Source organism: Shewanella sp. c952 (assembly GCF_019654975.1).
Classification (GTDB): Bacteria; Pseudomonadota; Gammaproteobacteria; order Enterobacterales; family Shewanellaceae; genus Shewanella.
The window spans coordinates 1-115,343 of sequence record NZ_BPEW01000004.1; the positions used below are offsets into that span (position 1 = coordinate 1).

A 115,343-nucleotide genomic window follows, 5' to 3' on the forward strand; every position below is an offset into this window, starting at 1 on the left:
GACACAAGGGATTTAAAATCCCTCGCTTAATAGGCGTGCCGGTTCAAGTCCGGCCTCGGGTACCAAACATTCTCGCAAGAGAATTACAATAAGCCTCAACGAAAGTTGGGGCTTTTTTGTATCTTAATTTCGGCCATAACAACACCTTTCTGTTCTTACTATCAATTATTGTTAAATATGTCGGCAGCAAATGGTTATCCTTCATGACTTACCGAATAGTGAACAAATAAAAAAGAGGATAGTTGCCTTCACAAAAATATTTCAATTAAAGCAGTTTATTAATAGTTTTAATTGCTGTAGCTTGGATCATATATCCAGTCTCAACAGCTTGGTTTCCATCTGACAATGCGATAGATGTCATCTGCGAATAAGCCTTAATATCACCTTTTACCCACACTCGTGTATATAAGCTTGGTAGTTCATATCCTCGAGGAAAATTGACTAGTACGGTTTGGCTCGAAGGCGCAGGGGCTGTATGGGTGCAAGCTCCTGCTGTTGGCACTAACACAAACTGCGTTCCTGTTTTATTTTTAAATGCCAGCGGGACTAAATAACCTGTCAGTCTTATGTTTTCTACAGACAGTTCGCTGACGGTATTATGTGCTTCTACCTCACTGTACGCTCTTTGCTCAAGCAACTCTCGTACGTTCAAATTAAACTTTTGCGCTAACAGAACACGTTGGTTGTAACCCTCCATTTCTGCCCGGCTTAACTGACGCGTTTCTTGCGCAACCTCATAAGCATAAATCTCGTTAATTAGCGCTTTATTCGCTGGCGATATCGCTTGATATTGTGTCGTCAAAGGCTTTAATGATTGCCAGGTTATGGTTTCAGAGGCAAGCGCTGATTGGGTAAAGGTTACCGCAATTATTAAGAGTAAGTGTTTCATTTTTATATTCTCAAGAGGTATTAACTAAGGTTATAAAAGCCGGTGGACTGTTGATAGAATAGGCCACAGCATGCCGTGGCCTCGTGAGGATTAAAGTTTATCTAGGTTGTCCATCAGTTGGTAAAAGAAACCGATTGAACGTCCGTATTCGTCTACCAGAATACGTTCATTAACACCGTGAAAACCTTCAAACTCTTTGGTGCTTTCTAGCTGGATTGCAGTCATTGTGTACACGTCTGGTGCGAAGCTACGTGCTTGAAAATGCTTTGAATCTGAACCGCCAATCACAAAGAAAGGTGATACGATTAAATCATTGCCCCAGGTTTGGCGAATGGTTTTCTCCAATATTTTGTATCCTTCACCGTGCGGATCTGCCACGTTAGTCGCAGGGGTTGATGCTGAGATATCACGGATGGTTATTCTGTCATCACCAATCGCTTTTCTTACATGCTCAATAATCACTTCAGGTGTATCACCTGGCATCGGTCTAAAGTTTACAACTGCAGTAGCGGCAGGTGGTAATACATTATCCTTAACACCGGCGTTAAACATGGTGACAGCTGTCGTTGTGTGGATCATTGCACGGGTAATTTGATTGGTCGCCATGGCCTCTAGGAATTTTTCTTCTAAATCAGTCACGGTATCATCATTACCATAAGCAACGGCTTTATAAAGAGGTTGCTGTTCTTCTGCTAGCTCTGGCCCCATAAAGCGATACTGATAACGAACCGCTTCGTGTATCTTATACGGGAACTGTGCGGCCTCAACTTTTTCGACTGCTTTAGCTAATGCCACAATGTTTGACTCGTCACCGGGTTGTGATGAGTGCCCACCGACACCATTAATGGCAATTTCTAAACTGACAAAGCCTTTTTGAGCAATGCCGATCAAGGCAGTGTTTTCGCGTATACCAGGGAAAACACCCGGAATAAGTGGTGCTGACTCATCCATTACAAAAGCTATTTTATCGTAACGTTGCTCAATAATGTCAGCAGCGTGTTTTGCGCCTTCAGGGCCGCCGACTTCTTCATCATGACCAAATACAAATAGAATAGTGCGGTCTGGTTGGAAGCCTTCTTTCAGTTTCATTTCTGTTGCTTCAAGGATCGCATGAATTTGGTTTTTATCATCTAAAGAACCGCGCCCCCAGATATAGCCATCTTTCACATCACCAGAGAAAGGTTCAACTTCCCATTGGTCACGAGACTCTTCTGCAATAGGAACCACATCTTGGTGCGCCATAAAGATTGCAGGTGGCAGTGATGGGTCTTTTCCTTCCCAGGTGTAAATCAAGCTAAATGGACGAGGGTCGCCCACTTCTTCACGTTTTAGTGTTTTATGAACCAAAGGGTACGATTCTTCAAGGAACTGGTGATAGTCTTTGAAAGCTTGTTCATCAAAGTCACTGCGATCCTGGTTTGAAATAGTTTTAAACTGAACCGCTTTGGATAGACGTTGTGTTGCACCTTCTAGGTCAACCTGTACCTCAACTTTTTCAATGCCTTGCATTTGCATTGAACTAAAGTCCTGCTCATCAGCCCAAGCGACAACGCTAGCCGTTAATGCCAAAGCAGAGGCGATACTGGTAAATATTTTTGATTGTTTTGTCATAACAATGTTCCTTTGTGTCGATAATAAGTCGGTGTTTTTTTTGATGAGCCTAGTATTGTTGAAAAAAGTGTAATGAACGAATCGCTTTTGCAGGACCTCATCCTTCAAAAGTTGACTATAGTCACCGACGTTTAGTTTCTATCCTCCTTTTAGTTGAACTTCTGCTGCTCAAATTGACTATTTGGATGTCGCTATTTAAGTGTGTTTCACTGTGGGCTAAATGGTAGAACCGTGAGTCCGTTACCTAAATATTGTGCCGTTCAATATAGTATATAAATAGTTCACAACGACCTTTGCCTTTGTGATTTTTTTGGTAGGTATTCCCATCTAACCTTCAAAATCAGGTCAGTCACTCAATCAGTCTTTAGAGGCTACAATAGTTGCAGCGTCACCTTGAAGTTGAAAGGACTAAGCCTTAAGGAGTTTTTAAACTAAAGGGGAGGTATTTGGCGTAGCAAGCACTGATGTTCGCTTGTATTTCTATTTCTTTTATTGTCTATCGTTACGGCTCGTTTTCTAATTTCACTTGGAATATTAGCGAAATTAATCTTAGCTGAAACTTCAATAACCCATAAGCCGGTTATGGAGGGTTTGATCCATCATAAGCGATTAACTCGCTTTGTTATTCACTCATAGAATGGCCTCATTCAAACAACTTGGTGAATTAACAATGAACAACTTCAACAAAATGGTATTAACAGCATTAATCAGTAGCACGCTAATTTCAAATGTTTACGCTGCAGACGACACGCAAAGCAAAGATCTAGACGCATCAGATATGACTAGGGCTTATTCAAACTTTTACGTGGGAGCCAGTAACAAAGGTGATGTAAAAGCTTCCGGATCAGTTTCATATCAATATGAAAATGGCATGGAATCAATGGTATCTCTTGAAGCAACCTTGAATAAGGACGGAGAGTACAGTGATAGCAGGATGCAGTACTTCCATGTCTTCAATATCGACAGTGCAGTGACACCACGAATTGCAGTATCACTCGACATTATTGACAATGAAACTGCAACCACAGCGGCACTTGGTGCGATTGCTATCTTCCGAACACCTATCGAATCGTTATCAATATTTGCTCGAGTTGGTGTCCTAACTGGTGAATATTCAGACACGGCAACCAATAACTTTAATGTAACAGACAACAGCATTGTTGGCGGCATGGGGGCTGCTTATGCCGTTTGGAAAACGGGTGACGATGGTACTTTCTTAGCATTGTATCCAGAATTCACCTACCTAAGTGGTGATATTGAAACCTCAACAGTAAAAACAACCTTGATGGCAGCTACACCGCTTAGCGCAGACAAAACTCGTTGGGGACAGATTAAAATTGAAAATACCTACGGTAATATGGAATCTGCAAGTACAAGTTTTGATATTGACGAAACACGCGTTTGGTTTAACTACAAGGTTTACCTATAAGCATATTTTTATTTTATCGACTTATATTGCTCTGAAACTAAGCCTGCATTAAATGCAGGCTTTTCGTTTTTAAGGCTATAAAATATGAGGCTCGAAGTATCAAATAATGATTATACGAGAGGTCTATACCAATACTGTACTAACGCTAATTTTTAGCGGCTAGTAGTAATTTTTGATTAAAGACTTCATGTTAATTCGTAGCTGAACTTCATTAAAAAACTATTTATTCAGTAGTTTACATCTGTATAAACTTTAAGCTCGTTGGCTTTGTGAGGTGTATAGTGGTTCAAGCCACTAAATACATTTTGCTGGCTTGGGTAAACCGGCGATTTTTGTCGCTTGCTTGGCCGGCCCTACTGGAAACAAGGTATAAAGATATTTTGAATTGCCTTTGTCTGCACCTAAGCTCTGTCCAATCGCTTTTACGAGTACGCGAATGGCAGGGCTTGTTTTAAATTCAAGATAAAAATTACGCACAAAATTAATCACTTCCCAATGTGCATCGGTAAGTTCTATCTCTTCTTCTTTAGCGATTATGAGCGCAAGTTCTGGGCTCCAATCACTGACAACTTTTAAGTAACCTTGATGATCTGTCTCTATTTTTTGTCCGTTAAATTCAATCATTTCTACCAGCTAATCACTTTGTTATGGGTTAGGGTCAGCGCAACAAAATCTGCGTAACTAATCATTTTGAATGCACTTAAGCGTGATTGTAAACCACGTGCAATAACATCATCTTGCAGTACTAGGATGTTGTACCCGCTTAAGCGTGATTGCCACTCTTTGTTTAACAAACAATTAACCGCGTTAGACGACAGCAATATGCTATCAGTGCTGTTTATATAGCGTAAACAGAGTTTAAGCGCAGCACTTTGCGTAGCGGACGCTTGTATATGATGCAATATCATTAGAATACCAAGACCTCATCAACATGGTTAAAATGCTCAGTAATCGCCTGTGACGAGCTAAACTGAACCTCCAGCTTGATATCGTGCTCTGTAAGCTCTAATTCTTCCATAGCAGCCTCACAGACAAGAATAGTCTCTACATCATATAAGGGGAGAGCGCCAAAAGTGGCGATATAATCTTTAGCACCGACTGTCTCTGGAGATTGGTGCTTTAACAAGTTTAAGATCCCTTCATCAGTAAAAACTAAGCTAACTTCTTGCTCAAAGCTTGCACTGAGTAAAGCGAGATCAAGTGCTTCGCGGCCTTTAGCATTACCGTGGGGGCCTTGACTGAATACAATACAAAGTTTCTTCAACTTCTACTCCTTTACAGCCTTAAAAGCTAACCAATCGATCAGCAGACTCAATACCGGTAACAAGCTCACCCAAGCCGCCCATTATAAACGGCGGCTCCATATTCCAATTCCCAGTGTTGTTTTCTTTTGCTTCGCTAACAGACAGCACTCCACGACGCAGTGCCGCTGAGACACAATTAACTAAGGGGAACTTGTATTGTTCGCTGAGAGATAGCCAAGCTTTCTGAAGATCAAACTCGTCACTAGCAGGACTATTAAGGCTATTGGTATTGAGAACGCCGTCTTGATAGAAAAAGACTTTATCAATAAGGTGCCCGTTTTGTACCGCGGCTTCGGTAAAGCGATAGGCATTATAACTCGATGCACTGCCGTAAGCAGGGGAGTTAACCTGGATAATAAATTTGCTCATGATAAAAAAAATGGCCCTTAAGTAGGACCATTTTAACTCAATTAAAATTAATTGGAATTAGTCATCGTTGCCCATACCCATTAAATGTAGCAGCGCCACGAATAGGTTAAGGAAATCTAAGTACAAAGAGATGGTTGCGCGAATGTAGTTGGTTTCGCCACCATTTACGATTTTGCTCGTGTCATAAAGGATGAACCCGGTCATCAATAATGCAATACCTGCATTAAGCGCCATGAACACCATGCCGTTACCTAGGAACAAGTTAACCAGTAAACCGACAACCATAATCACTAAACCAGCGATTAAGAAACCACGCATGAAAGAGAAATCTTTCTTAGTGGTTACAGCATAACCTGAAAGGGCTACGAAGATTACTGATGTTAAGCCTAGTGCCTGCATAATAAGCTGTGGGCCGTTAGCCATACCTGCATAATGGTTCAGGATATAACCTAGCGATGCACCTTGCATACCAGTGAAAGCGAATACCCAAAAGATCCCTGCACTTGACTCAGCTTTGCGTAATGTCACGAACAACAGTACCAAGCTACCAATCGATAAACCTAAAGACATCATAGGGCTAATTGCTAATGCCATGGCTAAACCTGCACATACCGCAGAGAATGCCAATGTCATTGAAAGTAGCATGTACGTGTTTTTAAGTAGTTTATTAACCTCTACAGTCGATTGACCGTAAGCGGTTTGTTGTGTCATATCTCTCATTTCTTTCTCCGAAGACAAATGCTCAAGCTGTATATTTGAGCCTTAATTAACCGGGTAGTTCCCGATTTTCTTAATAAGCCTCAAATTGCTCGTTAAGTTATTGAATCATACATTAGCTTTAGCGTGTGATAAAGCTAATGGCAGGTATATCTGTGTCATAAGCAGCGTTACATACCACAAGTTGATTAATTTCAGTCTAGCCAATCCTTTTGAAGTTTCTCTGTATCACCTAAATAATCGAGTACCCAGGCCATTGCAGGTGACTTGTTCGATGCGTTCCAAGCTAAACAGCAGGGGCTTTTCTTCTTAGAATGTTCAAGCTGCTTCTCAACCAATGCACCAGTCTTAATAAAAGGCGAAGCAAAATGAGCCGGCATATAACCGATACCCAGTCCGTCACGGAAACAATTTATCGCACGGATCCAATCTGGTACCACTAAACGCCTTTGGTTCTCAAGTAACCAAGTCATACGCTTGGGGATCTCGCGGGAAGTATCTTCTAGGCAGATAGAGGGGTATTGGCGTACTTCATCATCGGTCAATGGTCTATCAACACTCGCAAGTGGGTGGTTTTTACCGACCAAGAAACACCAATCAATTTCCCCCATATCTCTAAAGTGATATTCACCACCGACTGGAATGGCAGTTGTCGCACCAATGGCAATATCACTTCGCCCAGTTGCAATCGACTCCCATACGCCATTAAAGACCTCGATGCGGATGATAAGCTCTACATTGTCGAAGGTTCGGTAGAAATCTGCAATTAAGTTGCTGATCTTATCGGCTCTAACAATATTATCTAACGCAATAGCGAGGGTAGGTTGCCAGCCATTAGCGACTCTAACAGTATCAGAGCGCATCGCCTCCATCTCGGTCAGTAAAGTGCGTGATTGCTTGACGAAATGTTCGCCCGCCGGAGTCAAGCTAACGCTTCGATGGTGACGAATAAAAAGCACTACACCAAGTTCTTCTTCAATTTGTTTAACTGCATAGCTGACAGCTGAAGGTACTTTATGCAATTTATTGGCGGCAGCGGTAAAGCTCCCCACACGGGCAACCATATCAATTAGCTGCATAGATTGTTCAGATAGCATAGCTCACATCCTGCTGTGATTATTTTTGATGGCTAATGTGAAAAATAAACGTTTCACAGCGATTTAGCAAGTGTTTACACTCCGCAGCCTAATTTATCTAATTCTGTTTTATTACTTATGAAATCTCTAATGAATGTTAAATACTATCTGTTTCTTACCTACCTAGCGTTGCTAAGTATGCTTGGCTTTATTGCAACCGATATGTACTTGCCTGCATTCAAAGCAATTGAAGACACAATGGCAACATCGCCTTCACAAGTGGCAATGTCGTTAACATTCTTCTTAGCAGGTCTAGCGCTAGGACAATTAATTTATGGTCCAATTGTAGAACGTTTTGGCAAACGTAACGCGCTAATCTTTGGTCTAACGGTTTTTACATTGGCCAGTATCTCTTTGGCAACGAGTGACTCAATGTTAGTTTTCAATATCTCACGTTTTATGCAGGCGATTGGTGCTTGTTCAGCGGGTGTTATTTGGCAAGCTATCGTCATTGAAAAATATGACGCGACAAAAGCGCAGAGTGTATTTTCTAACATTATGCCTTTAGTGGCACTATCACCAGCGCTGGCGCCAATCTTAGGTGCATTTATACTCGAGTCATACGGTTGGGAAAGTATCTTCATTACCTTGACCTGTTTAGCGGTAGCAATGATCGCGCTAACTTTTAGTTTTGTTCCAAAAGAAGTTAAACAAACCAATGTCGAAAAAAGTGATATTAGCTACCTATCTATACTGAAAAACACTGGTTATTTAGGAAACGTGGTTATTTTTGGCGCATGTTCAGGTGCTTTCTTTTCTTATCTAACGGTTTGGCCAATGGTTATGGAGCAACATGGCTATGATGCAACTGCGATTGGCTTAAGCTTTATCCCGCAAACAATCATGTTCATTCTTGGTGGTTATGCAAGTAAAACGCTTATTCGTAAGACCGGTACTGAAACCGCACTGAAAGTGCTGTTAAGTCTATTCGGCTTGTGCGTATTGGCTATTGTTATCGTAACTATCCTAGTTAAAGGTCTGTCGATATTCCCACTGCTCACAGCTTTCTCGATACTTGCTGCCTGTAATGGTGCTATTTATCCAATAGTCGTTAATAGTGCGCTCCAGCAGTTCCCGAAAAACGCTGCAAAAGCTGCGGGCTTACAGAATTTTATCCAAATTAGTTTGTCGTTTGGTGCATCAAGCCTAGTCGCTATGTGGGTGAGTAAAGGCGAGATGGCGATAGGTTGGGGCATTATGCTGTGTTCATTTATTGTGTTCGCTGGATTTAAGCTACGCAATTTCAAAAACTGGAATGAAGTTAATGAAAACTTTGTATTCCCAGATCCTGCCCGCATCGGTGCCAGTAAAGAAGAAAAATAGCCTGTTTGTGCTCTATTTGACCAACTAGGAACAAATCTTACAATTAAGTCTTTACAAGATTAATAGAGCGCTATATTATTCGCGGCGTTCGGAGAGATGGCAGAGTGGTCGAATGCACCGGTCTTGAAAACCGGCATGGGTTTGTAGCCCATCTAGGGTTCAAATCCCTATCTCTCCGCCACATTAAGATGAAGGGCTACCAGCAATGGTAGCCCTTTTTCGTATGTGTCAGAAAAGAACCCTAAGGGTTCCTATTGCTCAGAGTCTGCTATCTTCTTTTAAGAACAAGTTATCTGTATACAGCATCAAACAGGCTTATGGACTCTCCCTAGCTCGTTGCTAGAAAATTACCTACTTGAGATAATAAAAGGCCTACAAACATGTTGATGTTTAAGCTGCTCCCCCGTATTTATCGACATCGAGAGCCCGTGGATTATCACAAGTCGATAAATAGCTTGGCCATTACTGTTGAGCAACAGCTGCCGTAGAGGCCACTGACGGCAGTGTGTTTGTCTTTTGTAATATAGGCCGTGATAAATTAAAAATCCTGTACTGGGATAGTATCGGCTTTGCGCTTTGGTACAAGCGCCTCGAGTTCAGTAATTTAGACAGAATTGTTCTGTACGACTATCAAGGTGGTAGCCTCGCGGGGACCTGTGTAAATTGTTTTCTTGCTACAGAGCAAAAGTGTTTTAGGGAACTCTACAAGTCGATGGTTACGCCGCTTACCAAAGTAATAACTAAAATAATGACTAAAATAATAACTATGCCACCGATAGTTATTATTTTTGGAGTGTTGTTGAAGATATCACTGCAAATTTTTAACGCTAAGTGCTGATTTAAATCGCATTCAGGATGATGGCATAAGGAGTCAATGAATAGCCCTTACTTATTTACCTTTTTTCGATACCGCATGAACTGGTGTTATTGAATTTTTAATAATATGTCCCTGTTTTATTCCTTTGATAGTGCCTACAGCTGCAACGATCCAAGAAATAAATAGGCCTATAAATAAAATGACGGCAGCCCAGCGGAACACATCCAAATCGGTATGGATTGCCAGCTGAATCGTCCCGGTTACGCAAGTGCCGACGGGGAAGGTGAATGCCCACCACGTTAACGCAAAAGGCATCTTATTACGCAGTGTGCGTAAGGTGATTAGGCTTACTAATATTGACCAAAAAAAGGCGAACCCCCAAATCGGCACACCATAAATAATCGCCATATTGTTCATACTATCGCCAATAGGGCCTTCAACAACAAGTAATGCAGCTGTACCTAACAAACCCGCCGCAGTAATCGACTGTCCTAGCGGCCCTAATACTATCCAAAGTGTGGGTACTCGAGGGCCACCAGAAGTACCGGAATGCGCTAAGCGACTCCAGATCAGTGTGATGATAATGAATGCACTAAACAAACTCACCCCAAACATGGCATAGCAACCGTAAAGCATTAATCGCTGTATCTCTGGGTTGGCTATATAAGGAATAAGCATTGCCCCTATCGCAGCAGACACCATAGGTGGTACGACGGGCATCAGCCAGCCACCAAAAGCGCCATCATCACGTACTTCATAGTGAGTGAATAAACGGTAGGGAATGGCAACGGAGACGATAAGGCCACTCAACGTGCCGAATCCCCATAGTACCCACGCTATCGTTAATGTTGTCGGCTCTGATAAAAGATGGTTGCCATATAAGATGGTGCCGCCAGCCACTGTTAATAATGCCATTGGAGGCGCGCCGAAAAACTGTGCCATGATGGGATCATTCAATTGACGTTTTATGATATGAGGTTTGACTATTGCTTGAAAGACTTTCAGTAACACCATGACGATGAGCATCGAAAATGCCAATAACCAAATAGCGATCCCTACGTTTACTAATTGCTTCCCTATGTACGGCAAGGTCGCCAGTGCATTGGCAATAATACCGGTGCCCATAACCGCTGCGAACCAGTTAGGTCCTATCTCGGTGCTTAATTCTACTTGGTCATTTTTAGTCATAGTTAGGGTTTCACCTTTGCTAATGTTACCTAGTGATAAATTTAACGTTAGTTTATAAGTTACCGTGCTGCCAAAGCACACCTTTATAACTTAGTTGACAGCAACCATTATTGTTCGTCTTAATTGACCGGGGAACAATATGTTTGGCAACAACACTAAGTTTGATGTCACTTTGAACTGTGGCATCTCAGATATGCGTAAATCGATAGATGGCGTTGCCTACGAGTTACAGCAAGAACCATGTAATGAACATCTGTTTGTCTTCTGTAATCGTCAGCGAATAAGTTGACGGTATTGCAGTGCGCCAGTAATGGCTTCTGGTTACATCACTAACGACTCGAGCAAAACACTTTTAAATGACCAGGGAGGCAAGATCACTTGCCAATTTGGAAAGTAAAACTACCTTAGCTGCAATATTCACCGGACGCATATTTCACGGTCAGCTGTCTACGCTATCCTCTAGCCAAAAGCCAAGGAAATGATTCTTGGACTGGTAACCTCGTTTATTATCCAACAAAAAAGCCAGCTGCGATAACAACTGGCTTTTGAAAGCTACATCAACAATAGGTTTGTTTAGCTCTGTTCAGAAACTAACTTATTTTGTAAAACAGGCTCGGAGAATGTATCCGACTCAGTTGGCTCCTCAACACGAGATTTACTCCCGACGATGCGCTTTAAGTCTTCAATAGTGACGTAAAGGCATGGAATGAGTACCAAGGTCACTACCGTCGCAAATAGAACACCAAACGCGAGTGATACAGCCATTGGGATAACCATTTGTGCTTGCATGCTTGTCTCAGCCATAATCGGTACCAGCCCGATAAAGGTTGTTAACGAAGTGAGCAAAATCGCTCTAAAACGTCTGCAACCCGCTTCTAGCACGGAACGCTTCATCGGTATGCCAGATTCTCGCGATTTATTGATGTAATCAACCATCACTAAGGAGTCGTTAACCACAACACCAGCCGCTGCGATAATACCGAATACTGAAAGGGCACTAAGATCTAGGCCTAACAACATATGGCCTAACACTGAACCAATTACGCCAAATGGGATCACCGACATAATCATTATTGGTTGTGCATATGACTTGAGCGGCACAGCGAGTAGGCTATAGATAACTAGCATCGAGATAAGGAAATCTCTTAGCTGGGTATCGGCACTATCAAGTTGCTCTTGAATGTTGCCTGAAACTTCACTTTTAACCCTTGGATACTTAGTCAGTAACTCAGGTAAGAAGTTATCTCTAATATCCTTAGCAAGTTTAAATGGTTCGGCTTGATCTGCATCGACAGAGCCCCAAACATTGATGGTTCGGTTACCATTTTCACGACGGATGCTGTTTACACCATCGGTTATAATGATCTTTGCTACCTCTGAAAGTGGTATTTCAGCCCCTTGAGGAGTCTTGATCAATACATCAGACACTTGAGCAATTGAGTTACGCTGCTCTTCGGGGTAGCGCAACATCACTTTGATCTCTTCGCCGTTACGCAATATACGCTGAGCTTCAAGGCCATAAAAGCCGTTACCTACTTGGCTTGCGATATCAGCTAAGGTTAACCCTAAGCTGTTTGCTAAAGGCTTAAGCTCAAACTGGACCTCTTTGGCACTCGATTGACGGCTATCGTTAACATCACCCACACCCTTTAAAGTATTAAGCTTTGCTTTTAACTCTTTAGCCGCGGCAACTAGCTGAATATCGTCCTTACCTTCCAGTCTAAAGCTAATGTCTCCGTCATCTCTGCCCCCACCAAATAAGTTGTCCTGTATGGTGAATGACTTCATTCCAGGGATCAGCGGCATGCTTTGACGCCACAATTCAGCAACGGCAAAGGTGTCCATCGGACGCAGCTCAGGGTCAACTAACTTAGTCATTACCTGAGCTGAAGTACGACCTCGTAGCTCAACCTGCATGTCAGAAATCATTTTCTGACCATACTGAGCTTCAATATCATCATCAACGCCACGTAATGCTTGCTCAATTGCCAGTGCGGCACTTAACGTTGCATTCTCTGAAGCATCGATATTCATCTCAAAGTTGATCCGCGGAAAATCATGAGGGATTTTAGGTTGACCAATAAAGCGAACTAGACCACCAGCATACAAACCCGCACAGATCATAATAAGACTGATAAAAATCATGATCACCGTATAGCGATACTTTACTGCAACCTCTAATGAAGGGCGGTAATACTGGCTAATTAATATCTTCAATCCGTTATCGACTTTAGACTGTAAAAAGTTAACCACATTGCGCAACCAATCTAATGGGTTTTTAGAACCAGGTTGCACCACTTTTGGTTGCTTCATACGTGCTAAATGCGCAGGTAGAATTAATTTTGATTCGACCAGTGAGAACAATAAACACAGAATCACTACAAAACCGATTGCTTGACCAAAGGCGGAGGAGGGGCCGTCATCCAGTGTAATCGGTAAGAAGGCTGCAATTGTAGTCAAAACACCAAAGGTTGCAGGCATCGCCACCCGTTTAACACCTCTAATAACGTTATCAATGTTTTGACCTTTCTCTTCACACTCTGCATGGGCACTTTCGCCCATTACAATGGCATCATCGACAACAATACCGAGCACTAAAATGAAGGCGAATAAACTAATGACGTTAATCGTCACGTCGATCATGCCCATAGGCATAAACAACAAGGTTCCTAAGAAACAGACAGGTAAACCCATCATTACCCAAAATGCCAATCTAACTCGTAAAAATAAGGCGAGTAGAATGAATACTAAAACCGCTCCACTTTTCATGCTATCAAGCATCAGGTTTAGACGACCTTCAAGGTAGTAGGTCATATCTACCCACGGCTCTAGCTTAACGCCTTCAGGTAACACTTGTTGCTTGTCAGCGATATAGCCCTTCACGACTTTGGCTACGTCGGTCAAACTCTGATCGTTTGCGGCACCAATGAAAAAGGTAACCGAGTTTTTACCGTTAAACTTAGAGTACTGAATACCTTCTTGGAAACCATCAATAACAGTGGCGACATCACCAAGGAGCAAGGTAGAACCATCTTGCAGGGTAATAAGTGGCAAGCTTTCGAACTCATAACCCACATACGCTTGGTTCTGAACTCTTAAGTTAATATAACCGTTTTCGGCGCGTATTTGACCCGCAGACATATTACGCGAATATCCACGAACTGCAGCCGCAACGTCATTAAAGGTTAGTCCAAACTCTCTAAGCCTATCTTTACTGACTTCAATGGCAATCTCGTAGCCAAGTCCACCGTAAAATTCGGTAATATTGACTAAAGGCAATTGCATTAATTCATCATGGATCTTCTCGCCTAAATCTTTAAGCTGTCTCTTATTAAGATCGCCATAAAGACTGACATACATAACTTCTTGTCTTAACTTAATGCGTTCAACTTTAGGTCGTTCCATGCCATCAGGAAAGCTTGAAATCGAATCAATTTCTGATTTAACCTCATCCAACACCACTTGTGGGTCGTAGGAGTCTTCAATTCTAAAGTAACCAGATGATGCATTACGGTTTGAATAAGTAATTACACGCTTAAGACCTTGAACACTTTCAAGTGCTTCTTCAATCTTAATGGTGATCCCTTCTTCTACTTCTTGAGGTGCTGCGCCTGGGTAGACGGCGTTAAACTCAAGCCAGTTGATCTCCACAGCAGGAAAGAATTGTTTTCGAATGGTATTGGCAGTCAACAGTCCGCCAAGCAAAATAATGATCATCAAAAGGTTTGCCGCTACGCTATTGCGAGCAAACCAAGCAATGATACCTTTATGAGTATCAATCATGATTATTCCTTCTCTTCCATCGCAATTTGCGTTGGTTGTGCTTCGGAATCATCGTTTTCTAATGATTTGTCTTTTGGTAATGCCAGTTGCATCCCTTCAATAGGATAATCCAGTGCAGAAGTAATTAGATTCATGCCCGAATCTAAGCCATCTGTGATAATGACCTGCGAGCCAATTTGGCGTACAACATTAACGTCTACATATTTAAGCTTACTGTCATCATCGAGCACGGCAACTTGGCCATTAATGACTAAATGCCTCGCGACTTTAGTCACTTCGCCTGCATGTACACCACCGATACTCGCGGTGACATAAGTACCGTAACGTAGTTCATTGTTGTTTGATTTAAGTCCATATGGGTCAGCAACTTCAGCGACTAAGTAAGTCATGCGGCTACGGCTATCAATAACGCCTTCACTACGGACAATCTTTGCTTTCCACTCTTGTGGCTGGCCAGCAAAATTGCCTTTTAAAATAACATCAGCGTTGTTGCCTTTGTTCGTTAAAAATTGGATCTCTTTATCGGCGATAGGTAAGCGGATCTCTGCGTTGCCAGTACTCAATACTTTACCTAGGTTTGTGCCCATGCTGACATAAGAACCTAAGCCAATATTACGAGCTTCAATCAGAGAATCGTAGGGCGCTTTAATCACTGTACGTTCTACATTTCGTTTAGCACGTTTAAGACCAGCTTCAGATGAGTTTAATTTTGCAATTTCTTGCGCAAGTTGCGGCTTACGCAAACTAAGTTCAGTCGGAACACCATCTTTTATACGTTTCCACTCTGCTTCAGCAACTTTACCGAAAGCCTTCTCTTGTACCAATGTGGCACGTGCCGAAGCCATGTTTGCTTGTGCATCTATCAGTGCTGCGTCGTAATCACTAGGATCAATCTTTGCTAAAATATCTCCTTTTTTAACAAAGCCACCGCGAACGAACTTCTCTGACAGGTAAACAATTTCACCATTAACCTGAGAAACTAACTCTGTTTCATACTTAGCAGCAACCACACCGTATGAACTCACTGAGAAATCCATCGGTCTAATCTCTACAGCTTGAACCGAAACCAAAGGAGTGGTGTCCAGTTCCTCTTTTTCTTCAGGTGGCTTTTTTAATGCCGCCATACCAGCAAAACCCGCGATACCAATTACAATCACTACCAAAGGTAAAATTATCTGTTTTTTCGTAGCCACAAACACATCCTCTTGTTGAAGCAAACACAACACACTCATTTTTTGCGTATAAAATACTTAGCGAATAACGCTAATGCCAAACGCAATCAAATATTATTTTGATTGTATGTTAATAGATATGAGGATTTGTAACAGTTGGATTATGTAAACTTGTGTTTCATAGATTTACATTTGAAAGTAACGAATAGAAACTAATGCGAGTAATTTGATATGTAAAACGATAGGGATAAAAAATTTACTATTATAATACAAATAGATGCGTAAGAATTTAAATCTGAAACGGGATCGCTTCGACGGTTTACAATTGACTGGTTTCCCATTATATAAAATTGAACAACTGACTAAAAATATAACAATTAAAACTGATGTTATGCGTTTTCAGTAGAATACGTAGGGAAATGGTAGGCGGTAAAGAATTAAGAAAGCACAGATGAGATAAATTAGTGACTCATCTGTGCACTCATTAAACAACGATTAGCCACAGCATTTTTTATACTTCTTGCTACTGCCACAAGGGCATGGCTCGTTTCTGTTCGGCAGTTTCTCAAAACGAGTTGTTGTTGGTTTATTAAGGATCCCCATCAAATCAAAAACGTTCTCTTCTAAAGACGCATCGATAGTGACTTGACCGAGTAATTGATTATCATCGAGAAGTTTAATTATCTCTACTTGACGGTCTTCGGTTTGTACCGTCAACACTAGTGGATTAACTTCGGTACCGAGTTTAGCCGCACGTTTAGTATTGTAACCATAACTCTCATGTTTTGGTTTTGGAGTTTTACGGCCTTTAAAGAAAAATTTATCTGACATCGGTAGCAAGCTCTAGAGTGAAAAATTAATAGGACGAAGCTTTATACAGCAAATCTACCTAATTTGATACGCCATGCCCCCAGTTGTCGGTAATTTAGCCGATAAAGTGGCATAAACACGCAATCTTGCTGCAAAGCCCCACCATTCGACCTTTTAGTTATTTCCGCATTGGCAAAAAGTTTGGTAAAATTACTGAAAATTAAAGGAGAGCTTTATCTATGCCAGTTTATGTTGTGGGCCACAAAATCCCAGATTCTGATTCAATTTGTGGTGCAATCGCACTAGCACATCTTAGAAACCAAATTGGAGAAGCTTCTGTTGCTTCTCGTTTAGGTGAGCTTTCACCTGAAACAGCGTTTATTCTTGATAAATTCGGTTTTGACGCACCAGAGCTAAAGATGAGCTACGCTGGTGAAGAAGTTTACATTGTTGATCACTCCGAGCTTACCCAAGCACCGGATGATATTGCAGAAGCAACCATTGTCGGTATTGTTGATCATCACAAACTCGGTGATCTTACAACTTCTACTCCATTAGAGTGTTGGATCCGTCCAGTTGGCTGTAGTAACACCATTATCAAGATGATGTATGACTTTTATAATGTTGAGATCCCGAAAGAAATTGCCGGCATTATGATGTGTGCAATTTTGAGTGATACGGTTATTTTCAAATCACCAACTTGTACAACAGCTGATATCAAGTGTGTTGAAGCGTTAGCTGAGATCGCTGGCATTGCAGACTTTAAAGAGCTTGGTATGGATATGTTTAAAGTTAAGTCTGCGGTAGAAGGTACGCCTGCCCGTGATTTAGTGCTACGTGACTTTAAAGATTTCAATATGAATGGCAATCTAGTCGGCATTGGTCAGCTTGAAGTGATTGACCTAGCGGTATTCGATGAAATTAAAGCAGGTTTAGTTGCTGATATTGCAGCGTTAAAAGCTGAAGGGAACCGCCACAGCGTATTGTTGCTACTTACAGACATTATGAAAGAGGGTTCTGAAATGCTTATCGTCAGTGACGATATTGTTATTATTGAATCTGCTTATGACAAACCAGTTAGCGACGGTAAAGTGTGGTTAGATGGTGTGCTTAGCCGTAAGAAGCAAGTCGTTCCACCTCTACAAGCTGTATTCGCTTAAACCTCAATGTGTAAAAATAAAAAGGCCGAACTTCAGTTCGGCCTTTTTTATTTAATGTTGCTACTACGACTTTTCTTTGTAGAGTGGTTTAAGCCTAAGCTGGGCTTTACCAAGTAAGCTCTTAGGGTTATACACGCCTTTCTTATCGGCAGTACCCGCTTCAATGCCTGTCAGTAATTCAATCGCTTCGTTAACATGGCTAATAGCCCAAATATTAAAACGACCTTTTTTGACCGCTTCAACAATGTCAGGTCGAAGCATAAGATTGTGGATATTCGAAACCGGGATAATTACCCCCTGGCTATTTTTGCGTCCTTTAATATTACAAACATCAAAGAAGCCCTCAATTTTTTCGTTTACGCCACCAATTGGCTGAGATTCGCCAAACTGATTCATCGATCCCGTGATCGCGATATCTTGCCTTAATGGTTGGTCGGCAAATGAAGACAACATAGCGCAAAGCTCGGCCATGGTTGCGCTGTCACCATCAACACCACCATAAGACTGCTCGAAAGTTAAGTGAGTCGATAGCGGGATCTTATCGGTTTTACCCAAAATTGAGGCAATATAAGCGGTGAGAATCATCACACCTTTAGAGTGAATACTGCCACTTAAGTCAACAGTACGCTCGATATCAAACACTTGTCCCTCTCCAAACGAAGTGGTTGCAGTGATCCGGCTCGGTGCACCAAATTGGTAATCCGTTGTCGACATTACCGACAGGGCATTGACCTGTCCGGTTCGTTTACCTTCTGTGGTGATTAGTGTGGTGCCATTAATGAATGATTGCATGTAATCATCTTTTGCACGGCAAATCCTATTCTCTTTATTGGCTAATGCTTGCTCAACATGACTGACACGGATCATATTGGCATTCACAGCGCGGGCACAATAGTTGGCTTCACGCAGCAAATTAGCAGTATCGACAGAGTGCAGTGACAGCATATTCTGGTCATCTGCTTGGCGAGAGCTAAACTCGATAATCCGAGCAATCGCTTTCCTATCGCAGTGAAGCATCTTATTACTGTGAATAATGCTCGAGATAAACTGCGCGTAATGTGCTTCTGACTCATCGGTGCGCGGCATTCTATCTTCAAAGTCAGCGGTCACCCTAAATAACTCAGTAAACTCTGCGTCATATTGCTGTAACAGTTTATAGGTAGCAAAGTCACCAAACAGAATGATTTTCACATCAAGCGGTATGGCTTCAGGATCAAGTGAAATCGCGCCTGAAAGGGTCACTTCGCGCTCCAATGACGTTAGGCTGAGCTTTCTTGAGCGCAATGCGCGCTTCAACCCATCCCATACGTACGGGTGCTCTAACACTTTTACCGCATCAATCATTAACACACCGCCGTTAGCTTTATGCAAACTACCAGGGCGAATGAGTGAAAAGTCGGTAAACACAGTGCCTTTATAAGTCGCTGTTTCTACGTAGCCAAATATGGTGTGATAATTAGGGGTTTCCTCAACAATAATAGGCTGATAAGGCGAATCTTGCGCCACCAGAACATTGATCTGGTAGCGTCTTGGCATCTTCTTACTCATTGAGGCGTAGGCTAGGGCAGCTTGCTCTTCGCTCTCTTCAAGGAATATATCAAGGTTATCGAGAATATCCTTATGCATCGCCTTGATATAAGCTTTTACATTAGCCTGATCTTTATAGTTTTCTTTTAGTTTTGCAAAGGCCAGTGATAAGACTTCTTCAGCAACTTCTTCATCGTGTTTCTGTTGCTTTTCAGAATACTCATCTTCCCATTCAGTGATTTTTCTGACAATGCCGCGAAGCTTAGCTTCGAGCGAACTAATCGCTGCTTGCATTGAATCCTGCTCTTGTGGCGACAGCATCAAATAACTTTCTTCCGAATGCGGTTCTTCGCCATTAAGCGCTACTAACTCGTAATTGCCTTGCGAAGAGATTGACAGACCAATACTGTGAGTTTTTGCCTCTTCAGTTAGCAGAACCAACGCTTCTTCTTGCTTCGCTGCTAATTGATTTTTGAGTTTGTCGGCGCGGGTATAATACATCTCATTGTCAAACGCCAACGGCAGGCCCTTTGACAATTTAAGCATCAGCTTTTCAATCTGCTTTTTAAACTCTAAGCCAGTTCCGGCAGGTAGAGTCAGTACTTTAGGACTGCGGGTATCGTCAAAGTTAACCACGTAACACCAGTCATAAAGCGTGCGGCCATTTGAATTTTCTTTCTGCCGACTTAAGTGGCGAAGCACCATAGTGCGTTTACCTAGTCCGTTACGGCCTAGTGCATAAATGTTATAACCCTTTTCTTTCATGGAAAGGGCGAATTCTACCGCTTGTTGTGCACGCTCTTGGCCGACAATCTTGTCAAGCGGCTCTAAATGTTTTGTTGACTTACAGCTAACTGGCAGCTGCTTAAGCCCCGAAGTTCGGTATAGTTGGTCACTACTGAGAGGTGTTATTGGCATAGTTGTTCCTCTTATGACGGTTAATAATTCTACTCTATACAGTTAGATAGCATTTATCCGCAAAAATATGGCCTAAATGAGCAAAATCACCTCGATAAGCTTTTAACTGCTGTATAAGTAGCCAAGTAAGGCACGTCAAAAGGAAAAATTGGTTCGAATGAAGAGCTAGTGTGGCGTATTTTTGATCCTCGCGACTTAATAATAGAATATTTCCCACTATAAAGTCGCAATTGACCTTGCTTGAAAGAATTTGAGGCCTTACAAACCTTTTAAATACTGAGCGCGAGTGGAAACGGACAACGCCTGATAAAGTTGCTCGTCACTTTTACAACCAGCCAACTGCTGCAAATAGTCTTGAAAGGCATTAACTAAATCGAGTTGCGGCCAAACAAATTCGGTTTGGGTTTTAATTGAACGCAGGTCTAACAACACTGAATCAAACTTGTTAGGGATGTCATTGACGATACTAGGATTAAAAAACAGTTCGGCACCAATCAGGTTATTATGATCGCGGCGCTTTTTATCAATGACAAAATCGACCTGCTTAACATTTGTAATAGTGGTGTGCTTTTTACAAATAGATAAACACTCTTCATCCATCACTTTTTTATCGCATCCAGCAGACTGCAAGAACAGGCATTGACGGCTGGTCATCAACAATATTGGATGCAATACGCTGTAATGTAGACTAAAAGCTTTAGGAGCGTGAATAGGTTTTATCTGCTTCTTATTCAGTTCATTGGAAATGAAGGCCCCATTACAACCTTGTTTTTGTAAACTGGTTAAACTGAAAGAGTTACTGGTGTTAAGGTGCGGTCCCGCGATCCAACTGATACCAAGCTGTTTCGCGATAATACCGATACCGGTGTTATTACTGACAATTTGTGTTTGTGGTATCGACTTTAATAGCCGTACAACAGCTTCGAACTCTTGTTGCAGCACAATAGCGCCAAACCAAGGTTTCAGCTCCGGTTCTGCATTAAAAAGGGCGATTAATTTGTCAGATTCACAGGCAATCGAATCGGGAACAGCATAATAAACGCTTAGCGCACGCGCTGTTTTTTGCTGTTTTAGTGCTCTGTACAAAGCGAGATCTTTTCGATTGCCAATCAATACGGCGCAAATTGGTTTGCTAAGCTCTGACTCTGTAGTACTTGAATTCGGGTGATCAGCTAGACGCGCTTTACGCACCTCGCTGAACTCAACGGGTTTAATTGGCGCCTTGTTGCCGTTTAAATAACTCACTATCGCCATCTTCATCTGCGTTAGCTCTTTGAACGAGAGGTAAACGTCACCAAAGTACTGTGAAAAATCGATATTGTGCAATTGATACTGATTAGAGTTAAGGCTTGCAAAGCGGCTAGTCAGTTCATCCTTTGACAACTGATACTTAGTTGCCGTCGATAGCAGACTCGTCGACTGGACACTAAAGCTCGGTTGTTTGGCTGTGGCAACAAAGACATCAATGTTTAATACTCCCCCCAATTGACCACTAATCACCAGTTTTATAAGCGGTTTGCTAATATCTAAGGGTTTAATCTGCTCGCCAACAGAGTCGATAATCAATGTTTTCTGATCATATAAGCGCTGCTTAACGACTTGTACAACATCTGCTGATGCATGAGGCTTAGATTGTTCTATCGCACTAAAGTGCTGAACCGCATTGTCTCGGGGGTTATCGATATACATCTCTTTGCCTACTTTCCCTGATAAGTAACCATTGGTAAAGTCGCGGTTAAAGACGGTATATAACGCTGATTTGTCCTTTGATAGTGCTTGTTTTTGTTGCAGTTGGTTAATTTGCTGGCGCCAGGTACTGATCACACTGTGTACGTAGTGGTATTTCTTTATCCTGCCTTCAACTTTTAAAGAATCCACGCCAGCATCAACTAATGCCGCAAAATCATCGAAGGCTGAGTTGTCTTTCATATTGAGCGGATATTCGGCGCCTACCTCAGTGGTTTGGTACTGGTCTCGACAAGGCTGGCTGCACCGGCCGCGGTTGCCTGAATTACCACCATGAGCTGAACTAAAATAGCATAAACCGGAAAAGCCGATACAGTTAGAACCATGAACAAAAACCTCTGTTAGCATATCCAACTGATGTGCTTTTGCCGACATTAGCCTTATTTCATCTAGATTGAGTTCTCTAGAAAGGTTTGCACGGTTAGCGCCCATTTGATGCAGAAAGGATAATTGGCCGCTATTGTGGGTTGTTAGCTGAGTAGAAGCATGAACTTCAAGAGATGGGTAATAACGCTTTAAGATCTCAAATACGCCAAGATCCTGTACTATCACGCCATCTATATCTGTATTAACCAGTTGATTGAGTAGTTTAAACAATGCCGGTAACTCATGTTCTAGCACTATAATATTTAAGGTTAGAAATAGCTGACACTCATGTTGATGAGCAACTCTTAACAGCCCACAAAGTTGTTCAAAGTTAAGGTTTTCGGCACGTTTTCTAGCATTGAAATTATCAAGACCACAGTAAACTGCATCAGCGCCAGCGACAATAGCGGCTTTAATTGAATCGATGTCTCCACCAGGCGCTAGTAACTCAATGTTTCTCACAATAATTGTCTCTCAATCAATCTAAATCTCGATACAGCAATCAAGATTCGATAATTCCAGCCGCTAAACTCTCGCTGAGCGATCAAATCTTTATACTGATTGGTATAATTAGCAGCTAATTTTAAAGACTCGCAGATATTGTGGCTACGGCACATGGTTAACTTATTGCTAAACTATGAGGTTGATCGCCTTACTGTATCGATTATCTGGGCCACTTAGCATAATTTTTGTATAAATCGGCTTGAGAAAGTGCACATTCAACACATATTTGATTAGAAGGAGCCGAAAGTCGGTATCTATCTGGCTTTTATGCTCCATAGCCAATTGATTAAAGGTTTAAAACCTCTTAGGATCACCAATCACTTATTAAAAGCCAAGACTGAAGTACATGAACAACGATACCAAACTCAACAAAGCCCAGCTTGCACTGTATTTTATCTATGACAGTCATTGCCCATGGAGTTACGCAACCACACCTTTGGTTAATGCACTCAGTGAAGCATTCCCTAAAATGCAATTGCACTTATTACATTGCAGCCATTTTGACGGCAGCGATAGTGCAGGGCTTGACCAGGTCAACGCAGTCAAAGATGTGGCAAAGGTAAAGTTTGGTCGAGAACATATTCGCTACGCTAATAGCCCAAAAGACGCGACCAAAACTGCAAACCTTATGGCTTGGCTTGAAACTAAACAGCCAGATAAGTTGTTAACTGTACTGAATGCAATTCAAAAAGCGCATTTTGTTGACGGTAATCCGTTAACCAACAAACATGATTTTAGTGAGTTGATCACTACACATAAGTTATCGCCTTCAAACAAAATATTTAGAGATGGCTTGATCAATGACGCCGAACAAATTCTAGCTGGCATTGCAGAGATCTATGAAGTTATTGGCACAACCTCTTTTCCTGCACTGCTTATCACGGTAGATGATCAAGGCATTTTCATTGATCACTCTAAATACCTAGCAACACCAGAATTGGTAGTTGATTATGTGCAACAAGAGATGCAACACCTAGATTAAGAAGCTTAAAAATCACGATGGTAACGCCAAGTCTAGGCATAGCCATTGTGATTTATCTCACCCTATATCGACCTAACAAACCGAGCGGAAAGGAATTCCACATGCAGCTTGTAACGCCGACAACTAAGCATTTACAACAGATGATGACTTGGTTTAGCACCCAGCAACAAGTGTTTCAGTGGGCTGGTCCGAGTTTTAGATATCCCTATGATGTTGCCACTTTCACTGAAGATCTTTCTTTGCAAAGACTCGCTTCTTTTGCACTCATGTCTGATACACAAGAGTTACTCGGATTTGGCCAGTATTACCCGCGTTTAGAAAAGTGTCATTTAGGCAGAATTGTCATCAATCCAATTTGGCGAGGAAAGGGTATATCTAGCACTTTGGTAGAGATGCTTAATGCGTGTGGCCTCAAACAACTCCGTTTACAACAAAGCTCTTTGTTTGTGCTCAAAGATAATCAAGCAGCAATCAATAGCTATCTAAAACTGGGGTTTGTGGAAAGTATCTACCCGGAAACGATACCACTCGATCATTGTTTGTATATGACGAGAACACTGAAGTAGTCTTAAGTATTTTATATCTAAGATTGCTATCAATAATCAGCGAGACTCTACGCCGCCATAAATATCAATAGTGAGCCCGCGCTGCTCTGCATAGTTTGTCGGAGTGAGGCCAATCTGTTTTTTTAAATGACGTATTAGGTGGGGTTGGTCGCTAAAACCAAACTTAAAAGCCACCTCGGCCCAATCTATATCAGCAGCTTCGCGCTGATATAAATATTCCAGCATCGCCTCTAATTTGTTCATCGACTGACACTGTTTCATCGTTAATCCCGTCACTCGGTTAAAGCTACGCTCAAGCGTGCGTTGTGAACAAAATAAACGTTCACCAAGTTCTGAGATTGGATACTCATCCAATAGTGGCAACACTTTGCGAGTTAGCTCGCTATGCTGGTCTTCACTAGTTTTAATGAATAGAGGCAGCAATAATTCATCTAGCTTATCGCTGCATTTGCACGGTTCTATGCGGCCAAGTTCTATAAGCTGTTCTACATCTGAATTTTCTGTTTCGAGTAGTTGGTCAATATCGGCATTGACTGCACGATTAAGAGTCGGGTGGTTATATCCTTCGATATTAAGCGAATAGAGCGCACCTATGTGGAATTTAACGCCTAAGTAAATAAAACGCTCACTGTGATCTAATTGCAGTGTTTGTTGCTGAGGGTAAAGCCAATGACAACCTTTGCCTTTACTTTCAGTTGGCAAAGTTTGATAACGATAGCGCTGCTGTGGCGGGCATAATATCAAATGGGTTGCAGGTTCAGGGTTTAGTTTAGGAAAGTGATTACTATCATCTTCATCTGTTTTTTCTATCAACCAATAAAGCGCTACATATTTGGCTATTGTTCGGTTTTTCGGAGCCTGAGACCAAATTTGCATAGTTAAAAAGCTACTCTATAAACGTTACACATAGTATAAGTTACCACAGATGATAACTGCCGCTCACTTAATCAACAATGAGTCTCACTAGGTAAAACTCCCCTTAGTTAAAAGTAAACTATACTAAAAATCGTCATTTATGATTATTGAAAATTTATGTCAATGCGAAAACCTACCCAGTAACTTGTGGAGTACAAGTACAGTAGTGAAACCGAACATAAACATAATAAAGACCATCAAAAATACCGAGAAAATAAAAAGTCATACCACCTAGCGGCATGGAGGACACTCTTCCCATAAAGGTACTCACCATCATTACCACTATTACGGTCCAGTAAGCCTCAATTTATCTTCAAACGATGAAGAGTAACAGAGTGAGGCAATACGTTGGACTATAGAAATATTGCAAAGTGTCCATGGAGGTATTTTCCTACATGGAGATTTTTATCGATGTACTAATTACAATAAAGCACTGATATTAAATTAGTATTTACAGGTAAACGTGATTGTTAGGCGCAATACAATTATTTAACTAAGTTTCCATGTTGATATAAAGATTCAAAGGATAAGGGCCATGAAACAACAAAATAACAAAACACAGAAACAAGCGGTTTTAGTCGTGGTTAACATGCAATCAAAGCACATTTCACAACAAGGTTTGTACGATATCACCCTGAGTTTAGTCGATAAAACTCGGCAAGAGCCGGCGTGCCTTGAGTATAATTGTTATAGCAGCATTGATGATGACAGCGTGATGGAAGTGATACTGTTTGAAAATGTAGACGGTCACCAAACACACATGAATAGCCCGCATGTATTAGCATTTCAAGCAAAATACCAAGCATTAGATTTACAATATGCAGTACAGCGTGTCGGTTACACGCAAAACTAAAGGTAACGAACTCGCCACCTTTAAATTCTACATAACTAAAAAAACAAAAAATTGATGCTAGTAAGCAACACCGATTTGTTGACGAGGGTGTTGATGAGACTCCAACTCATCAATCATTGCCTTGGCATAGTCGCCAACTGAAATCCTACTAGCGCCATTTTCATCTACGATGAGCTGTTCAGCACCAACTCGGTATTGAGATAAGGTTTCTCCTGGAAATATTTCTGCGGCAGGTGAAACGAAGGTCCAATCTACCCTTGATGTATCTTGTTTGAACACATCTAACGCTTCCCCCTGAGCTATCGCTTCACTCTTATATTCTTCAGGAAACTCTGCTGTTGAAACTAAGCTAATGCCAGGGGCTACTTGCAAGGAACCTGCGCCTCCAACCCATAGTAAACGTTTAACATTGGCTTTTGGCAATGCTGTCAGCAATTGTTGTGCTGTATGCCCTACAATCTGATGGTTTCCAAGTGTACGGCCACCGATGGAAGCAATAACTGTATCGACTCCCGATATAGCTTTAACTAATTCAGTACCATTTGAAAGTAGGTCAACAGTATGGATTTCAATATCCGAATGCTGGACTTTGCTTGGGTCACGAACCAAGGCCACTACATCGTGTCCACGTTGTTTTGCTTCATTCAAAATGTGACTGCCAATCCAACCTGATGCACCTAATACTGCAATTTTCATAATAACTTCTCCAATAATTTACTTGTTTGTTGATAACCTCTGCAGTGTAATAGGGCGCCAGTAGGAGATAAATATTCAAATATGATGTAGATTGTATCAATATGCGTTACTAATTGAATGAACGAGAAGCAGATAAAATCAATGGATAGATTAACCGCCATGCGCAGTTTTGTTGAAGTTGCCCATTGTGCAAGCTTTACTAAAGCCGCTGAGCGACTCGGTTTGAGTCGGCTTCAGGTTTCCAGGCATGTAAATGAGATCGAAGCCTGGTTAGAGCAACGGCTGTTACACCGCACCACGCGTAAAGTGAGTCTGACCACTGCAGGCGAAGCGGCGCTAGTGCGTTGTGAGAAGATATTGCATGAAACACTGGAGTTAACTCTCTCATCCAAAAGGCACACTCCCTGTTTGTCAGGCACTATTCGTATAGCTGCGCCGATAGGATTAACACAGAACATTCTGTTAGACGCCGTCGAGTTATTCATTGAACGCCATTCAGCAGTGAGTATTCAATTGTTCGCATCAGATCAATTCGCCCAATTGGTCGATGAGCGAATTGATATCGCATTGCGATATACCGACAAACCAGCAGACAACCTCATTGCGCGTAGGCTAATGGATATCGACTCTGTAATTTGTGCATCTTCTGAATATATAAAGCAATTCGGTGAGCCGAAACAGCTTGAGGAGTTAGAAAACCATAACTGCTTTTTGCATTTAGAACGAACAGGCTGGGAATTTATAACCGATAATACTCGACGCATAATTGAAGTCTCAGGCTCAATAAAAGCCAACGAACTCGGGGTATTAGTACGCGCAGCGCAGCACGGTAAAGGCATTGTATTGCTGCCGTGCGATCTCGCCAATCCGTTGATTGCTGCAGGTTCGCTACAGCCGATATTAACTGATTATGTTGTGCCAAGTACCTGTTTATGGGCGGTTTATTTGTCTCGCAGTTACCAGCTTCCTATTGTGCGTCAGTTTATTGATTTCTTAGCCGAGCATTGGTCTGAAGATATCAAGTTGCTCACGCAGCTTGAATCAGGTTAGGGCACTTCATTGTGCTTTAATACTACCACTTCGCTATTTATCGAGTTGAAGTCATCATTGGCTTAAACTGCATCAGCCAGACTAACCGCAGTTTTAGCACTAGTTTGCAATATTCAGCTTTTATTCTATTGCTTACAACGCACATACGGCATAATGACGCGAATGCTTAACTAAACCGTAAATAGAGAGTCGTTTTAATGGACACTGAGCAAGATAGCTACATGACTGAAGAAACACTAATTGAAACCGTCGAAAACCAAATTGCCGATGGCGAGCCTAAAAAAGTCAAAGAGACTTTAATGCGTTTGGTCATGACCGGTACACCGCGTGAAGAAGCGATTCAATGGATGGCATGCGCACTGGCGATTGAAGTAAGTGACGTTATGCAAAATAACGCATCGTTCAACCAAGTACGTTACGCCCAACATTTAGATGCATTGCCAAATTTAGATTGGATGGAAGATTAGTCATAGCGCAATCGTCATTCGGCTAAGTCTACTGAAACCCCGATAACTCATGTTATCGGGGTTTTGCTTTATAGGCATATGAAACGTGCACATTAAAAAGAACTAACTAAAGTAGTGGCAAGGATCATGTGATTAATAATATAAATTTTATTGTGGCTTTAATTGCTGCATCAATTGAAATATTTGCTCTATATGCCAGATTTCAGTTATTTGGCCTTTACCATTTAATTGGAAAATATCGTGGCCTGCATAGTAAGCCGTTTTGTTGCTAGCAGGCATACCAAAGAAATCGCCGACATGTTTGGCAGATGCGTTCCAGCGAACCATCACTTTATTATTTTCTAAAAAGTGAATTTGCTGAATATTATGCTTCATATCTAGCCCTTGTAACGATTGTACTAAACCCCACATGCCATCGAAATCGCTAGCTTTTACCATCGGGTTTCTGTCGTGATCGATTAGGTCTCTTGCGATCACTTGTTCATATTTTTCTCGATTTCCACTATCCCAAGCATCATAAAAAGCATTGATCACTTGTTCTTTGTCTGCTTTGGTCATCGTAGTGCTTATTGGTTGTGCCTGTAATGACATCGACAGCATTGTTAAGGTGATTAATCCTAATAGATTTTTAATTATGTACATTGTTTATATTCCTAGCGACCGACAAATATTTGCGGTGCCATCGAGGCACCATTAATTTTTACTACTGTTTTTTTAATTCATTAATGCCGAAAAGTTTTACTTTGAAAGTATCCATTTCAGCATTCTGATTATCTTTGACCAAAGGTATAAATTTATCGCTTTACCATTGTTTAAAGAGAAATTGATTCTACTCGCTTAAAACATTCCATTTGAGTTTGCTGCAGGAATATTAGGTGCCATCCAAGGAACAGCATTACTTTCAGAGCCGACTACCTGTAGCGTGTCCCAATGTTCTATTGCTTTACCATTAGCAGCAAAACGATAGATATCAACACCTGCAATACCGGTGTCAGTATGATCATCACTGGTTAAATTAACAAAGTTAACATGTGCCCACACATAATCATTTACGGCCACTATCTTGTGTACCACCACGTGAAGGTTTTTGCGCTCACGAGTAAATTGTGCAAAGGCTTGACCCAATGCAATAGGACCATTGGGAAGCATAGGGTTATGCTGGATATACTCAGGATGCAGGTATTCGGCAGTCGCTTCTTCGGATTGCTTTTGGTTAATCATTTTTTCATAAAGATTAAGTGTTGTTTTGATATTTTGAATACTCGCTTTATCTTCAGCATTGACCATGACAACTAAGGGTGTGTCTGCTGGTTGAGTTGACAGGATGCTCGAAAAGCTTTCCAAGTCGTGGTTAGATTCATTCATAATGGACTACCTGTTATTTTCAATTACTGTTTAACTATTCAACAAAACAAATATACGCTTTGCGAAAATGCTTTTAAATGGGTAAAGTTGCAATATGAAATTGCACAGGTGCAAACGATGGATTGGAATGACATACGTTTTATTTTAGCTATAGCAAATTATGGGACGCTCCACGAAGCTGCTGCACATTTGAAAGTCAATCATTCAACGGTATGGCGGCGCATACAATCATTGGAAAAATCTTTTGCAACGCAAATATTTTTGGTTGATAGGAACGGATATACCCTAACGAAAGCGGGTGAAGGGGTTATAGAGCATGCTAGAGCTATGGCTGCAAACATGGATGCAATAGAAAGAGTCATATCAGGTCAAAATAAAGAACTTAAAGGGCTAATTAAGTTAACCGCACCAGCAGTGTTCGCAAATGGCGTTCTGCCTAAATTGATAAAAGAATTTAGAAGCATTCATCCTGCAATAAATTTCGAATTACATGTCGATGGTACCGCCTTGAGTCTAGAAAAGCGTGAAGCTGATATTGCGTTTAGGTTCACAAATAATGTACCAGACGATGTAATAGCCCATGAACTTGGGCTATCAAGTTGGTCATTGATGATTAGCAAAGAGCTTTATCAAGGGGAAAAGTTAACACTTGATGAGTTAAAAGAGTGGCCTTTAATTGGATATGTCGATTTTCAAACACCTGCTGCACAATGGTTTGATGCAATGTTTCATGAGTCCGCCAAAGTCATATCGTGCAATGATGTTTCCCATGCACTCTCTTGCGCTAGAGAAGGCTTAGGGGTTGCATTACTCCCTATTTCCCATGAATCATCATTAACGACTGTATATACTCTCCCTTCACAATTTAATATTAGGGGATGGCTTATAAGCCACAAAGACTTAAGAACATCAGCCAAAATTAAAACGTTTTGGGATTTTATTTTAAATAAACATAAAGAAAGTAACATAATATATTTAGCAGTAAGTAGCTTAAGCGATACTCGATAGAAATAACGAAATGAGGAGATTGCCGACATTTCAGCCGATGCCATTGAGCATGAACAGCTCGGCTTATTGTTTCCCCTTAAGGCGTCATTAGCGAACGATGTAATAAATATAAATGGTAAATGGGATAAATTAAAGCCTGGTATTTCAGTGGCAGCAGAAGTTAAAACGGGCACCCGCCGTTTAATGGAGTTTTTATTGGCGCGAGGTGTTAGTGAAGGCGCAAGATAGCGTTAGTCTTTTAGTAAGGAGTAAACTAATGAAAGCTTCTACTTGGTTCCTAATTCTCATCGCCGGCAGTTTTACAGGTTGCTATGGCGATAGGATTTTATCTAACTTATTGTTTGATAAGTACTGTAGTGAAGAGGGGCGTACTGGTCAGTTTATCTATGAACGTGTCGGGTTAGGGGAAGAGTATTTTATACCAATACCTAAAAACAGGCGTGAACTAGTGCGTGTTGATAGGGGTTATTTTATAGATAATGATAAACTATTAATTGATGAAAAGCGTTTTTTAAAAGATTTTGTTTATAGTGATACCAGGGAAATTCTGATCTCTCAATTTGGGCCTATTTATAGTTATGAAAATACCGTTGTTAGAAAGTCAGATAACAAGGTACTTAGTAAAAAAATATTCCTTGTAAATGAAAAAGGTTGGTTGTTTAGGCAGTCCATTTTGTGGGTGGCTGTTGGAGACCATTGTCCAGAGTATAGAGGGAACTTAGTAGTTAAATCAGAAAGTAAAACATTCTACAAAGATCTTATTGATAATACATTTTATAAAAAATAACTTAAATGGAGTTTATTATGGTTATTAAGTCATTATTTAATGATGCTCTCTTGGCTCAAGCGGCTTACGCAACAAAGTTAACCGCAGGAATGAAGGAAAGCGAGTTTATAGACGCGCTATTACGTGTATCAGGTGTTACTCAAGCTCAAGCTGAGTATTTTGTATCAAAATATAGGGTAGTTGAGCAAGTTGAGAATGCAGATACTGGCTTTTCAGCTACTTTGTTTGAAAACAAAGAAACACTCGAATATCATCTCGCAACTCGAGGTACAGATAGTTCAAACCCACTAAACCCTGATTGGATAGATGCTAATGTAGACAATCTATTTCATGGAGCTTCTTACGACCAAGTTGCAGTTTTATTAAACTTTTATCTTAGGTTGACACATGCACAAACATATCATTAATCGCAAAAATCTCACAGTGCCGGAAAATCTCAACATGAGTGGCGATGATCAAATAGTTACTAGTTTATATGCTATACCGACACCTTATTTAACATAATATACATTGTGCGCACTCATGTTTGAAATGAAAAAGAAGAGGATGTATACCACTTAAGCAGTTCTAGTGGTTACTCAACTTACCTGTATTACACAATATATCTTTGTAAGCATAATCACGAACTCATTGTTTACATGTACCTTTTATTGCTACTTATACCGAAATCTACAGCATTTTGACACGCTGCTGTGTTGATTCTGCAGTAGTAAGCCTAGCAAACTTTAAAAGCAGCCACACAGCGCACGCTACATTTTAGTGCTATCAAACTAAATCAACTAAATCAAACGACTCGCTTTGGTTTTAGTATCTTTCACTGCCGCTAACGTTAGTTTTGTAAAAGCGATACTTAACTGTAGTCAGTAACGATGAATTCGAAACAGTTAACTGAAGCGATTAGTTGATTAGTGGTCATTGAATCTGCATGGCTGATGATTCACCGAACAGAGCCTGGCCTTTATAAGAATTCGTTTTCAATCTATACATCTGAAACTAATCGATGCCGATGCTTGTCTGTGCCGAAATCCTCAATACTGCAAACTAAACATTAAGCCCTAAGAACTAAGCATCCAGTATGTGTAATAACGTTGGCGTTTAGAACCTTGACGATTAGACAACCGGCTTAACACTTGTCGTACTTAATACTTAAGTGATGGCGTATTTGTTTGGCAGCAGCTTATTCAACCATGCGGCTAATGCCTTCAACTATTGTTATCCCGTTTAGGCTAGATTTAACGTATAGCTAATGTTTAACAAACACATTTTCATTTTACGGTTTGGGCTGTACTTAGTGTTTCAATGTAGCCAAATCGACATACTGCTGCAGTTTTATATAACTGTGGCTACCAATCTATGCCGCAGCGTTTGAGAGTTTATTTTTGTACAAGGCATTGTTAAAACAGTCTATTGAGGCTGTGCTTACAGGCCAACGCTTGTTACATCTGGATCGGAGCAATCGATAGCGACAATTTAAACTGACTATTCAACATCGCTAAAAGACTACGTTAATCATATTAATAACTATTGTTTTACAGCTGAGATTAGCTATGACACATTGGTATTGCCTGGATGAATGTTTGTATTAACGGGCTTTATAAGTGGAGAATTAGAGTTTTTAGGTGGATGCCGATAATGTCACTTATCGGCATTAAGCTATCTGAATTAATTAGTGCTTTGCTTATATTTAAGCTTTGTTTTACTCAATACCTTGTAGGTTATCTAACGGTTTATTTTGACCGCTTTGATGACGTTCTATCTGTGTGGTGTGTAAATATTGCGATGTGGTATCGATGCTCTCATGTCCAGCATCGGCTTGTACATGAGACAACGGCCTGCCATGAATATTGATGTCATGAGTGATCCCTGTATGGCGTATATTGTGGATACTCAGTTGTCTCATTTGTGCTCCATCTTCAACAAAGCCGTCATTTTCGGCGCTTATCGCCGCAAGAACGATGATCTTGTCTACTTCTTCTCGTATCTGGCGGATCCCTAGGTTGGCATTAATACAGCCAACTTCCCTGCCTCGTCCAGCTGCTCTTTGTCTAATAATAAGTGGATGCAGTTCAGTTGATTTCGGATAATCTGCTAGGCCTAAATAATGTCTGTACTCCACTAGTGCCTCAAGCAGTGCATTAGACATAGAAACGGTACGACGCTTGCCTCCTTTACTTGAAGGAATATGAAAGCTCCAAATACCTGTTTGTGGATTACGTTTAAACTGTGCCATGACTGGCGAGTACCCTGCTCTTGCAGATACTTCCGATACGCGCAGATAACAAGAATAGATAAGTTTAATTAAGAACAAGCTACGTTGATGGGTTTCTGGCTGTTCTTTGGCTAACTTGGTGACTGTCGATATAACATAGGACCATTGTAACTCGGTAAAAGCGAGTTGATTGTCACCGTCATTGTCTAGACGGTATTTTTTGCTTGAAGCAAACCGGCTTTTATTAAGCCACATCTGTGCTGGGTTTTTCTCCACATAATCTTCACTCATTAAATAGGCATAAAAAGACGATAGAATGGCGATTTTGGTTTTTAAGGCGCTTTCACTTAATACATAAGGTTGGATCTTATCTGCAGTCTTTTTGCCGCGAAACGGCAGCCACTGCGGGTTTGGCGTTCGCAGTGTACTGCCCTTCTCTGCTTTGAACTGAGCAACATTATAAAAGCCAATAAGGTTTAAAGGTGGTGTTTGGCAATACTCAACGTATTTCCCCACCTCTTTGCGGCCAACCTTAACCAGATCTTGCTTTGCAACGTCAAAACACCAATGCAGAAAAGTAGTGAGTTCACTGCGGTACGCTTTATAGTTATTTTCACTGTACTTTTGCTCAGCTAGCCAGTCGGTGGCATGTTCAAATACAACACTGGCGTCTTCTATCCCACTTAAAGAGAGTTGAGTAATACGTTGATTGACTATTGGATTACCATTTTCAAGGTACTCAATAGAGTCGAAGAGTGGCATTACAATTGGAAGTAGCATTGACGAGTCGCTTGGAAAGCTAATTAATAGCACTATATTAATCAGTTAGATGATTTTTGAGTAGTGTTGTTCTCTATAAAGGCTATTTTTCTTTATTTAGGTGTTGGTAACCTTAATTTTTGATGAGCACTGGTTGTTACATTCACTGGCACAGTGTTGACTGCAGCTTATACGTTTCTCACAACACCAGAGACAAAGTTGCCAAACAGTATTTTTTGATTCCGAATCTAAGCACTTAAAGTCAGCTGCACATAAATGTCCTTGCTGGATCAATTGCGCTACCTTTTCTTGTGGGATACTAATATTGAGGTGTTTGTTACTGGCTTCCATGAGGTTCTCTACCGATATTACATTTACTGTAAAGCCAATATACCTAAATGAGAATAATTATCAATAGCATTATTGCGGTAGTTAGATCTATCGCTGATTTTAACAGTAAGTTGAGTGCTTGCTGCTAGCAAGTTAGGTTTTAAGCGCTTATTCATAAACTAAGCGCATGGTACTCATATTGATTACTTTTTGCGGGTTAGTTAGCTTTATCGCTGTCAGCCAAAAAATCAAAAATTGCAAATTGTTCCGTTCCATTAACTTCAAAACTTACAATAGCTTGCCAAACCATATAACCACTGCTGCATGAACCATAGATCAATGGAGCCTGATAGCGCTTTTTATCGGTCTCAGTCAAATTGACCGGGATAATCCCCATAAACATATCTCTACCTTCGATACGGATCTTAACGTTTTCGATAGATTTAGAACTGGTCAAACTTAGTTTAAGTGGCTTTTCACTTGGGGTGTTCCATGGAGATATGCTCAAGGCTAAGTCGGTGCCACCTGCTGACTTTTTACATGCTCCAATTTGAAAATCACATAAACTAGGGTCAGCCTTAAATGCGGTTGTCGTTTTGTTGCTATTTGGTTCGCAACCACTAATGAATAACGCCGCTAAACAAGCGTATAAGACTCTCAATACTACTGATTTGTGAGTATGTTGCACAATAAATAACCTTTTAACTAACTCTGTTAACATTCTATTGAGTAGCTTGATCTAGATCAACTTTTCTATAGCCCTAATTCCTATCTTTTTTGACATAGCTCAAGTATCATTGCATTGCCTCGCGTTTACTTCATGAAACGTTAGGTTACACATTGACACACACGGCTTTTTCCCTGTAGGGAAGACGTTAAAATGTGTCATTTTGCCGGGTAGAGTCTAACTCTACTTAATAATAAGTATAAGTAATAAGCAGTGGAAGCAATATGATGAACCATTCCCAGCCTCAAGGCGCTGATTACAACTACACTATTGTCCGTCAATTCGCCCTAACAACTGTGTTATGGGGAATTGTTGGAATGTCAGTAGGTGTATTGATCGCAGCCCAGTTAATCTGGCCGCAACTAAACTTTGAAACTCCATGGTTAACGTATAGTCGTCTTAGACCTCTACATACGAACGCCGTGATTTTCGCGTTTGGTACTTCAGCCCTTTTTGCCACATCCTATTATATCGTTCAACGCACCTGTCAAACCAAACTATTTGCGCCTAAGTTAGCTGCATTTACGTTTTGGGGTTGGCAAGCCATTATTCTATCAGCAGCAATAAGTCTGCCTCTTGGTTTCACAAGTGGTAAGGAATATGCTGAGTTAGAATGGCCAATTGATATCGCAATTACCATAGTTTGGGTTGCGTATGCAGTGGTGTTCTTCGGTACCATCGTTAAACGAACAACTTCTCACATTTATGTGGCGAACTGGTTCTTTGGTGCCTTCATTATCACCGTAGCAGTGTTGCACATAGTTAACTCTATGGCAGTCCCGCTAACGCTAACCAAGTCGTACTCACTGTATAGTGGCGCTGTCGATGCAATGGTTCAGTGGTGGTACGGCCATAACGCGGTTGGTTTCTTACTGACAGCGGGTTTCTTGGGTATGATGTATTACTTTGTACCGAAGCAAGCTGGTCGCCCTGTTTATTCGTACCGTTTATCTATTGTTCACTTCTGGGCATTGATTGCTTTGTACATCTGGGCTGGTCCTCACCACCTACATTACACTGCACTTCCAGATTGGACTCAATCACTTGGTATGGTGATGTCGCTTATTCTATTCGCTCCTTCTTGGGGTGGTATGATTAACGGTATCATGACGTTATCAGGTGCTTGGCACAAACTTCGTACAGACCCTATCTTGCGTTTCCTTGTTGTTTCATTGTCTTTCTACGGTATGTCTACCTTTGAAGGCCCAATGATGGCAATTAAGACCGTTAACGCACTTTCTCATTACACTGACTGGACTGTTGGACACGTTCACTCTGGTGCTTTGGGTTGGGTTGCTATGGTTTCTATCGGTTCTCTGTATCACTTGATACCGGTTCTGTTTAACCATGGTCGCATGTACAGCACAAACTTAATTAACGTTCATTTCTGGTTGGCAACAATCGGTACTGTTCTTTATATCGTTTCAATGTGGATCTCTGGTGTAATGCAAGGTCTGATGTGGCGCGCAGTTAACTCTGACGGTACATTGACTTACAGCTTCGTTGAAAGCTTAGAAGCCTCTTACCCATTCTACTTTGTTCGTTTCTTAGGTGGTGTTTTCTTCCTGACAGGTATGTTCTTAATGGCATACAACGTGTTCCGTACTGTTAAGGCCCCTAAAGATTCTTTGCCAGCAATTGCTGATGCAAAAGCAGCTTAAGGAGTAGATTCGATGAAATTTAATCATGAGTTAGTTGAGAAAAACATCGGTCTATTAGGGATATTTACTGTAATCGCAATCAGCTTTGGTAGCTTGGTTGAGATCACTCCCCTACTTTTCCAAAAAGACACGACTGAGCCGCTAGAAGGTCAGATCCCTTACACTGCTTTGCAGATTGAAGGTCGTGATATCTATGTTCGTGAAGGTTGTTATAACTGTCACAGCCAGATGATCCGTCCTTTACGTGCAGAAACAGAACGCTACGGACATTACTCTGTTGCTGGTGAATCTGTATGGGACCACCCTTTCCAGTGGGGTTCTAAGCGTACAGGTCCTGATTTGGCTCGTGTTGGCGGTCGTTATAGTGATAAATGGCATGAAGTTCATTTAATTGATCCTCGCGCCGTAGTACCACAGTCCAATATGCCTGGTTTCCCATGGTTGGCAGAAAACAAGCTAGATGGCGAGTTAACTGGCAAGAAAATGGAAATCTTACGCAACTTTCATCCTACACATAAGCTGTATACCGATGAAGAGATTGCTGGAGCTAAAGACGCTGTGAAAGATAAGACGGAAATGGAAGCATTGATCGCTTATCTTCAATCACTTGGCCACGCGCTTAAATAAGGAGGCAAGTTATGGATTACGGCACATTACGAGGAATTATAACCATCGTAGTAATGGTGACCTTCGTCGGTATATTTGCTTGGGCATATAGCTCGAGTCGCAAAAAGCAATTCGACGATGCAGCTAATCTTGTTTTCTCTGATGAAGAGCAAAGCGCGATGGCGAATAACTCAGGAGAGCCAAAGTAATGACAAACTTCTGGAGTATATGGATTATCGTACTCTCGTCTGTGGTAATCATTGGTTGTATTTTTCTGCTACGTGCATGTTCTAAGAACGACACTGGTGTAGAAGAAGGCAAGTCAATGGGCCATAGCTTCGACGGTATTGAAGAATTGAATAACCCGCTGCCAAAATGGTGGAGTTATATGTTCTACATTACTATCGTCTTTAGTGTCATCTATCTTGCACTTTATCCAGGTATGGGTAGCTTTAAGGGCCTATTAGGTTGGACAAGTTCGAACCAAAGCGTTCGTACACTTGAAGAATCTAAGACTGCTGTTCAAGATGCTTTAAAAGAAGGTCGTTGGGTTCAGTATGACCAAGAAGTCATCCATGCTGACGAAAAGTTTGGCCCTATCTTTAAAGCATACGCTGATACGCCATTGGAAGAGTTAGTTAATAACAAAGAAGCACTGAAAGTTGGTGGTCGTTTGTTCTTACAAAACTGTGCAATGTGTCATGGTAGTGATGCTCGCGGTAGCAAGGGCTTCCCTAACCTTACCGATGGTGCTTGGTTATATGGCGGTGAACTAGAAACGATTAAGACATCCATTATGAATGGTCGTCACGGTATGATGCCGCCTAAAGGTGGTCTACCAATCGAAGATAGTGAATTACCAGGTTTAGCTGAATACGTTGTTAAGTTGTCTGGCCGTGAACATGACGCTGCACTTGCAGCTCAAGGTCAAGGTTCATTCATGAAAGGCTGTTTTGCTTGTCATGGTATGGACGGTACAGGTAACAAATTCATGGGTGCACCTAACTTAACTGACAATGCGTGGCTATATGGCGGAAGCCGTGGTGCGATTCAGCAGTCTATTAAGAATGGTCGTAGTGGCGTTATGCCTGCATGGAAAGATGTATTAGGTGAAGAGAAAGTTCACGTAATCTCAGCATACGTTTATAGCTTGTCAAACAAGTAGTTACACTCGTGTAACAATAAGCGAAATATTAAGGCCTCGTCACTCACGAGGCCTTTTTTTTAAGTGCTAAATCACAGTTTTAACTGTAAAATACCAACTTCAAAAACATCATTCTCAGCTAATAATAGGTGTAAAAAATGTCTACTCCTCAACCCTGGTATAAACAATTCTGGCCTTGGTTTTTAATCATTCTTCCTCTTTGTGCAGTCGTTGCTAGCGTTAACTTGTTATATCTTGCTGTTTCAAACAAAGATTCATTGGTGTCAGAAGATTACTATAAAGAAGGTAAAGGCATTAACATGGACCTTCGTAAGATTAAACACGCAAAACAGTTAGGCATGAACTATCTACTTGAGTTTGATGATGAATACGTTGAGCTATCGCAGCAAGGTGGTGAGAACTATCAAGCAGCATTAAGTGTTGGTTTCTTTCACCCTACAATGGCTGAAAAAGATTTTAATGAGATAGTGACTGCAGATGCAAATGGTGTCTACCGTATTGAAATTGACCAGCCAATTTCGGGGCCCTGGGAAGTGCGTATTGAAGGTTTCGATCAAACCTGGCGCATTCAGCAGCGAGTTACCTTGGTGGACGACCAGCAATACTGGCTAAACTAACAACGTCATTAAAATAATTCTAACAATTAGTATGAACCCAAATCTATGAGCCAGATCAGTTGCTATCATTGCAGTGAACCCGTACTTACCGGTACTCAGTTTACCACGCAGATCCAAAATGAAGAGCAACCCATGTGTTGTCCGGGTTGCCAAGCTGTATCACAAGCGATTATCGATGCGGGTTTAACTAACTATTATAAGTTTCGTACCGAACCAGGTAGTAAGCAAACCGCGTTAGTTCCAGAAGAATTGGCCAGTGTTAGTGCTTATGACCTGCCCGAAGTGCAACAAGACTTTATTCATCACAGAGATGAGCTCAATGAAGTGTCGTTGACTATCGATGGGATCACCTGCGCTGCTTGTGCTTGGCTGATTGAACATCAAGTTAAAAAGCTCAATGGCGTGGTTAGTGTACAAGTTAACTCAACCACTCAGCGAGCACTTATAGCATGGCAACCCGATCAAGTTAAGTTGAGTGAAATTCTCAATAAAATTGGCGCTATTGGCTATCAAGCCGCGCCATTTCAAATAGATGAACAAGAAACAAAGAGCAAAAAAGACAGTCGAAAGTTTCTCGTTCGACTAGGTCTGGCAGGCTTTGCAACCATGCAAGTGATGATGTTTGCCCTCGCCCTTTACTCCGGGTACTTTACCGATTTAGACACCGAATTTAGAGATTACTTCCGCTGGGTTAGCATGCTTTTTGCAGCGCCAGTTGTGTTTTATTCTGCTCAGCCTTTCTATTTCAGCGCCATTCGCTCGTTGTTAATGGGACGTTTGAATATGGACGTTTCAGTGAGCATCGCAATATGCGGAGCTTATATCGCCAGTTGTATCGAAACCATTAACGGCACTGGTGAGGTCTATTTCGAATCGGTCTCGATGTTTACCTTTTTCCTATTGCTCGGGCGCTTCTTTGAACAAAATGCACGTCAAAAAGCCTCTGTTAGCTCCAGTAACTTACATAAGTTGGTGCCGTTAACTGCTCATTTGAAAACTGAAGATGGTATTGAAGAAGTCCCTGCTAAAAGGCTAGTTATTGGCGATACGATTCTGGTAAAACCTGGCGATGTTATTGCAGCTGACGGCATTATCATTGAAGGGAAATCATCAATAAACGAAGCCATGTTAACCGGTGAGCAAATGCCGGTGGCTAAGTCATTAGAGACACAAGTGTTTGCTGGCACGATTAACATTGAGCAACCCATTACAGTTCAAGTCACCGCATTAGGCCAAGATCAGCTAGTTGCCGAGATTATTAGGCTGCAAGAGATAGCATCAAATAGTAAACCTAAGATAGCGCTTTATGCTGATAGATTTTCTAATTACTTTACTGCTGCAATTTTGTTAATTGCGACAGCTACTTATATATTTTGGTATTTTTACTCCCCAGAAGATGCTTTTTGGGTAACACTTTCGGTGTTGGTCGCTACCTGCCCTTGTGCTTTGGCACTCGCCACCCCTACCGCCGTCACATGTGGCACTGCAATTTTAACTAAACTAGGGATTATTACCCGCAAAGCTGGCGTTTTTGAAAAGCTTCCAAAGCTCAACCATATTGTATTTGATAAAACTGGCACACTCACCTTGGGCTCATTATCGGTCGCTGATGTACAGATGATACACACGGCGCAAAATAGTCTATCCGAAGAGAAAGTTATGCAGTATGCGGCGGCGCTTGAGGCAAGTTCATTACACCCTATCGCACGGGCCTTCCACCCTTACTTAATTCAAACAATCGAAGTTACAGCTAAGCAGAGTTTTGTCGGTAATGGCCTGCAAGGTGTTATTGATGGACATTTAGTGAAAATTGGTAGCCAATCTTTTATAAATGGCAGCGATGAAGAAGAAAAAGAAGTTATTGTTTGGTTAAGTGTAGATGATGTTGTTCAAGCAAAGATAACACTCGCTGATGAAATCAGGCCCGATACCGCGCAAGCTGTGACAGCGCTTAAAGCGTTAGGCTGCAATATTAGCATTGCCAGTGGCGATAATTCAGGCGAAGTCGCATCCCTGGCTAAACGACTCGATATTGAAAACTGGCATAATGGCCTTATGCCCGAAGACAAGCTGGCGCTGATTCAGAAATTGCAGAAAAACCAACAAGTGGCGATGTTTGGTGACGGCATTAACGATGCCCCTGTGCTGGCAGGTGCAAACCTCTCAGTTGCAATGGGAAGCGGCGCCGCTATCAGTAAAAACAGTGCTGATATCATACTACTTGGTGATAATTTGTCTCGCTTCTCAGATGCAGTAAAAGTCGCTAAGAAAACAGGGCTTATCATCAAACAAAATTTATTCTGGGCGCTGGCATACAACCTGTTTATAATCCCTCTAGCAGTTAGCGGCCATGTTGCTCCTTATATTGCCGCGATTGGCATGTCAGCCAGTTCACTCATTGTCGTAAGCAATAGCTTAAGACTACTCAAGGTACGTGTATGAGCATTATTTATGTCTTGATCCCCATCGCCATGTTATTTGTTCTCGTTGCAGTAGGCATTTTCTTTTGGGCTGTTCGTTCCGATCAATTTGATGACTTAGAGAAGCAAAGTGTATCCATTTTGTTTGAAGAAGATAGCAATCAAGTCGAATCGACTAGTTCTACAGACACTCAGAATGTAAAAGACTCGCAAGATAAACGGAAAAATTCACCGAGTGAATGATTACAGCTTAGTTGGTGCATTTCTTGTCGGCATCATGGGTGCAGGTCACTGCATTGGTATGTGTGGTGGCCTTGTCGGCGCTTTATCAGCAAACATTCCCCAAAAAAACGGCAGCAATACACTCGTAGAGCAACTCGGCTATCTTTTTAGCTATAACAGCGGCCGCATAATCAGTTATGCCACTGCGGGCGCGCTCGTTGGGTTAAGCACCAATGCACTAGGATTACTATTTGACGTTGACCTATACTTATTAATACTGCGTATTATTGCAGGTCTGATGATGATTATTACTGGCTTGTACATTGCCCAGATTTGGTCAGGTGTTGTACAGATAGAACGCTTAGGTAAAGGACTGTGGAAATTAGTATCACCCTTAGCTAATCGCTTTATACCCATTAAAAGCATACCGCAGGCTTTCATAGCCGGTGGATTATGGGGTTGGTTACCTTGTGGATTAGTCTACAGCATGCTTACTTGGGCTGTTGCTGCAGGTAATGCACTAGACGGTGCGTTAATCATGGCTGCATTTGGTTTAGGTACACTTCCCGCACTGCTTAGCGCAGGAGTTGCAGCAAGTACATTTAGCCGCTGGGTTCAGAAAAGTGCTGTGAAAAAAGTGAGTGGCATGCTGCTTATTGCCTTCGGATTACAAACCTTATATGTGGCTATTGGGCAGCTAAACTAGCCCCGATTATTAAATTAGTTTAACATAGTAAGTGAATACAGAACTGAGATAGATAATGAGCGTAGATAACAACAAAAATCGTCGTCAAATGGCATCAGGCTGTGCGATTCATTGTCATGATTGCAGCATGGGTACCTTGTGTATCCCTTTCACGCTGAATGCTAATGAATTAGATCAATTAGACGAAATAATTGAACGTAAAAAACCTATTCAAAAAGGCGAGGCAATTTTTAAGTCAGGTGACCCACTTAAATCCCTGTTTGCTATTCGCTCTGGCACGATTAAAAGCTATACCATTACCGAGCAAGGTGACGAGCAGATCACAGGCTTCCATTTAGCCGGTGACGTTATAGGATTTGACGGAATTCATTCACAATTCCATCAAAGCTTTGCACAAGCTTTAGAAACCTCAATGGTTTGCGAAATCCCTTACACAACGCTTGATGATCTTACGGGTAAAATGCCAAAACTAAGACAGCAAGTGATGCGTTTGATGAGTAACGAGATCCAAAGTGATCAAGAGATGATTCTATTGTTAAGTAAGAAAAATGCTGAAGAAAGACTAGCAGCATTTATCAGCAACCTTGCAAAGCGATTTGGCAGCCGTGGCTTTTCTCCAAGAGAGTTTCGTTTGACTATGACTCGTGGGGACATAGGCAATTATCTTGGGCTTACCGTTGAAACCATTAGCCGTTTATTAGGCCGTTTCCAAAAAGCTGAACTGATTGAAGTTAAAGGTAAATATATTACCATTCTTGATATTGATGCTTTGAGTAATTTAGCTGGAAATAGTAATATTGCACGATAATGAATATCGACTAATCAGTTGATCTAAAACAATGAATATCCATCGATTTGGTGCAAGATGGTAATACAACATTAGATAAGGATAAAGTTATGATGGACTATCAAAAACTCCTTGTTGTGGTTGACCCAACCACAGATAAACAAGCTGCATTAGCTCGCGCTGTTAAGCTCGCTTCTGCAAACAATGCGAGTATTACCGTCTTTTTATCTATCTTCGATTTCTCCTACGAAATGACATCAATATTGTCCGGACAAGAACGTGAAGCCATGCGCGAAGGCGTAGTGGCACAGCGAAAAGCTTGGTTGGATGATATTGTTGAGCCGTTTAAGACTGATAACGTTGCGATTGAAACTGAAGTTGTTTGGCACAACCGTCCTTTTGAGAGCATCATTCAACACGCTATTAGTGGCCAATATGATGTTATCGTTAAAGGTACTCATGAACACGATAAGCTCAAGTCAGTAATATTTACACCTACCGATTGGCACCTGTTAAGAAAAGCACCAGTACCTGTATTACTCGTCAAAGATCATGATTGGCCGGTTGCAGGAAAAATAGTTTGTGCGATTAATGTAAGCTCTGAAGATGAAACCAATCAATCTCTTAACGTCAAAATAATTAAGCACGCTAAAAAGCTTGCTAAACAATTTGATGCACAAGTTCACCTTGTCAATGGTTACCCAGGCACGCCTGTTAACCTTGCGATTGAGCTACCAGACTTCGATTCACACTCTTACAGCGAAACCATTCGTAATCAGCACGAAGAACGCATTACCTATCTTGCGAATGCCTATGATATTTCTTCAGATTTCTGCCATGTGAGAGAAGGTTTACCTGAAGATGTTATTCCAGAACTCGCTGAAAAACTCGACGCAGAACTTGTTATTTTGGGTACTGTAGGTAGAACCGGAATTTCAGCCGCTTTAATCGGCAATACTGCTGAACATGTCATTGACAGCATCAACTGTGATCTACTCGCCGTTAAACCAGACGGGTATAAATCTCCGCTAGATGAAGCATAACCGCTAATAGGCTTTACCCAGAGCTGATTAGCTGGAATAATACGCGCCCTGAACATTTGTGTACTAGGCGCGTTTTTTTATGTCCGAAGAATTAACACCAGAACAGATCTCTCGAAGCAATAAACTGCAGAAGCGTTTGCGCTCTGAAGTTGGTAAAGCAATTGGTGATTACAACATGATCGAAGAAGGCGATCGTGTCATGTGCTGCTTATCCGGTGGCAAAGACAGTTATGCTATGCTCGACATTCTGGTTAACCTTCAGCAACGTGCTCCTATTAAATTTGAGATAGTTGCAGTTAATCTCGATCAAAAACAACCAGGCTTTCCTGAAGAGATCTTGCCTGCTTACCTTGATAAGCTCGGTGTGGCATACCATATCTTAGAAAAAGATACCTACTCGATCGTTAAAGACAAGATTCCTGAAGGTAAAACTACCTGCTCGTTATGCTCTCGCTTACGTCGTGGCACTCTCTATGGTTTTGCTCAAAAAATTGGTGCAACGAAAATTGCCCTTGGGCACCACAGAGATGACATTATTGAAACCCTGTTTTTGAACATGTTCTTTGCCGGTAAAATGAAAGCAATGCCGCCAAAGCTATTGTCTGACGATGGTGCCAATATGGTCATACGCCCCCTAGCCTATAGTCGTGAGAAAGATATCGCGGAATATGCAGAGTTAAAGCAGTTCCCTATTATCCCTTGTAACCTTTGTGGCTCTCAGGAAAATCTTAAACGAGCCGCGGTTAAAGAGATGTTAGTCCAGTGGGATAGAGATTTCCCCGGCCGTATAGAAACAATATTTACAGCCATGCAAAATACCGCTCCGTCTCAAGGTGTCGATAGAGAAAAATTTGATTTCTTAGCGTTAGAGAGAAATGCTGATGCGCCTTTAAAAGGTGACGTAGCGGAATCCGACCTACCAGCTTTTGACTTCGTTGATATTGCTAATAACGGCCACATCGATTTAGATAAAGCTGCCCGTATCGATGTTGTCAGTACTTATAGTCCCAATAGCTAGATTGTTTAAATTCATAAAAAAGCCCTCTATTAAGAGGGCTTTTTGTTACTGCATCAGCGACTAATTCGCAGTCCAAGGGCTAATGACCTTAGGTGCCTGAGTAAACTCAATAGACTTTAGCTGCTCAATGACGTCCCTTTTTAACCGATAAGTCCCTTTTACTGGTATCTGCTTGCCATCTAAGGTCATAACGACCTCAGTACCGAACTCTAGGTTAAGGCCCGCGATATCTGATGAGAAGTAACGCATAGGAAACCCCTGCATCTGGCTGAGTAAAGCGTCCATCTCGGTCTGTATTTGCACTAACTCAGATGCTTCATAGGATAGTTTGGTATTCTTGGCTCTAACCTGCATGGCGATTGCACATGAGTTCGCATCGCCATCGACATTAAGGTTAACCAATGCCCGATCCGATTTTAACTTCACATCGTAAGGTAAAAATATTCTTTGATCTTGCGTTATCGTCAGTGGATACGATTCTTTCTCCGTGGTAATCGTGCCATCAATCACTTTGCAGTCATTTGCTTTAGACACAGAAAAAGCAACTTCAACGAGTTGATAATTACCCTTGTTAACTTGTTTTAGGCGTTGATAGAACCCTTGGTACTCTAATGATATAGGTTCAGCATGTACCGCTGAACAACTTAGAATAATAAGACTAAGCAGCAGGTGTTTTTTCATTTTTATCCACTAAATACGGTTGATTTTGACGTAACATTTCAAGCAACTCATCGATATAAGCTTCTTGTCTTTCTGAATAATTAACTAAGCCATACACTAGTTTTTCTGCACTAGGCACTTGGTTATTTGCACGCATATCCGCACGAATGGATCTAAACACGGAGTAAGCAGCGTTGGAGTTTAAGTTGCGCATATACGAAGCAACTGAGTCTTCTACTGTTTTGAAAACAGCGACTTCATGCGATAAACCTGTTGTCCGTGATTGAGGTACTAATCCACAACCCTTTCTAAAGCACCACTGACCGAAGAAATTAAGTCCTTCCCTAGCAAAACGAGAACTGCCCCAACCGGTTTCATTGGCTGCTTGAATTAATACCATTTGCTCTGGAACCATATCGACTCTAACTAACAGCTTATCAATTGTGTTGCTGTTGATACGTCTTGAGGTGTATTGATACTTTTCTGCTATCTGTTGTAAACGAAATTCGTCTGCATCAGTCAATTGTTTATCACTTTCTATTTGGGTCTTTATGCCAAGTAAAAACTCACGTTCTGCTTTGATAACTGCATTTTGGTGCTTAACCGATGGACGCAGAAAATCAAAAAAAGCGTTCTTCTTCGCTTTGATATCTTTAATCTCACTAAAGTTAGGCACTTTACTCTCAATAGCAGAGTTCTTAATTGCTTTACCTAATCGCGAGTTCTCGCTTGCTTGTTCAGGGATCAGTGTCAGCCTAACAAGTAAAAAACCACCTATAACAACGCCAAAAGCGATGGTAAACAAACCCACTTTACCTGTCTTCACTGCACATCCTCTAAAAATACAAAATATGTTTTGTCTAATTCTCTATTTTTGTATTATATGCTAGCTAGAATCAGATTTCATCGCGAAAAATTCTGTTTAAGTCGTTATAATGCCAATAAGAAATAAAATACCTGGGTATTCAGGAAGGAGACCCTAATGAAGAACAATGCTCTCAATCAATATCAACATGTTGTCGCCATCGGTGGCGGCCATGGTTTAGGACGCGTGTTATCAACACTGTCATTTCTTGGTCCTAAATTAACAGGGATTGTCGCTACTACGGATAATGGCGGTTCAACAGGTAGATTGCGCGCCGAAAAAGACTGTATTGCTTGGGGCGATCTGCGTAACTGTCTTACTCAACTGTCTAAAAAGCCATCAGTTGGTTCATTGATGTTTGAGTACCGCTTTAACGGAGAAAGCGAGCTTAATGGTCATAATCTTGGCAATTTGATGCTGACAGCATTAGATGAACTTTGCGTTAGGCCTCTTGAAGCTATCAATTTAGTACGCCAATTTCTAAATATTAAAACACGTTTAATTCCAATGTCAGAAGAGCCCACCCACCTTGTCGCTATGGAAGCGTGTGGACGCAGTGTTTTTGGCGAAATCAATGTCGATAAAATGCAAGATACCCCAATTGCCTTATCGCTTGATCCTTTAGTTCAAGCAACCTGTGAAGCTTGTGAAGCAATAAGGGAAGCTGACATTATTATACTTGGTCCTGGTAGCTTCCTTACTAGCATTATGCCACCTTTGCTTCTCCCTAAAATAGCCAAGGCTCTAGCTGAATCAAATGCTGAAGTGATATTAATCGATAACTTAACCGAAGAGCCGTCACCTATTGCTAATTGCGGTTTAGAGCAAAAACTTGACTGGTGTCATCAGGTGCTGGGACTTAAGATTGTAGATAAAGTATTACGACACGCTGATACGCCATCTCAAGATGGTTATATCAGCTACTTCCCGCTAAGAAGTAGCCATCATCGCGGTTTACATGACAAAAGAGCCTTAGCGACAGCATTAGCACAAATGATGCCGGATAAACTTTCTCAGCTAAAAAGCTCATAAAAAAAGGACCCTAGGGTCCTTTTTTGTCAACTACTAATCTCTATATAACAGCAGCAATAGCCTTACAGATGATTGGCATGTTTGTTTTAGTCATTCCAGCTACACTAATGCGCCCAGAACCGACAATATAAACGCCAAATTCATTTTTCAATCGGGACACTTGGTCTTTGTTCAATCCAGAAAAACTGAACATACCATTTTGAGTAGAAATAAAACTAAAGTCCTGGCTTACGCCACTCTCTTTTAGAGATCTAACAAATAGCGCGCGCATCTCAGCGATACGTTCTCTCATCTCTTGTAACTCTTGTAGCCACATTTGCTTTAACACATCATCTTCTAAAATGGTGCTAACAATCAGTGCACCATGTGCAGGAGGATTAGAATATGAGGCACGAATAGTACTTTTGATCTGGCTAAACGCATTAACGGCTTCAGCGTCATTTCCAGCAACAACTGTAATTGCGCCTATACGTTCATTGTAAAGACCGAAGTTCTTTGAAAATGAGTTAGCAACTATTAATTCAGGCACAATACTGGCGACGATACGTAGACCTTCTGCATCTTCTTCTACACCAGCGCCAAAGCCTTGGTATGCAAAATCGAATAGCGGTACTAATGATTTACTTAAACAAAGCTCTGCTATTTGCTGCCATTGTTGTTTATTTAAATCAATACCTGTTGGGTTATGACAACAGCCATGCAATAACACCAGGTCGCCCTCTTTCGCGCCCGCTAAGTCAGCTATCATGGCATCAAAGTCTAAACCATGAGTCTCGGCCTTATAATAACCGTATGACTGAGTTTTTAAGCCCGCGGTATTAAAAATATTATGGTGATTAGCCCATGTTGGGTTACTTACCCAAATAGTATCAGCTTTAGTATGGCGAACTAAAAACTCTGCTGCTACTCGAAGAGAACCTGTTCCCCCTGGTGCTTGGGCAGTTAACGCGCGAGCATTGTTAACGACAGTATGATCAGCTCCAAATAGCAAGGTTTGCACGGCGCGGTTATAAGCTTGAACACCTTCCATGCCTAAATAACTCTTGCTCATTTCAGTTGCTAGTAACTTTTTTTCCGCTGATTTAACCGCTTTCAGAATAGGAGTTTTTCCAGATTCATCTTTATAAATCCCAACGCCTAAGTTTACTTTCTCCTCACGCGGATCGGCTTTGAATGCATCGGTAAGACCTAGAATTGGATCGGCTGGGGCAAGTTCAACCTGGGAAAATATCATGACTGCTTTCCTAAATAGAGATTTGTAGGGGGGTTCGGCTGTAGTTATACCACTGAAGTCGCTAGGTAGAAAGTGAGTTTTGTTGACTAAAAACAAATTTTATCTAAATACCTATGAATAGCGAATTAGCGACCAATATTTTTGGACTAAATGTAAAAATACTGCAAAATTATTAAATTTTACATAATAGGATCTTGTTAGATTTGAGATATAAAAAAGCCTCTACAGGGTAGAGGCTTTTTTGATGGCTAAAATTCTAACCTATTTTTTCTAAACCACCCATGTAACCACGCAATACTTCAGGTACTGTAATAGAGCCATCTTCATTTTGATAGTTTTCAAGAACAGCGACTAAAGTTCGGCCTACAGCAAGGCCTGAACCATTTAATGTATGAAGCAAGCTTGGCTTCTTAGCAGATTTAGCTTTATAACGCGCTTGCATACGTCGAGATTGGAAGTCCTGCATATTACTACATGAAGAGATCTCTCTGAATGTATCTTGGGCTGGAAGCCAAACTTCAATATCAAACGTTTTAGCCGCACCAAAGCCCATATCTCCAGTACACAGTACTACCGTGCGATATGGTAAGCCTAGCTTCTGCAAAACAGTTTCTGCATGGCCTGTTAACTCTTCGAGTGCTTGCATAGAGTTTTCAGGCTTAACTAGCTGGACTAGTTCTACTTTATCAAACTGGTGTTGGCGAATAAGCCCACGAGTATCACGGCCATAAGAGCCCGCTTCGCTGCGGAAACATGGCGTGTGCGCTGTCATCATGACAGGCAAGTCAGCTTCATCAATAATAGAATCTCGGGCGATATTCGTCAGTGGTACTTCAGCCGTTGGGATCAAGCTTAACCCTTGCCCTTCTTCTGTGGCTGGTTTGGTATGGAATAAATCTTCACCAAACTTTGGAAGCTGTCCTGTGCCTAGTAAACTATCTTCATTTACCAAAAGTGGGACATAAGCTTCGGTATAACCATGCTCTGTCGTATGAAGGTCTAACATAAATTGCGCGAGAGCACGGTGCATGCGTGCAACTTGGCCTTTCATAATAATAAATCGAGTACCGGTAAGTTTTACTGCGCTTTTAAAATCAAGCCCACCGAGAGTTTCGCCAAGTTCAACGTGGTCTTTAACTTCAAAGTTAAACTCTTTAGGTGTACCCCAACGACGAATTTCAACATTCTCTGACTCATCAGCACCAATAGGCGCTGACTCATCGGGTAAATTAGGTACACTCATAGCGATAGCATTAAGCTCATCCAAAAGTGCTGCCAACTCAACTTTTTTAGCATCGAGTTCAGCCCCTAACGTGCCAACCTTTGCCATTATTGGTGCAACATCTTCACCTTTAGCTTTTGCTTGCCCGATAGATTTAGAGATCGCATTACGGGATGCTTGTAACTCTTCAGTGCTGACTTGCAGCGACTTACGCTTCTCTTCTAACTTACCTAAACGATCGACATCTAAAATAAAACCACGAGTGGCTAGACGTTCAGCGGTTACTTCTAATTCATTACGCAAAAATTTTGGATCTAACATGTCTTATTATCTTAATAGTTAATAACGAGAAAATACCAATTGCTGCCCTAAATAGACGACGAATATGCACACGCCGACATTGACAACAACATTCAAAATCGCTTTGACCAAATAACCTTCCTGCATTAACAACAGTGACTCATTGGAAAAAGTAGAAAACGTAGTAAGGGCACCTAACATACCCACACCAATAAATGCTTTTATTTCAGGGCTCACTTCACTGACTTGTCCAAGAGCGTAAACCACGCCCATTAAGAATGAACCCAAAATATTGACCATTAGTGTACCAAAAGGGAAACCACTACCAAATACCTGAAGCATCAATATTGAGATAAGATAGCGTAAAACTGCACCGATAGATCCACCTAGCGCAACAAAAAGGACATTATTCATATCTTTTCACCTTACTTTTAAGATTTAGCTCGGCTAAATTTGCCAGTTTCTCTTTTATACGTTTTTCAAATCCACGCTCTGTTGGGAAGTAAAATTGACTTCCAGCGATAGATTTTGGCAAATATACTTCACCATCAGCATAGGCATTAGGTTCATCGTGAGCGTAGCGATAACCTTCACCATAACCAATGTCTTGCATCAGTTTAGTTGGTGCATTGCGTAAATGCTCAGGCACACTTTCACTCGCAGTCTCTCTTGCTAACTGACGAGCTGCTTTAAAGGCTGTGTAAACAGCATTGCTCTTTGGTGCACTGGCTAAATATAGTACAGCTTGTGCTATCGCTCGCTCACCTTCTGAGGGCCCTACTCTGTGAAAACATTCCCATGCATTCACCGCTACAGTCATTGCATTCGGGTCAGCATTCCCTATATCTTCCGACGCAATGGCTAATAAACGTCTACCGATATAAAGAGGGTCGCAGCCACCCTCAAGCATTCGACAATACCAATATAGTGCGGCATCAGGATCTGAGCCTCGTATTGATTTGTGGACTGCTGAAATCAGGTCGTAATACTGATCCCCATTTTTATCAAAACCTGCAAGTTGTTGTCCTGCAACCTGAACAATCATCTCTTCGGTAAAAACTTCGCCATCTTTGAGCATGTCACTAATAAGCTCAATAAGGTTAAGTGCTTTACGGGCGTCACCATCACACACTTTAGCTAATTTTATAGCCACATCTGGCGGTAAAATCAGCTTACGTTTGCCTAAGCCTCGCTCTTCATCTAGCAAAGCTTGCTGAGTTATCTGACAGATCTCTTCGATAGTGAGCTGTTTGATAAGATAAACTCGCGCACGAGATAACAAAGCATTGTTTATTTCGAATGAAGGGTTTTCAGTCGTCGCACCGATAAAGATCACTGTGCCATCTTCAATAAATGGCAAAAAAGCATCTTGTTGACTCTTGTTAAATCGATGTACCTCATCGACAAAAAGCAACGTTCGTTGGCCTCTTGATTGAGCCACGCTTTTGGCGTGTTCAATAGCACTGCGGATCTCTTTAACGCCAGAGGTTACGGCAGAAATCCGCTCAACGTGGGCATTAGCGTAACTGGCAACAAGTTCTGCTAACGTAGTTTTTCCTGTACCTGGTGGCCCCCAGAACATCATAGAATGAGCTCTACCGGCTTCTAAAGCTTGCCTTAATGGCTGCCCTTCCGCCAATAAATGCTGTTGCCCTATATATTGTGATAATGTTTCTGGGCGCATTCTTGCCGCAAGCGGCCGAAAATCTGGAGCGAAATCAAAACTAAAGCTGCTCACAAAATACTCTTAATTAGGTGACTTTAAACGTTGGTCATCAATATCAACGTCTTCAGGAACGACAAATTTAAACAAATCATTCTCACTTTCATCCAGTTTAGTCTGTTCAGAAAGCAAGAAGTTACTGGTATTACCCTGCTGATCTTTTAACACCATTTGCGTTAAGGTTGTTTCATTAAAGCAAACTTCAACTTCTGATACACCTGCTTCTTTATCAATTGGACTAATTGCAAAGCATTGTTCGGTATTAGTCACTTGGTACTGCGCCCAAGTTTCAGCATCATCATGCACCAGTAAAGCGATAGGAGATGCACTGATGGCTTGGTTCATATCCATCACAGACACCTCTTCGTTAAATGGGTTATAGATCCATACATCAGTACCATCGGCAACAATCAAAGATTCATCAGGGGCAGTTAGGTGCCAGTAAAATTGGTTTGGTTGGGCAAGTGCAAAAACACCTTCGCCAGTCTGAATGACTTTATCGTTTATATCTGTAACAGTCTGGCTGAAATTGGCCTTTAAGTTATCTATTTCGGTAAGCTTAACTTTTAACTGCTCTGACGCATCTGCTTGAGCTGAAAAATGGGTTAAAAGAGGCAAGCTCACAATCGCTATAGCAATCAGTTTATTCATATCTATTTTCTCCGGGTTGGCAATTTACCAACACTGATTTTGACTTTGCAATTTGTTCTACCGACCACAGCATCATTATATATCACGCTTTAGTCAAAGACTTTAGGCGGTGGCGGCGCTAATACTTCTCGATTACCGTTATGTCCTTGGGCACTTACCACGCCTTGAAGTTCCATCTGTTCAATAATCCTAGCAGCGCGGTTATAACCTATTTTGAATTTGCGTTGTACGCTTGAAATCGAGCCTCGACGAGTTTGCGTGACAAACGCGACCGCTTCGTCATAAAGCGCATCAGTATCTTCGTCAGATTCACTCGCTTCACCAGGGAGCAGAACCTGCTCACCTTCTGCAGAGCCTTGAAGAATATCTTCAATATACTGAGGCTTTCCACGAGCATGCCAATCGGCAACAACTTTATGCACTTCATGGTCGTCAATAAATGCTCCATGAACACGACTAGGAACACTGGTACCTGGAGGCAGATAAAGCATATCGCCCATACCCAGTAATGTCTCTGCGCCCTGCTGGTCAAGAATTGTTCGAGAGTCAATTCGTGATGATACTTGGAATGCCATACGAGTCGGGATGTTAGCTTTAATCAAACCGGTAATGACATCTACTGATGGTCTTTGTGTTGCAAGTATCAAATGTATGCCAGCGGCTCGTGCTTTTTGTGCAATTCGGGCAATCAATTCTTCAACTTTTTTACCGACTATCATCATCATGTCGGCAAACTCATCAACGACAACCACAATAGAAGGAAGCTTATCTAGCTCAGGAGCTTCAGGCTCCATACTGTCAGAGGACTTCCAAAGAGGGTCAACAATGGGCTCTCCAGCTTCTTTTGCCAGCTTGATTTTAGCGTTATAACCTTTCAAGTTACGAACACCTAATGCTGACATCAGTTTATAACGGCGTTCCATTTCACCGACACACCAACGCAGTGAGTTAGCCGCTTCTTTCATATCGGTAACAACTTCACATAAAAGATGTGGGATCCCTTCATAGACTGAAAGTTCCAACATCTTAGGATCAATCATAATGAACCGTACATCGTCAGGTCCTGATTTATACAATAAGCTGGTGATCATTACGTTCACACCGACTGACTTACCCGAGCCTGTTGTACCAGCAACTAATAGATGTGGCATTTTTCCTAAATCAACAATAACAGGCTTACCGCCAATATCTGCGCCCAACACCATGCTCAAATGGGATGGGTTATCTCTGAACTCTTTGCAATCGAGTACATCGCGCATAAATACTGTTTCACGAAATTTATTCGGTAGCTCCAACCCGACATAAGCTTTACCAGGGATAACTTCTACTACTCGAACATTCTCAGCAAGTAAGGAGCGTGCTAAGTCTTTCGATAAGTTAGTAATTTTTGACGCTTTGACCCCAGGTGCTAGCTCAAGCTCAAAGCGGGTGATGACAGGACCAGGATATACGCCAACAACTTTGGCGGTAATATTAAAATCAGCAAGCTTAACTTCAACCAGCTTACCGACCTGTTCTAACTCTTCTTGGCTAATTGGATTACTTTGACGGTTGGGCACATCGAGTAAAGAGATACTTGGCAGCGGTTCCATCGGTGCTGACATAGCTTGCTCTTCTTGACCTGGAAGAATAACGATACCGTCAACAATCTTTGCTTTATCATCTTTAATACGCTTGCTGGCATTTACAGCACCGGTAGATTCTTTTGAATCAAAATCAATTGTTTCGAGTTCGTCTTTATTTTCAGTAACCCAAGGCGCCTGTATTGTCGGTTCTTGCGCCGGCTCAGATTTAGTCAATTGCGGTTCTATACGAGAAAGTTCATTGGTCGCAACTTGTTCGCTTGCAGCTTCAAACTGCTCATCGTCTTGATGTAGTTCTTCTTCCGCTTGCTCTCTACTGCGTTTTTCTCGAAAGCGTTCAACGACCGATAAGAAACCGCGAGTGTCTTCGGTCTCTACTTTCTCCGGTGTGAGTCTAGCGGGTAGCTCTCTTAGTGATTTCAAGCACCACAAGGTAGCAAACCCAGTCATGTCGATAACAGTTAACCAGCTGATACCAGTAAGCAAGGTAAAGCCCGCGCCAACGAAACACAATAAAAGTAAGGTTGTTCCCAACTGGTTGAAATACGGCAGCATAGCCTGGCCAATAACATCGCCTGCTACCCCGCCAGCAGAAAATTCATATAAACCACTGGCATTCATGCTTCCTAGAGCCGCCAAGCTAAACACAATCAGTAAAAATCCGATTAGCCGAAGCCCTACCGAAAAGTAATCTATTTCGAGTAATTTATGGGTTCGTTTAAATAACAACCAACCTGTTAGCGCAATAATGACGGGAATGATATAAGCGGTGTAACCGAAGATATAAAACAGCACATCAGCCAACCATGCACCGACGGCACCGGTTAGATTTTGTATGTCACCATCAAAATTCGATTGACTCCAGCCGGGGTCAGATGCACTAAAACTGCTCAATGCGATAAGTATATAAGTTGCAATCATGCAACAAATGATCAGACTACCTTCTAATAGTCGCTGTACGCCAGAAAGGGTTTTTACACTATTTGCCTTAGACAATCGCAAACCTATATTAAAAAAGACGATAATGTCAGTAAGATACCAGAAATGAGTTTGTTTTGCAGCGTTTGGGACGACACTCGGCAAGTGAATAATTATTCACACGAATACTTTGCATCATTTTGTATCAATTGTATTTTGTATAAAAAAAGAGGGTCGACTGACCCCCTTCTTGTACGATAAAACAACGAAATTACATTTCGGAGGTGATATTAATAGCCACTCGATTTGTCTGTTTAACCTCTTCCATCACGACATATGTACGTGTATCAGAGACAGAAGGCAGTTTAAGTAAGGTTTCCCCTAATAAACGTCTATAGGCAGACATATCAGAAACACGAGTTTTCAATAAGTAGTCGAAATCGCCTGAAACTAAATGACATTCCTGAATATCATCAAGTAGTTGCACAGCATTATTAAACTTATCAAATACTTCAGCTGTATCTCGGTTTAGCGTAATTTCAACAAACACAAGTAGAGATGCACCCAAATAATGGGGATTAACTAATGCTGTATATCCTTTGATATACCCTTGTTTTTCAAGTCTTTTAACTCTTTCTAAACAAGGAGTGGGACTCAGCCCTACACGCTTCGATAGTTCGACATTTGAAATCCGGCCATCAATTTGTAACTCGTTGAGTATATTTCGATCTATACGATCTAAGTCTTTTATAGGACTCTTTTTATTATTAACCATATTTTTAACCTTGAATTGCATCTATAACCAAATTAATCACTGTGTTTAGATAAACTTCAGCAGCATAAACTACCGAAGGAATACTATACTAGATTTCCCTGAAACATTCACGTTCAGGCTATTCAAAATAACAATTACACCCATAGAAAATGGGTTTTTATGCGAAATTGAGGCTCAAAGATGATTATTGGTGTTCCAAAAGAAATCAAAAACCACGAATATCGTGTAGGCATGGTACCTTCTAGTGTTCGTGAATTGACTCTACGTGGTCATGAGGTTTTTATTGAAACAAATGCTGGCTCTGGCATTGGTTTTTCAGACGAAGATTACATAAATGTAGGTGCTAAAATCCTAGCTACCGCTGCTGAAGTTTTTGCACAATCTGAAATGATTGTAAAAGTGAAAGAGCCTCAAGCCGTAGAACGCGCGATGTTAAGAGAAGATCAACTTCTATTTACCTACCTACATTTGGCACCAGACTTACCACAAACAGAAGATCTTGTTAAAAGTGGTTCTGTTTGTATCGCTTATGAAACCGTTACCGATGACCGCGGTACGCTACCACTGCTTGCGCCAATGTCAGAAGTCGCTGGCCGTATGTCAATTCAAGCTGGCGCTATGGCACTTGAAAAATCAATGGGCGGACGCGGCATGCTACTTGGTGGCGTTCCAGGTGTTGAGCCAGCAAAAGTCGTCATTATTGGTGGCGGTATGGTTGGAACAAATGCAGCTCAAATGGCAGTAGGCCTTGGTGCAGACGTTGTAATCCTTGATCGTAGTATTGATGCGCTACGTCGCCTTAATGCACAGTTCGATAATAAAGTTAAAGCAATCTATTCTACTGCTGATGCAATCGAAAAGCATGTGCTTGAAGCGGATCTAGTCATTGGTGGTGTATTAGTTCCTGGTGCAGCGGCACCTAAGCTGGTTACTAAGGAACATATTGCAGCAATGAAGCCTGGCTCTGCAATTGTAGACGTTGCTATTGACCAAGGTGGCTGTATTGAAACGTCACATGCAACTACACACCAAGATCCAACGTATATCGTCGACGAAGTGGTTCACTATTGTGTGGCTAACATGCCAGGCGCAGTCGCTCGCACTTCAACATTTGCGCTAAACAATGCAACGTTGCCTTACATTATCAAGTTGGCACAGCTCGGTTACCGCGAAGCACTACTGCAAGATAAGCACCTGTTAAACGGCTTGAACGTTATGCATGGTAAGATCACTTGCGCTGAAGTTGCTGAAGCACTAAATCTTGAGTTTGTAGACCCGACTATCTTACTAAAGTAGTCAATCAAGATTAGAAATTAAAAAAGGGAGCTAATTGCTCCCTTTTTTTTGATTCAAAGACTAAGTTACTGTTCTGCAAAGCTGTAGCCTTTACCTCTTACAGTGTTAATTAAAGATTTAGGTAACTGAGTCGCTGCGAGTTTTCTTCGTGTATTACTAATGTGCATATCAAGATTTCGGTCAAATTGACCTAATTCCTTCTGTAATACCCTAAGTTGCAGTTCGTCTTTAGCAACCACATTTCCCTTACGTTCAAATAGGTATTTAAACAACTTAAACTCAGTTTGAGTAAAACAAACTTCTTTGGCGGATATTGAGACACTGTAACTACTGTCATTAAATAAGACATCCATCGCTAATTCATCATTGAGATGGTTTTCATTTCTAACTAAAGCAATCCTGCGCTTAATCGCATTTATTCTTACTAACAGCTCTCGTTGGCTAAACGGTTTACTCAGGAAATCATCGGCACCTAATTCAAATACATTAACTCGATCTTGTTCTGTGTTTAACGATGAAACAACAATGACTGGCGTTTTATCTTGGCGAAGTTTGAGCATTTCAATGCCATCTAATGTTGGCATATTTAAATCTAAGATGATGACATCCATCGACGAGCACTTTAACTTATCAAGCGCTTCAAAGCCGTTTGAGGCTAGCGACACAACGTAACCCTCAGCTTCTAAACAACTCTTTAATAGGCTTTGTAAAACAAGATCATCATCAACAACGAGTACATTTTTCATTTCAACGAATCTAAATGCGAACAATTATCATTGAGATTACATTAACTGAAGTTAATTAGCTAGTACAAATTCTTTGCTTACTTCACATAAATTCAATAACCGCTGATAAAAAAGCCAGTAACGTTTAATTACTGGCTTAAAAGCAAAAATGTAGTCTAATTAAACTGCTATTTTGCGAGCATGAGCTCCCTAATATACTTAACGGGAGCACTACCGTAACTCAAGAACTCTTCATGGAATGCTTTAAGGTCAAAGTTATCCCCTTTCAACGCTTTATACTCTTCTCTAAAATCATATATTTCACGATAACCAGAGTAATAACTGGTTAATTGGACTTGGCTTAATGTTGCTCGACGCCATTTACCTTGGGCCTCTGCTTGTTGCTGGAAGGCTTCATTCATCATTAAGTCTAGCGCTTGATCTTCGGTCATACCATTAACTTGAATACTGTAGTCAAGAATAGTGTTACAGATAACGCGCAAATTCCATTTGTAATACATCAACCACATTTCTGGCTCAAAGTTACCATAGCCTTCTTCCAGCATCATGCGTTCAGTATACACAGCCCAACCTTCCACCATTGCACCGTTACCAAATAAACTTTTAATCAAGCTTGGAGATTCATTTGAATAGACTAGTTGTGTGTAATGGCCAGGTATAGCTTCATGAATATTGAGTACTTGTAATATCCAATGGTTATACTCTCTGAGGTAACTCTCAGCAGACTCTTCACTCATCCCATCGAGTGGAGTAACGTTGTAGTAAGTATTGCCTGATTTTTCATAAGGCCCTGGAGCACTGATCGACGCTCCAGCATAACCGCGCATGTATGCGGGTGTCTCACGCACAACTAGTGGCTTATTTGGATCAAGAGTGACGAGTTGCTTTTCATTAACAAAAGCGATTAACTCAGGGATTTGTGCTCTTACTTCATCGACAAAGTCATCGCGTTTGACATGCTTAGCAGATAATTTATCGATCAGCTGTTTAATCGCAACTTTGCTATCTGTCGGCATGTCCGTATCGAAATAGTTCGGCCATAACTTTTCAGTTATTTTACTCATTTCTGCTTGGACGCGACTTTTATCCGCAAGCGCCTTTTTGTATAACGCCTTTCCACTCATCCCTGCTTGTATGTCAAAGGCAAACTTCTGCTCATACAGCTCTTCTCCAATCCTAAAGCTACGCGCCCCCTGCTGACTTAACTTGGTTTCAAGCGTCTTTAGCCAATCTATATGTTCTTTGACAGCGATAGTGACTTTGTTGAAACGCGTTACAAACTGAGCTTTTTGAGCGTTTGTTAAATTGGAGGCTATGACTTTGTCTAATAAATCATTGTTAAATACAGAAAAGGCGCCTTCGTTTTGCATTATCGCAAGTTGAGTATGCTCAAGAGTTGGGTTGTTTATGTTTTCTCTAGCTGCAGCATAATAAGCGGGGACATTCTCCATTCTTGACAATACTGAAATGAGACGCTCATCCAGTGGGGCGAAATCTTCATTAATGATTTGAGCAAAGCCACCAGATACGTTGTAGCTAGATGGGTTCCATTGCCATGACTTAAATGTCTCTATATTCCAGCGCATTTCGCCAATGAGGTTTTCAATTAAGCGGTAATCAGTAACTAGACCGGCTGGTAAGCTTGCTTTGTCAAAACCGGCTAATAAAGCCGATTGTTTGTTTACAAAGTTTAAGCTTGCTTGACGAGATTGCTCATTTGGGACTTTAAGTACTCCATCATATTTATGGAAACCGCTGTACAAAGCCCAAGTCGGTGACTCAACCCATAAATCGTCAATGAATTGTTGACTAAATTGCTGGAAGTTCAAGCTTTGTTCAGTCAACTCTATTGAGCTAGCTTCTACCGCAGTTTGGCTTTGACAAGCTGTGAGGCTTCCAATTGATAATGCGATAGCAAGTGTAAGCGCAGATTTTTTCATCAATATTCCCTTAATTATTATTGCTCACGATCTGTGTCGCGATAAATTCGAAGTAAGTAAAGCATGTTCTAAAATGTTTTACATTAACAAACTCTTTTCTGAAAGTTTTCGTTACACATAATGCATAAGTAGATGCGTTTAATGCATAAGCTAATTAAGTCGACACTACTTTTCTTTATGCTGTTTGACCCAATTGAGTACATCTTTGAAACGATAATGTTCAAATTTGGCAAACCCGTAAGTTTGCCTCATCTTTAGCTTGGTAAATAGTGGTGTAGTTAGGCCGCAGAAAAATCGGGTGAGTAAAACAGCAGAGTAATTTGTTTTAAGCTTTGAAATGGCATCAGCACTGATGGCATCAAAATCATAAGTATCGATCTGTTGCAGTTTTTTTTGTTCAGGCAACTGAGCGACCTGGCCTAAGCAAACTGAGCAACTGCCGCAAGCAGCAACAGCATTAGGGTCTGAAAAATACTGTGCTAATTGCAGACTTAGGCACTGGTTACTGCCAAAAAAAGCGACTAGAAAGTTAATTCGATCTATTTCGCTCACCTCTTTAGTCGTGAACTGCTTAAAGAGACTTTCGGCTAAGCCTTGTACTTGCAACTTGCCCTGGTCGACGTCGTATACTTGGGTAAGCTGTTTACTCTGTAATTCAATCAGCTGTTTTTGATCCAAGTAGTCTAATGCCTTAATCGCTCTTCCTCTGCTGTTAGGAAAAAAGGTTTCGAGTTGATTAAGGTCAGCGGTATGCCATATTTTTGCTTTCACTGAAGTATCAATAATGGCATTAATAAATTGTTGCCTTTCGGGATCAAACTTGCTCATAAGCATTGCTAAAGTAGTCTGTAGTTTGTACTTATACTCTGCAAAATAACTATATTTTGGTTTAATAACGCCCTGCATCTCGAGATAAACAAGTAAGGTCTTTAAACTCAACGGCCTAATATTCGATGCGCTAGAAAGTTGATTTAACATTAACTCCCATTGGGTGCTTTGTTGAGTTTGTACTTTAATCTGCTCAATAACACTACAAATAGCGCTTAGCTCTGGAGTGTCTCCGTAGACAAAATTTTCTAACACATTCAAGTTATCTTTATTTGCTAACACTAAACATTCTGAGTCACTGCCATCCCGACCCGCCCTTCCTATCTCCTGAGCATAATTTTCTATTGATTTAGGAAGATCATAATGCACCACAAAACGAATATCGCTTTTGTCTATACCCATGCCAAAGGCAATAGTAGCGACAATAATTGGCACTTCACCCGCCATAAACTGAGTTTGAATGGCTTTACGTTGTTCGCTGTCCATTCCCGCGTGGTAGGCTAATACACTAAACCCTTCCCTTTGAAGATAATTAGCAACCGTTTCAGCACTTTTTTGCAGCGTAACATAAATAATACCGCTTACTTGCTGCCTAACCTTTAGCCAATTTTTAAGGTAATCCATCTTATTGGCTTCAGCTATTCCTATCGCATTGAGGTGCAGATTAGGCCTATAGAACCCAGTTAAGGTAATGCAATTAACATCAATGGCAAATTTACTGCTCATATCCTCAATAACTTTAGATGTAGCGGTTGCTGTGAGCAATAATACTTGTGGAATATTAAGTTCTTTTTGGTAACTAGGTAGTTTCAAATAATCAGGTCTAAAATTATGCCCCCATTCTGAAATACAATGCGCTTCATCAATGACTAACAAAGATATTGCTATTTCTCCGATGAAACGACGAAAGCGCTCATTATTAAGCCGCTCAACGGAGATCATCAACACCTTTATGCTGCCATTAGCAACGCCATCAAGCACTGACGCAGCTTGCTCTGGAGTTTGAGTCGAATCGATTGAGGCTGCTGAAATACCACGGGCCTTTAGAAACGCTAATTGGTCTTGCATTAACGCGAGTAACGGAGACACGACTAATGTTAAATGAGGCAGCACTGTTGCTGGTAATTGATAGCAAAGTGACTTCCCTGATCCGGTGGGAAATATTGCTGCTGCGCCTAGCCCATTAAGTACATTACTAACGACTTGTTCTTGACCCTCTCTAAATGTGTTGAACCCGAAATACTGTTTAAGTAATGCGTGAGCATTGTGCATGCTTTATCCTATCGCTGTTTGCTGGTGTTGAATTACTGAGGGATTGCTTTTATCAATCGAAAGTAAGCTTTTAGTGGGTTGTGATCTGAGCTATCGGTAACGATAGACTCCGCTTTCACAAGTTCTAAGCCTCTGTAAAAGATATGGTCAGGTGTTTTACCGAAAAACTGGGTTCTAGAGTCAACGCTAGGTATGGCCTCTGTTAATCCGGCAGTATTAGCGATAGTTGAAACATATTCATTGCGGCTATCACTCCATGTATTAAGGTCTCCCGCCAGTATGATAGGCCCTGAATGCACTTTCATCGCCTCAGTCACTACATTCAATTGAGCACGGTACTCATCAAGACCAAAAGCAAAATTAATACTATGAACATTGACGACTAATAACTGACTATTGTCTGACAAATCATAATAGGAGACTAATAGTGACTTAGGATAATGGATCAGTGGCTCTTCATACCGAAAAGAGCAGACACTTGAGGGATAACCTTTAGAAAGGTTCATCACTCCAACAGGTTCGTCTGCAAATAGAAAGGCTTTTGCCATGACCCAGTCCTCAGACTGTTCATCTACCAATGCCTTAAATTCGTCGGAAGCACTGACTTCCTGTAGCAGTAACAGATCCGTTCGCTCTGTTAACTGTTTTAGCACATTTTGCCAGCCACTATTTTTTTGCTTATGAATATTCCAGATAGCAATATCTAGATTACCGTGTCTATCGAGCGACTCTATTGGCTTGTTGGTAATGCATTGAACAGCATCAGTGCTATTTGAATCGTTGGACAATAATGTATCTTGCTGCGGAATTACTGTACTTTGGTACACATAAAGGGCTACCAATGTTGCTATCAATAGCGAAAATAATATCAGTTTACGGAGAATTCTAAACATGGTGATGTATTCAACTTCTAATTTAGATTTACAGTAATCTTTTCATTATAATAGCTTTTACTCTCATGTGGCAGAAACATTAGCGGTATCCATCTACACGTTGACCATAATGAATGTAAATCCATATATCTATTTCCACAAAGGCCTATATTATCAAAGAGAATATGTACCAATTTTATCAACTGCTGACCATCGCTGGCGTATTTGTATATTGGTTAGTCATTGCAGGGATCACAGTCAGGGTCGTCGTAAAAAGGCGCGCTATTGGCGTGTCTCTAGCCTGGTTAATGATAATATATATCGTCCCATTAGGCGGTGCATTTGCCTATCTTTTATTTGGTGAGTTAAATTTAGGTAAAAAGCGTGCAGAGCGTGCACAGTCTATGTTCACGCCTTACGAGAAATGGTTCTCTAATCTTTATAAAGTACGCCAATACGCGCCCCATGTATCAAGCCTATATGGCCAATCCATCAGTGCCATCTGTGAGAAACAGATAGGTATCCCTGCACTTGCTGATAACCAGCTCACGCTGCTAAACCAAACGAGTGAAATCTTAGATAAGTTAATTGAAGATATCGATCAGGCTAAAGAATCTATCCATCTAGAGTTTTACATATGGCAGCCAGGAGGAAAAGCCGATGAGGTAGCGCAAGCATTGATTAACGCCTCAGCAAGAGGGATCAACGTTAAGTTGTTATTGGATGCTGCTGGAAGTCGAATGTTCTTCAAAAGCCATTGGCCTAAAACACTGCGGAAATCTTCAGTTATCGTTGTTAAAGCACTCGAGGTTTCGCCGTTAAGAATGTTCTTCCGCCGACTGGATTTGCGACTGCACAGAAAAATTGTGGTAATCGACAACACCATTGCTTATACAGGCTCGATGAACCTCGTTGACCCAAAGTATTTTAATCAAGATGCTGGTGTCGGTGAGTGGATCGATGTAATGGTTCGGATCACGGGGACTACTGTGCCGGTCCTAAACAGTATTCATGCATGGGATTGGGAAGTTGAAACCAACGACCGTACTTTGCCTGAACTGCCGGAATGTTTACCCCACAAAGAACATGAAATAACAGATTTGGTGCAAGTGATCCCTTCAGGACCAGGCATGCGAGAAGAAATTATTCATCAGGTCTTATTACAAAGTATCTATCAAGCGCAACAGAGTATCGTCATCACTACGCCCTATTTCGTCCCCAGCGAAAACCTGCAACTAGCACTCGTGATAGCAGCGCAGAGAGGGGTACAAGTTGATATTATCGTACCTGATAAAAATGACTCAACCATGGTTGAATGGGCAAGTCGTGCGTTTTTCACACAACTCCTTGATGCTGGTGTTAATATCCACCGCTTTACTGGCGGCTTATTACATACAAAGTCGGTAGTGATCGATGAAAACCATTGTTTAATCGGTACCGTTAACCTCGATATGCGTAGCTTATGGCTAAATTTTGAAGTCACATTAGCAGTGGATAACCTTAGCTTTACGCAAGATCTGCAAAAGGTTCAACAAAGCTACCTGTCAGATTCAATCAAAATTTGCCCCGAGCAGTGGGCCAAAAGATCGCTTGCTAACCGGATAGCTGAACGCACTTTTTATCTATTTAGTCCTCTATTGTAATGTCAAAACTACAGTAACTACCCATTAAGTTCACATAGTTGTTGGTTTAAAAACATGAATAAACTATTTATCATAGGTCTTCCACGAACCGGAACAACCAGTATTAGCGTAGCGCTATTAGACTATGGTTTTAACGTCGCTCACACTGCTTATACAAAAAGAGCCTTTGAATTAGCTGACGTTGTCTCTGACTCACCCTGCTTTTGTGATTATCGGCAATTGGACACGTTATTCCCTGGCTCCAAATTTGTATATTTAGAGAGAGAGCTATCTCTGTGGGTGCCATCTATGCAGATGTTAATTAATAAAATGGCAGCGAGTTTAGATATGAAAACGGGAGTTTTTAATCCAGTACTAAAGCGTACCTTTAATGAAACCTTTAAATTATCTGCTACGACTACACCCGATAACCAACAGCACCTAATACAGTGTTATCAGCAGCACAAATTAGCCGTTCATTCATATTTTGAAGGGCGAGATGATTTGTTAAGCATTGACGTCAGTGAAGCTAATAGCTTGAGCGAGTTATTGGCCTTCATAGGTGTCAGTAATGATGAAGCATTGAATTTCCCACACTTGAATATAGGTAAGAAAGTCGCTTGCTGGAAAGAGTATAAGCACCCAAATAAAGTAAACTCAAATGCGGCGGGTATAGAGCAACGAAAATTCTTTAATTACGTTTCTTAAAATAGCAAAAAGCCCGTTATCTTTCGATAACGGGCTTTTCAGTATATGGCGGTGAGCGAGAGATTCGAACTCTCGTTAGGGATAAACCTAAACACACTTTCCAGGCGTGCGCCTTCAGCCACTCAGCCAGCTCACCAATTGATTATTTTTATGTGTTTAATCATCACAATAGCTGGAAGCACTTATGCTGCCAACGGAGCGCTACTTTACGCAAAAGCCTTATGTGCGTCAAGCGTATTTGTGACTAGTTCAAGTGTTTGCATACTTGATAGCCAAATTCCGACTAAGCGTACAAAATTACATCAAGAAAGCGTAAACTGATTGACCTGTTTCGCCACATCATTTGAGCCATTTACTAACTCATTAGTGAGAACCTGTAGCTCATCAGCAATTGCATGAGTCTGCACATAAATCTCACTTATTTTCAATGCATTCTGGTTTACTTCTTCTGCCACAGCGCTTTGCTCATGTGTCGCAGCAGCTATCTGTTCATTCATGCTGTCGATAACTCCAACATGATTTACAATTTTTTTAAGCTCAGCGCTCACCTTTTCAGCCTCTGCAACACTATCTCCAGCCTGTTTTGTGCCTCGGTCCATCGCATTAACCGCAACATTAGCGCCAGAACTTAAGCGCTCAGTCATCTCTTTGATATCGCCGGTTGCAGTTTGCGCTCGTTGAGCTAGGCTTCTTACTTCATCAGCCACTACCGCAAATCCACGCCCCATTTCACCAGCTCGAGCAGCTTCAATAGCTGCATTCAGAGCTAAAAGATTGGTTTGTTCCGCAATACCACTAATCACATCAGACACTGCAACAATACCTTGAATGTCTTGCTCTAACGCTTGTAGCGCAGTTGCTGAGTCATTGATTTCACTTGCTAATAAACTTATAGCGACACTCGAACGATCTACCTCTTCATTTCCCTCTTGCGCTTCAAGGTTAGCTTCTGTTGAAGCGTTTGAAGCATTTTCGGCATTCTCTGCAATTTCTGCAACAGTCGCACTCATCTCTGTCATTGCTGATGCGACCTGTTCCGCTTCGCTATGCCCTAGTTGTACATCACTTTTTAGCTGTGTAGAGTGCTGCTCCAACTTTTCAATCGCCTGAAATAAGACGTTGGAGTTGTTTTTAACGTGTGCAATCACCTTCTCAAAGTCATTCATCATTCCGTTAAAAGCGTTTGCTAAGACACCAAACTCGTCATCGCTGTGTTGAACAATTCTGACACTCAAATCAAAATTCTCTCTTGCAAGAGTCATACTGCGTTGGATGTTTGCCACACTGCTGTGAATAAAGCGTATCACTGACATCGATACGAAAATAACCAAACTTGCTACCAAGAGTAATACCGTTAACGTTATATATAGGTTTTTAGTTGCTACATTAAGCCTTAACTTAGTCACTGCAATTAACTCTTTAGATAGACGTTGTTCAAACTGGCTTAATAGTTCTATTCGTTTTGTCGAAGTCTGAAACCAGAGTTCCGGTTGCTGCTGCTGCAACGTCTGCGGGTCTTGGGCAAAGCCAATCGTTCTGTACTCTGCAACCTCTTTGAATGCCTGATTGTTCATTATCCGCTGGTAATCTGAATAATTTTGCGGGTCTGTTAACGCTAAGAAACGTTCTTGATACGCTTCTTGCTCCGATACTAGAGTCACAAAATGGCGATAAGCACCTGCTTTAAAGGTGTCATTACCAAAAGTTGAGCTGAGTACTGCTCTTTCAATACCTGCGCGCTCCTTCATCTGCAAGTAAGCAGAAAATGCAGCAGCCTTAATTGCTATTTGCTGATTAGCGCCTTGCTTAGCAGTAAGATCAACAATACTTAGCAACTCTTTATTTAACTCGGTATAGAAAGCAACTTCATCAGCAACACTAATAGACAGGGCTTGTACCTGTCTTCTTACATCAGGGATTTGCTCGATAAGCGCGTTAGCTCTGCGGATCTCAGTGATAAACTCATTTGGCAATGTATTACTTTCTAGAAACAACTTAAAAGTGCGAATAAGTTCATCGGAATCTCGTTGCTGCGCAGGCAACTTTATTTGAAAAGCCTGACCTTTAGAGCCTATAAAACCGGCACTCATACCGCGCTCTTTTTGGATTTCATGCACCAAACTGCTATTAGCGGCCGCGAGTTCACTCAAAACTAATACTTGATCTAACTGGTTAGTTAGCTTGTATTGTTCATGGGCATAAAGAGCGCCGAAAACAATGGATGCAAATAAAGAAGGTGCGATAACAATGAAAAATTTATATTTTAACGAAAGGTTGCCGAGCCAATTCCATTTCATTCGTGAGCCTTTAAATTGTTAAATCAAATTAGTGGCTAGGATAAACTATACAGGCATGAGGTAAACAGTCGTTTGATAAAATTTACATAAAAAAAGCCTGCTATTGCAGGCTTTTTAATCACCACTGAATACAGTGTGATCTAGATCAATAAATATTAATTATTGTGACATAACTTAACAATTGTTAAGCATTGCCTTTGACCTTCATATTCAGCTCTTTTGCGAAATCTAACATACGATCTAGCGGCTTTAACGCGTCCAGCCTCAGCTTTTCATCAACAAATATTTCATGCTGCTGCTGTACACCAATCTCTAATGAACTTTCTATGGCTTTTAGACCGTTCATCGCCATCCACGGGCAATGTGCACAGCTTTTGCACGTTGCGCCATTACCACCTGTCGGCGCTTCAATCAGCACCTTATTAGGCGCTGCTTGCTGCATTTTATAGAAAATGCCTCTGTCAGTAGCAACAATGAACTTATCATTATCCATTGTCTGAGCGGCTTTAATCAATTGACTAGTAGAACCGACGGCATCAGCTAGCTCAACCACACTCGCTGGAGATTCAGGGTGAACCAAAACAGCAGCCGTTGGATGTTGTTTCTTCAGTTCGATTAATGCTTTGGCTTTGAACTCGTCATGTACAATACATTCGCCTTGCCACATCAGCATCTCTGCGCCAGTTTCTTTGGCGATATAGCTACCTAAATGACGGTCTGGACCCCAGATTATCTTCTTATCTTCGCTATCAAGATGCTCAACAATCTCGAGCGCAATACTAGATGTAACCACCCAATCTGCACGCGCTTTAACTGCAGCTGAGGTATTGGCATAAACAACGACGGTATGTTCTGGGTGTGCATCACAAAACTCGCTGAAGGTTTCGATTGGGCACCCGATATCTAACGAACAAGTAGCATCCAATGTTGGCATCAAGACTGTTTTTTCTGGACTTAGAATTTTTGAAGTCTCACCCATAAATTTAACACCAGCGACGATAAGTGTTTTTGCTGGGTGATCTCGTCCAAAGCGAGCCATCTCTAATGAGTCTGAAACACAACCGCCCGTTTCTTCAGCAAGCGCTTGAATTTCAGGGTCGGTATAGTAATGAGCGACCAGTACCGCATTACGCTCTTTAAGCAGCTGCTTTATACGCTCTTTTGATTGCTCCTTTTCTATATCAGATAAAGGCATAGGTTTAGGCGGGAATGGGTAGTCAATAGTTTCAATACTTGGGACGAACGCGCTCATACAACAACCAAAGGCAATAACAGATTAGCGGAATTATACGGAATAGTTCACAAATTGAAAACTCTTTATCCTTATTCTATTTGTCTATTATCCCAATAAGACTAAGAAGCTGATTGACTTAGACTGAGCATTGGCGAGCTAATTTACGGATGACAAATAACACCATGGTGGCTTCATTAACACACTGTACAACCCAGATGTGTCCAGTCTAAACATGCCTAACATGCCTAACAGGCGAATTTTAGCGGCTCAGAGCTGTGGTAATAAGGTTGAATCTAATTTCACTATTTTTTCACACATTGCAAACCACATGGCCAAGCATGTTCCTGACATACTTAAGGCATTCTCTCCATCTCTCGAGGTCAAATGTGGTGAATGTCATTAATGCACGATTATATGGATATAGGAGGTAGAGTATCGCAGGAGCAGTTACCGAGGAGTATCTAATGACATAACCTAAAAACCGCTTAACAGTCGCTGAGCAATAAAATATTCAGCTGATTAGGGTTAGGATTAGGATTGCCTTTAAGCAGATATAAAAAAGGTGCTTTTATAAGCACCTTTTAAACGTTCAACAAACACCATCATTGTTACTGCATTGCCAGTAGCATCTCTTGAGGTTGCTCAAGATAAAGTTTCCACAAATTACAGAAACGAGCTATGGTGCCGCCATCTATCACTCGGTGATCGCCTGACCAGCTTACCTGCATGATCTTACGCGCTTCCACTTCTCCAGCAGCATTAAATCTTGGCAATACCTGTAACTTACCAAGCGCTACAATGGCAACTTCTGGTTTATTAATGATAGGTGTTGCTACCGTACCGCCTAAGGCTCCAATATTTGAAATTGAAATACTGCCGCCTTTAAGGTCGCTTGGCGATACACGCCCGCTTCGAGCAGCTGTTGTTAAACGGGTGATATCTGCAGCAATCTCTAGAATAGTTTTATCTTGTACGTCTTTTACATTCGGTACTAATAATCCCACTTTAGAATCAACTGCCATCCCTATGTTATGGCTACTGAGGAATGTTTGTTCACTACAGTCAGCATTCACTTGACTATTCATATCAGGGAATTGAGCAAGGGCTAGCGACATTGATTTCATGAAGAATGGCATCATAGTGAGTTTTAACTCATCAGTTGAATACTTTTTCTTCATGCTTTCACGCAGCGCTACCAACTCTGTCAGGTCAAACTCTTCACAATAGGTGAAATGTGGAATGGTAGACACTGACTCGGTCATCATTCTTGCCATTACAGCGCGTACACCTTTAATTGGCTCAACGCGATCTGCAGTAACAACATTTGGCTTACCGGTAGACGTCGACGAAGCAGCTTGCTGTTGTTGGCTTGGAACAGCAATTGGTGACTGATGACGCTCTATATCTTCTTTAAATACACGGCCATTTTTACCAGTACCTTTAACCGATGCGATATCAATATCAAGAGTACGGGCTAAACGGCGCACTGCAGGGCTTGCAAGCGCTTTACCTTGTGAAGCCGGCTCTACATTCAGGCTCACTGGCTTGTTATCCAATTCAGCAGTTGTTGTATTCTCTGCTGGTGCAACAGTAGCGGTTTGTGATTCAACTTCAATCGAAAACAACGGTGCATGCACTTTTGATAACTGGCCTTTACGGTAATGCAGCTTAGCGATTTTACCGTTTTTAATTGCAGGTATTTGAACCAACGCTTTATCTGTCATGACATCTGCAATTGGCTGATCTTCAACCACGGTGTCGCCTTCGTTTACTAGCCATTCAACCAGTTCACACTCGACAATTCCTTCACCAATATCAGGTAACAAAAACTCTTCAATCGTGACCCCAGTTGGTGCATCTGCAACAGCTTGGCTGATTTCAGACTGCTCACTGACCTCTTCGGTCATTAGTGGATCTGAACCACCAACGTCAACCGAGTATAAAGGTTGATGAACTATTGCAATTTCACCTTTAGCATAATGCAATTTTGCTATAGTCCCGGCGTAAGGCGCAGGAATTTGAACCAGTGCTTTATCTGTCATGACGTCAGCAATCGGCTGATCTTCAGTGACAACATCACCCTCTTGCACTAACCACTCAACGAGTTCGCATTCAACTACGCCTTCACCGATATCAGGCAGAATAAATTCTTTAATCATGGCGAGCTCCTAAAATTTAACCGATGCTTTAATCGCTTCAAAGGTTTTCAAAGCATCCGGCATATATTCTTTTTCATGGATTAACGGATAGGGAGTATCCAAACCACAAACTCGTGCAATCGGTGATTCAAGGTATAAGAAACACTCCTCTTGAATCGTAGCCGCTATTTCACCGGCGAAACCACCGGTTAACGGTGCTTCATGGTTAATGAGTAATCGGCCCGTCTTTTTAACTGATGCCGCGACTGTATCAACGTCCCACGGTGATAAGGTGCGTAGATCGATAACTTCACATGAAATGCCTTTCTTCGCTGCCATATCCGCGGCGTTCTCGAGAATTTCCATCTGTGCGCCCCAGCCTAACAAGGTGATATCTGTTCCCTGTTGAACAACTTCAGCTTTACCGAGTTCTATTTCAAAATCACCGTCACGTACTTCACCGACCGACGCGCGATAAAGACGCTTTGGTTCGAAGAATATGACTGGATTTTTATCTCTTATAGAAGCAATCAACAGGCCTTTAGCTTGCTCAGGATTACGAGGAATAACGACTTTAAGTCCTGGAGTCTGGGTGAAGTAAGCTTCAGGTGATTGCGAATGATAATGACCGCCAGCGATACCGCCGCCATAAGGCGTTCGGAAAGTTAATCCACCGACATCAAACTCATTGCCACTGCGGTAACGGAATTTTGCGCTTTCATTGACGATCTGATCGATTGCCGGAAAGATATAATCTGCAAATTGTATTTCTGCTACTGCCGTCATACCATTGGATGCGAGTCCATTAGCAAAACCGGCAATACCTTGTTCTGTTAGTGGGGTATTAAAGCAACGGTCACGACCAAACTTTTCTTGCAGGCCCGAAGTCGCTCTGAAAACACCGCCAAAATGACCAACGTCTTCACCAAATACCATCATTTTTTTATCAGCTTCCATTTCCGAGCTCAGGGCTTCGTTAATGGCTTGCAACATATTCATCTCTGCCACAGCTTAGATTCTCCCTGCGCTTTTTGGATAGGCTTCTGGATACTTTTTGATATGTGACTTTAGATCAGCTAACTGTTTCTCTAGAATTGGTGTTGGCTTGTCATACACATCTTGAATAAGTTCATCTAAGTGCGGTAACGGCACCTTTTCAGCAACTTTAAGTTCCGCTAACACCTCTTCACGGTATTTGACGTATAAATCGGCATCTTGTTTCTCGTTTAGCCAACCTTTATTGATCATCCATAACTTAAAACGTTTTACCGGATCATGTTGCTGCCATTTTGCTTCTTCATCCTTTGAACGATAGCCCGAAGGATCGTCAGATGATGAATGTGCGCCTAAACGATAGGTCATCGCTTCAATAAGCACTGGTGCATTATTATCTAACGCATAAGCACGAGCTTGTTGCGTCGCCGCCAATACAGCGAGCATATCGTTACCATCAACACGAATAGTGTGCATGCCATAGCCTGGGCCACGACTCGCAATCCCATTACCTGAGAACTGCTCTTCGGTTGGTGTAGAGATAGCATAACCGTTGTTACGGCAGAAGAAGATGACTGGTGAGTTAAGTACTGCTGCCATATTAAGACCGGCATGGAAGTCGCCCTCGGAGGCTGCACCTTCACCAAAGTAACAGATTGCGATATTGCGCTTTTTTTGCATTTTCAAACTGTAAGCAACGCCTGTTGCTTGGGGAATTTGCGTCGCTAGCGGCGAAGATATCGTCTGGTAGTTAAGTGCTTCGCTGCCATAGTGGATAGGCATTTGGCGGCCTTTGCCCAAATCTTTTTCGTTACTGAACATTTGGTTCATAAACTGTTCAGTGGTGAATCCACGGTAGCGTAGCGCTGCATGTTCTCGGTACTGAGCTAGAATAACATCGCCGTCGTCAAGCGCAGCGGTGCTGCCAATAATAGAGGCTTCTTCACCGGTACATGTCATATAAAAGCTAATTCGACCTTGACGTTGCGCACCCAACATACGCTCGTCGATGACCCGCGTAAATACGCAGGTATCGTGGATTTTATTCGCTAAATCTTCGTCTATGACGGGCAATACAGCTCCTTCATAGGCTGTACCATCTGCTTGTAATACTTTAAGGATGGGGATCGCGATAGCATTTTTATCTAAAAAACTTACACGATGGACAGTCTCAGCATTTGTTGTTGCGTTGCTCATAATGTGCTCTTGTTATTTATGATGCTTCCAAATGTCAAAAAGAAACATCTATCTATTCTAATACGCGGGAAGAACATTACGTTAACGTAAACTAACTCTCAATACTTCCCATCACTCAAAAGACAACTAAGCGCCTCCGTGCATGTATATATTGGTTTACATGCACAGTTATTCAGTTTCAATTTAGTCTAAATTACTGTCGTCTGCAGTCTTTAACATTAGTACCGTACGCTGACCAACAGGCACTTTAGCGTTAGGGAAAACGATAGACTCAAACTCATGCTCAATCTTAACCGCCTTACCGCCCTCTTTCGCTAACGTATAGCCTTTAGGAAATGCGGTAAAGTTTTCGACATCATTAGTAAAGTTAAATTCAAAATCGTCAAAATGTTTGTTCACAGAACGGCAGACTTGATAGAGATTTAATCGTTTAAGGTCAAACTCTGGCAATTGTAGATCTTTACCGGTCATCAACAAGGTCAACATCTCTTTCATGGCGATAAAACGAGTCATATCGTTCTGCCCCATCGGGAAGACTTTTCCTAATTCGATGGTGAAGGCATCAGCTCGATAATTCTCAGATGAGAAGTAGCTGAAGGTTGTCGTTGGTTCATGATGAAATAAAATGGTATTTACGCCACAAGATTCAAGGAACATTATCTGCTCTCGACTGTACTTTCGGCCAGGTCGATAAGGATAGATAGCGAACTTTTCATGCTTTGAGCCGCGTATAGCAGTATGCAGATCATAGTGTATACGGTGTCTTTCACCTGATTGTGATGCGTAAAATCTATCAACATATTGTTCTAACTTATGAGCTCGAACGCGCTCAGGATTACACAAACCTTCATCACGTGAATGTGTGCCATTAAACAAACGGTTTAAATTTTCATCAATAAAGCGCGTACCATTGTGGATAGCAGCAGGATTACCAATTAGAAACATTACCCGCTGTGCAAGTTTTAGCTCTTCAGATAAAATTTGAGTGATTAATGCATTACAAAGTTCGATCGGCGCAGTCTCATTGCCATGTACCGCACAGGACAGCACAATATCTTTACTGTGCTTAAGCTGCTTTGGCGAAAACACAATAACGCCGGTATCCCACACTTCAACATGTGTATGCTCACCTAAGTCAAATTCAAAGCTCTCTGACAGATACTGAGGATGAGCCAACGTTAGTGCGAGAAAATCCTTAGACTGCTTCAATTCATGAAACACAAATCACTCCTTATTTATACTTGTCTGGGCGCTGAACGTAAGTTTGATTATCCATTTAAACCAAGCTACCTCGGCGCTAATGCACTGGATATTAGCACGAAATACACCTACAGAAGGCAACGAATTTACAGTCTTAGTTCAACAAGTAATCAGCTAGATTAATTTATGCTTGCATTGCAACTAAACATAAAACACAATGAAGACATCTAGCCATCTAAACGGCTAACAATATATATTAGGAGTCGACATGGCTTTAGCTACATTCGGTGCAGGTTGTTTTTGGGGTGTTGAATATTTTTTTAAGCAAGTAGACGGTGTGGCTAACTGTATCTGTGGTTATATGGGTGGAGACGATCAATATTCCTCATATGTTGACGTGAAAGCGGGTATAACAGGTCACGCTGAAGTCGTACAAATTGAATACGATCCGAGCAAGGTTTCATTCAACACACTGTTAGAAATATTCTGGCAAAACCATAACCCGACTACCCTAAACCAGCAAGGTGACGATATCGGCGATCAATACCGTAGTAGTGTCTTTTTCCACGATGCTTTACAACAGAAACAAGCACAGCTTGCGAAACAAGCAATAATAGACAGCAAAAAGTGGGGCAATAAGCCAGTTGTGACTGAAATTGTTCCTATCAAGCAATTCCATGAGGCTGAAACGTATCATCAGGATTATTTGGCTAAGAACAACCTACCTAGCTGTCATATTAGTTTCTAAACTGGGTAGAGAACACTCTGCAGTTTTGACGATTAACTTTTAAGATTAGCTTTAACATTTTGCAGTAAAAAACCATAAAAAAAGGCGCCATTCGGCGCCTTTGTTGTTAACAAATCTGATACTAACCCGCTAGCGCTTGTTCGACTATCTGCTGCGCTTCTGTTAATAAAAGCTGCAGATGCTCTTCACTAACAAAGCTTTCACCGTAAAGTTTAAATAACGCCTCAGTACCTGAAGGGCGTGCGGCAAACCAACCATTACTAGTAGAAACTTTGATGCCGCCTATTGCTGCGTTATTGCCTGGCGCATGAGTGAGCTTTTGGCTAATAACATCGCCTGCAAGTGTTGCCGCTGATATCGACTCAACAGTGATTTGACTAAACTTAGCCTTGTTGTCTAAACTAATTGGGCTATCAATCCTCTGGTAATAACTTTTACCAAATTCACCCTCAAGTTCAAGGTAACGTTGCTGTGGCGTTTTACCAGTAACAGCTAATATTTCAGCTGCCAATAAACAAAGAATAAAGCCATCTTTATCAGTGCACCAAGTGCTACCATCAAGCCTTAAAAAAGCAGCTCCAGCGCTCTCTTCTCCGCCAAAAGCAAAAGTACTGTTGGCGAGACCTTCCACGAACCATTTGAAACCGACCGGGACTTCTGACATACGCTTGCCATGCATGTCACAGACCTTATCAATCATGGCGCTCGACACTAATGTTTTACCTATTAGCATGTTGTCGGTCCAATCAGGTCTATGTGTTACCAAGTAATCGATGGCTACGGCAAGAAAGTGGTTAGGATTCATTAACCCAGTGCCAGGGCACACTATTCCATGACGATCATAATCAGGATCATTGCCAAAGCAAAGATCGTAATTATCTTTATGGGCAAGCAGACCCGCCATAGCATAAGGAGATGAACAATCCATGCGGATTTTGCCATCTTTGTCTAACGGCATAAAGCTGAAGCTTGGGTCAATGTTGTTATTAACAATTGATATATCTAAGCCATATTGCTCAGCGATAGGTTGCCAATAGTGAATACCTGAACCACCTAGCGGATCGACGCCTAGACGTAGCTTAGCATCAGCAATAGCTGACAAGTTTATAACGTTCGCTAAATCATCTACATAAGGCGTAATAAAATCTTCTTGGTTAACAAATTCAGACTGCAGCGCTTGGGTATAATCGCAGCGTTTAACGCCGACTAAACCATTCGCTAAGTATTCGTTGGCTCGATGTTGGATCCATTGAGTGATATCACCTTCGGCTGGTCCGCCATGGGGAGGATTATACTTAATACCGCCATCTTGAGGTGGGTTATGCGACGGAGTCACAATCAGTCCATCGACTAAATCATGTTCTCTATTTTTATTCGCGCAAACGATGGCATGTGAAACAACGGGCGTTGGGGTAAAGCCATCATTCACATGCACAGCGACGGTAACTTTATTTGCCACTAACACTTCAATTACTGATATTGCCGCTGGCTGAGATAAAGCGTGGGTATCAATGCCTAAGATAAGTTTGCCGCTAATGCCTGCTTGGAGGCGGTAATCTGCAACAGCCTGTGCGATAGCCAGTAGGTGCGCCTCATTAAAACTGCGTTTAACCGCACTACCACGATGCCCTGAAGTGCCAAAGGTCACTTGCTCAGTAACCTCTGCTACATTAGGGCTTAATCGATAATATAGGCTGATGAGTTTGGAGGTGTTGACCAAATCCTTTTGCTCAGCAATCTGCCCTGCTCTTTCATGTATAGCCAAAAACTAGCTCCTTTAGTTACTGTTATATTTTGATATCAAATTTTACTGGTGATTGCAGCAACTTGCTCTTCATCGGTACCAAATTGGGTTAATACTTCTGACAAAATAGTGCGTTTCTTAGCAGTATTATTGTTGGTCGTCACCCAAAATCCACTCTTACCAATCTCTTTTGGATTAGCCGACTTACTGGCTTTTAGTAATGCATCCTTAGAGGTGGCAAAATACAAACGGTCGCGTCCTTGGATCTGTAGTACTTGCTGAAATTGGCTGTTAGACGATTGGTAAACCGTATCGAGTATAAATAGAAAACGTCCAACCGCCCCCTTTTGCGCCGCTAGCAGTTCTGCATCGATAAGCCCAATAAAGTCTGATGTTTGGACTGCTGGCGCTACTTTTGTCGCAACAACTGCTTCAACCACTTCCTTGTTTACTTCCAAGCTTGGATGGCTAATGGTTTCAGGCTCTGTCTGTGCAATTGAATCAACGCGCAGCCCGAGTAGTCGACGTAAAATATCAGAGGCACTCTCGCCAATATGTTCAGTCTTGCTGGCAATGTGACGGTAAAGTTCTTCATCAACCTCGATATATTTCATAGCGTTTATCTTCCTTACGTAGAAAACTGGTTTCGGTGTTATTAATGACTATATTACAGCCCCGAATTATCCCCTCAGTGTAACGAGGTTTAGAGCCTTGATAAAGCACCAATAATTGAAAACTGCGATCCACATAAGAAAGAGTGACTGTTAATCCTATTAAGCGCTCAATAATGCACCAAAGAGATGACAATTTAATGTCCTGACTTGGATTATTTTAGCGATACAGGCACAATCTGCCTCAATTGATCTTATCGGTAGATATAAAATGCACTATACGACCAATGGCAATGGACCGGTTGTAATTCTTATCCATGGATTATTTGGTGATCTTGATAACCTTAAAGCGCTTGGTAAAAGTTTAGAAGATAGCTTTACCGTCGTCAGAGTTGATGTTGCTAATCATGGCAATAGTAAGCAGGTCTCCTCTATGACCTATCTATCGTTAGCTGAAGATATCAAGCAACTCATTGAAACCCTAAAGATTAGCAGTGCTATTTTAGTTGGTCATTCTATGGGCGGTAAAATCGCTATGGCAACAGCGCTATCTTACCCAGATCTGGTTAGCAAACTGGTGGTAGCAGATATAGCGCCTGTCACTTATAACAGTCGCCATGACAAAGTATTTGAAGCACTCGAAAGCATGCCGCTTAGCCAAATTAAAGATAGACGCGACGCACTCAAACATATGCATGAGCATGATATCGATGAAGGGACAGCGCAGTTTCTTTTAAAATCACTTGCACGCAGTGGCGACGGATTTAAATGGAAGATGAATTTATCAGGCTTGAAACAAAGCTATAACGACATAATTAATTGGCCGACATTTACTACGCCATACCAAGGATCTTGTCTATTTATAAGAGGCGGCGACTCAGACTATGTTACGTCAGCACACCGAAGCGCTATAATTGAGCAATTCCCAGCAGTTAAAGCAAAGACTATTGAGGGGACGGGTCATTGGTTACATGCTCAAAAAGCCAGCATTTTTAACCGTATAGTTAGAGATTTCATTACCAATAAATGAGCCTTAAATTGGGCTATTAAGGTGTAAATCGTCTAGCCGCTTTAAAACTTATGTGGTATATTCGCGCCACTTTTTTTGGCCAGAAGGAATGGTAGATGTTAATGCAATATATGGAACAGATTGAAGCTTTAGGCTTAAACCTGTTTTTTGCAGCCATTTTCTTTTTTATTGGTATGGCCATACACGATGTACTAAAGCAGGGAAAAGTCCCTAAATTTGGTCGATACATTGTTTGGTTGGTTTTATTTCTCGGCTGTGCCGGGTTTATAGCAAAAGGGATTATACAGATGACTTGGGAAGGCTCAGGCATCAGTTAAATACGAACTCAATGGCAAAAGAAACATCAGATAGAACCACCATTGATCTGTTCGCAACAGAAAAACGACGTGGTCGTCCTCGTAGCAACCCACTGCCGCGGGACCAGCAACTAAAAATTAATAAAAGAAATCAGATCCAACGCGACAGAGCGAACGGATTAAAGCGAATAGAGTTAAAGGTGTCACAAGATTTGTATGACGCCTTGAATGAACAGGCAATGGCCAGTAACATCAGCCGCAGTCAGTTAATAGAATCAATACTGCAAAAGTTAGTAAGTGATTAAAGGCTTTTGCAGCATAAATACCTTAAAGTGAACTAGATATTAAAGGAACAACAATGGCTACAGTAGGTCTTTTTTTCGGGTCTGACACAGGCAACACCGAAGCCGTCGCCAAAATGATCCAGAAAAAACTGGGTAAGAAAATGGTTGAGGTGAAAGATATCGCCAAAAGTACCAAAGAACAGATAGCAGATTATGATCTGCTTCTTTTCGGGATCCCAACATGGTATTACGGTGAAGCACAGTGTGATTGGGATGATTTTTTCCCAGAACTTGAGCAAGTCAACTTTGAAGATAAGCTAGTCGCTATTTTCGGTTGTGGCGATCAAGAGGATTACGCTGAATACTTCCTTGATGCGATGGGCATGGTTAATGAGATTGTTGAAGGTCGCGGCGGTATCGTTATCGGTCACTGGCCAACAGAAGGCTATGATTTTGAAGCGTCTAAAGGTTTAGTTGATGACAAACATTTTGTCGGACTAGGCATTGACGAAGACCGTCAACCAGAACTAACTGAAGAGCGTGTAGATGCTTGGGTCAAGCAGATCTACGAAGAGATGTGCTTAGCAGAATTAGAAGATTAATAGTCCATTAGGATTACTAAGCTTTAAAACAAAAACGGCATTTATGCCGTTTTTTGTGTTTATAGTGATCATAAAAGATTTTTAGGTAGCAAGTAGTAATGACAAGTATGGTAGAAGCCGAAAAGCCTTGGGCGAACTGGGATATCTTTTGTGCCGTGATAGATAACTATGGCGACATAGGTGTTACTTGGCGTCTAGCCAAGCAACTCACAAATGAATACCAGTTAAACGTCACTCTGTGGGTCGATGACTTAAAGAGCTTTTCCCATATACTACCTTCTCTCGACCTAGAGCTTGCCAGCCAAGTTCAGCATGGTGTAAAAATAAACCTCTGGAGTAAGCCGTTACCGGTTTGCTTTCGCTGCCCTGATGTCATTATTGAAGCGTTTGCCTGTAATTTACCTGACAATGTAGTGAAGATCATGCATGACCAGCATCAAGCCTTCAAAAATGATCTTAGCGTGATCAAGGCGCCAGTTTGGTTAAACCTTGAGTATCTTAGTGCTGAATCTTGGGTGGAAGGATGTCATGGGCTACCGTCTATGCAAAATAACGGTTTGAATAAGAGCTTCTATTTCCCAGGATTTACCGCAAAGACTGGCGGTTTGATATGTGAGAAAGACGTTCTTAATCAACGGCAAGAATGGCAAAGCAGTCCACATTATCGTAAGCAGTTGTTTGATAAACTGGGGCTTAAAGGTATCGCTAGTAACGATACCGTAATCAGTGTTTTTAGCTATGAAACGCCAGCGTTGCTAGCCTTATGCAATTTGTGGATGCTGAGCAATGCACCAGTTCACGTTCTTATTCCCAAGGGTCGCAGCCTAAATAGTTTACAGCCATTATTGCCTTGCTCTATTGAAGATCTTAAATCTGCACAACAGATAAAACACGGTAATCTAACCCTGCATATTTTGCCGATGACGGATCAACAAGGCTTTGATCAGCTGTTATGGAGTTGTGATTTTAATATTGTTCGCGGTGAAGACTCATTTTTACGTGCTCAATGGGCAGCAAAACCATTTATTTGGCATATCTATCCTCAAGAGGATGATTATCATCTGGTGAAATTAGACGCATTTCTCGACTTGTACTGCAGTGAACTGACTAAAGATGCCAGCGAAGTATACCAAAACTTAAATATCGCATTTAATAAAAATAACCGAGAAAATACGCTACAAGCATGGAAAAACCTGACTTATGCCATGGCTGAGCTTTCTAAAAATGCAAAACAATGGCCAATTAACGCATTAAATGATGCAGATCTTGCTTCTCGACTAGTTCAATTCGTCAAAAATAGCTAAGATACTGCGTTGAAATAGAAAAAACCTAAAATAGGAAATAGTGTAATGAAAACTGCTCATGAAATCCGTCCTGGTAACGTGATCATGTTAGATGGCAACCCATGGGTTGTACTAAAGACAGAAACAACTCGCTCTGGCCGTAACGCAGCGATTGTAAAATTAAAGCTAAAGAACGTTTTACTTGATTCTACAACCGAAACATCGTTTAAGGGTGAAGACAAGTTAGATTCTATTATTCTAGAGCGTCTTGATTGTACTTATTCATACTTTGCAGATCCAATGTACGTCTTCATGGATGCTGAATATAACCAGTATGATGTTGAAGCGGAAAACTTGGGTGATGCAGCAGCTTATATTGTTGATGGCATGGAAGATATTTGCCAAGTAACATTCTACGAAGAAAAAGCTATCTCTGTAGAACTGCCAATTGTCGTTACCCGTGAAGTCACTTACACAGAGCCTTCAGCACGTGGTGATACTTCAGGTAAAGTGATGAAGCCGGCGACTATTGCTGGTGGTAGCACATTAAGTGTTGCTGATTTCGTTAAAACTGGCGATTTTATCGAAATCGATACTCGCACAAACGAATTTAAGAAACGCGTTTAACCTCAAACGTTTTTCATCTAAGCCAACCTTTATGGTTGGCTTTTTATTATCTGTATTATGACCTACACATAGGAAGATTGTACTCATTACTGGTTTTGTGAAGTTAAACCATTAGTTAACATTGTCGACCACTCAGCATTAAACAGAGTATTACCCCGCCGATACAGGCCGCAGCAGAGCATACAACCAGCATCAGTTGACGTTCTCAGTGGATGCCGAACAAACACCTAATCTGTGTCATATTTAGCACTATCTTTGTAGGTTCATTTTAGTTATTGTTCATTCCATAATGTCGTTGAGACAATTAACTCATTTTAAAAGCATTTTCGAGGTTTCGATGCGCCCCATAATCAAATCCACCAAATTGGACTCTGTCTGCTACGATATCCGTGGCCCTGTGCATAAAGAAGCAAGAAGACTAGAGGATGAAGGTCATCGGATCTTAAAGCTCAATATTGGTAACCCTGCCCCCTTCGGATTTGAAGCCCCTGAAGAGATCGTTCGTGATGTTATTTTAAACCTGCCAAGTGCTCAGGGATATTGTGAATCAAAAGGACTCTTTTCAGCCAGAAAGGCGATCGTTCAGCATTATCAATCCCAAGGCATATTTGGTGTCGATATTGAAGATATCTATATCGGTAACGGTGTATCAGAACTTATTGTGATGGCAATGCAAGGCCTACTTAACAGTGATGATGAAGTACTCATTCCCTCACCAGATTATCCGCTATGGACAGCCGCTGTGCACCTATCAGGTGGTAAAGCACAGCATTATCGCTGTGATGAAGAATCAGATTGGTTTCCTGATATTGATGACATAAAAAGTAAAATTACTCCGCGTACGCGCGGGATTGTGCTAATCAATCCGAATAATCCAACCGGAGCTGTTTATTCAAAGGAACTGATCCTAGAAGTCATCGAGTTGTGCAGACAAAACGATATGATTTTATTTAGTGATGAAATCTACGATAAAATTTTATACGATGACGCCGAGCACATTCCGTCAGCGAGTCTTTCGACTGACATTTTAACAGTTACTTTTAATGGTCTATCGAAAGTATACCGAGCTGCTGGTTTTCGAGTAGGTTGGATGATGCTTACCGGTAACTTAAAATCAGCAAAAAGCTATATCGAAGGCTTAGACATGTTAGCCTCAATGCGCTTGTGTGCCAATGTGCCTAATCAACATGCCATACAAACCGCTTTAGGTGGTTATCAAAGTATACAAGAGCTAGTGCAACCAGGAGGACGCCTGCGCGTACAGCGGGACACTTGCGTTGAGATGCTAAACCAGATCCCTGGGATCAGCGTCGTAAAGCCAAAAGGCGCGCTCTATGCTTTTGCAAAGCTGGATCAGAAGAAATTCAATTTACGCGATGATGAGCGTTTAGTGCTTGATCTACTAAAAGAGAAAAAGATACTTTTAGTTCAAGGCACCGCATTCAATTGGCCTGAACCTGATCACCTGCGAGTTGTATTTTTACCTTATAAAGATGAGTTGACCAAGGCGCTAGGTGAATTCGGTGAGTTTCTAGATGGTTATAAGCAATAGCTTATCCATTTCGAGGGTGAGTCTACTATTAATAATAAAACGACCTTAGGGTCGTTTTTTATTGAGGTGGTTATGATAATCTCAATAAGCTCTCACATGATGTAAGGAAACTAATGAGCCATTTATTTGCCCACTTAGCTAGAATGAAATTAATTCAACGCTGGCCACTTATGTACAACGTAAGAACTGAGAATGTTCAAGAACACTCTCTTCAAGTCGCTATGGTAGCCCATTCACTTGCCATTATTAGCAACAAAAAATTTGATGGCAACTACGATCCGAACCAAGCTGCGACCATCGCAATCTTTCATGATGCAAGCGAAATACTGACTGGTGACCTGCCAACTCCAGTAAAATACTTTAATAAAGAAATTGAAGCCGAGTACAAAAAAATAGAAGCGATTGCAGAGCATCGTTTACTAGAGATGGTGCCCGAAGAGTTTAAGGAGGACTATCAAGCGCTGTTAACCAGTGAGTACGCAGATAGCCAATATAAAATGTTAGTAAAGTCTGCCGACACACTTTGTGCTTATTTAAAATGCCTAGAAGAACGTCGAGCTGGTAATACCGAATTTAATACCGCACAGAAGCGATTAGAACAGAGTCTTAAAAACGACCCTAATCCTGCGGTAAACTATTTCATTGAATGTTTCATCCCAAGCTTCACTCTCGATTTGGATGATATCAACAAGTTGCTATAAGTCTTACAAAGGAAGTCGCATGGATATTACACCTTGGCATGAGAGACGTTTGATTGAAGACAAACACAGACGAAACGATCATCGTAGTCCCTATCAACGAGATCGTGCTCGCATACTTCACTCAGCAGCCTTTAGACGGTTACAAGCTAAAACACAGGTGCTTGGTGTCGGCCTCAATGACTTTTATCGCACTCGATTGACTCATTCCCTTGAAGTTAGCCAGATTGGCACAGGGATCCGTGCTCAGCTTAAACAGAAACACCCAGAACAAGATGCATTACTTGATTCCATGAGCTTGATAGAATCTTTGTGCTTAGCCCACGATATTGGCCACCCGCCCTTTGGACATGGTGGTGAAGTGGCACTTAACTATATGATGCGCGATCATGGCGGCTTTGAGGGTAACGGACAAACGTTTAGGATCTTGACCAGAATCGAACCCTATACTGAATATTACGGAATGAACCTCTGCCGACGTACATTGCTCGGTGTGCTCAAGTATCCAGCTCCTTATAGTTTGCTACAACGCAACCTTCCCCGCAAAGAAGTCAGTCATTTTAGACAGTTAAAGCCATCACAATGGCCACCCGTTAAAGGACTATTTGATGATGACCTCGAGATCTTAGACTGGGTATTAGCGCCATTAACTGAAGCAGATAAAGCACAGTTTCTTTCTCATCAGCTGGTAGAGGGTTCCGTTCACCGCAGGACCCAATACAAATCATTTGATTGTTCCATTATGGAACTGGCCGATGATATTGCTTATGCCGTTCATGATCTAGAAGACGCGATCGTTATGGGGATCGTTACCCGTGAGCAGTGGACTAAAGATGTGGAGAACAAGCTTAAACAAAGCAAAGATTGTTGGCTCAAAAATGAATTCACCACAATAGGTGAAAGACTTTTCTCTAGTAAACACCATCTAAGAAAAGACGCCATTGGCACTTTGGTTAATGGTTTTGTAACAGCAATATCCATTACCGAAAACATAAAGTTTAGTGAGCCACTCTTAAGATATAATGCGGCATTGGAGAGTGATTTCAATGAAGCTCTGGAGATCCTAAAGCAGTTTGTTTATCAATATGTTATTCGAAAACCTGAAATACAGATGCTTGAATATAAAGGCCAACAAATAGTTATGGAGCTGTTTGAAGCGTTTATATCAGATCCTGAAAGACTCCTGCCGACAAACACTCAAGAACGCTGGAAAGAGGCGCAACACAAAGGGCTAAATTGTCACCGCGTAATAGCGGACTATATCTCAGGAATGACAGATGAATTTGCAGCAAGGCTGCATCAACACTTGTTCAGCCCAAAATCAGGTTCAATGATTGAATTAAACCGAGAACTTTAGTGAGTTATACCAATCAGTATAAGTAGTTGATCTACTCAGAGTGTTTTTGGCGAACTAATTCAAGGCGGACTAATTCAAAGTGAGTAATGACACAATGGTTATTCCCTTATGAGTTTATTCAACGCAGAAGTAGGAAGCCAAATACACTCCTTACAGGCGAGTTTTAGAGGCTTTGATGCTGTGTTAATGAACTTGAATGTAGAATAACTATGTTCTTCATTCATTGCCTTACCTCAAAGTCGCTAAACTCTCGCTGAGCGATCAAATCTTTATACTGATTGGTATTAACCTTCTTAAACCGAGCAGGTATATACCCGTTCTACTTGAAGGTGCTCGTTTCAGAGGCATTGTGCCTGTTCAATTCTAGGCGCATTAATGTAGAAATGGTTATTCCCTTTTAAATTAGTGCAACAACGAAGTGGGCTGGCACAAAGCCTTCTGCGATGGGCTTTACTGGACTTTACTCAGTGTTATTGATTTTACCAAGGGAATGACCATTCGTGGCAATCAATGCCGTGATTAAAGTCCATTAAATTCCCACTGAATCCTGCACCTTCAGGTAGAACGGGTATATACAAAAAAGGCACCTAACGGTGCCTTACTTATTTAATTAGAACCCGTTAAGCCATCACACCGGGGAATAGACCTTTAATTCCGGCGCCAATGACTTCGATGCCAATCGAAAGCATCAGCAAGCCCATTAGACGTGTGATGACGTTAATACCTGTGTTACCCAGCACTTTAAAAATAAGTGGCGCCATTCTAAATAGTGAAAAACTTAACAACCCAAATAGGATCACCGTAATAGACATGCCAATAAGGTTCTCTAAGTTATTGTGCTCAGCCGCTGAAACAATGACCGAACTAATAGCGCCAGGCCCCGCCATTAATGGTAGCGCTAACGGCACAACAGCAACCGATTCCATTCCCGATGCTTCACGGTCTTCCTCTTTATTACGCTTAACCTCACCTAATTTGCCTTGTAACATCGACATAGCAATAATACAAATAAGTGAGCCGCCAGCTATTCTAAAGGCCGATAGAGAGATACTGAATAAATTTAATATATGTTGGCCAGCAAAAATAGTCACTAGCAAGATCACAACAACCGCAAAATTGGCGATTTTACCGGTTTGATTACGTTCAACTTCAGTTTGGTGGCTAGTTAAACTCACAAACACAGGCAACAATCCAAATGGATTGATGATCGCAATTAACCCTAAGAAAAACTTTACATAAAGAGTTAAATCCAACGTCTCGTCCTCTGCGCCTTAGCGCCTCTATAATAAGCAATAAAAAAGTTGCGCTACTCTAACGCAACTAGTCGAAATCCAAAAATGAGTTTTTCTAACCGAAATCACAACTTTGAATAAATTTTATTAATCGATTTTCAAAGTAAATTTTTACAAAAACGTAACACACTGTTGCTAAGATAGTTATTTTATTACAGATAGCAACATTTTTGCGGACTTGATCACGGTGAAAAGACTCATTTGAGTGTAATTTTTCTTCATGGATGCAGAACAAACACTGAAAATGGTTAGCAAAATAAGTTTTGCTAAATTTTTTTAGGACACACACTATGACAGTTACTAACGAACAGGAACTCAATAATCTGGTAAGCAGAGTCGTTGAAGCTCAGCGACAATTTGCCGATTATAGTCAAGAGCAAGTCGACGTGATCTTTAGGGCTGCCGCCCTCGCCGCTGCAGATGCTCGGATCTCGCTAGCGAAAATGGCTGCAACAGAGACTAGGATGGGCGTACTTGAAGACAAAGTGATTAAAAACCATTTCGCCTCTGAATATATCTATAACAAGTACAAAGACGAAAAAACTTGCGGGATCCTATCTGAAGATCCAACCTTTGGTACCATTACAATTGCTGAACCAGTCGGGTTAATTTGCGGTATTGTGCCAACCACGAACCCAACATCTACTGCAATATTTAAAGCACTAATTAGCTTAAAAACGCGAAATGGTATTATTTTTTCACCTCATCCAAGAGCTAAAAACTCAACGACCACTGCCGCTAAAATAGTGTTAGAAGCAGCTGTCGCAGCTGGCGCGCCCAAAGATATTATCGGCTGGATAGATGAGCCATCAGTCGCACTTTCAAACCAGTTAATGACCCATGCCGATATCAACCTTATATTGGCAACTGGCGGCCCAGGTATGGTCAAAGCGGCCTACTCTTCTGGTAAACCTGCTATTGGTGTTGGTGCAGGTAACACTCCAATTGTCATTGATGAAACTGCAGACATAAAGCGTGCCGTTAGCTCCATATTAATGTCAAAAACCTTTGATAATGGTGTGGTCTGCGCATCAGAACAAGCCGTTGTCATTGTTGATGAGATTTATGATGTCGTCAAAGAACGTTTTGCTAGCCATGGAGGTTATGTACTGAACGCTGCTGAAACGGCTGCAATGCAAGACGTTATCCTTAAAAATGGTGGTTTGAATGCTGATATCGTTGGCCAAAGCGCTGCGACCATCGCGAAAATGGCTGGCATTGAAGTTCATCACAGTACTAAGGTACTGATTGGAGAAGTCAGTAATATCGACCAAGCAGAAGCCTTTGCCCATGAAAAACTATCGCCACTATTAGCGATGTATCGAGCAAATGATTTTGAAGATGCAATGGATAAAGCTGAAGCGTTAGTCACTCTTGGCGGTATTGGCCATACATCTGGCTTATACACAGATCAGGACACTCAAGTTGATCGCGTAAAAGCATTTGGCTTTAGAATGAAAACCGCACGTATTTTAATTAATACACCCGCATCTCAAGGCGGAATCGGCGACTTGTATAATTTCAAGCTTGCTCCCTCTTTGACCTTAGGTTGTGGATCATGGGGTGGCAATTCAATTTCAGAAAACGTTGGTCCAAGTCATCTAATTAACAAAAAAATGGTCGCTAAAAGGGCTGAGAATATGTTGTGGCATAAACTTCCATCATCCATTTACTTCCGTCGTGGTAGTTTACCGATTGCGTTAGAGGAGCTTTCTGATAAAAAACGTGCTCTTATCGTGACCGACAAGTACCTATTCAACAATGGTTATTGTGATGAAACGATAAAAATCCTCAAGAGCCAAGGATTGGAAACAGAAGTTTTTTACGATGTAGAGGCTGACCCGACGATGCAAATTGTTGAGCAAGGCGCAAAGGTCGCACATAGCTTCCAGCCAGATGTCATCATCGCGCTAGGTGGCGGTTCACCAATGGATGCTGCAAAAATCATATGGGTAATGTACGAACATCCAGACGTTGACTTTGCCGATCTTGCACTCCGCTTTATGGATATTCGTAAACGTATCTACAAATTCCCTAAGTTGGGCAAAAAAGCCAAGATGGTTGCGATACCAACAACATCAGGAACTGGATCTGAAGTGACCCCTTTTGCAGTGGTCACAGACGAAAAAACCGGAATGAAGTACCCTATTGCAGATTATGAATTAACGCCAAATATGGCTATTGTTGATCCTAATTTGGTAATGGATATGCCCAAATCACTCACCGCTTTCGGTGGTATTGATGCAATTACTCACGCATTAGAAGCCTATGTAAGCGTAATGGCAAACGAGTACAGTGATGGTCAAGCACTACAAGCATTGGATCTGTTATTCACACATTTACCAGATTCCTATGAGCACGGTGCCAATGCCCCATTAGCCCGCGAAAAAGTACATAACGGCGCAACGATAGCGGGTATAGCATTTGCTAACGCTTTCCTCGGTATTTGTCACTCTATGGCACATAAGCTAGGTGCAGAGTTCCACTTAGCACATGGCTTAGCAAACGCGCTGCTCATCAGTAATGTTATTCGTTTTAACGCGACGGACATGCCAACTAAGCAAGCCGCTTTTAGTCAATACGATAGACCTAAAGCATTGTGTCGTTACGCAAAAATTGCTGAGTACTTAAAACTTGAAGGCACCATCGGTGAAGGCATTACAGATGAAGAAAAAGTCGAGGCTCTACTTAAAGAAATTGATGTTATCAAGGAGAAGATTGGCATTCCAAGCTCAATCCAAGCTGCAGGAGTCAACGAAGCCGACTTCATCGCAAAGCTAGACGAACTCGCTGAAGATGCATTTGATGATCAATGTACCGGCGCTAACCCTCGTTACCCACTTATTGCGGAACTAAAGCAGGTTTTACTCGCGAGCTATTACGGTAATGACTACAGCGATGAATAAGTAAAACACAGATATATAGTTTTCATAAAAAAGCCTTAACAGCTCGCTGTTAAGGCTTTTTTAATCTAACTTGCTAAAGTGCTAAGCTTTTTGCCTTAATACGATAGGCATGTAATAAAGGCTCTGTGTATCCAGAAGGCTGAGTGGTTCCTTCAAATACAAGATCGCAGGCTGCTTTAAATGCGATGCTATCGAAAGCTGGCGACATATTAATATAGCTACTATCACCTTTGTTCTGCTGATCGACAATAGCGGCCATCTTTTTAAGTGCGGCCATGACTTCTTCTTCAGTACAAATACCATGTGTCAGCCAATTAGCTAAATGTTGAGAAGAGATCCTTAACGTTGCCCTATCCTCCATCAACCCGACGTTATTAATGTCAGGAACCTTGGAGCAACCTACGCCTTGATCAATCCAACGTACTACGTATCCCAATATGCCTTGTGCATTATTTTCCAACTCAAAAGTCTTTAACTCTGCAGATAGCTCTGATGGATTCTCCATTAGTGGGATGGTGAGTAGATCATCTAAACTCGCTCTAGCACGACTTTTTAGTTCATTCTGTACATCCTTTACATTAATCTTATGATAATGCGTCGAATGTAAAACTGCGCCATTAGGCGATGGAACCCAAGCGGTATTGGCACCAGCTAAAGGATGGCCAACCTTTTGCTCAAGCATGGCAGCCATTTCATCTGGCATTGGCCACATACCTTTACCTATTTGAGAACGTCCCTGCAGACCGCACCCTAACCCAATATCCACATTCCAATCTTCGTAAGCTGCAATCCACTTTTGCTGCTTCATTTTTGATTTTGCAACAAACGGTCCTGCTTGCATTGAAGTGTGGATCTCATCGCCTGTTCTGTCTAAAAATCCTGTATTAATAAAAACCACTCTTTCAGAGGCTGCACGAATACACTCTTTGAGGTTGACTGTGGTTCGGCGCTCTTCATCCATAATGCCGACTTTAATAGTGTTGCGGGCAAGCTTGAGCGCGTCTTCAATGCTTGTAAACAACTCACAAGTAAACTTAACTTCTTCTGGTCCATGCATCTTTGGCTTTACAATGTTAATTGAGCCCTTACGGCTGTTACTGCGATTGCTGTGACCTTTAATATCATGCAACGCTGCAAGCACGGTAAACATACCATCTAAGATCCCCTCAGGCACCTCTTCACCCTGCTTATCTAATACAGCATTGATAGTCATCAAATGACCCACGTTGCGAACAAACAATAAACTGCGACCTGGTAGTGTTATTTGTTGACCACTTGGCGTGGTATAACCTCTGTCATCATTGAGCTCTCGAACAATCTCTTTGCCATTTTTAGCTAACGTAGCGGTTAAGTTTCCCTGCATTAACCCAAGCCAATTACGGTAGATCTCGACTTTATCCTCGGCATCAACAGCAGCCACTGAGTCCTCACAATCCATAATAGTAGTAATTGCCGCCTCAACGAGAAGATCGCTGACTCCTGCTTTATCACTTTTACCAATAAGACTCGCGGCATCTATTTGGATCTCAATGTGGAGACCATTATTCTTTATTAAAATAGCATCTGGCGTCTTAGCATCACCCTGGTACCCCGCAAAACGCTCAGGATTAACAAGTTGAGTTTCGGAACCATTTTCAAGTGATATCTTTAATTGACCACCTTCAACGCGATATGTTGTTACATCGGCATGAGAGCCTTGAATTAATGGTGCTGCCGTATCAAGGTGCTGCTTTGCAAAAGCAATCACTTTAGCGCCGCGAAGCGGATTGTAGGTTTTGCTTAACTCAGCCCCATTAGTTTCTGAAATCGCATCAGTACCGTATAAAGCGTCATACAAACTGCCCCAACGTGCGTTGGCTGCGTTTAGAGCAAATCGGGCATTTTTAACTGGTACTACAAGTTGTGGACCTGCCTGGTCAGTGATTTCTGTATCTACATTTTCGGTACTAATCGAAAAACCTTCCCCTTCAGGCACTAAATAACCGATATCAGTTAAGAAGGTTTTGTACGCCGCTAAGTTAAAATCTTGACCCTTATGGCCAACATGCCATTCATCCAATTGATGTTGAAGCTGTTCTCTCTTTTCCAATAAGCTACGGTTAATAGGTGCAAACTCGGCAACAAGCTCTTCAAACTTTGTCCACACGGTTTCTGCGGTGATCCCAATATCTTGGCAAATCTCATCTTGCACCAGCGCCGCTAACTCTGAAGCAACCTTTAACCCACCAATTTGAATATACTTAGTCATTTGTTGTCCCTCTTAATCCTTTGCAAAGTCCTACTGAACACTTAAGTCCATTTACTAACTACACCTAATTGGCGTTATATTCTTTAGCCTATATCAAGCAAGCTTCATTTATCTAATTTATAACGATAATGCTCACTATTCACCGCGGTTATGACTAGTGGCTTTTTGGTGTAAAAAAACATCATAATGGTACAAATTGTTCAAGTTACACTTTACCGCGACTAAAGCTATCAGCCGTTTGTGTAATGAGTTGTCGCATCCATTTATGTGCAGGATTGTGTTGTAGTAGTGGGCTCCAAGCCATTGTCAGTGCAATAGGTTGAATAATAAATGGCGGAGCAATAATGCTTACTCTGTCGTTATGTTCATGTTGTCTTGCCATCTTGCTTGGTATGGTTGCGATCAAATCTTGTTGTTCTGCCAACAAACAGGCTGCTTGGTAATGTCGTGTAAATACGGTGATTCGCCTTTGTACTCCGATACGAGTTAATGCCTCATCAACCCAGCCTAACCGTTGCACGTCATCAGGGTTCATTCCAACACCGACACCCATCCCTGTTTTACTAACCCAAACGTGTTTCGCCTCAAGGTAGCTATCGAGGGAGAACTTTTCTAATACAGGATTAGTCTTACTAATCAAACAACTAAAGTCATCACTCCAGAGTACTTTTTGATGGAATGATTGTGGAATGCTGTCGAAACGGTTGATCACCATATCGACTCTTCCTTGTTCTACATCAGGGAAACTAACATCACTTGGGGTCATGATATCTAAAATTACATTTGGCGCTTCAGTACGAAGCTTTGCAATAAGCGGTGGAATTAGCGTCGCTTCAGCATAATCACTTGCCATTACACGGAACACTTGTTCGCTTTCAGCAGCATTGAATTTGGCTCGTGGCTGAACGGCTTTTTCTAACCCAATAATTAGTTCGCTTATTGTTGGCTGCAACTCTTGCGCCCTTTCTGTGGGCGTCATCCCCTGACTGGTCCTGATCAACAAGGGATCATCAAATAATGTCCGCAACCTTTTTAGACCATTACTCATTGCTGGCTGGCTGATCCCAAGCTGATCCGCCGCCTTTGTAACATTTCGTTCACGTAGCAATACGTCTAAATAAACTAATAAATTCAGGTCAATACGAGATATATTCATAAGATAAATACCGAGAATAGAAACTATAAATTAGACTTATTTAACCAAATCTAACTAATATTTTCAACGTAATCAATCGCCGCTAATCATATTGTTAAAGGAATATACACATGACAGACTACAGAACTAACATCGATGAAGCCGCTACCTTGATTAATGCAGAAGGTAGTGCATGGAATGCAATCAACCCAGAATCAGTAGCTCGTATGCGTCTACAGAATCGTTTCAAAACTGGGTTAGATATCGCTAAATATACTGCAAAGATTATGCGCGAAGATATGGACAACTACGATAAAGATTCATCGCAGTACACCCAGTCTCTCGGTTGCTGGCATGGCTTTATTGGCCAACAGAAAATGATTTCGATTAAAAAACACCTACTAACGACTAAGCGTCGATACTTATATCTTTCAGGCTGGATGGTTGCAGCGCTTCGCAGTGAGTTTGGTCCCCTTCCTGACCAATCTATGCATGAGAAGACTTCTGTAGCCTCTCTGATTAAAGAGTTATACACCTTCCTTCGCCAAGCTGACGCTCGTGAACTTGGTGGCTTATTTCGCCAGCTAGACGCTGCTACAGCAGCAGACAAGCCAGCAATTCAAGCAAAAATAGATAACTTCGAAACTCACGTAGTACCAATCATCGCAGATATTGATGCTGGTTTTGGTAATGAAGAAGCGACGTACTTAATGGCGAAGCAGATGATTGAAGCTGGTGCTTGCTGTATTCAGCTTGAAAACCAGGTATCTGACGTTAAACAGTGTGGACACCAAGACGGTAAAGTGACCGTACCGCACGTTGAGTTCTTAGCAAAAATTAACGCTGTCCGTTATGCGTTTTTAGAACTTGGTATTGATGATGGCGTAATCGTTGCGCGTACCGATTCATTAGGCGCTGGTCTCACACAGAAAATTGCAGTTACAAATGAAGCGGGTGATTTGGGCGACCAGTACAATTCATTCCTAGAAGTGGAAGCAATTGACGCTGCCAACTTAGCTAACGGTGATGTGGTATTCCAGCAAGGTGGAAAATTAGTCAAGCCTTCACGTTTACCTAATGGACTATTTAAGTTCCGCGCTGGCACAGGTGAAGAACGTTGTGTACTCGACTGCATTACTTCACTGCAAAATGGTGCGGACTTACTATGGATTGAGACTGAAAAACCACATGTTTCTCAAATTGGTGCCATGGTCAATGAGATCCGTAAAACCATTCCAAATGCCAAGCTAGTTTATAACAACTCGCCATCATTTAACTGGACACTAAACTTCCGTCAGCAAGTATTTGATGCGATGGAAACAGCGGGACAAGATGTTTCTGCTTACAACCGTGACCAACTGATGAGCGTTGATTACGATTCTACTGAACTTGCCATTCAAGCTGATGAGAAAATCAGAACCTTCCAAGCCGATGCGGCACGTGAAGCGGGAATTTTCCATCACCTTATTACACTACCGACATACCACACAGCAGCGCTGTCTACTGATAACTTGGCTAAAGAGTACTTCGGTGACCAAGGTATGCTGGGCTACGTAGCGAATGTTCAACGTAAGGAGATCCGTCAAGGCATCGCTTGTGTTAAACACCAGAACATGGCCGGTTCAGATATGGGTGACGATCACAAAGAGTATTTCTCTGGTGACCAAGCATTGAAAGCATCTGGTAAAGACAACACCATGAACCAATTTTAGTCTCTGTCGTCTTTGGATTTGCTAAGTTTTTGAAGTGGACTTAGCCCCAAGGTGAGCTAACTCTAAAAGGCCTGCATTATTTTGCAGGCCTTTTTATTTATTTAAACAAACCAGTTGTATTGATTGAATGCAGAATATAACTATGCTTTTGAACAATATAATTCACAGCATTTAATACCCATAAATCACAACATAACAGTGGCATAGAAATTCCCGCCCTGCTCCACCTATGCCCGAGAAAAATAACAGCTCAATTTTTTCATCAAAAGATTCCAGTTCATTCTCAGTTTAGATTGAGTTATTGCGACCTTAGTGACTCATATAATTACTATATCGCTAGCGTCTTACAGTTAAATAAAGTGAACCGTTAACAAGCCTAAAATTTGCAGCTTTTGCTAACGAATAAAACGTGACGAAGTTAACACTTCCCAAAGACATGTATCAATATGCTACAGGGTTAACTTGTTGCATTAAGCCAAAGTCGTTAGGCTGCGAGCAACTTAAACCTAGTAAGTAACAGCATGTCATTTAAGTGCAAATCTCCTTCAGGATTCACCTTAATCGAATTGGTTATTGTCATCATTATATTAGCTATATTAGCTATCGTTGTAGCGCCTAAAATGTTGAGTATTAGTTCAGACGCTAAAGCCGCTGACGTGCGCTCGCTTGCTGCTTTGATTACCACTCAAAACAGATTAGCCTTTGCAAAAAGTAACCTAGCTAATATTGAGACGTTGGAAGGATGTAGCTACCAATGTGGTAACAACCCCAATTGGGATGTCCCTGTCGGTGAGTACTACATTGACGTCAGTGGCACCCGTTTATATGTGAGTTTAGGTTATCCTATTGCTCCGTTGTCTTCATCAAGTACCGTTAATACCAATTACCGTACTGTTTTTGGTATAAATGAAGACCAATTTTTTATCACCATTGCCCGCACAGAAAACTCTGCAACAGCGATAGTGCCAGCGGTATCAAAAAATAAGTTAACTGAGATCGAAAATGGCGAGTACCGCTGTCACGTGGTTTATAGCGCACCGACAAAATCTCGACGTTATTCGGTTACGGCTTACACTGAGGATTGTTAGCATTCATACAAATAAAAGACACACTAAGTACAGCTAAGACCTAGGTAGCTGACATTATTGCTTGAGTAACATACTTTGGCTTACAAAAAGTAGTCACGCTCGACTTTACTTATTCTCAACGCAAATTCACTATACCAGCGCGTTTTGCCAATCGCTTGAGCGTGCAAATGTTCTGCATTTTGCTTCCAAGCTTTAATGGCTTCCAATGACTGCCAGTAGGAGACCGTAATGCCTAACTCTTCTCTAGCTGACTCAATACCTAGAAAACCCGATTGGCCCGCTGCTAAGGCTTCCATTCTGGCCCCCATGGCTGCATAACCTTCAGTATCGTTAGATAATCGCGAGGTAAACACAACGCAGTAATACGGTGGATTAGGTGTGTTAGCGAGTGTAGCCATAATTATCCTTTTATATCCATTGGCTAAACTATAGTTGAGCCAATACATCACATTTAACGAGAAGCAAAAAGCGATGCTAAGCGTTTAGAACAAAAAAAAGCCAGAACATCAGTTCTGGCTTCTCATTTTGACTGTTACTTCTCAGTCCAGCGATCCATCCAACCGAGAACGTTGTCGTACCATTGCTCTAAGTTGTCTGGGTTTAAGATCCAATGATTCTCATCTGGGTAGACGAGCAATTCAGATGGGATCCCTTTACGCTGCATAAAGGTAAATGCTGCTAAACCTTGGCCATAAGGTACACGGAAGTCTTTCTCTCCGTGAATGACCAACATAGGAGTCTGCCAGTTATCTACGTAGTTGACTGGGTTAAACTTTTCATACAGCTCTTTGTTCTTAGCATACGTACCACCGAACTCATATTCAGGGAACCAAAGTTCTTCAGTTACGTAATACATTGAGCGCATATCAAATAGACCAGCATGGTTAACTAGACATTTAAAACCATCATTCCAGTTACCTTGGATCCAGTTCATCATGTAACCACCGTATGAACCGCCTAACGCACAAGCTCTATCGCCATCTAACCATTTTTGTTGTTTGGTGACTGCAGCAAGACCTTTCTGTAGATCTTCAAGTGGCTTGCCGCCCCAATCTTTAGTAATTGAATCGGTAAATGCTTGACCATAACCCGTTGAACCATGGAAATCGATCATCACTACGCCATAGCCAGCGCCAGCCCACAGTTGAGCATTCCAACGGCTACTGAATGAGTTACCGAATGATCCCTGTGGACCACCATGAACCAAGAAAGCTATCGGGTATTTCTCGCCTGCTTTATAGTTAGATGGCTTAATCCAGTAACCATAAACCTCTTCGTTGTTCCAACCTTTAAAGCTAAACTGTTGATACTCACCAAACTTTATCTCAGCGAGTTTGTCTTTGTTGATCTCAGTGAGTCTATTTAAGTTTTCACCGTCTAAATTAATAGAGTAAAGATCGCCAGGCTCAACCAGAGACTTTTTACTAAACACTATCTTGTCAGCATTAATGCCAACGACACTGTTGCTACCTTCGTTATAGATAGTTTTTACGTCACCAAATTGAGTGTTCACTTCAAATATTGAAACTTGTCCTACATCTTGTGCAGTCACGTAAAGTGTTTTGTTATCTTTACCAAATGCCAAAGAGTGTGGGCTACGATCCCACATAGGTGCCACTTCTTTCTCTTGCCCTGTTACCGTATCACGTAACATTATGCGGTAGCGGTCAGCTTCAAAGCCAGGTTTTGTCATTGCTAAGTAAGCTAAATAACGCCCATCAGCTGAGTAAGTCGGGTGTGCATCCCACGCTTTATTAGATTCAGTAAGGTTTTTTGCCTCACCGCCATTAACACTCACTTTCCATAAGTCATAGTTGGTGATCCAAGCTTGGTCTTTACTTGGTGCTTTCGCGCTATAAACTACATACTTTCCATCTGGTGTGAATGTGACTTCTTCCATACCTGAAAATGGTTTTGGCGGTGTTTCAGTGTCTAGACCTGCTGTAACATCTATCGCAGTCGTTACTTTTTCACCATTTAACTTGGCAACAAACAGATGGCTTCTTGAATGGTCATTCCAAGTATCCCAGTGTCTCACCATCAACTCTTTATATTCCCTGCCTGTTGAGGTGCGAGCAGCCTCTGCTTCAAACTTCTCTTTCGAGCAGTTTAAATCTTTACACTCAGGAAAAACACGCATATTAACGACAGCTTGAGTGCCGTCATTAGAAAGCTTGAAGCCTTCTACATCGAGCGGGAAGTCAGAAACCTGTTTAGCTTCGCCACCGTCGAGCGCAAGCTGGTATAGCTGGCTAGAACCATTACGTGCTGCTAGAAAATAGATACTTTTATCATTTGGCCCAAAAGCAACACTGTGCTCTGTGCCTGAAAATTGTGTAATTTGTTTTGCAGGGGCAGTATTTGAAGTTAAATCCTGAATATAAAGGTCTGAACTGCCCTTCCCGTCTGCATCAACATTTTTCACTGCATAAACAACTTTTGTGCCATCGTTCGACAGTACAGCTGAGTGTAGTTTGTTGATTTTAACTAATTGTTGAACACTGAAAGGCTGAGGACTAGCGGCTTGAACGCTAAATGCAGCGCCCACTGACGCTAACGCCAGTATGATTGCAGTTTTTTTCATGGTATTTATCTTATTGTTATGTTTAAAAGAGTCTTACCGCGATTAAACGGTATTTTTATCCCAGAAGCGATACAGCACACTATCCAAAATAAATGGCTTAAGCAATACGTTTAAGCCATTCAGATGGTGTCCAAACTTTACCGGTCTAAGTTAACCAAGCTTCAATGAAACTGATTAGATGATAAGTTCAGCAGCCACTTTTATCTTCCCGAATACGAGCAAGTGGTTTTCAAAAAGCGTTCATGATTTAGCTATTTAATTTTACTTTCCAAATAGCAGGGCCGGTATCGTGAGCATTTACACCTTCAGAATCGACAGCCACTGTCACTGGCATATCCTTAACATCAAACTCGTAAATAGCTTCCATACCAAGGTCTTCAAAAGCAACCACACGTGACTTTTTAATCGCCTTAGACACAAGATAAGCAGCACCACCTACGGCCATTAAGTAACATGACTTGTGCTTCTTAATAGACTCGACGGTTGCAGGACCACGCTCTGCTTTACCAATCATGCCCATAAGGCCAGTCTTATCTAGCATAAGGTCAGTAAATTTATCCATGCGCGTAGCAGTCGTAGGACCTGCTGGGCCAACAACTTCGTCGCCAACAGGATCAACGGGTCCAACGTAATAGATAAACTTACCTTTAAAGTCCACCCCTTCAGGCAGTCCTTCACCACTTTCAATTAAGCTTTGAATCCGTTTATGGGCTGCGTCTCTACCGGTCAGCATTTTACCGCTGAGTAACACAGTATCGCCGCTCTTCCATTGCTGCATCTCTTCTTGAGTCACTGTATCTAAGTTCACACGGCGAACACTTTCACCCACTTCCCATGTTATTTCTGGCCAATCTTCTAAAGAAGGTGGTGTAAGATCAGCAGGTCCAGATCCATCTAGATGGAAATGCACGTGGCGTGTCGCGGCGCAGTTAGGGATCATCACAACGGGTTTTGATGCCGCGTGAGTTGGCGCTGATTTGATTTTAATATCTAATACAGTCGTTACACCGCCTAGACCTTGAGCACCAATACCTAATTTATTGGCACGGTCAAAAATCTCTAGACGTAACTTCTCGTCTGTTGTTTGCGCGCCACGCTCTTGTAACTCGTGAATATCAACAGGGTCCATCAATGACTCTTTTGCCATTACTGCAGCTTTCTCTGCTGTTCCGCCAATGCCTATACCTAGCATTCCAGGTGGACACCAGCCAGCGCCCATTGTCGGCAACGTTTTCTCTACCCAGGCCGCAATATCATCTGATGGGTTTAGCATCACCATTTTAGATTTGTTTTCTGAGCCGCCGCCTTTAGCTGCTATGGCGACATCTACTTGATTGCCGGGAACCATTTCAACATGCACAACTGACGGTGTGTTGTCTTTGGTATTTTTACGGCCACCAGCAGGATCTGCAACGATTGATGCTCTAAGCGGATTATCAGGATTGGTGTAAGCGCGGCGTACACCTTCATCAACCATCTCTTGCACTGTTAAGTCAGTCTTATCCCATTGGACAGCCATACCAATCTTAACAAAACAGGTCACAATACCGGTGTCTTGGCACAGTGGACGTTTTCCTTCCGCCGACATACGTGAATTGATCAAGATCTGTGCAATCGCATCTTTAGCAGCAGCACTTTCTTCACGCTCATAGGCATCAGCCATTGAGTCAACGAAATCTTTTGGGTGATAATAGGAGATATATTGCAGGGCATCAGCAACGCTTTCGATTAAATCGGCTTGCTTGATTACAGGGACTACTTTGCTCACAGACACTTCCTTTTTAACAGACACTTATTTTGATAACCGATACATCCTGTTAATTAACCAAGATGTACGCTCCAGCAGCCTTAATGGCTTGTGTGTTTTGTTTTTATAACTTGTGTGAGCAATATGATACTCTTTCGCGACTTTGAGTGAAACATCACATTTTAGATAGGGTTAATAGATGAACAATATGGCGCCTAAATCCGTTTATTCGATGCGTCTTGATTGGAATTTGACCACTGAAACCGTTTTCAGCCTTTTTTCCGACTCTCCTTGGGCTATTTTGCTCGATTCTGCTAATGCTGATCACGTTGATGCAAAGTACGATGTGATCTGCGTTGCGCCAATCGCAACTTTAACCAGCTACGAATCCTATAGTCACATCACGCAATCATCAAATAGAGAAGCATTGTTTTCGCTACACAGTGGTTCCGAAAATGAATGGCTTAATATTGATAAATATTTAGATGACCCATTTGAACTGTTAAACAAAACTATGTCTGAGTTGTTCCCTACCGCCAAGCAGAGCTCATTGCCTTTTTCTGGCGGTGCGATGGGTAGCTTTAGTTATGATCTTGCGCGTAATATTGAAAAACTGCCAATCAGCGCTGCGGACGACATAGCACTACCCAAAATGAATATTGGCTTTTATGACTGGGCGCTGGTATTTGATTATCATCAAAAATGTTGGTCGTTAGTCCATTACCAAAGCCAGCAAGCATTAACCAAGGTAAAAAAACAACTTGATCGCTTTATTGCACAACAAGCCAATGAAACAATCGAGAAGCACTCGGCGAGTCAAAGTAAATTTGCTGGTAATAGGTTTAAATTAACCTCAGCTTGGGAAAATCAAATTGATGATTGTGACTATCAACAAAAATTCAATCAAGTACAACAATACCTTCAAAGCGGTGACTGCTACCAGATCAACCTTACGCAAAGATTCAGCAGTCACTATCAAGGTGATGAATGGCAAGCTTACCAAACATTAAGGCAAAGTAATGCCGCCCCTTTCTCTGCTTTCATGAGGCTACCTAAGCACGCAGTGCTATCGATATCACCTGAACGTTTTATCTCGCTAACAGGTTCAAAAATTCAAACAAAGCCCATTAAAGGGACCATGCCTAGAGATAGCGATCCTGCTGTCGACAATCAATTAGCACATGAACTTGCTAGCTCTGAGAAAGATCGCGCCGAAAACCTGATGATTGTTGATTTACTTAGAAACGATATAGGTAAAGTCGCGACAGCGGGTTCTGTCTCTGTTCCGAAACTTTTTGATATCGAGAGTTTTCCTGCCGTGCACCATCTTGTAAGTACTGTTACCGCCACATTAAAGCCATCTCTTAATGCTAGCGATCTGCTAAGATCGTGCTTTCCCGGTGGATCGATTACAGGCGCCCCCAAGATCCGTGCGATGGAAATAATTGAAGAGCTTGAACCCTCTCGCAGAAGCCTTTACTGTGGTTCTATTGGTTATATTAGCCAAGACGGGAATATGGACACAAGCATTACTATCCGAACCTTAGTGGCGCAAAATAATAATGATAACAATGTTATCTACTGTTGGGCTGGCGGCGGGATTGTTGCCGACTCTAAGGTTGAGGCTGAATATCAAGAAACTTTTGATAAGGTAAGTAAAATCTTACCTGTACTCACTAATATGAATCAAGAGGCTTAAGCTCATGGACTTAGTGGATTTTAGGCTAAGATTTAATCTCCACTCTTTACCCAAAGCCCATCATTTCCCCTCCTCGCTGCCGTTCGAAGTAAAGCAACCGTTGCGTAAAGCAGCAGTACTAGTAGCACTTAGCAATTATAACGGTCAGCTTGAACTCATTCTAACGCGTAGACCTAGCCATCTACGCCAACATCCTGGCCAAATCAGCTTTCCAGGAGGCAAAGTTGAAAAGTTTGATCTGAGCTTTGAAGATACCGCTTTAAGGGAAGCTCATGAAGAGATTGGTTTACCTAATAAGCATGTCGAAGTGATTGGCTTGTTGCATGACCATAAAACCTTTACCGGTTTTGATATTACTCCAGTTGTCAGCATTATCTCTGAGCCGTTTACTCCGGTGATTGATCCCGGTGAAGTGGATGAACTTTTTACCATCCCGCTTTCATTCTTGCTCAACAGTAATAATCGTCATATACAGTATTTTAGTCGAGGCGGTATTGAGTACCCAGTGCATTTTATCCCCTACGGTCGATATTTCATCTGGGGGGCGACGGCAGCGATGATAGACCAATTGTGCAGACTCCTGAGCCACGATAAATCACTTTGTTAGTACGAGATAAAACAATTGCTCTAAACAACAATACGCTCAACACACTGTTGCCCCTTTGCAGGCTTATAGAGAAAGCTAATGATAGTCGTCAGCCTTAGACCACGAAGCGTATATAGAGACCAGCCGCTAAAGAGCATAAAAATAATAACGGTATATTGATCCACCAGCCAAGGCGGCTATGAGTAGCGATATAATAATTGAAACCCAAATTGATAAAACTGACCAAAGCACACCACCAAACAATATCCGCCAGTAATACCGTTTGTACCGGATCCCATTCAAGACGAACCTCGGCACCTTTGCTTTTAAGGTAACCAATTGCAGTATCCGGTCTTGCTTGATCAAATAACATCAGTGCATATATTGCTAGCGACCAACCGACAATCGACATTGTGGTCAGTAGATATTGGAACACTTTCAGCTTTTTCATCAATACTATCCGTAGTTTTAGCGCTATTTTTAAAAACAATACCAAGATCCAGACCAACTTACCTTACTTTCCACTTGAGAAAAGCTTGTATCAAGGTAATATGAACGACCAAATTTTATATTTAAAACGTTTCGTTGGAGAACTAAGCAACAATGAGCATTACATCTGTCGCTTCTGTGTTTAAAGGTGACTTTGCGATTGGTTCGCAAATCACAGTACGTGGCTGGGTTAGATCCCGCCGCGATTCTAAGGCAGGGATATCATTCCTCGCTATTTATGACGGTTCATGCTTTGACCCTATTCAGGGCGTAGTACCGAATAATTTAGAGAATTACGACAACGAAGTGTTAAAGCTTACTGCGGGTTGTTCTGTCATTATGACCGGTGAAGTTGTTGAATCACCAGGTAAAGGCCAAGCCTTCGAAATGCAAGTAACCAATGTTGAGGTTGCAGGCTGGGTAGAAGATCCTGATACTTACCCTATGGCTGCTAAGCGTCACTCTATCGAGTACTTACGCGAATTAGCACATCTTCGCCCGCGCACTAACATCATCGGTGCTGTCGCCCGTGTACGTAACTGTTTATCACAGGCGATTCATCGCTTTTATAATGAACAGGGTTACATCTGGGTATCTACTCCGTTGATCACTGCGTCAGATACTGAAGGTGCTGGCGAGATGTTCCGTGTTTCAACGCTGGATCTTGAGAATTTACCTCGTGATGACAAAAACGCCGTTGATTACAGCGAAGATTTTTTCGGTAAAGAATCTTTCTTAACAGTATCAGGCCAGTTAAACGCTGAGACCTATGCATGTGCACTATCTAAAGTTTACACATTCGGACCTACGTTCCGTGCTGAAAACTCAAACACCAGTCGCCACCTTGCCGAATTCTGGATGGTAGAGCCTGAAGTCGCTTATGCTGACTTGGACGATGTAGCAAAACTTGCTGAAGATATGTTGAAATACTGCTTTAGAGCGGTATTGGCTGAGCGTCGTGATGATCTTGAGTTCTTTGCCCAGCGTGTTGAGAAAACGGCTATTGATCGTTTAGAAGCGTTTGTAACCAGTGATTTTGCACAGATTGATTACACTGACGCTATCGAAATTCTTAAAGCTTGCGGTAAGAAGTTTGAGTACGATGTTGAATGGGGTATTGATCTTCACTCAGAACACGAACGTTACCTTGCCGAAGAGCATTTCAAAGCGCCAGTTGTCGTTAAGAACTATCCAAAAGATATCAAAGCATTCTATATGCGTTTGAATGATGATGGTAAAACCGTTGCAGCAATGGATGTTTTAGCACCAGGTATTGGTGAAATCATCGGTGGCGCACAGCGTGAAGAGCGTTTGGACGTTCTCGACGCTCGTCTTGCTGAAATGGAGCTTAGCCAAGAAGATTACTGGTGGTATCGTGATCTTCGTCGTTACGGTACTGTTCCTCATGCTGGATTCGGCCTCGGTTTTGAGCGTTTGGTTTCTTATGTAACAGGTGTGTCTAACATCCGTGATGTGATCCCATTCCCAAGAGCGCCAAAATCAGCGAACTTCTAAAGCTCGTTTGATATTCGCTAGTTATTAAAGCCTCTATTATTAGAGGCTTTTTTTGTGCCTTAGCTAAAGTGTTGCCTCTTCAATCTGTTCTTTGTAACCACGCTTACACAGTCCTCATGGAATAAACCGGAACATTCACCAGTAGAATGTATTTATGCGTTAGATTGCCATTTCTTATCTGACAACTCTAACTACATAACTGATCATTTATTTAGCAAATCCTAAACCCATTTCGCAACAAATAGATTACATAAAATGCGATATACGTGACCCGCGTCACAGTTGATTTGCTGCAGGGACATTCTGTCCTTTTCCCTTATAAATAAATGATCTAGCTCAAGGACGCATAACCTGCCTACTTGCCAGCTCCTCAAACTCCATTAAACCTTGACGCATATCAATATTTTCACTCTTTTTGAGGCCTAGACTGATGATGTTGAGCAAATTACTTTCAAGAATAATAAGGTTTAACCATGGAAACACACGAAGCCCTATATCAGCAAGGTGTGGCGCGAATGGAGCAATTACGTCAATTGCAACCTCGTCATAGCGAATCACTGAAAGACAAGATGCTACAAAATGGCATTAGTCGTCGAGACTTTATGAAGTGGAGTGCATCTGTGACTGCGATGCTCGCCCTCCCACTGCCTTTTAGTACATTAGTTGCAGAAGCCGCAGAGCTTGCTAATCGCGTCCCGCTTATTTGGTTACATATGGCAGAATGCACCGGTTGCTCAGAATCACTGATCAGAACGGATACACCAAACCTAGATTCACTAATTTTCGACCATGTCTCGCTCGAGTATCATGAAACACTGATGGCCGCTGCAGGTTGGCAAGCAGAAGAAAACTTAGAACACGCATTAGAAACCTATAAAGGCAATTATTTACTTGCGGTAGAAGGCGCTGTCCCTACTGCAAATAACGGTGCTTACTTAACGGTTGGCTGTAAAGGGCATACCGGTCTCCATATTGTTAAAGAAGCTGCTGCAGGCGCTGCAGCAATTATCTCTGTTGGAACCTGTGCAGCGTTTGGTGGCGTACAAGCTGCTTCTCCAAACCCAACTGGTGCTAAAGGTGTTTATGAAGTGGTTAATAAGCCAGTCATTAACCTAGGTGGTTGTCCACCAAGCGAAAAGAACATTGTGGGTACACTCATGTATTTCATTATGTTTGGCAAACTTCCAGCGTTAGATATGTTTAACCGTCCAAAATGGGCCTATGGCGCGCGAGTACATGACAATTGCGAACGTCGTGGTCGCTTTGATGCCGGTGAGTTTGTTGAGGAGTTTGGTGACCAAGGTGCAAAAGATGGTTACTGCTTATATAAAGTGGGTTGCAAAGGCCCTTATACCTATAACAACTGCCCAACAGAGCGCTTTAACCATCACACTAGTTGGCCAGTATTAGCTGGACATGGCTGTATGGGCTGCTCTGAGCCTAATTTTTGGGATGACATGGCAGACTTTGAAAAACCACTAGGTAGACAACTACTACACGGCTTAGACGCCACCACCGATACCATAGGTGCTGTAATTTTAGGTGCCACCGCAGTCGGTATCGGTGCCCATGCAGTCGCCAGTGTCTTTGCCAAATCTGAAGAGGAATAATCATGAGTAAACGTGTAGTTATCGATCCTATCACTCGTATTGAGGGACACCTGCGAGTAGAGGTAGAGGTTGACGAGAATAATGTCATTCAAAAAGCCTGGTCCTCTTCTACTCTCTGGCGTGGTATTGAGGTGATCTTAAAAGGTCGCACTCCTATGGATGTTGGCTTAATCGTACAGCGGATCTGTGGTGTTTGTACCTACTCTCATTATCGCTGTGGTACAGAAGCGGTAGAGAACGCACTTGGTGTCAAAATTCCACTTAACGCTAAGTACCTTAGAAGCTTGATGCAAACTTCGCTCAACATGCATGATCATATTGTGCACTTCTATCACCTACACGGCTTAGATTGGGTAGACGTGGTTTCAGCGTTAAGTGCAGACCCTGCACTTGCTGCGCAGGTAGCGCTTAAATATACAGACAATCCAATTAGTGCAGGCGAAGGTGATCTACGCGCTGTTCAAGAGCGAGTAAAAGGATTAGTTGAAACGGGTAAGCTGGGTCCTTTTGCCAACGCTTATTGGGGCAATAGCACCTACAGGTTTACTCCTGAGCAAAACCTAATTGCCTTATCTCACTACCTTAAAGCGCTAGAAGTACAGCGAATTGCAGCAGAAATGCTCGCTATCTTTGGCGGTAAATCTCCTCATCCACAGTCTATCGTAGTCGGTGGTGTAACTTCAGTACGTGACATGTTAAGCCCTGCTCGCCTGCAGGAGTGGAAACAAAAACATGCCATCGTTAATGATTTCATTATTCGCGCGTATAAAGCAGATGTTGTCATGGCAGCAGAAGCGTTTGGGTCAGAGCCTAGTGTACTTGGTGGCGTTAACGTTAAGAACTTCCTAGCAACAGATGACTTTATACTTGGTGATGGGCAGTACATGTTCAACCAAGGCGTGATCATGAACGGCGACTTAGCTGGCGTTAGTGATTTGAACCCTGAGCTTATTAAAGAAGATGTGACTCACGCTTGGTATAAAGCAGATGGTGCACAACATCCTTATGACGGCACAACGGTCCCCGACTATACAGGCTTTGTCGAAAGAGACACCGTTTACGGTAAATTACCGACTGTTGATGGTGACGGCAAGTATAGCTGGGTAAAATCTCCCCGTTATCAGGGCGAGCCCGTTGAAGTGGGTCCTCTTGCCTGTTTGTTAGTTAGCTATGCACGTGGTAACCAAGTTGTCGTCGATGCAGTCAATGGACTACTTGCAGCTACTGGTCTTCCTATTGAAGCACTATTTACGACTCTAGGCCGCACCGCCGCACGTATGCTGCAAACTGTAATCGTTGCAGAAGAAGGCTTAAAAACCTTCGATGCCTTACTGACCAATTTGCAGTCGGATGAGTCTACTTACACCAAACCAGAAATTGATAGCAATAAAGAGTATGTTGGCCACGCCATGATTGAGGCACCGCGCGGCATGCTAAGTCATTGGATCCGCATCAAGGGTGGCAAGGTCGAGAACTACCAAGCAGTTGTACCAACAACGTGGAATGCTGGACCGGTTGATGGTCAAGGCAAAATGGGTCCTTACGAGGCTTCACTCATTGGCTTGAAACTCGAAGATCCAACCAAACCTTTAGAAGTCATTCGAATCATTCACTCTTTCGATCCTTGTATGGCTTGTGCTGTACATGTGATGGACTACAAGGGTACGAATTTGGGTGAATTTAAAATCGATCCCAACGGATTCTAGTTAAGGGGGTTAGCATGGCAACTCAATCTGCACCCTACCAAAGAGAACTTGTTTTTGGTGCGGCGATCAGGATTTTTCATTGGCTAAGAGCATTAGCCATCTTGGTCCTGGTTATCACAGGATTTTATATCTCCTGGCCATTTTTGGTCGCACCAGAAAGTTCAGATGTTTTGGTACAAGGCTATATCCGCGCAGCCCACCAAATATTTGGTTTCCTTTTGGTTTCCATCACGTTGGTAAGGGCTTATCTATTTTTCTTTGGTAAAAGTGACATCGAAAGACGTTCATTTAAAGATGTACTAAGCCCCAAAAGTTGGATTACTCAACTTAAGTCCTATTTATGGATGGGACATTTAGACAAAGCTGGAGTCTACGGTCCATTACAATTTGTGACTTACTTGGCAATTTCGGTTGTGGCCTTCCTTATCTGCGTTACTGGTCTGGTGTTATATGCCAATGTATATCATCAGGGACTAGGAGGCATGCTCGGCGGTATGGCCAATTGGGTCACGATGATGATGGGTGGATTAGCACCGGTCAGAATTTGGCACCACTATTTTACCTGGGTATTCATCATATTTGTTGTGATCCATGTGTATATGGCGGTGTGGAGTGGGATCCGATTTAAGCATAACTCTGTGGACTCTATCGTCTCTGGATACGATTATCATAAGAAGAAATAAAAGGAAAACATGAAGATATTGCTACTTGGTATTGGCAATGTCCTGTACGCCGATGAAGGTATCGGCGTACATTTCGTCAATTACATCCAAGAAAATTTCCGCTTCCAGCATCCTCAACATCAGCTCGATATGATGGATGGTGGCACCCTTGCGCAAGGGCTTATTCCCACTTTATGCAAATACGATTACTTACTAGTTGTTGATACCGTGAACGCAAATGGAGTAGAACCTGGCGAGGTCTACTTTTTTGATTTTGATAACGCCCCACCTGAAATTGACTGGCAAGGTAGCGCCCACGAAGTCGAGATGCTGCAAACGTTAATTATGATGGAGATGGTGGGCGACAGGCCAAAAACCTATGTGCTCGGCGTAACACCTACCGTGCTTGAACCAATGACTCTCGGCCTTACCCCGCAAATTCAAGCTGCGGTGCCTTTAATGGAAAAAACCTTGCTCAATCACTTTGGAACACTTGGCTTCTCACACTCTCGACATGCCAATATCGATATCAATGTGCTCATTCCCGACTCTTACAAACGTGGTTTAATCTCAGATGAAGAATATTAGATTTGAATTTGACTGTCAGCGCGAGGTGCCCTTTTACGGCCATCTCTGCAATCAATACCTTTTAAACGAGCAATATGACGTAACCATTGGCCAGACCGGAAGCAACTACTTTATTGAAGCCAAAGGGGAACAACCCGAACTAGAACGGCTAGCTGATGCCATCGCGGAAGATTTTTTGATTTCATCTTGGTTAATCAAACCAAATATTACCCTGATAGACACTCCTGAAGGTGATGTTAAATTATTGCAGCACTCTCCATTAACACAAGAATACTGCCAGCAATGTCAGCCCTACTTTGGTGACAATCAAGCCAAGCACTTTGGCCGTCTAGACTATATTTGCCCTTGCTGCCAAGCAGATAAACGTATTGCTAAACAACATAAAACAACCAGTTTAGATGAAGTAAGGCTACTGTTAGATAAACTTGAAAACCAAGGCTTCGTAGAATTGCCGTCAATAGGCAACAAGCAAGGCATAAAGTTAAGCTATCAAGCCAATAGCGCCGAAAATACCAACATAAGACAAAAGCTGGTGATCTGTAACCCAAATAACCTTAACGCTCACTTTGTCGTGACTGAGCAGCAAGTACTTGCGTTATCAAGTATCGAAAAGCCTTTGATCTGTTGCCGCCCTATCGATAGCCATCCAAGGCTTACAGATCCTCTCTACTCTCTTTGTTTTGCTAATTCTCGGTTGCTGATGGTTGTATGTGAACTACTTCGTCAACGTGGTATTGATTGGATCTATATCGAACATACTGATAATCCGCATTTTGCATTAGTCAGCTCTCAGTGGGTACCACTTCAAGAAACTGGGGTTGCAAATACAACATTAAGCTATCAATCAAATTTGGTGCCGCTGCATGATGATGTGCACCTTGGTCAATATGAGGTCCATTGGGTAAAAGACCATATTGAAGTTTGTGGTACTGCATTTATTGACGCTAAAGAACAAGGGGAAACCGAGCGTTTATCTCAAGAAGATGCCGCGACTTGTGCTTTACACTCTGCAAACCTTACCACTAAAAAAGCTAAAAACTGTGCCGTACTGTATTTAAGTAACACCAATAAAAGCCGTATAGTGACTAAGGATTCTAAGCAAAAGATTGAATTATTCTTTGAGTTTCCAAACTTACCCAATAATGGATATGAGATCGTACATCAGATAGACTCATCGCCACAAAAAAATCTCTTTGAAAAATTTAAAACCCTCTATCCAGAAGATTATTTGGCGCTGCTAGAGTTGAAACTTGTTGGCCCCACCAATAATATCCAATCACTATGGGCTATTGCAGCTATTTTATTGGGCGCAGCCACTGCGGAGAAAAACATTCGCCTAGACAAAGTACAGCTTAGTGACTTTGTCATAGCCAATGCGATGCGCCATAAAGGCAGTAACGCGCCACGTATCGACTTCCCTCTTACTCGTGGAGAAGCACATAGAAGTCTTAATTGGTGTAAAACGCTCGGCAGTATCATAAGTTTTAGGCTGGCTGAAGCTGAAAATATTGAAAAGTTAGCTTTCGGAATGCATGACTCACTGGCGGATTTTATCTGCAATTGGATTGAACATTTAGATCAAAACATTTCAATCAAATCTGTCGTTTTAGCTGGCAGTAGTTTTGATAATGAGCTTCTAGGTAAAAGAATAGCCTTACGCTTAGGTAAAAACTTTGACCTAAATCCAAATGCTCAAATGGACTTAGAAGGGCTGAACATTGCAGTTGGTTCTCTGTTTTTGAAACAGCGAAGACATTAATGACAGCGGCATTAACTCGAATAGAGATCAAAATTACCGGCATCGTTCAAGGTGTCGGTTTTAGGCCTTTTGTTTATCGTTTGGCACATGAGCTAGCGCTTAGTGGCAGTGTTCTAAATAACAGTGAAGGCGTAACCATAGAGGCGCAAGCTAGTGAGTACATCATTAAGCAGTTTAAACTGTTGCTGGCTTCTCCCCCTCCTTTGGCTCGCATCGACAGTTTTAAGACGAAACAGATCCCGCTGGTAACGGCTGCAGAAAAATTTAGTATTATCCATAGTCAGAATAATGCAGATGCAATCGTCGCGGTCTCTGCAGATAAATGTACCTGTGAGGATTGCTTCGCTGATATAAGTAACCCAAAATCTCGCTACTTTAGATACCCGTTCACCAACTGCACAAATTGTGGTCCTAGATACACCATCATAAACAACTTGCCCTACGACAGAGTCAACACCAGCATGGCGACCTTTAACATGTGTCCTACCTGCGAAAAGGAGTATAAAAACCCACTAAACAGACGTTACCATGCACAGCCAGTAAGTTGCCCAAACTGCGGCCCCCAATTAAGCTTTTGCAATCCAAACTTGAGTATCATTAGCAGTTCATCAGAACCATTAGAACAGGCAGTCGACGCATTAAAATCTGGTAAAATCCTTGCAATAAAAGGACTTGGTGGCTTTCATTTAGTCTGCGACGCCACTAACCACACGACTGTAGAGGCATTACGTCAGCGTAAGAATAGACCAGCAAAGCCTTTGGCTATAATGGTTCAAAACAGCCGGGTCGCGAGGAAACTAGTAACAGGCAATAAAACTGAATGGCAAACACTCGCCTGCAATGAACGACCCATTATCGTTATGCAAAAACGGCAAAAACCTGAGTTAGAGATCAGCAATATTATTGCTCCAGATATCGATAGGCTTGGAATATTTTTACCTTATACCCCCTTACATCAGATGTTAATGGATCTTATCGAACGACCATTAGTCATGACAAGTGCCAACCTTTCTGGTGAGCCGATCATTACAGCTTATGAAGATATAGTGAGCAAGCTTGGACATATTATTGACCATATTTTAGATCATAATCGCCCTATTCTAAATGGTTGTGATGACAGCGTTGTTCAAGTGATTGATAACAGACTGCAAATCTTAAGGCTAGCCCGAGGGTACGCGCCGTTATCAATCTATAGTCCACAGCATATCGATAAACCAACACTCGGCTTAGGTGCCCAACAGAAAAACACGCTTTGTTTTGCTTTCGGGCATAATCTCTTTTTAAGCCCTCACATAGGCGATCTGGTATCCATCGAAGCTGAGCGCTATTTTCACGATACACTGAGTACTTTCTCACGGCTATACCACTTTAAAGCAAAGGAGTTGGTGCATGACAGACACCCGAACTACTTTACTAGCCAATGGGCTGCTGATGAAGGTTCGACGATTAAAACAGAGGTTCAGCACCACTATGCTCATGTGCTAAGTGTATTGGCCGAAAATAAAACCACCGAACAAGTCCTCGCTTTCACATTTGACGGTACAGGTTTAGGTGATGAAAATACCCTGTGGGGCGGTGAAGTTTTGCTTGCTGATGCCTATAACTACCAGCGTATCGCTCATTTAAGTCCCTTTAAACTCATTGGTGGAGAACAAGCGATTAAGCAGCCAGTAAGACTACTTATTTCAATTTTACTTGAAAAATATTCACCGAAAGAGATTACTGCAATGCAATTGCCAGCCATCGTTAATCTAAGCACTGCTCATTTTGGCAACCTTTGTAAGATCTGGCATAAAGCATCACCTAAAAGCCAGACTAGCTCTATCGGTCGACTATTTGATGTTGTTGCTGTGATGCTTAACCTCGTTAATCATATCCAGTATGAAGGGCAAGCAGGCATACTCCTCGAAACTGCCGCCAATAGAGTTACCACCAACAATGAGATGAATATATCTCAACGGAATATTGAAAAAAATTTAAAAGGCTATAATTCTGAAACTGACTGCCACTTTACACTGCACCTAACCAAGAACAATCAATGGCAAACTATTGAACTTATTGAGCAGATCCTTACTGAAATTAACAAAGTACCACTAACATCCGTCAGAGTTAATTTAATCGCGCGAGCCTTTATGGATTGTATCGCAAACATGATATGTGATGTTGCCTTAGACTTTAAATCGACTCCCATTGTGTTAACTGGTGGGGTATTTCAAAACCGTTATCTCTCTGAGCGATGCGAGAGACTACTTACTGCTCAAGCAAACAAAATCATGCAGCCAAAGTTAGTGCCTGTAAATGACGCTGGTATTGCCCTTGGACAAGCATGGTTTGCAATCAATAATAATATTGAAACCACTATCGATAACATTTGTAATCCACCACCACAAATGTGACCCCTATCGCGCTTTGAAACCTATTTACCTGATTTACATCAAGGTCGACCTGCTTATTGTGATCGACAATGAAATATAACTAATATAACGGAGTTACCTATGTGCCAAGATTGTGGCTGTTCAATTACCCGTCATGACCATTCTTTAAGCCCTAGCCATTCTCATGCCCGAGTGGATGACAACATAGCAACCAACCCACAGTTAAATGACAAAAAAACATTGTCAGTTATCCATAAAATTTTGGATAAGAACGACATAGAAGCCCAGCATAATCGTCAGCATTTTGAAGATAAGTCCGTAACCGCTTTTAACCTAATGAGTAGCCCAGGCAGTGGTAAAACCACTCTTTTAGAGAACCTTTTCCAATATACAGATCTAAAATACGCTGTTATCGAAGGTGATTTGGAAACATCGAGAGATGCAGATAGATTAAAAGCAAAAGGTATCGAAGCGTTTCAAATCCAAACCGGAGCAGCCTGTCACTTAGATGCATTTATGGTTCACAGCGCCCTGCATCACATTGATTTAGAATCTGTAGATATCTGCTTTATTGAAAACGTTGGCAACTTGGTCTGCCCTGCAAGTTACGATGTTGGCACCCATAAAAATGTCGTATTGTTATCGGTACCTGAGGGTGATGACAAAATAGAGAAGTACCCAGTGATGTTTCGCCGCGCTGATGTAGTGTTAATCACTAAATCTGATTTAATGCCTCATTTTGATTTCAGCATTGAAGAATCTAAAGCTCAACTTAAAAAATTAAATCCAGATATAGAACTGATTGAAGTTTCAATTAAAGACCCTAAATCTATGGAGAATGTCGCTAAATGGTTCAATAACCACTTAGGAGGTAATGCCTAATGTGTTTATCTATCCCATCACAAGTTGTAACGATCCACGAAGGTGAAGAGTCTGTCACTGTCGACACAATGGGTGTAAAACGTAAAGTCTCTAGCCACCTAATGACTGAACCGCTTGAGCTTGGGGACTATGTTCTGATCCATATTGGATTTGTAATGAACAAAATAGATAAAGCTGATGCTCAAGAAAGCCTTGCACTATATAAAGAGATCGTAAGCAAACTTGAACAAGAGGAGAATCAAGCCTAATGCTCTCTTTAAACGCGCTTTACAAAGGATTTAGAGATCCAGAAGTCATCAAGTCATTAGCTAAAGAAATAGCGTTAGAAGCTGCGAAATATGACGCTAAGATTAACATTATGGAGGTATGCGGTGGACATACCCATACCATAATGAAATACGGTATAAATCAGCTGTTGCCCAATAACATCGAATTTATACATGGACCCGGCTGTCCCGTTTGTATCATGCCCAAAGAACGTATCGATCATGCTGCTACTCTGGCCAGTATGCCCGATACTATTTTGATCACCCTTGGGGACATGATCCGCGTACCGGGTTCAAAAGGTAACTTGGCCCAATTCAGGGCCAACGGTTGTGACATACGTCCCATATACGATCCATTGGACAGTCTTAAAATAGCAATGGATAACCCTGACAAAACTGTCATATTTTTTGCTATCGGTTTCGAAACCTCCACGCCGATGACAGCAGTGTTGTTAGAACAAGCTGAAAAGCAGAAGGTTTCTAACTTACTATTTCATATTAATCATGTTCTCGTGCCACCTGCAATTGATGCAGTGATGGCCGACCCCAATGCAAAGGTTAACGCTTTTATCGGTCCAGCTCATGTCAGTGTCATCAGTGGGGCGAAGGTTTATCGCTCTGCAGTAGA

General features: G+C 41.8%; 101 protein-coding genes, 2 tRNA genes and 1 pseudogene (1 of these 104 running past the window's edge). 54 read left to right on the plus strand and 50 right to left on the minus strand.

Annotated elements, in window-relative coordinates; translation table 11 throughout:
• Window positions 1–265 precede the first annotated feature (265 nt).
• Both K5R16_RS04405 and K5R16_RS04410 read right to left on the minus strand, forming a co-directional pair.
• Entirely contained in the window at window positions 266–889 is a 624-nt protein-coding gene (locus K5R16_RS04405) for a DUF3299 domain-containing protein (RefSeq protein ID WP_220736334.1), read from the minus strand.
• A 90-nt stretch (window positions 890–979) separates the two neighbouring features.
• Window positions 980–2,500 carry a M20 family peptidase gene (locus K5R16_RS04410; protein ID WP_220736335.1) on the minus strand — a complete coding sequence of 507 codons (1,521 nt, stop codon included), beginning with the start codon at window positions 2,498–2,500 and terminating at the stop codon, window positions 980–982.
• A 670-nt stretch (window positions 2,501–3,170) separates the two neighbouring features.
• Between K5R16_RS04410 and K5R16_RS04415 the strand changes: the two genes are divergently transcribed.
• Window positions 3,171–3,929, plus strand: coding sequence for a hypothetical protein (locus K5R16_RS04415; protein ID WP_220736336.1), 759 nt, complete (start codon window positions 3,171–3,173; stop codon window positions 3,927–3,929).
• Between the two features lie 294 nt (window positions 3,930–4,223).
• On the opposite strand, the gene K5R16_RS04420 is transcribed toward K5R16_RS04415, so the two are convergent.
• The 6 genes from K5R16_RS04420 to punR form a co-directional block, all read right to left on the minus strand.
• Entirely contained in the window at window positions 4,224–4,553 is a 330-nt protein-coding gene (locus K5R16_RS04420) for a TusE/DsrC/DsvC family sulfur relay protein (RefSeq protein WP_374758377.1), read from the minus strand.
• Between the two features lie 2 nt (window positions 4,554–4,555).
• Window positions 4,556–4,837, minus strand: coding sequence for a sulfurtransferase complex subunit TusB (gene tusB / locus K5R16_RS04425; RefSeq protein WP_220736337.1), 282 nt, complete (start codon window positions 4,835–4,837; stop codon window positions 4,556–4,558).
• Window positions 4,837–5,193 carry a sulfurtransferase complex subunit TusC gene (tusC, locus tag K5R16_RS04430; protein ID WP_220736338.1) on the minus strand — a complete coding sequence of 119 codons (357 nt, stop codon included), beginning with the start codon at window positions 5,191–5,193 and terminating at the stop codon, window positions 4,837–4,839. Before tusC ends, tusB begins: the two co-directional genes overlap by 1 nt.
• A 19-nt stretch (window positions 5,194–5,212) precedes the next feature.
• Window positions 5,213–5,602, minus strand: a complete 390-nt coding sequence (gene tusD, locus K5R16_RS04435) for a sulfurtransferase complex subunit TusD (protein ID WP_220736339.1) — start codon at window positions 5,600–5,602, stop codon at window positions 5,213–5,215.
• Between the two features lie 57 nt (window positions 5,603–5,659).
• Window positions 5,660–6,313, minus strand: coding sequence for a Bax inhibitor-1/YccA family protein (locus tag K5R16_RS04440; protein ID WP_220736505.1), 654 nt, complete (start codon window positions 6,311–6,313; stop codon window positions 5,660–5,662).
• Between the two features lie 200 nt (window positions 6,314–6,513).
• The gene (gene punR, locus K5R16_RS04445; RefSeq protein WP_220736340.1) at window positions 6,514–7,416 is read right to left on the minus strand and encodes a DNA-binding transcriptional activator PunR; all 903 of its coding nucleotides are present in this window, start codon (window positions 7,414–7,416) and stop codon (window positions 6,514–6,516) included.
• Between the two features lie 117 nt (window positions 7,417–7,533).
• Here punR and punC point away from each other — a divergent pair, with 117 nt between their 5' ends.
• The 3 genes and pseudogenes from punC to tnpB (K5R16_RS22675) all read left to right on the plus strand — a co-directional run.
• Window positions 7,534–8,778 (plus strand): purine nucleoside transporter PunC, encoded by a 1,245-nt coding sequence (gene punC, locus K5R16_RS04450; RefSeq protein WP_220736341.1) that lies wholly within the window; start codon window positions 7,534–7,536, stop codon window positions 8,776–8,778.
• A gap of 90 nt (window positions 8,779–8,868) precedes the next feature.
• Window positions 8,869–8,959 (plus strand) — tRNA-Ser (locus K5R16_RS04455).
• Between the two features lie 315 nt (window positions 8,960–9,274).
• A pseudogene (gene tnpB, locus K5R16_RS22675) lies at window positions 9,275–9,616 on the plus strand (IS66 family insertion sequence element accessory protein TnpB); the annotation flags it as partial.
• A gap of 51 nt (window positions 9,617–9,667) precedes the next feature.
• Here tnpB (K5R16_RS22675) and K5R16_RS04465 read toward each other — a convergent pair.
• Window positions 9,668–10,783 carry a TDT family transporter gene (locus tag K5R16_RS04465; protein ID WP_220736343.1) on the minus strand — a complete coding sequence of 372 codons (1,116 nt, stop codon included), beginning with the start codon at window positions 10,781–10,783 and terminating at the stop codon, window positions 9,668–9,670.
• A gap of 139 nt (window positions 10,784–10,922) precedes the next feature.
• Here K5R16_RS04465 and tnpB (K5R16_RS04470) point away from each other — a divergent pair, with 139 nt between their 5' ends.
• On the plus strand, window positions 10,923–11,072 hold the full coding sequence (gene tnpB, locus K5R16_RS04470; RefSeq protein WP_220736344.1) for an IS66 family insertion sequence element accessory protein TnpB: 150 nt from the start codon (window positions 10,923–10,925) through the stop codon (window positions 11,070–11,072).
• A gap of 284 nt (window positions 11,073–11,356) precedes the next feature.
• On the opposite strand, the gene K5R16_RS04475 is transcribed toward tnpB (K5R16_RS04470), so the two are convergent.
• The 3 genes from K5R16_RS04475 to K5R16_RS04485 all read right to left on the minus strand — a co-directional run bounded on the left by K5R16_RS04475 (window position 11,357) and on the right by K5R16_RS04485 (window position 16,569).
• Window positions 11,357–14,566, minus strand: coding sequence for an efflux RND transporter permease subunit (locus K5R16_RS04475; RefSeq protein ID WP_220736345.1), 3,210 nt, complete (start codon window positions 14,564–14,566; stop codon window positions 11,357–11,359).
• 2 nt (window positions 14,567–14,568) lie between these two features.
• Window positions 14,569–15,759 (minus strand): efflux RND transporter periplasmic adaptor subunit, encoded by a 1,191-nt coding sequence (locus tag K5R16_RS04480; RefSeq protein ID WP_220736346.1) that lies wholly within the window; start codon window positions 15,757–15,759, stop codon window positions 14,569–14,571.
• Window positions 15,760–16,233: 474 nt separating this feature from the next.
• Window positions 16,234–16,569: a PBPRA1643 family SWIM/SEC-C metal-binding motif protein gene (locus K5R16_RS04485; protein WP_220736347.1), complete on the minus strand. Its 336-nt coding sequence runs from the start codon at window positions 16,567–16,569 to the stop codon at window positions 16,234–16,236.
• Between the two features lie 218 nt (window positions 16,570–16,787).
• Between K5R16_RS04485 and K5R16_RS04490 the strand changes: the two genes are divergently transcribed.
• Window positions 16,788–17,708, plus strand: coding sequence for a manganese-dependent inorganic pyrophosphatase (locus K5R16_RS04490; RefSeq protein WP_220736348.1), 921 nt, complete (start codon window positions 16,788–16,790; stop codon window positions 17,706–17,708).
• Between the two features lie 63 nt (window positions 17,709–17,771).
• Here the strand turns inward: K5R16_RS04490 and K5R16_RS04495 are convergent, their stop codons facing one another.
• Entirely contained in the window at window positions 17,772–20,153 is a 2,382-nt protein-coding gene (locus tag K5R16_RS04495; RefSeq protein WP_220736349.1) for a Lon protease family protein, read from the minus strand.
• 258 nt (window positions 20,154–20,411) lie between these two features.
• Complete coding sequence (locus K5R16_RS04500) at window positions 20,412–22,727, minus strand: peptidase U32 family protein (RefSeq protein ID WP_220736350.1); 2,316 nt, start codon at window positions 22,725–22,727, stop codon at window positions 20,412–20,414.
• A gap of 388 nt (window positions 22,728–23,115) precedes the next feature.
• Here K5R16_RS04500 and K5R16_RS04505 point away from each other — a divergent pair, with 388 nt between their 5' ends.
• The gene (locus K5R16_RS04505) at window positions 23,116–23,751 is read left to right on the plus strand and encodes a protein-disulfide isomerase (RefSeq protein WP_220736351.1); all 636 of its coding nucleotides are present in this window, start codon (window positions 23,116–23,118) and stop codon (window positions 23,749–23,751) included.
• A 101-nt stretch (window positions 23,752–23,852) separates the two neighbouring features.
• Window positions 23,853–24,317 (plus strand): GNAT family N-acetyltransferase, encoded by a 465-nt coding sequence (locus K5R16_RS04510; RefSeq protein WP_220736352.1) that lies wholly within the window; start codon window positions 23,853–23,855, stop codon window positions 24,315–24,317.
• A 36-nt stretch (window positions 24,318–24,353) separates the two neighbouring features.
• Here K5R16_RS04510 and K5R16_RS04515 read toward each other — a convergent pair whose 3' ends face one another.
• On the minus strand, window positions 24,354–25,193 hold the full coding sequence (locus K5R16_RS04515) for an AraC family transcriptional regulator (protein WP_220736353.1): 840 nt from the start codon (window positions 25,191–25,193) through the stop codon (window positions 24,354–24,356).
• 574 nt (window positions 25,194–25,767) lie between these two features.
• Here K5R16_RS04515 and K5R16_RS04520 point away from each other — a divergent pair.
• On the plus strand, window positions 25,768–26,085 hold the full coding sequence (locus K5R16_RS04520; protein WP_220736354.1) for a putative quinol monooxygenase: 318 nt from the start codon (window positions 25,768–25,770) through the stop codon (window positions 26,083–26,085).
• A gap of 57 nt (window positions 26,086–26,142) precedes the next feature.
• On the opposite strand, the gene K5R16_RS04525 is transcribed toward K5R16_RS04520, so the two are convergent.
• Window positions 26,143–26,781, minus strand: coding sequence for an NAD(P)-dependent oxidoreductase (locus K5R16_RS04525; protein WP_220736355.1), 639 nt, complete (start codon window positions 26,779–26,781; stop codon window positions 26,143–26,145).
• Window positions 26,782–26,922: 141 nt separating this feature from the next.
• On the opposite strand from K5R16_RS04525, the gene K5R16_RS04530 reads away from it, so the two are divergent.
• Together K5R16_RS04530 and K5R16_RS04535 are read left to right on the plus strand one after the other, a co-directional pair.
• On the plus strand, window positions 26,923–27,831 hold the full coding sequence (locus tag K5R16_RS04530; RefSeq protein WP_220736356.1) for a LysR family transcriptional regulator: 909 nt from the start codon (window positions 26,923–26,925) through the stop codon (window positions 27,829–27,831).
• Window positions 27,832–28,028: 197 nt separating this feature from the next.
• Entirely contained in the window at window positions 28,029–28,298 is a 270-nt protein-coding gene (locus tag K5R16_RS04535; RefSeq protein WP_220736357.1) for a hypothetical protein, read from the plus strand.
• Window positions 28,299–28,445: 147 nt separating this feature from the next.
• On the opposite strand, the gene K5R16_RS04540 is transcribed toward K5R16_RS04535, so the two are convergent.
• Window positions 28,446–28,940, minus strand: coding sequence for an ester cyclase (locus K5R16_RS04540; RefSeq protein WP_220736358.1), 495 nt, complete (start codon window positions 28,938–28,940; stop codon window positions 28,446–28,448).
• Window positions 28,941–29,135: 195 nt separating this feature from the next.
• Entirely contained in the window at window positions 29,136–29,663 is a 528-nt protein-coding gene (locus K5R16_RS04545; RefSeq protein ID WP_220736359.1) for a nuclear transport factor 2 family protein, read from the minus strand.
• A gap of 117 nt (window positions 29,664–29,780) precedes the next feature.
• On the opposite strand from K5R16_RS04545, the gene K5R16_RS04550 reads away from it, so the two are divergent.
• The 3 genes from K5R16_RS04550 (at window position 29,781) to K5R16_RS04560 (ending at window position 31,865) form a co-directional block, all read left to right on the plus strand.
• Entirely contained in the window at window positions 29,781–30,671 is an 891-nt protein-coding gene (locus K5R16_RS04550) for a LysR family transcriptional regulator (protein WP_220736360.1), read from the plus strand.
• A 256-nt stretch (window positions 30,672–30,927) separates the two neighbouring features.
• Window positions 30,928–31,458, plus strand: a complete 531-nt coding sequence (locus K5R16_RS04555) for a hypothetical protein (protein ID WP_220736361.1) — start codon at window positions 30,928–30,930, stop codon at window positions 31,456–31,458.
• 17 nt (window positions 31,459–31,475) lie between these two features.
• Window positions 31,476–31,865: a hypothetical protein gene (locus K5R16_RS04560; protein ID WP_220736362.1), complete on the plus strand. Its 390-nt coding sequence runs from the start codon at window positions 31,476–31,478 to the stop codon at window positions 31,863–31,865.
• 1,289 nt (window positions 31,866–33,154) lie between these two features.
• On the opposite strand, the gene K5R16_RS04565 is transcribed toward K5R16_RS04560, so the two are convergent.
• Together K5R16_RS04565 and K5R16_RS04570 are read right to left on the minus strand one after the other, a co-directional pair.
• Window positions 33,155–34,447, minus strand: coding sequence for a site-specific integrase (locus K5R16_RS04565; RefSeq protein WP_220736363.1), 1,293 nt, complete (start codon window positions 34,445–34,447; stop codon window positions 33,155–33,157).
• Between the two features lie 526 nt (window positions 34,448–34,973).
• Window positions 34,974–35,444, minus strand: coding sequence for a hypothetical protein (locus K5R16_RS04570; RefSeq protein WP_259649765.1), 471 nt, complete (start codon window positions 35,442–35,444; stop codon window positions 34,974–34,976).
• A gap of 263 nt (window positions 35,445–35,707) precedes the next feature.
• Between K5R16_RS04570 and ccoN the strand changes: the two genes are divergently transcribed.
• The 11 genes from ccoN to ttcA all read left to right on the plus strand — a co-directional run bounded on the left by ccoN (window position 35,708) and on the right by ttcA (window position 45,728).
• Complete coding sequence (ccoN, locus tag K5R16_RS04575) at window positions 35,708–37,144, plus strand: cytochrome-c oxidase, cbb3-type subunit I (protein WP_220736365.1); 1,437 nt, start codon at window positions 35,708–35,710, stop codon at window positions 37,142–37,144.
• Window positions 37,145–37,156: 12 nt separating this feature from the next.
• Window positions 37,157–37,771: a cytochrome-c oxidase, cbb3-type subunit II gene (gene ccoO, locus K5R16_RS04580; protein WP_220736366.1), complete on the plus strand. Its 615-nt coding sequence runs from the start codon at window positions 37,157–37,159 to the stop codon at window positions 37,769–37,771.
• Between the two features lie 11 nt (window positions 37,772–37,782).
• Complete coding sequence (locus K5R16_RS04585; protein WP_220736367.1) at window positions 37,783–37,959, plus strand: cbb3-type cytochrome c oxidase subunit 3; 177 nt, start codon at window positions 37,783–37,785, stop codon at window positions 37,957–37,959.
• Window positions 37,959–38,915, plus strand: a complete 957-nt coding sequence (gene ccoP, locus K5R16_RS04590; RefSeq protein WP_220736368.1) for a cytochrome-c oxidase, cbb3-type subunit III — start codon at window positions 37,959–37,961, stop codon at window positions 38,913–38,915. The genes K5R16_RS04585 and ccoP overlap by 1 nt, the downstream gene beginning before the upstream one ends.
• 137 nt (window positions 38,916–39,052) lie before the next feature.
• On the plus strand, window positions 39,053–39,532 hold the full coding sequence (locus K5R16_RS04595) for a FixH family protein (protein ID WP_220736369.1): 480 nt from the start codon (window positions 39,053–39,055) through the stop codon (window positions 39,530–39,532).
• Between the two features lie 45 nt (window positions 39,533–39,577).
• Window positions 39,578–41,974, plus strand: a complete 2,397-nt coding sequence (locus K5R16_RS04600; protein WP_220736370.1) for a heavy metal translocating P-type ATPase — start codon at window positions 39,578–39,580, stop codon at window positions 41,972–41,974.
• Window positions 41,971–42,195, plus strand: coding sequence for a cbb3-type cytochrome oxidase assembly protein CcoS (gene ccoS / locus K5R16_RS04605; protein ID WP_220736371.1), 225 nt, complete (start codon window positions 41,971–41,973; stop codon window positions 42,193–42,195). The genes K5R16_RS04600 and ccoS overlap by 4 nt, the downstream gene beginning before the upstream one ends.
• Window positions 42,188–42,880: a sulfite exporter TauE/SafE family protein gene (locus tag K5R16_RS04610; RefSeq protein WP_220736372.1), complete on the plus strand. Its 693-nt coding sequence runs from the start codon at window positions 42,188–42,190 to the stop codon at window positions 42,878–42,880. Before ccoS ends, K5R16_RS04610 begins: the two co-directional genes overlap by 8 nt.
• 55 nt (window positions 42,881–42,935) lie before the next feature.
• A complete protein-coding gene (etrA, locus tag K5R16_RS04615; RefSeq protein WP_044555870.1) occupies window positions 42,936–43,688 on the plus strand; it encodes an electron transport transcriptional regulator EtrA in 753 nt (250 codons plus the stop codon).
• Between the two features lie 89 nt (window positions 43,689–43,777).
• Complete coding sequence (uspE, locus tag K5R16_RS04620) at window positions 43,778–44,710, plus strand: universal stress protein UspE (RefSeq protein WP_220736373.1); 933 nt, start codon at window positions 43,778–43,780, stop codon at window positions 44,708–44,710.
• 79 nt (window positions 44,711–44,789) lie between these two features.
• Window positions 44,790–45,728, plus strand: coding sequence for a tRNA 2-thiocytidine(32) synthetase TtcA (gene ttcA, locus K5R16_RS04625; protein WP_220736374.1), 939 nt, complete (start codon window positions 44,790–44,792; stop codon window positions 45,726–45,728).
• Window positions 45,729–45,788: 60 nt separating this feature from the next.
• Here the strand turns inward: ttcA and K5R16_RS04630 are convergent, their stop codons facing one another.
• Complete coding sequence (locus K5R16_RS04630) at window positions 45,789–46,409, minus strand: DUF2987 domain-containing protein (protein ID WP_220736375.1); 621 nt, start codon at window positions 46,407–46,409, stop codon at window positions 45,789–45,791.
• Entirely contained in the window at window positions 46,387–47,214 is an 828-nt protein-coding gene (locus tag K5R16_RS04635) for a glucosaminidase domain-containing protein (protein ID WP_220736376.1), read from the minus strand. The genes K5R16_RS04630 and K5R16_RS04635 overlap by 23 nt, the downstream gene beginning before the upstream one ends.
• A 156-nt stretch (window positions 47,215–47,370) precedes the next feature.
• Between K5R16_RS04635 and yvcK the strand changes: the two genes are divergently transcribed.
• A complete protein-coding gene (yvcK, locus tag K5R16_RS04640; RefSeq protein ID WP_220736377.1) occupies window positions 47,371–48,285 on the plus strand; it encodes a uridine diphosphate-N-acetylglucosamine-binding protein YvcK in 915 nt (304 codons plus the stop codon).
• Between the two features lie 40 nt (window positions 48,286–48,325).
• Here the strand turns inward: yvcK and K5R16_RS04645 are convergent, their stop codons facing one another.
• From K5R16_RS04645 to lrp, 7 genes are all read right to left on the minus strand, one after another.
• Window positions 48,326–49,519 carry an amino acid aminotransferase gene (locus K5R16_RS04645; RefSeq protein WP_220736378.1) on the minus strand — a complete coding sequence of 398 codons (1,194 nt, stop codon included), beginning with the start codon at window positions 49,517–49,519 and terminating at the stop codon, window positions 48,326–48,328.
• Between the two features lie 256 nt (window positions 49,520–49,775).
• Window positions 49,776–51,062 carry a serine--tRNA ligase gene (gene serS, locus K5R16_RS04650; protein WP_220736379.1) on the minus strand — a complete coding sequence of 429 codons (1,287 nt, stop codon included), beginning with the start codon at window positions 51,060–51,062 and terminating at the stop codon, window positions 49,776–49,778.
• An 18-nt stretch (window positions 51,063–51,080) separates the two neighbouring features.
• On the minus strand, window positions 51,081–51,455 hold the full coding sequence (gene crcB, locus K5R16_RS04655) for a fluoride efflux transporter CrcB (RefSeq protein WP_020912683.1): 375 nt from the start codon (window positions 51,453–51,455) through the stop codon (window positions 51,081–51,083).
• On the minus strand, window positions 51,448–52,779 hold the full coding sequence (locus K5R16_RS04660; RefSeq protein WP_220736380.1) for a replication-associated recombination protein A: 1,332 nt from the start codon (window positions 52,777–52,779) through the stop codon (window positions 51,448–51,450). Before K5R16_RS04660 ends, crcB begins: the two co-directional genes overlap by 8 nt.
• A 9-nt stretch (window positions 52,780–52,788) precedes the next feature.
• Window positions 52,789–53,415 carry an outer membrane lipoprotein chaperone LolA gene (gene lolA / locus K5R16_RS04665; protein ID WP_220736381.1) on the minus strand — a complete coding sequence of 209 codons (627 nt, stop codon included), beginning with the start codon at window positions 53,413–53,415 and terminating at the stop codon, window positions 52,789–52,791.
• An 89-nt stretch (window positions 53,416–53,504) separates the two neighbouring features.
• On the minus strand, window positions 53,505–55,994 hold the full coding sequence (locus K5R16_RS04670; RefSeq protein WP_220736382.1) for a DNA translocase FtsK: 2,490 nt from the start codon (window positions 55,992–55,994) through the stop codon (window positions 53,505–53,507).
• A 193-nt stretch (window positions 55,995–56,187) separates the two neighbouring features.
• A complete protein-coding gene (gene lrp, locus K5R16_RS04675; protein ID WP_220736383.1) occupies window positions 56,188–56,691 on the minus strand; it encodes a leucine-responsive transcriptional regulator Lrp in 504 nt (167 codons plus the stop codon).
• Between the two features lie 180 nt (window positions 56,692–56,871).
• Here lrp and ald point away from each other — a divergent pair, with 180 nt between their 5' ends.
• Window positions 56,872–57,987 (plus strand): alanine dehydrogenase, encoded by a 1,116-nt coding sequence (ald, locus tag K5R16_RS04680; RefSeq protein WP_220736384.1) that lies wholly within the window; start codon window positions 56,872–56,874, stop codon window positions 57,985–57,987.
• Between the two features lie 65 nt (window positions 57,988–58,052).
• Here ald and K5R16_RS04685 read toward each other — a convergent pair whose 3' ends face one another.
• The 4 genes from K5R16_RS04685 to K5R16_RS04700 all read right to left on the minus strand — a co-directional run bounded on the left by K5R16_RS04685 (window position 58,053) and on the right by K5R16_RS04700 (window position 63,666).
• Window positions 58,053–58,733, minus strand: a complete 681-nt coding sequence (locus K5R16_RS04685) for a response regulator transcription factor (protein WP_220736385.1) — start codon at window positions 58,731–58,733, stop codon at window positions 58,053–58,055.
• 167 nt (window positions 58,734–58,900) lie between these two features.
• The gene (locus K5R16_RS04690) at window positions 58,901–60,673 is read right to left on the minus strand and encodes a DUF885 domain-containing protein (RefSeq protein WP_220736386.1); all 1,773 of its coding nucleotides are present in this window, start codon (window positions 60,671–60,673) and stop codon (window positions 58,901–58,903) included.
• A 165-nt stretch (window positions 60,674–60,838) separates the two neighbouring features.
• Window positions 60,839–62,773, minus strand: a complete 1,935-nt coding sequence (locus K5R16_RS04695) for an ATP-dependent DNA helicase RecQ (protein ID WP_220736387.1) — start codon at window positions 62,771–62,773, stop codon at window positions 60,839–60,841.
• Between the two features lie 32 nt (window positions 62,774–62,805).
• Complete coding sequence (locus K5R16_RS04700; protein WP_220736388.1) at window positions 62,806–63,666, minus strand: endonuclease/exonuclease/phosphatase family protein; 861 nt, start codon at window positions 63,664–63,666, stop codon at window positions 62,806–62,808.
• A 164-nt stretch (window positions 63,667–63,830) separates the two neighbouring features.
• Here K5R16_RS04700 and cls point away from each other — a divergent pair, with 164 nt between their 5' ends.
• Both cls and K5R16_RS04710 read left to right on the plus strand, forming a co-directional pair.
• Entirely contained in the window at window positions 63,831–65,288 is a 1,458-nt protein-coding gene (gene cls, locus K5R16_RS04705; RefSeq protein ID WP_220736389.1) for a cardiolipin synthase, read from the plus strand.
• 54 nt (window positions 65,289–65,342) lie between these two features.
• On the plus strand, window positions 65,343–65,975 hold the full coding sequence (locus tag K5R16_RS04710) for a sulfotransferase (protein ID WP_220736390.1): 633 nt from the start codon (window positions 65,343–65,345) through the stop codon (window positions 65,973–65,975).
• Between the two features lie 46 nt (window positions 65,976–66,021).
• Here the strand turns inward: K5R16_RS04710 and K5R16_RS04715 are convergent.
• The 7 genes from K5R16_RS04715 to astE all read right to left on the minus strand — a co-directional run bounded on the left by K5R16_RS04715 (window position 66,022) and on the right by astE (window position 75,055).
• Window positions 66,022–66,111: transfer RNA gene (locus K5R16_RS04715), tRNA-Ser, on the minus strand.
• Between the two features lie 166 nt (window positions 66,112–66,277).
• Window positions 66,278–68,272, minus strand: a complete 1,995-nt coding sequence (locus tag K5R16_RS04720; RefSeq protein WP_220736391.1) for a methyl-accepting chemotaxis protein — start codon at window positions 68,270–68,272, stop codon at window positions 66,278–66,280.
• Window positions 68,273–68,456: 184 nt separating this feature from the next.
• On the minus strand, window positions 68,457–69,524 hold the full coding sequence (gene nadA, locus K5R16_RS04725) for a quinolinate synthase NadA (protein ID WP_220736392.1): 1,068 nt from the start codon (window positions 69,522–69,524) through the stop codon (window positions 68,457–68,459).
• Between the two features lie 590 nt (window positions 69,525–70,114).
• On the minus strand, window positions 70,115–71,665 hold the full coding sequence (locus K5R16_RS04730; protein ID WP_220736393.1) for a dihydrolipoyllysine-residue acetyltransferase: 1,551 nt from the start codon (window positions 71,663–71,665) through the stop codon (window positions 70,115–70,117).
• A 9-nt stretch (window positions 71,666–71,674) separates the two neighbouring features.
• Window positions 71,675–72,652 carry an alpha-ketoacid dehydrogenase subunit beta gene (locus K5R16_RS04735; protein ID WP_220736394.1) on the minus strand — a complete coding sequence of 326 codons (978 nt, stop codon included), beginning with the start codon at window positions 72,650–72,652 and terminating at the stop codon, window positions 71,675–71,677.
• A gap of 3 nt (window positions 72,653–72,655) precedes the next feature.
• Entirely contained in the window at window positions 72,656–73,834 is a 1,179-nt protein-coding gene (locus K5R16_RS04740) for a thiamine pyrophosphate-dependent dehydrogenase E1 component subunit alpha (protein WP_020912699.1), read from the minus strand.
• A gap of 183 nt (window positions 73,835–74,017) precedes the next feature.
• A complete protein-coding gene (astE, locus tag K5R16_RS04745) occupies window positions 74,018–75,055 on the minus strand; it encodes a succinylglutamate desuccinylase (RefSeq protein ID WP_220736395.1) in 1,038 nt (345 codons plus the stop codon).
• A 247-nt stretch (window positions 75,056–75,302) separates the two neighbouring features.
• On the opposite strand from astE, the gene msrA reads away from it, so the two are divergent.
• On the plus strand, window positions 75,303–75,782 hold the full coding sequence (msrA, locus tag K5R16_RS04750) for a peptide-methionine (S)-S-oxide reductase MsrA (protein ID WP_220736396.1): 480 nt from the start codon (window positions 75,303–75,305) through the stop codon (window positions 75,780–75,782).
• Window positions 75,783–75,903: 121 nt separating this feature from the next.
• Here the strand turns inward: msrA and pgm are convergent, their stop codons facing one another.
• Together pgm and seqA are read right to left on the minus strand one after the other, a co-directional pair.
• Window positions 75,904–77,547: a phosphoglucomutase (alpha-D-glucose-1,6-bisphosphate-dependent) gene (gene pgm, locus K5R16_RS04755; RefSeq protein WP_220736397.1), complete on the minus strand. Its 1,644-nt coding sequence runs from the start codon at window positions 77,545–77,547 to the stop codon at window positions 75,904–75,906.
• Window positions 77,548–77,582: 35 nt separating this feature from the next.
• Window positions 77,583–78,140, minus strand: coding sequence for a replication initiation negative regulator SeqA (gene seqA, locus K5R16_RS04760; RefSeq protein ID WP_220736398.1), 558 nt, complete (start codon window positions 78,138–78,140; stop codon window positions 77,583–77,585).
• 268 nt (window positions 78,141–78,408) lie between these two features.
• On the opposite strand from seqA, the gene K5R16_RS04765 reads away from it, so the two are divergent.
• The 9 genes from K5R16_RS04765 (at window position 78,409) to K5R16_RS04805 (ending at window position 85,866) form a co-directional block, all read left to right on the plus strand.
• On the plus strand, window positions 78,409–79,167 hold the full coding sequence (locus K5R16_RS04765; protein WP_220736399.1) for an alpha/beta fold hydrolase: 759 nt from the start codon (window positions 78,409–78,411) through the stop codon (window positions 79,165–79,167).
• A gap of 95 nt (window positions 79,168–79,262) precedes the next feature.
• Window positions 79,263–79,484, plus strand: coding sequence for a DUF2788 domain-containing protein (locus K5R16_RS04770; protein WP_020912706.1), 222 nt, complete (start codon window positions 79,263–79,265; stop codon window positions 79,482–79,484).
• An 11-nt stretch (window positions 79,485–79,495) separates the two neighbouring features.
• Window positions 79,496–79,768, plus strand: a complete 273-nt coding sequence (ybfE, locus tag K5R16_RS04775; RefSeq protein WP_220736400.1) for a LexA regulated protein — start codon at window positions 79,496–79,498, stop codon at window positions 79,766–79,768.
• Window positions 79,769–79,821: 53 nt separating this feature from the next.
• Window positions 79,822–80,349 carry a flavodoxin FldA gene (gene fldA / locus K5R16_RS04780; RefSeq protein WP_020912708.1) on the plus strand — a complete coding sequence of 176 codons (528 nt, stop codon included), beginning with the start codon at window positions 79,822–79,824 and terminating at the stop codon, window positions 80,347–80,349.
• A 98-nt stretch (window positions 80,350–80,447) separates the two neighbouring features.
• Window positions 80,448–81,653 (plus strand): elongation factor P maturation arginine rhamnosyltransferase EarP, encoded by a 1,206-nt coding sequence (gene earP, locus K5R16_RS04785; RefSeq protein ID WP_259649766.1) that lies wholly within the window; start codon window positions 80,448–80,450, stop codon window positions 81,651–81,653.
• A 45-nt stretch (window positions 81,654–81,698) separates the two neighbouring features.
• Window positions 81,699–82,259 (plus strand): elongation factor P, encoded by a 561-nt coding sequence (gene efp, locus K5R16_RS04790; protein WP_220736401.1) that lies wholly within the window; start codon window positions 81,699–81,701, stop codon window positions 82,257–82,259.
• A 337-nt stretch (window positions 82,260–82,596) separates the two neighbouring features.
• Window positions 82,597–83,811 carry a pyridoxal phosphate-dependent aminotransferase gene (locus K5R16_RS04795; protein ID WP_220736402.1) on the plus strand — a complete coding sequence of 405 codons (1,215 nt, stop codon included), beginning with the start codon at window positions 82,597–82,599 and terminating at the stop codon, window positions 83,809–83,811.
• A 113-nt stretch (window positions 83,812–83,924) separates the two neighbouring features.
• Window positions 83,925–84,512: a 5'-deoxynucleotidase gene (yfbR, locus tag K5R16_RS04800; RefSeq protein WP_220736403.1), complete on the plus strand. Its 588-nt coding sequence runs from the start codon at window positions 83,925–83,927 to the stop codon at window positions 84,510–84,512.
• A gap of 19 nt (window positions 84,513–84,531) precedes the next feature.
• Entirely contained in the window at window positions 84,532–85,866 is a 1,335-nt protein-coding gene (locus K5R16_RS04805) for an anti-phage deoxyguanosine triphosphatase (RefSeq protein ID WP_220736404.1), read from the plus strand.
• Between the two features lie 620 nt (window positions 85,867–86,486).
• Here K5R16_RS04805 and K5R16_RS04810 read toward each other — a convergent pair.
• Complete coding sequence (locus tag K5R16_RS04810; RefSeq protein ID WP_220736405.1) at window positions 86,487–87,119, minus strand: YchE family NAAT transporter; 633 nt, start codon at window positions 87,117–87,119, stop codon at window positions 86,487–86,489.
• Window positions 87,120–87,448: 329 nt separating this feature from the next.
• On the opposite strand from K5R16_RS04810, the gene adhE reads away from it, so the two are divergent.
• Complete coding sequence (gene adhE / locus K5R16_RS04815) at window positions 87,449–90,064, plus strand: bifunctional acetaldehyde-CoA/alcohol dehydrogenase (protein ID WP_220736406.1); 2,616 nt, start codon at window positions 87,449–87,451, stop codon at window positions 90,062–90,064.
• Window positions 90,065–90,137: 73 nt separating this feature from the next.
• Here the strand turns inward: adhE and K5R16_RS04820 are convergent, their stop codons facing one another.
• Both K5R16_RS04820 and K5R16_RS04825 read right to left on the minus strand, forming a co-directional pair.
• Window positions 90,138–92,312, minus strand: a complete 2,175-nt coding sequence (locus K5R16_RS04820; RefSeq protein WP_220736407.1) for a malate synthase G — start codon at window positions 92,310–92,312, stop codon at window positions 90,138–90,140.
• 205 nt (window positions 92,313–92,517) lie between these two features.
• Window positions 92,518–93,468: a LysR family transcriptional regulator gene (locus K5R16_RS04825; protein ID WP_220736408.1), complete on the minus strand. Its 951-nt coding sequence runs from the start codon at window positions 93,466–93,468 to the stop codon at window positions 92,518–92,520.
• Window positions 93,469–93,578: 110 nt separating this feature from the next.
• Here K5R16_RS04825 and K5R16_RS04830 point away from each other — a divergent pair, with 110 nt between their 5' ends.
• A complete protein-coding gene (locus tag K5R16_RS04830; RefSeq protein ID WP_220736409.1) occupies window positions 93,579–95,159 on the plus strand; it encodes an isocitrate lyase in 1,581 nt (526 codons plus the stop codon).
• Between the two features lie 521 nt (window positions 95,160–95,680).
• On the plus strand, window positions 95,681–96,247 hold the full coding sequence (locus K5R16_RS04835) for a prepilin-type N-terminal cleavage/methylation domain-containing protein (RefSeq protein WP_220736410.1): 567 nt from the start codon (window positions 95,681–95,683) through the stop codon (window positions 96,245–96,247).
• 80 nt (window positions 96,248–96,327) lie between these two features.
• Here the strand turns inward: K5R16_RS04835 and K5R16_RS04840 are convergent, their stop codons facing one another.
• The 3 genes from K5R16_RS04840 to K5R16_RS04850 all read right to left on the minus strand — a co-directional run bounded on the left by K5R16_RS04840 (window position 96,328) and on the right by K5R16_RS04850 (window position 100,599).
• Complete coding sequence (locus tag K5R16_RS04840) at window positions 96,328–96,645, minus strand: antibiotic biosynthesis monooxygenase (protein WP_220736411.1); 318 nt, start codon at window positions 96,643–96,645, stop codon at window positions 96,328–96,330.
• A 134-nt stretch (window positions 96,646–96,779) separates the two neighbouring features.
• On the minus strand, window positions 96,780–98,831 hold the full coding sequence (locus tag K5R16_RS04845) for a S9 family peptidase (RefSeq protein ID WP_220736412.1): 2,052 nt from the start codon (window positions 98,829–98,831) through the stop codon (window positions 96,780–96,782).
• A gap of 247 nt (window positions 98,832–99,078) precedes the next feature.
• On the minus strand, window positions 99,079–100,599 hold the full coding sequence (locus tag K5R16_RS04850; RefSeq protein ID WP_220736413.1) for a fumarate hydratase: 1,521 nt from the start codon (window positions 100,597–100,599) through the stop codon (window positions 99,079–99,081).
• Window positions 100,600–100,777: 178 nt separating this feature from the next.
• Here K5R16_RS04850 and pabB point away from each other — a divergent pair, with 178 nt between their 5' ends.
• Window positions 100,778–102,277, plus strand: a complete 1,500-nt coding sequence (gene pabB / locus K5R16_RS04855) for an aminodeoxychorismate synthase component I (protein WP_220736414.1) — start codon at window positions 100,778–100,780, stop codon at window positions 102,275–102,277.
• 4 nt (window positions 102,278–102,281) lie between these two features.
• On the plus strand, window positions 102,282–102,884 hold the full coding sequence (locus tag K5R16_RS04860; protein WP_220736415.1) for a CoA pyrophosphatase: 603 nt from the start codon (window positions 102,282–102,284) through the stop codon (window positions 102,882–102,884).
• A gap of 94 nt (window positions 102,885–102,978) precedes the next feature.
• Here the strand turns inward: K5R16_RS04860 and K5R16_RS04865 are convergent, their stop codons facing one another.
• Window positions 102,979–103,314 carry a hypothetical protein gene (locus tag K5R16_RS04865; RefSeq protein ID WP_220736416.1) on the minus strand — a complete coding sequence of 112 codons (336 nt, stop codon included), beginning with the start codon at window positions 103,312–103,314 and terminating at the stop codon, window positions 102,979–102,981.
• 152 nt (window positions 103,315–103,466) lie between these two features.
• On the opposite strand from K5R16_RS04865, the gene asnS reads away from it, so the two are divergent.
• Window positions 103,467–104,867, plus strand: a complete 1,401-nt coding sequence (gene asnS, locus K5R16_RS04870) for an asparagine--tRNA ligase (protein ID WP_220736417.1) — start codon at window positions 103,467–103,469, stop codon at window positions 104,865–104,867.
• A gap of 336 nt (window positions 104,868–105,203) precedes the next feature.
• Here the strand turns inward: asnS and K5R16_RS04875 are convergent, their stop codons facing one another.
• The gene (locus K5R16_RS04875) at window positions 105,204–105,350 is read right to left on the minus strand and encodes a hypothetical protein (RefSeq protein WP_220736418.1); all 147 of its coding nucleotides are present in this window, start codon (window positions 105,348–105,350) and stop codon (window positions 105,204–105,206) included.
• On the opposite strand from K5R16_RS04875, the gene hyaA reads away from it, so the two are divergent.
• The 9 genes from hyaA to hypD all read left to right on the plus strand — a co-directional run.
• Window positions 105,341–106,477: a nickel-dependent hydrogenase small subunit gene (gene hyaA / locus K5R16_RS04880; protein ID WP_220736419.1), complete on the plus strand. Its 1,137-nt coding sequence runs from the start codon at window positions 105,341–105,343 to the stop codon at window positions 106,475–106,477. The genes K5R16_RS04875 and hyaA overlap by 10 nt on opposite strands.
• Window positions 106,478–106,479: 2 nt before the next feature.
• Window positions 106,480–108,183: a nickel-dependent hydrogenase large subunit gene (gene hyaB / locus K5R16_RS04885; RefSeq protein WP_220736420.1), complete on the plus strand. Its 1,704-nt coding sequence runs from the start codon at window positions 106,480–106,482 to the stop codon at window positions 108,181–108,183.
• A 14-nt stretch (window positions 108,184–108,197) separates the two neighbouring features.
• A complete protein-coding gene (cybH, locus tag K5R16_RS04890) occupies window positions 108,198–108,866 on the plus strand; it encodes a Ni/Fe-hydrogenase, b-type cytochrome subunit (protein WP_220736421.1) in 669 nt (222 codons plus the stop codon).
• Between the two features lie 9 nt (window positions 108,867–108,875).
• Window positions 108,876–109,433 (plus strand): HyaD/HybD family hydrogenase maturation endopeptidase, encoded by a 558-nt coding sequence (locus K5R16_RS04895; RefSeq protein ID WP_220736422.1) that lies wholly within the window; start codon window positions 108,876–108,878, stop codon window positions 109,431–109,433.
• A complete protein-coding gene (locus K5R16_RS04900) occupies window positions 109,420–111,192 on the plus strand; it encodes a NiFe hydrogenase (RefSeq protein ID WP_220736423.1) in 1,773 nt (590 codons plus the stop codon). The genes K5R16_RS04895 and K5R16_RS04900 overlap by 14 nt, the downstream gene beginning before the upstream one ends.
• Complete coding sequence (gene hypF / locus K5R16_RS04905; protein ID WP_220736424.1) at window positions 111,192–113,588, plus strand: carbamoyltransferase HypF; 2,397 nt, start codon at window positions 111,192–111,194, stop codon at window positions 113,586–113,588. The genes K5R16_RS04900 and hypF overlap by 1 nt, the downstream gene beginning before the upstream one ends.
• Window positions 113,589–113,687: 99 nt before the next feature.
• Window positions 113,688–114,449 (plus strand): hydrogenase nickel incorporation protein HypB, encoded by a 762-nt coding sequence (gene hypB, locus K5R16_RS04910; RefSeq protein WP_220736425.1) that lies wholly within the window; start codon window positions 113,688–113,690, stop codon window positions 114,447–114,449.
• Window positions 114,449–114,697 carry a HypC/HybG/HupF family hydrogenase formation chaperone gene (locus tag K5R16_RS04915; RefSeq protein WP_220736426.1) on the plus strand — a complete coding sequence of 83 codons (249 nt, stop codon included), beginning with the start codon at window positions 114,449–114,451 and terminating at the stop codon, window positions 114,695–114,697. Before hypB ends, K5R16_RS04915 begins: the two co-directional genes overlap by 1 nt.
• Window positions 114,697–115,343, plus strand: the 5' portion of a protein-coding gene (hypD, locus tag K5R16_RS04920; RefSeq protein WP_220736427.1) for a hydrogenase formation protein HypD. It continues 475 nt past the right edge of the window; only the first 647 of its 1,122 coding nucleotides appear in the window; the start codon lies at window positions 114,697–114,699; its stop codon lies off the right edge, out of view. Before K5R16_RS04915 ends, hypD begins: the two co-directional genes overlap by 1 nt.

Bases quoted from the DNA above. Each gene is read 5' to 3' on its own strand.
- K5R16_RS04495 (WP_220736349.1), bottom strand. From the start codon at position 20,153: ATGCCAATAACACCTCTCAGTAGTGACCAACTATACCGAACTTCGGGG.
- K5R16_RS04440 (WP_220736505.1), bottom strand. From the start codon at position 6,313: ATGACACAACAAACCGCTTACGGTCAATCGACTGTAGAGGTTAATAAA.
- K5R16_RS04520 (WP_220736354.1), top strand. From the start codon at position 25,768: ATGAAACAACAAAATAACAAAACACAGAAACAAGCGGTTTTAGTCGTG.
- fldA (WP_020912708.1), top strand. From the start codon at position 79,822: ATGGCTACAGTAGGTCTTTTTTTCGGGTCTGACACAGGCAACACCGAA.
- K5R16_RS04465 (WP_220736343.1), bottom strand. From the start codon at position 10,783: ATGACTAAAAATGACCAAGTAGAATTAAGCACCGAGATAGGACCTAAC.
- K5R16_RS04410 (WP_220736335.1), bottom strand. From the start codon at position 2,500: ATGACAAAACAATCAAAAATATTTACCAGTATCGCCTCTGCTTTGGCA.
- K5R16_RS04765 (WP_220736399.1), top strand. From the start codon at position 78,409: ATGCACTATACGACCAATGGCAATGGACCGGTTGTAATTCTTATCCAT.
- tnpB (WP_220736344.1), top strand. From the start codon at position 10,923: ATGTTTGGCAACAACACTAAGTTTGATGTCACTTTGAACTGTGGCATC.
- earP (WP_259649766.1), top strand. From the start codon at position 80,448: ATGACAAGTATGGTAGAAGCCGAAAAGCCTTGGGCGAACTGGGATATC.
- K5R16_RS04490 (WP_220736348.1), top strand. From the start codon at position 16,788: ATGCCAGTTTATGTTGTGGGCCACAAAATCCCAGATTCTGATTCAATT.
- adhE (WP_220736406.1), top strand. From the start codon at position 87,449: ATGACAGTTACTAACGAACAGGAACTCAATAATCTGGTAAGCAGAGTC.
- K5R16_RS04860 (WP_220736415.1), top strand. From the start codon at position 102,282: ATGGACTTAGTGGATTTTAGGCTAAGATTTAATCTCCACTCTTTACCC.
- cybH (WP_220736421.1), top strand. From the start codon at position 108,198: ATGGCAACTCAATCTGCACCCTACCAAAGAGAACTTGTTTTTGGTGCG.
- K5R16_RS04545 (WP_220736359.1), bottom strand. From the start codon at position 29,663: ATGAATGAATCTAACCACGACTTGGAAAGCTTTTCGAGCATCCTGTCA.
- K5R16_RS04525 (WP_220736355.1), bottom strand. From the start codon at position 26,781: ATGAAAATTGCAGTATTAGGTGCATCAGGTTGGATTGGCAGTCACATT.
- punR (WP_220736340.1), bottom strand. From the start codon at position 7,416: ATGCTATCTGAACAATCTATGCAGCTAATTGATATGGTTGCCCGTGTG.
- K5R16_RS04585 (WP_220736367.1), top strand. From the start codon at position 37,783: ATGGATTACGGCACATTACGAGGAATTATAACCATCGTAGTAATGGTG.
- tusD (WP_220736339.1), bottom strand. From the start codon at position 5,602: ATGAGCAAATTTATTATCCAGGTTAACTCCCCTGCTTACGGCAGTGCA.
- hypB (WP_220736425.1), top strand. From the start codon at position 113,688: ATGTGCCAAGATTGTGGCTGTTCAATTACCCGTCATGACCATTCTTTA.
- K5R16_RS04565 (WP_220736363.1), bottom strand. From the start codon at position 34,447: ATGCTACTTCCAATTGTAATGCCACTCTTCGACTCTATTGAGTACCTT.
- punC (WP_220736341.1), top strand. From the start codon at position 7,534: ATGAAATCTCTAATGAATGTTAAATACTATCTGTTTCTTACCTACCTA.
- K5R16_RS04555 (WP_220736361.1), top strand. From the start codon at position 30,928: ATGAAAGCTTCTACTTGGTTCCTAATTCTCATCGCCGGCAGTTTTACA.
- K5R16_RS04405 (WP_220736334.1), bottom strand. From the start codon at position 889: ATGAAACACTTACTCTTAATAATTGCGGTAACCTTTACCCAATCAGCG.
- ccoO (WP_220736366.1), top strand. From the start codon at position 37,157: ATGAAATTTAATCATGAGTTAGTTGAGAAAAACATCGGTCTATTAGGG.
- yvcK (WP_220736377.1), top strand. From the start codon at position 47,371: ATGAAGAACAATGCTCTCAATCAATATCAACATGTTGTCGCCATCGGT.
- K5R16_RS04560 (WP_220736362.1), top strand. From the start codon at position 31,476: ATGGTTATTAAGTCATTATTTAATGATGCTCTCTTGGCTCAAGCGGCT.
- yfbR (WP_220736403.1), top strand. From the start codon at position 83,925: ATGAGCCATTTATTTGCCCACTTAGCTAGAATGAAATTAATTCAACGC.
- K5R16_RS04415 (WP_220736336.1), top strand. From the start codon at position 3,171: ATGAACAACTTCAACAAAATGGTATTAACAGCATTAATCAGTAGCACG.
- K5R16_RS04630 (WP_220736375.1), bottom strand. From the start codon at position 46,409: ATGAAAAAACACCTGCTGCTTAGTCTTATTATTCTAAGTTGTTCAGCG.
- K5R16_RS04420 (WP_374758377.1), bottom strand. From the start codon at position 4,553: ATGATTGAATTTAACGGACAAAAAATAGAGACAGATCATCAAGGTTAC.
- K5R16_RS04845 (WP_220736412.1), bottom strand. From the start codon at position 98,831: ATGAAAAAAACTGCAATCATACTGGCGTTAGCGTCAGTGGGCGCTGCA.
- K5R16_RS04540 (WP_220736358.1), bottom strand. From the start codon at position 28,940: ATGTACATAATTAAAAATCTATTAGGATTAATCACCTTAACAATGCTG.
- tusB (WP_220736337.1), bottom strand. From the start codon at position 4,837: ATGATATTGCATCATATACAAGCGTCCGCTACGCAAAGTGCTGCGCTT.
- lrp (WP_220736383.1), bottom strand. From the start codon at position 56,691: ATGGTTAATAATAAAAAGAGTCCTATAAAAGACTTAGATCGTATAGAT.
- uspE (WP_220736373.1), top strand. From the start codon at position 43,778: ATGATGGACTATCAAAAACTCCTTGTTGTGGTTGACCCAACCACAGAT.
- K5R16_RS04505 (WP_220736351.1), top strand. From the start codon at position 23,116: ATGAACAACGATACCAAACTCAACAAAGCCCAGCTTGCACTGTATTTT.
- K5R16_RS04695 (WP_220736387.1), bottom strand. From the start codon at position 62,773: ATGCACAATGCTCACGCATTACTTAAACAGTATTTCGGGTTCAACACA.
- ttcA (WP_220736374.1), top strand. From the start codon at position 44,790: ATGTCCGAAGAATTAACACCAGAACAGATCTCTCGAAGCAATAAACTG.
- ccoS (WP_220736371.1), top strand. From the start codon at position 41,971: ATGAGCATTATTTATGTCTTGATCCCCATCGCCATGTTATTTGTTCTC.
- K5R16_RS04795 (WP_220736402.1), top strand. From the start codon at position 82,597: ATGCGCCCCATAATCAAATCCACCAAATTGGACTCTGTCTGCTACGAT.
- K5R16_RS04700 (WP_220736388.1), bottom strand. From the start codon at position 63,666: ATGTTTAGAATTCTCCGTAAACTGATATTATTTTCGCTATTGATAGCA.
- ccoP (WP_220736368.1), top strand. From the start codon at position 37,959: ATGACAAACTTCTGGAGTATATGGATTATCGTACTCTCGTCTGTGGTA.
- K5R16_RS04550 (WP_220736360.1), top strand. From the start codon at position 29,781: ATGGATTGGAATGACATACGTTTTATTTTAGCTATAGCAAATTATGGG.
- K5R16_RS04865 (WP_220736416.1), bottom strand. From the start codon at position 103,314: ATGAAAAAGCTGAAAGTGTTCCAATATCTACTGACCACAATGTCGATT.
- K5R16_RS04600 (WP_220736370.1), top strand. From the start codon at position 39,578: ATGAGCCAGATCAGTTGCTATCATTGCAGTGAACCCGTACTTACCGGT.
- cls (WP_220736389.1), top strand. From the start codon at position 63,831: ATGTACCAATTTTATCAACTGCTGACCATCGCTGGCGTATTTGTATAT.
- K5R16_RS04740 (WP_020912699.1), bottom strand. From the start codon at position 73,834: ATGAGCAACGCAACAACAAATGCTGAGACTGTCCATCGTGTAAGTTTT.
- K5R16_RS04595 (WP_220736369.1), top strand. From the start codon at position 39,053: ATGTCTACTCCTCAACCCTGGTATAAACAATTCTGGCCTTGGTTTTTA.
- hypF (WP_220736424.1), top strand. From the start codon at position 111,192: ATGACAGCGGCATTAACTCGAATAGAGATCAAAATTACCGGCATCGTT.
- msrA (WP_220736396.1), top strand. From the start codon at position 75,303: ATGGCTTTAGCTACATTCGGTGCAGGTTGTTTTTGGGGTGTTGAATAT.
- crcB (WP_020912683.1), bottom strand. From the start codon at position 51,455: ATGAATAATGTCCTTTTTGTTGCGCTAGGTGGATCTATCGGTGCAGTT.
- efp (WP_220736401.1), top strand. From the start codon at position 81,699: ATGAAAACTGCTCATGAAATCCGTCCTGGTAACGTGATCATGTTAGAT.
- K5R16_RS04710 (WP_220736390.1), top strand. From the start codon at position 65,343: ATGAATAAACTATTTATCATAGGTCTTCCACGAACCGGAACAACCAGT.
- hyaA (WP_220736419.1), top strand. From the start codon at position 105,341: ATGGAAACACACGAAGCCCTATATCAGCAAGGTGTGGCGCGAATGGAG.
- K5R16_RS04840 (WP_220736411.1), bottom strand. From the start codon at position 96,645: ATGGCTACACTCGCTAACACACCTAATCCACCGTATTACTGCGTTGTG.
- K5R16_RS04805 (WP_220736404.1), top strand. From the start codon at position 84,532: ATGGATATTACACCTTGGCATGAGAGACGTTTGATTGAAGACAAACAC.
- ybfE (WP_220736400.1), top strand. From the start codon at position 79,496: ATGGCAAAAGAAACATCAGATAGAACCACCATTGATCTGTTCGCAACA.
- seqA (WP_220736398.1), bottom strand. From the start codon at position 78,140: ATGAAATATATCGAGGTTGATGAAGAACTTTACCGTCACATTGCCAGC.
- K5R16_RS04515 (WP_220736353.1), bottom strand. From the start codon at position 25,193: ATGCAAATTTGGTCTCAGGCTCCGAAAAACCGAACAATAGCCAAATAT.
- K5R16_RS04770 (WP_020912706.1), top strand. From the start codon at position 79,263: ATGTTAATGCAATATATGGAACAGATTGAAGCTTTAGGCTTAAACCTG.
- pabB (WP_220736414.1), top strand. From the start codon at position 100,778: ATGAACAATATGGCGCCTAAATCCGTTTATTCGATGCGTCTTGATTGG.
- etrA (WP_044555870.1), top strand. From the start codon at position 42,936: ATGAGCGTAGATAACAACAAAAATCGTCGTCAAATGGCATCAGGCTGT.
- K5R16_RS04535 (WP_220736357.1), top strand. From the start codon at position 28,029: ATGGACACTGAGCAAGATAGCTACATGACTGAAGAAACACTAATTGAA.
- K5R16_RS04645 (WP_220736378.1), bottom strand. From the start codon at position 49,519: ATGATATTTTCCCAGGTTGAACTTGCCCCAGCCGATCCAATTCTAGGT.
- nadA (WP_220736392.1), bottom strand. From the start codon at position 69,524: ATGAGCGCGTTCGTCCCAAGTATTGAAACTATTGACTACCCATTCCCG.
- K5R16_RS04835 (WP_220736410.1), top strand. From the start codon at position 95,681: ATGTCATTTAAGTGCAAATCTCCTTCAGGATTCACCTTAATCGAATTG.
- K5R16_RS04530 (WP_220736356.1), top strand. From the start codon at position 26,923: ATGGATAGATTAACCGCCATGCGCAGTTTTGTTGAAGTTGCCCATTGT.
- K5R16_RS04915 (WP_220736426.1), top strand. From the start codon at position 114,449: ATGTGTTTATCTATCCCATCACAAGTTGTAACGATCCACGAAGGTGAA.
- hyaB (WP_220736420.1), top strand. From the start codon at position 106,480: ATGAGTAAACGTGTAGTTATCGATCCTATCACTCGTATTGAGGGACAC.
- K5R16_RS04825 (WP_220736408.1), bottom strand. From the start codon at position 93,468: ATGAATATATCTCGTATTGACCTGAATTTATTAGTTTATTTAGACGTA.
- ald (WP_220736384.1), top strand. From the start codon at position 56,872: ATGATTATTGGTGTTCCAAAAGAAATCAAAAACCACGAATATCGTGTA.
- K5R16_RS04485 (WP_220736347.1), bottom strand. From the start codon at position 16,569: ATGTCAGATAAATTTTTCTTTAAAGGCCGTAAAACTCCAAAACCAAAA.
- serS (WP_220736379.1), bottom strand. From the start codon at position 51,062: ATGTTAGATCCAAAATTTTTGCGTAATGAATTAGAAGTAACCGCTGAA.
- K5R16_RS04830 (WP_220736409.1), top strand. From the start codon at position 93,579: ATGACAGACTACAGAACTAACATCGATGAAGCCGCTACCTTGATTAAT.
- K5R16_RS04475 (WP_220736345.1), bottom strand. From the start codon at position 14,566: ATGATTGATACTCATAAAGGTATCATTGCTTGGTTTGCTCGCAATAGC.
- K5R16_RS04730 (WP_220736393.1), bottom strand. From the start codon at position 71,665: ATGATTAAAGAATTTATTCTGCCTGATATCGGTGAAGGCGTAGTTGAA.
- K5R16_RS04685 (WP_220736385.1), bottom strand. From the start codon at position 58,733: ATGAAAAATGTACTCGTTGTTGATGATGATCTTGTTTTACAAAGCCTA.
- K5R16_RS04720 (WP_220736391.1), bottom strand. From the start codon at position 68,272: ATGAAATGGAATTGGCTCGGCAACCTTTCGTTAAAATATAAATTTTTC.
- K5R16_RS04820 (WP_220736407.1), bottom strand. From the start codon at position 92,312: ATGACTAAGTATATTCAAATTGGTGGGTTAAAGGTTGCTTCAGAGTTA.
- K5R16_RS04510 (WP_220736352.1), top strand. From the start codon at position 23,853: ATGCAGCTTGTAACGCCGACAACTAAGCATTTACAACAGATGATGACT.
- K5R16_RS04900 (WP_220736423.1), top strand. From the start codon at position 109,420: ATGAAGAATATTAGATTTGAATTTGACTGTCAGCGCGAGGTGCCCTTT.
- K5R16_RS04895 (WP_220736422.1), top strand. From the start codon at position 108,876: ATGAAGATATTGCTACTTGGTATTGGCAATGTCCTGTACGCCGATGAA.
- ccoN (WP_220736365.1), top strand. From the start codon at position 35,708: ATGATGAACCATTCCCAGCCTCAAGGCGCTGATTACAACTACACTATT.
- asnS (WP_220736417.1), top strand. From the start codon at position 103,467: ATGAGCATTACATCTGTCGCTTCTGTGTTTAAAGGTGACTTTGCGATT.
- K5R16_RS04690 (WP_220736386.1), bottom strand. From the start codon at position 60,673: ATGAAAAAATCTGCGCTTACACTTGCTATCGCATTATCAATTGGAAGC.
- lolA (WP_220736381.1), bottom strand. From the start codon at position 53,415: ATGAATAAACTGATTGCTATAGCGATTGTGAGCTTGCCTCTTTTAACC.